Genomic DNA, 114429 nt, shown 5'->3' on the forward strand with positions numbered 1-114429 from the left:
AGGTAAAGATTTAGAGGGGAGATCAGCTGATTTTTTCTTGATGACGCATCAAGTGAAGTTCATCGTTGCGGATTTCTTTTTCTAATTTCCGCGCTTCAAACATGGCATCATCAAACCGATCAAACTTTTCCGAAGCATATACGGGTTTGCTGGCATCATAGATTCCGGAAGAGTCTGATTTATAAATGGCAACACTCCAATGGAAAAAATCTTTTTCTTCTTCCTGATGACCCTGCAATCCGATCATTAAATGTGTATGAAACAGGTCAGGCTGGATGCCAAGGAAGGATTTCTGGTCACTAAGCCCCGCGGGGACAAGTGATTTACCATAAAAATCGCGATATAAAGAGTTCTGCAATCTACATTCACTCCTTTTACATTAGCTATAACTTCATTATATGTAAGGTATCTAGATATTTGAAGGTTAATTGTTAAAATTTTTAGAAATTTTAACGAAGTGTCATATTTCCTTCACATTTACACTCGTATAATGCTAATTGTGATTCCTATCACAACTTGTGAGATCACTGGTTTTTATAATGAAGGTATAAAATGTATAGGAGGCAGGTTAACATGACTGGCTGTATAAGCGGTTTAAACCAGGATTCTAGTTTTACATTAAGTGAAGGTCTTCAACAGTTAAAAAGTGAACACCCGCCATTATTGGAAAAGCTTGCGGACCTTTTGGATCTTTCACGAAAAGTTGAGGAAGGTATGGAAATAGAGGAGAACTTTTTAAAGCTGAAGGAGCTGGTCGTCGAATTCCTCGCTGAACTGGAGCCTCATTCAGAGCGGGAAGAGGGCGTTTTGTTTGAGATGATGGCTGCTTATATCGGCAGGGAAATGGGACCAATAGCGGTGATGGAATATGAACATGATCAGGCAAAACGGTTTATCGGAACTTTCCTTCATAACACAAAGGATGGAACGGGACTAACAGCAGAGCAGATGATCGACAATGCGCAACTGATCAAAAATGCGAACTACACTTTGGTGAGCCATTTCTCAAAGGAAGAGAGCATCCTGTTCCCTATGGCAGAAAATATGTTCAGCAAAGAAGAAAAGCAAGAATTGGCTCAGCGCATTAAGTTAATCAAATAAAAATAAAAAGGGTGAAGCTGCGATTGCTTCACCCTTTACCTTTACAATTAAGCCTTTGTGATTGTCACCAGCTTAATGTCTTTTGTATCGAATTTATAAAAAACATCATCTTCACCGGTGTATTCAATCATGCCTTCCTGGTCTTTGGCATCCTGGATGGCTTCAGAAATGTTTTCCACTTCGATTGGTCGTGAAACGGCAAAATCTTTTTCAAAAAAATAATTAATCTTAAATTTAGACATGATAATCTCCCTTCAATATATCCTTACTACCTTTTTTTCCTTAACAGGGGCATGCCTAAACGTAAAAAATGCAGTTGGAAAATTTTAATTGCCGATCAGACCGGTGTGGCGATTTACTGGTTCCATTCTGCCAATTGTTGATCTGTCGGAAGGAACATCGTCAGGATTCCCAGCAGGGGAAGGAAGCCGACGCAGATAATCATCATTGGAAGCCCGATCATGTCAGCGAGATATCCAAGGCCGACAGACCCAATAGCACCCATACCGAATGCCAATCCTACTGTCAGTCCGGCCATCGTACCAATTTTGCCAGGAACCAGTTCCTGGGCATATACGACCGTAACGGAAAAGCTCGACATCAGGATAAAGCCGCTGATGGTCAAGAGGATGACTGCAACAGAAAGTGGCATATATGGGATGATTGCCGACATAGGAGCAGTCGCGATCATGGAAAGGAAAATGATTTTCTTCTTTCCAAAACGATCAGCGAGCGGGCCGCCAAAGAATGTTCCAAACGCACCTGCAACCAGAAAAGCGAACAGGAATAGTTGTGCCTCCTTAATCGAAAGTCCATATTTGTCAATCGCATAAAAAGCATAGAAATTCGTCATGCCAGAAATATACCAGGACCTTGCAAAGATTAAAAATAAAATCAGGACTAGAGCCATCTTGATATTTCTAGAAATGCCTTTATTGATTTTAGTTGTGGCTTGTCTGGTTTTGGCTGCAATCTTTTCAAAGTTCAATTTACGGTTGTACCATGTCGCAATATAGATAAGCAAACCTACGGCTATGGCAGCGACAAGCGTAAACCAAACAGCTCCAACCTGGCCTAGCGGAACTAGTATCAGCGCAGTTATGAGCGGAGCTAGTGCCTGCCCGGAATTTCCGCCAACCTGATAAATGGACTGTGCCAGCCCCCTGCGCGGTCCTGCTGCCATATAGGCAACCCTCGAGCCTTCAGGATGGAAGACAGCTGAACCAAGTCCGATGAATAAAACAGAGAGAATGACTAACTCGAAACTTGATGCGAAAGCCAGGCCGAGAACACCGAACATTGTAGAGGTAAGGCCGAGCGGAAGGGCAAACGGCATCGGCTTTTTATCGGTTGCCATCCCAATCAAAGGCTGAAGAATGGAAGAAACGATATTCAAGGAAAAGGCGATCATCCCTAGCTGGGTAAAAGAAAGGCCCATCGATTTTTCGAGTATAGGGAACATCGCCGGAATGACGGACTGGATAGAATCGTTCAATAAATGTACTAATCCGATGATAAAAAGTATTTTATAGGCTGTCACATTTTGATCTTGCGTTTTTGCTCTGACAGCAGCTGCTGTTTGGCTCATGTTTTTCTCCTTTAAAATTTATTTCGGTTTCCTACATATCATTTTACAAAAAAAGTCACCAGATAAGAATAGCTTTTCTATTAAAAAATATGGTCTAATATAATTTGAGAAAATACAGATTATTCAAAGGAGAGACCGATTCATGGAACAGACAGTGAATTTACAGATGACAGGGGAAGTGTTGAATGATTTTCTGGAGCGTTTTGGTTTAGAGCCTGAAGTAAAGAAGCTTGGGGATTTCGAGAATTATGTATTTGAAACGTATAGGGCTGGCCATCCATATATCATGCGAATCACTCATAGTACCCATCGCTGTAAGGATGAGATTTTATCCGAGCTCGACTGGATGAAACATTTATACTGTGAAGGCCTGTCTGTTCCAGAAGTTTTTCCTTCGTTAGGCGGAAGTCTGGTTGAAGAAGCAGCAGCGGAGGATGGCAGCATTTTTTACGGATGCTTATTCGCAAAAGCAAGAGGAAAGGCTGTCTCTGTCCGATCAGAGCAATTCAGTGATAAACTATTTGAAAAGTGGGGAGAGGTAACTGGAAGGATGCACAGAGCAACAAAGAACTACCAGCCATCCGAAGGCATCAAAAAACGCAGCAGCTGGGATGAAGATGACCTCCTCCAGGTTGAAAAGTATTATCCTGCTGAAGAGCAGGAGCTGGTCGAGAATGCAAAAGAAGTGATATCGGCTATTTCATCTCTCCCGAAAAAAATCGATAATTTTGGAATCATCCACACGGATATTCATTCTGGCAATTTCTTTTATGATGGGGAAGAGGTCCATGTTTTTGATTTTGATGATGCCAGTTACCACTGGTTTGCATCGGATATCGCAATTCCTTTGTATTATTCCTTGCTTTATCGAATTCCAGCCAGTGAAAAAGAGGAACGCCAGCGCTTTGGGCAATTGTTTCTGGACTCATTCATCAATGGGTACCAGAAAGGGAATCAACTCCCCGAAGGATGGAAAGAACATGTTCCATTGTTCCTGATGCTTAGGGATGTTGTCCTGTATGCGGTCTTGCATAAGAAAATCGCTCCTGTAGACAGAGATGATAAATTGCTGGCAATGATGGATGAGATCGCCGAAAGAATTAAATATAAAGTCCCAATTGTGAATATCGGCTGATGAAGATGAAGAAGACTGCACAAAAAACACCAGAGCAACCACTGCTGGTGTTTTCTGTTGTTGATCGGGTACCTATGCCTGATGTGGGATGGCACTTGAAAGAGAGAAATTGGCGCCACTTACCAGCCGCGGCTTGATCCGCCGCCACCCGAGGAACCGCCTCCTCCTCCCCGGGGCCCTCCACCCCCTCCGCCGCCTCTTGAAATGATCGATAGAAGCATATAGGTGAGGGTACCGCCAAAGAACATGAAATCGAGGATGATCACACCGACTACGATAATGATAAGCAGCCAGGAAGGGATGGGGAAATCCTGCTGCTGCTGAACATCATTCGGGGCGCTCCCATATTCTTTCGTACCTGACACCTCATTAGCTAGTGCCTGGTACGTATTCATTACTGCCAGGTCTGACTGGCCATTTTTCAAGTGGGGAATAGCGTATTCGTCAAGGATTCTCCCTGCCTTGCCATCAGGAATGACGCCCTCAAGTCCATAACCGACCTCAATCCTGATTTTCTTTTCCTGCATGGCAATAACAAGCAATACACCATTATCATTTTCTTTGGTTCCCAGGCCAAATTTACGGTATGCCTCAACGGAATATTCCTCGATGCTTCTCTCCCCGATCGAATCTACGGTCAGAACAGCAATCTGTGAGGTTGTCTGGTCATCAATCGACCGGCCGATGGTTCGTAATTGGATTTCTTCATTTTCACTTAAAACGTCCGCGAAATCCTGGACATAGATATCTCCAACAGGTGCCGGTATCTCACTTGGTGCCGCGATTGCACCGGATGGAAGCAGCAAGAGCAGGATGCCAAGCAGTGCTGCCAATCCGGGGAATCTTTTTGGAGTCATCATCAGCCTCCAAAGTCAACCTCAGGAGCTTCCTGTGCCCGAGGGTCTGCTTTGAAATATTCCTTCTCATCAAATCCTGTTATGTTTGCGATAAGGGCACCTGGAAACTGTTTAACCATTTTGTTGTATATGGACACCTGGTCATTGTAATCCTTCCTGGCCACAGCCAGTCTGTTTTCTGTGCCGGCAAGCTCGTCCATCAATTGTGTGAATTGCTTATCCGCTTTCAGGTTTGGGTAATTCTCGACCACCACTAACAATCTGCTTAATGCACCTGACAATTCAGCATTTGCGGTTGCCTGCTCTTCTGGTGTATTTGCGCCAGCCAGCCTTGCGCGGGCATCTGAAATCGATTGGATCACTTCTTTTTCATGTGAGGCATATCCTTTTACTGAATTCACCAGATTAGGAATCAGGTCCAGCCTTCTTTGCAGCTGGTTCTCTATCTGGGCATAAGCCTGGTCGACATTCTCTTCTTCAGCGACAAATTTATTGTAGCTGCCAACACCCATCATGATGAAAATTCCCAGTATCACCAATAAACCAATAACAATTCCTAAACCTTTTTTCATCCAAGACACTCCCAATTCTCTGTTGAAGGCTTTCGCTAAAATGGTTAAACGAAAGCCTTGATGTTTATGCAGATGACCGTATTTTTCCCTCATTAGACATGTTTTTAAACTTTTTGCATGGGTTAATCTTTCCCGATGTTCACCTGGATAATGAATCGAAATAGTTTTTCATGATAAAATTAAGGGAAATACTGATAAAAACAACAAATTCAGATATACTCTAGTTATGGATTAGTCGTTAAAGGTAAAGGAATGAATACGCATGAACAATGAGACAGAAAAATCTTTAAAATTATTTATTGTATTGTCCCGTGCCTATCGGGCAGTTAATGAAAAAGTGAATAAGGTTATCCAAAAGAATGGACTAAACCCAACGGAGTTTGCCGTGCTTGAGCTTCTCTACCATAAAGGTGAGCAGCCACTCCAGCAAATCGGCGGGAAGATCCTGCTTGCAAGCGGCAGTATCACCTATGTAGTGGACAAGCTTGAAGAAAAGGGCTACTTAAATCGGGTGGCATGTCCAAAAGACCGAAGAGTGACATACGCAAAAATTTCAGAAGACGGAAAAAAATTAATAGAAGAAATTTTTCCAGAACACAGCGCCTTAATTCACGAATTGATGGACAGCCTGTCAGATGATGAAAAAGGTACGGCGATCGAGCTGTTAAAAAAGCTGGGTCTATCTGTAAGCAAATATTAAAAACGGCGATTGCCGTTTTTTTTGTTATCCTGGCAATAAAATTTTTCGAAAAGACAAGGCATTAAACAGGAAAAAAGGGACCATCCGTAGAATAGGATGGAGATGGGGTGAATTTTCACCCTTATATAGATAAAGGGGGCAATACGATGAGGTTTGAGGAATATACATATACACGGCCGAATTTGGACGAAGTGACGGCTAAATTCGATCAGCTTCTTGAACAATTCAAGAATGCCGGAACGGTTGAGGAACAAAGTGTTGCTATGGATGGAATCAATGGCCTGCGAAATGATGTCGGAACCATGTTCAATCTTTGCTATATCCGTCATTCGATTGATACTGAAGATGAATTTTATAAGCAAGAGCAAGATTTTCTTGATGAACTGGCACCAGAGGTAGAAGGTCTAGTGACAAAATATTATGAAGCACTTATGTCATCTCCATTCCGTGCCGAGCTTGAAGCGAAATGGGGAAAGCAGCTGTTCGCACTTGCTGATGCACAATTGAAGCAATTTTCTCCGGAAATTGTTCCTTTGATGCAAAAGGAAAATAAACTTTCTACCCAATATACAAAGCTTGTAGCATCAGCAAAAATTATGTTCGAAGGAGAAGAAAGGACGCTTGCTCAGCTTGATCCATTTACAGAGTCAAAGGACCGTGAAACGAGGAAAAAAGCCAGTGAAGCGAAATTCGCATTTTTCTCAGAGCATGGAGAAGAGTTTGACCGCATTTATGATGAACTGGTAAAAGTAAGGACGGAAATGGCACATAAACTCGGCTACAGCAACTTTGTCGAGCTGGCTTATTACCGTATGTCCCGAACGGATTATGACAGCAGCATGGTAGCGGCATTCCGTGACCAGGTCCATAAATACATCGTACCTGTAGCGACGAAGTTGAAGGAACGCCAGAAAAATCGAATTGGTGTCAATGAGTTGAAATATTATGATGAACCATTCGATTTCAAGACGGGTAATGCTGCACCGAAGGGAAGTCCGGAGTGGATCATTGAAAACGGCCAGAAGATGTATGATGAACTCTCGGCTGAAACAGGTGAGTTCTTCAAATATATGAACGATAACAACCTGATGGATTTGGTTGCCAAGAAAGGGAAAGCCGGTGGGGGTTACTGCACATATATTGAAAACTATAAATCGCCGTTCATATTCTCGAATTTCAACGGAACTTCAGGGGATATAGATGTCCTGACACATGAAGCAGGGCATGCCTTCCAGGTATACTCAAGCCGCCATTTTGAGATTCCAGAGTATAACTGGCCAACATATGAGGCATGTGAAATACACTCTATGAGCATGGAATTTTTCACATGGCCATGGATGGATCTATTTTTCAAAGAAGATACCGATAAGTACAAATTCTCTCACCTGAGCAGCGGCCTGCTGTTCCTGCCATATGGAGTCTCTGTTGATGAATTCCAGCACTGGGTATATGAGAATCCCGAGGCAACACCTGCAGAGAGAAAACAGCAATGGCGTGAAATCGAAAAAAAATATCTGCCGCACAAAGATTATGATGGCAACACCTATCTGGAAGAAGGCGGATTCTGGCAGCGTCAGGGCCATATTTACAACTCGCCATTCTATTATATTGATTACACGCTTGCACAAATTTGTGCATTCCAATTCTGGAAGCGTTCAAGGGAAAACAAGGAAGAAGCCTGGAATGACTATGCTAACCTCTGCAAACTCGGCGGAAGCATGGCATTCACCGAACTTGTGAAGGAAGCAAACCTGATATCACCATTTGAAGAAGGCTGTGTCGAGTCAGTGATAGGCGAAATCGACAGCTGGCTGGAATCAGTCGAAGACAGTAAATTGTAAAAAGAAAAGTGGAGCCTGCGGGCAACACTATAGACTGCAGACAAACTTGATGGAAATCCAGTTTGACTGCAGTTTTTTGTTTCTATTATGCAATTTATGGTTCCCGACATCTAAGCGTTATCTGGGACTGAATAGATTTTCGTTGATAGTCACTGCAGAGTGTATACCTGGAAATGGATAATAGCTGAATTTGTTGGTATTATTAGTGGCATTTAACCGCTTTTGGTGCCCGCTTTTTATGAATCGTAAGAAATCAGTTCACCAATAGCCATTATTGGTGTCCGTTTTTTAGGAATCTGAAGAAAACAGGCCACCAATGCCACTTCTGATGAATGATTGAGTTTAGAGGCTTCAAGGCATTGAGATAACAACTCCTTCTTATTCGGTGATTACACTTTCCCCATTGCTGATTCAATAGGAAAAGCCCGCACCTAAATGCGGGCTTCAGTCTTACATACTGCGTTCTTTTTTCACTTGTTTGAAGAAGAAGACTTCATAGATCACTGGGATCAGGATTAATGTCAACAGGGTGGAGGAGGTAAGTCCGCCGATTACGGTTACTGCCAGCCCTTTTGAGATCAGGGTGCCTGATGAGGTGGTGAGTGCCAATGGAATCAATGCAGCGATTGTTGCAAAAGCGGTCATCAGGATGGGACGGAGCCTTGTAATTCCTGCCTCAATTAAAGCTTCACGTACAGGCATTCCTTTTTCGGTTCGATTCTGGCCAATACGGTCTACCATGACAATGGCATTGGTCGTAACGATTCCAATTAGCATCAGCAAGCCTATCATGACACTGACTGACATGGGTTCATCGGCAATCCACAATCCCAGGAGGGAACCGATTGGGACAAATATCAGGGAGGATAGGATAATGAACGGAATCCTTGCCTGCCCGAAGGTAATCAACATCGTCAAGTAGACCAGCCCGATGGCCACAACCATTGCGATTCCCAGTTGAGTGAAGGTTTCAACCGTTTCATCGCTTCCGCCGCCGCCTTCAAGTGAAACTCCATCTGGAAGGTCGATATCATTTTTGACCCCTTCAATGACAGCAGTCGAAACGGCCCTGATATCATTGGAATCGATCTGCGCAGAAACCCGGGCGAAAATTTTGCCATCCAGTTTCTGTATGGAGGTAAATGCTTCTGTCTCGGTTATTCTCGCGATTTCTGTAATTGGAATAGGTCCTTGCTGGGTGAAAATCATGGTATTTTTTAAATCTTCGATTGTCTCGGACTGCTCATCATAGATAATCGAAACTTTTCGATCTTCGCCATCGAGCGGCAAGGTACCGGCATCGACTGGTTTTGTTTTATCCGTGATGGTGCCGAGAATCTGGAAGCCCGAAAGACCAAGCTGCGCTGTTTTTTCTGGGTCGATATCGACCAGTACCTGTTTTTGTTTTTCAGAAAAGTTGTTAGAAACATATTTTAAGTCATTCTGCTTATTCATGTAATCTTCGACTTTTGCTGCTGCATCCTGTAAGGCGGCTAGGTCAGTAGAATATAAGTCGATATTGACATTGTTATTGGAAGGAGGTCCACCTGTTGACTGCTCCTGGATGCCGATTTTCGCATCCGGCTCGAGGGAAAGGACTGTATCTTCCATTTCTTTCTCGAGCTTCGGAATGAACTCAGAAACACTCGCTCCTTCTCCAAGGCTGATAAAATAGTTCGCCTGGTTCTGGCGTTTTAGACCAGTCTGAAAATCCCGGCTTCCGATTCCGACGGTTACATCATTGATTTCTTTTTGTTCTGCGAACATATTCTCGACTTTCAGCGAAACTTCATTTGTTTTTTCCAGTGAAGTAGAAGATGGCAGCTGGAATGTAGCAACAAGCAGCTTTTGCTCCTCGTTTGGTATAAATGTGAAACCAAGTCCTTTAACCAGGAATCCCGAACCTGCAAGCAGGGCAATTGACAGGAAGATCACTAGCGCTTTATGGTTCAGTGACCATCTGATGGAAGAGGCATATGCTCTTTGCGTGGCACCTTCTTTTTCTTCCTTTGGCACTCTCTTGAAAGAGAACTTTGCCAGGATTGGTACGATCGTGACGGCAACAATCAAGGATGCAAGCAGTGAAAAGACGATTGTCAGTGCGAAAGGCAAAAAGAATTCTCCAGTAATTCCACCGACAAGGCCAAGCGGCAAGAAGACTACAACGGTCGTAATCGTAGATGAGGTGATGGCTTTCAGGATTTCCTTAGTTGAATCCTGAATCAGATCATCCGTCATTCCCTGATTGGTTTTCCGGACCCTCCGGAAGATATTCTCGATGACGACAATGCTGTCATCGACGACACGTCCTACTGCCACTGCCATCCCGCCGAGGGTCATGATATTCAATGAAATATCAAGCTGGTTTAAAAAGATCGACGAAATCAATAGTGACAGCGGAATGGAGACAATCGCGATAATCGTTGCCCTGAAATTCCTCAGGAAAATCAATACCGCAACAGAAGCAAACAGGGCACCGAGCAACCCTTCCTTGACGAGAGTGTTGACCGATTTTTCAATTCCTTCAGCTGAATCGAATCCAATTGCGTATTCCAGGCGGTCGTCATAACTATTGATGACAGCTAAAACCTTTTCAGCAACTTCGACTGTATTCGCGTCCTGCTTTTTCGTGATGGCCATTGATAATGATTCTTTTTCGTTAAATCGCGTGATTTCCGGTTTTTCAGTTACTACTTTGATTGAGGCAAGCTCGCTTAACTTTACCTGGGGAGCATCAGGCACAAATTTAGATTGGATCACCAGGTTTTCAAGCTCTTCAATTTTTTCTATTTTTTCCTGCACCCGTACCGGAACCTGGATTTCGTTTTCGTTCAGGTTGCCTGCCGGGAAGCTTAATTTTCTGGAATCAATTGTTTCTTTAATATCATTCAAACTGAGCCCCAACTGTGCTGCTCTTTCCTGGTCCACGGTGATCTGGAGGATGTCATCGGTCATGCCGCCAACAGAAACACTGTTTATTCCCTGGATTTTATTCAGTTCCGGAAGGATTTCTTCGTTTACAAGAGTCTCTAGATCTTCATCACCTTTTGCAAACAGGGAGATATTGAAAATCGGGAATGTACCAAAAGAGAATCTGTTTATATTCGTCTGCACGTTCTCAGGCAGTCCAGCTTCCTTGATGAAGGTGTTGACCTGTTGCTCAGCATCATCAAGCTTAGTATCAAACGGGAATTCCAGATTGATGATGGCGATGCTCTCAAATGAAGAACTTTGCATTTTCTTGATGCCATCGATCCCTTTGAATTTTGTTTCAAGCTTCTCGGTTACTTGTTCATTGATATCCTGCGGAGAAGCCCCCGGGTATATGACTTCCACAGAGAGCTGGGGAAATTCGATATTTGGCAGCAAATCAACCTTTAGCCTGGTGAATGAGTACAGGCCGCCAAGTATCAGTAAAAATGAAATGATGAATACAGCGAATGCATTTTTAAGACTGAATCTTGTCAAAAATCCCATTAGAATACCTCTTTTCTATAAAAAAGCTATGACTCTATTCTATATGCCTTCTATGTAGTTTTCATTTTTAAACTGTAAAAAATAAAAATAACCCGAAGTTTCAAAACTTCGGGCATCAAATAAATATTATTTCTGCTTGATGATAATCTGGTCAGTTTCAATGACCGCTTCCAACTGGTTTGCTTCCGGAGCTTCAAGAATGAAATCGGCAATGGAATCCTCCAGTTGTTCCTGGATGGAACGACGCAGCGGGCGTGCACCGAATGCTGGATGGTATCCAAGCTCAGCCAGTTTTGCCTTCACTTCCACTGTCACTTCAAGGCTGATATTCTGCTCTGCAAGTGTTTCTTTCAACTCTGCAAGCATCAAATCCACAATCTGAAGAAGGTGTTCCTTCTCAAGAGACTTGAACTCTATGATACTGTCGAAACGGTTCAGGAATTCTGGCTTGAAGAATCCTCCGAGTGAATCGAGAATGCTTGATTCATTGACAGCAGTATTCTGGTCAAATCCTACCTTGATGGTTTTATGTCCAACACCTGCGTTGCTTGTCATAATGATGACTGTGTCCTTAAAGCTTACTGTACGGCCTTGGCTGTCAGTCAGGCGGCCGTCTTCGAGAATCTGCAAGAACATATGCTGTACATCTGGATGAGCTTTTTCAATCTCGTCCAGTAAAATGATGCTGTATGGGTTGCGGCGGACTTTTTCCGTCAACTGGCCAGCTTCATCATGGCCTACATAGCCTGGAGGAGAACCAATCAGCTTGGAAACACTGTGCTTCTCCATATACTCACTCATGTCGAGACGGACCATTGCCTCCTTTGAACCAAAGAGTTCCTCAGCCAAAGTCTTGGTCAGCTCTGTCTTACCGACACCAGTAGGGCCGACGAACAGGAACGAGCCGATTGGACGGTTCTTTGATTTCAGACCCGCACGGCTGCGGCGGATCGCTTTGGCTACTTTCTGCACGGCATCTTCCTGTCCAATGACTTTGCCATTCAGGTTGGCAACAAGATTTTTCATCTTTTCCTGTTCATCTTCCTGAAGCTTGCCGACGGGAATGCCAGTTTTCTTCTCGATGATTTCCTGGATATGCTTGACTGTTACAACAGGTCGTTCAGCATTGCCATTTTCGTTTATTGCTTTCTCAAGCTTCGCTTCTTCATCACGGAGCCTGGCAGCAGTTTCATAGTCTTCCTGCTTCAATGCTTCTTCCTTTTCCTTCGCAATTTCAGCAAGGCGGCTTTCAGCATCATTTTTATTTGTATAGTCAGAAACCAGGTTTAGCTTGGATCCTGCTTCGTCCATTAGATCAATCGCTTTGTCTGGAAGGAAACGATCCTGGATATAGCGTTGAGAAAGCTGGACACATGCCTTGATGGCCTCATCCGCAAAAGTCACCTGATGGAAATCCTCATACTTGGACTGAATTCCTGCCAGGATTTCGATTGCCTCGTCCACAGTTGGTTCCAGTACATGGACGGGCTGGAATCGTCTTTCTAAAGCTGCATCTTTTTCAATTTTGCGGTATTCCTTCAGGGTTGTCGCACCTACTACCTGAAGTTCACCACGGGCAAGTGCTGGCTTCAGGATATTGCCTGCATCCATGGAACCTTCAGCAGAACCTGCACCTACAAGCTGGTGGATTTCGTCAATGAAAAGAATGATGTTTTTGCGTGCCTGTAATTCAGAAATCAATTGCTTCATTCTTTCTTCGAATTGACCACGGATTCCGGTGTTCGATACCATTGAAGCGACGTCTAAAAGGTAGACTTCTTTATTCTTCAGCTTCTCTGGCACATCACCTTCGACAATCTTTAAGGCAAGGCCTTCTGCAATAGCTGTTTTACCTACACCAGGTTCACCGATCAGTACAGGGTTATTTTTATTTCTTCTATTTAATATTTCAATCACACGTTTAACTTCTTCGTCCCGGCCAATAACAGGGTCAATCAAACCTGTCTTGGCAATTTGAGTCAGGTTTCTTCCATATTGGTCAATAAAGCCATTCCCACCGCCGGCTGTTTTAGTTACAGAAGCAGGTTTTGAATTCTGGGGTTCATCATTCATATTCCCAGAGAATTGTTTGAACATATCATTAAACGGCGAACCTCCGAATCCGTTAAACCCGGACATTGGGCTGCCGAGTGAAGCACCTAATTTTTCTCTCTCTTTTTGGTAGCAGTCTTCACAGAGCATTAAATGCTTCTGGTTACCATTTAAGCTTACCTTCAATTGAATATTCGCCTGTTTTTCCTGGCAATTTTGGCAGAGCATTTAAATTCCTCCTTCAAATTTTTCCTATATTTAATCAAAAAAGTCTTTGACTTTGACTATCTTTGATCAATTTAACTTTATTATACTTTGACCAACTTTGACTTTCAAGATATTTGTCTGTAGAAATTATTGGTAATTCAATATAACATTGCGGGCATACTCTCCTCATGATAAAACGCTATTTTCGCCTAAAGTATTGCTTTCCGGGCTAATTCCATTTTCAACTCCCTATATGGCTTCGAGGCTCTTTTCGACTGTGCACCGAGATGGATGGAAAGGAATATTCGAAAACCGAGCAGGCTGTTTTTACTGATGATGTGAAAGCAACGGAGTTCATGAAATGAGCTTAATAAAAAGCTCGTCATGGTTTGTCTTTCCATACATATATTGAGAAGAGGGAGGGGAACGCTTTGAAAACAAATTGGGGTGCTGCCTTTCAAATTGCAGCTGTTTATGTCGGAACTGTGGTGGGGGCTGGTTTTGCGACCGGAAGGGAAATCGTTGAATTCTTTTCCCGTTTTGGCATATTTGGACTGATTGGAGTGTTCATGGCTGGATACATTCTTACATATATGGGTGCTAAATTAATGCGTATTGCTGCGGCCATCGGTGCCCGTTCATACGAGGAAATGAATGTGCATTTATTCGGGCGGTTTTTTGGAAGGATCATTAATATATTGATGCTGTTCATGCTTCTTGGCGTTTGTGCTGTTATGCTTTCCGGAGCCGGGGCAGTATTTGAGGAACAGCTTGGATTATCGAAATCACTTGGAATCATTGTTACGATTGCTTTGTCACTTGCAGTAATGGTAGTCGGCCTAAAGGGCGTTTTTGCAGTTAATACTTTTGTGGTTCCGATGATGATCTTATTCAGCCTGATTCTATTTTCCCTGTCAGTCAAATTGCCTGGTTTTTTTGAACAGGTTGTGTTTATTCCATATGCCGAGGATGGCTGGAAAGCCGTAATCGGCCCGTTTTCCTATACGGCACTGAACCTGTCTCTTGCCCAGGCGGTGCTTGTACCTGTCGCGGCAGAGATAAAGGACGATCAAACAGTTAAGTGGGGGGGGATTCTTGGGGGAATTGCACTGACATTGATTTTGCTCTCAAGTCACTTGACTTTGATTATGCTCCCAGGATTCGATACATTCGAGATTCCGATGGCGGTTATCATGAAACAGCTGGCAGCCAGCCTTTATTGGATATTTGTCTTAATTGTTTATGGTGAAATTTTCACATCTGTAATCGGCAATATCTATGGTCTGGAAAGACAGATACAAAAACATATAAAAGTGCCAAGCATGCTGATTGTCTCTTTTCTCTTCCTGATCTGTTATTTCATCAGCTTGATTGATTATGGAACACTTCTTTCGTTCCTGTATCCGGTATTCGGCTATATCAGTTTAGTATTCATTGTCTTACTGTGGATGAAGCCTGTCAATTTAACAAATCGATCATAAAAAAAGGCTGTTTTCGTAAAGATTGTTGTTAAAATCTTAAAGCCGATTTTAACGTGCTATAAGCAATTTTGCAGTTCGTTTTTAAGTGTGCAAGCTCTTTTCTCATAATAAGCTTGAATTTTATAAAGAAAACTAGGTCATTCAATCCAATTTAGTAGTCAATAGCAACAAAGTTTGAGAAAAGAGCCTAAAAAAAAGAAGGGGGGTGCCCTTCTTTTTTTATTTATTTCTCTTCTTTCATGATTGTCTTCGCCATTTGGATGAAGGCATCACGATGATCAGAACCTTCTTTTGTGAATAGAGTAAGCTTCAAAGGCTGTTCTTCATTTTTAATAAGGTAGGTGGTAACATTGTCTGCTCCGTTTTTTGTTTCCATACCCCAGGCATTGCTGAAAAATGGATCCTCAGGAATTTCAGTTTCATTTACCTCAGGCCCGACTGCGGCCAGCTGCGCCTTTGCGTTTTCTTCAACCATTTCCCATTCTGCATCTGCTGGAAGCAGTTCTATCCTCATGAAGATACTGTCATCCTCGGTCAACATCAGAACATCTTTGTTTGGTTCTTCTGCTGTCAATTCATAATCAGGCAAGACATACATTGAATAATTTTGATTATCGTTATACTTTAGAAAACCGGTTTGCTGCTTCTGTTCTCCATTCAATGTATAATCAAGGTTCTGTTCCATGATTCGGATCAGGCCTTCTTCATTGGTCTTTTCCTGTTCCGCCGCTTGCTGCTCTTCATTCGCAGCTTCCGGTGCAGATGCCTGCTGTGATTCAGGTGTCTTTTTCACTGCTTTTTCAGACTCTTCTGCGGATCCGCAGCCTGCAATGATAAATGCCGACAAGCCAATGAGTGCGATTGGTTTTACTAATTTGTTCATGTCGAATTGCCCCCTGTTATTTCATTTGGTGTTTTCTACAATTTTAGACGAAAAAAAAAGAAAGAATGTTACAATCCCTTATCAAAATAACATGGACATGTCTCTTCCGGCAATAATGAAAATGACCCACGAGCCAGCGTGGGTCATTTTCATTATTCATTATTTTCATTGCTACCTGAGAGGAAGAAAAACAAATAATAATAAATCAAAAACAATATGGGATACAATCACGAGCGGCATGCTCCGTTTCCACGCATATAAAATGCTCCATGCAAGGCCGGCGATCACTGCAGCCAGTATCAGAATGAACTGACCGGAATAGAAATGGACAGAAGAATATAGAAGTACAGATAAACCAATCGTCATTTTCATTCCAAAGTATTGACTAAGTCGTTTTTGAATGAATCCGCGCCAAAAAATTTCCTCTCCAGGAGCAATAATCAAGACAAGTACAATATAATGCCAGAATAATTCAGGAGAAAATCTGCTGTACAGGCGGGTGATTTGACCTGAAAAAGGCAGGTTCAGCAATTCGATCAATAAACTTCCGAACCAAAAGAGACCAAATAAGCCTGCTCCTGAAACAATTCCTAATGTTAAATAAGTGAGTGTGGATGCATTGTCCTCGATTTCTTCATGGATGATAGAAAAGCTTATAAGAACAAGCATTGAAGCTGTGAAAATATACCAGAAAACGTTTTGATCCTCGAAGGTAAAAAACATAAGAAGATGCGCGATTAAAATGCCCAGAATCAGTCTGGGATCCGCCATCCATTTCTTCATTCTCGATAAACCCCTTTCCAGAAACAAAATTTATTGTACCAAATAATTCATTAAAGTTGTAAGGAAAAGATTTCTACAAGATGGGGTATGTTAAGACAGAACGAAAAACGATGGGAGGAAAGAGCATGTCTCAATCGAAACGCGAAAAGGAGCGTAATTGGACTGTCCGCAAACAGGACCAGCATCCTCACGGGAAAGTTAAATCGTACAAGGAATTAGCTGGCAAAGAAACAAAGGAATAGAAAAATTTGAAGAGCCGGAACGCAGCTCCGCAGCCGGAATGTTTACCAAAGAAGAAAAAGCAGCAAAGGCTGCTTTTTTCTTCTTGCATAAAATATATTAATAGGCTGTTTCTTTTACAATTTTATAATTTTTATGATTGATTACTGTACGCTGGTCCAGTTCCAAATCCCTGAAATTGTTCATATATGTTAAATCAACAATGACAGAATTCTCATTTACCTTTTCCACAACTCCCTGTAATCCCTCTTTGAATTCGATTACATTTCCAACTTCAGCTTTCTTCAAATAACCTCGCTCCTTCGTTATATTTCGAATTACTAACATTTTGCCTTAAATATTTCAATGCGTAAAGAAAAATCTGTAATAAAGTTTAAATGTTCACGAAATTTTCAAATTTAAAATTTAGAAAATTCAATTTATATTTTTATTATATAGAAAAATAACATTTCTATCCAGAAAAAATTTTAAAAGTTTTTTAGGATTTTTCCCATTTAATTAAGTTCGAAAACATGTATCTGTAAGATTGCAATTTGCAAATTGAACAATAGGATATAAAATGGTTTTAACCTATTAGTTATAAGGGGTGTGAAATATGGACAAGGAACAAGCTGAAAGAATGCTCGAAAACTTGAAAAATAGAGAGGTTGAAGAGATTTTTGTTGCGAAGCAGGATTTTATGGTTTTCCGTGAAGTGATTGTTAAGAGAGAAGACTTTAAATATTTCAGGGGTATTGCCCAAAGAGGCGGAGATGTCATTTATCAATATATGGATGAACCAAGGAGCTAATCCGATTACCTATGTTAAAGGGGAAAAATGTACTATACCTATTAGTGGAATAGTAGTAAAATATTAACATAGACTGATGAGGTGATCGCAGATGGAAACTATGTGCCGTAATAGAATAAAAAAAGAAATCGAACAAAAACGAGAAGAAATGATTTATTCGGCAAAAGAAACAGGTTTTCTAAGCGTCCAGACCATATCAGTAAGCCAGGAACTTGATCGGCTGTTAAATATTTTTCAGGAAGAAATTCAGCCATTATCAAAATGAATGTTGAGGGACACTTAAGCAGTGTCTTTTTTATATCTCTAATTGGTTGAAAATTCACATATTTATTTGCTGATGATAAACTTTTTTAAGGCCTTATAAGAAATATGAGGGGGATGATGAGGGATGGAGTTAATAGACAAGCTTGAACAGCTGAAGGAGGAAATAAGGAAGGTTGTGGTCGGACGGGACCAGGAAGTAGAAATGATGGTCATATCCCTTTTGAATGATGGCCATATTCTAATGGAAAGTGTGCCGGGAACAGGAAAAACGCTTCTTGCGAAAACATTCGCAAACGTCATAACGGGAAAGTTTTCAAGGGTCCAGTTTACACCAGACGTTTTGCCAAGTGACATAACTGGCATCCAGTTTTTCAATCCGAAGCTTCAGGAGTTTGAATTGAAACCAGGTCCTGTGGTAACCAATATCCTTCTAGCAGATGAAATTAACCGTGCCACCCCAAGAACACAGTCTAGTTTGCTGGAAGCAATGGAAGAACATCAGGTGACAATCGATGGACATACGATTCCGCTGAACACTCCTTTTCTTGTCATTGCAACACAAAACCCGGTTGAATCACAGCAGGGTACCTTCCAGCTGCCTGTTGCCCAGATGGACCGCTTCTTCATTAAACTTTCACTTGGGTATCCAGAAATCAATGAAGAAAAAGAAATGATCAAAAAGCACAGATTTGGAACTGAAGCTGCAGAAATCAATGCTGTCTTTAAAGAGGAGGATATCCTCTTTCTTAAGCAGGAACTAAGGAAGGTTAAACTGGCTGATGTGGTTGAAGAGTATCTATTGAAAATCACTAGGGAAACAAGGAATCATGGATCCATCGAATTAGGCATCAGTCCCCGTGGAACGCTTGCTCTTGTAAAAGCAGCACAAGGCAGGGCGCTTGTTAAGGGACGGAGCTTTGTGGTGCCGAATGATGTAAAGGAAATGGCTCCATTCGTCCTTGCCCACAGAATTTATCTTTCCGCAGAGGCTTCACTGACGATGACGACGGAAAAAGTAGTCGAGGATTTGCTGGAATCTATCCCGCTTCCGGTAGAAGCTGAGGTTTGATGCCATGCAATGGAAAAAAAACGTGATTGAGGATCGCTTTTTGTCCATTCTGGCATTTCTCGGTATTTTATTGGTGATTGTAAGCTTTTACATAAACTCCTGGCTGATTTTCGGAGTCGGTATTCTGATCATTTTTCTGGCATTCGCCAATTCCTATTATTTAAAACATATAGGAGAGGGACTGTTTTTTGAGAACAACCGGAATCGCAATCGCTTTTTCATTGGAGACCGGGGGGATTGGAACCTTCATTTCCTCAATCAGGGGCTGCCAATCATGAAAGGGAATATCTCTATTTATTTTGACAGTGCAGTTGTCCCTGCTTCAGCTGAATATTATATCCATCAATCAAGAGTAGATGTCACCCTGCCGTTTTCGATCGGACGAAAAGAAAAAGCCAACATTCATATTCCTTTTCTTGCTGAAAAGCGGGGACTATCGAAAATCAGGAAGCTGGAGCTTCATATTCCGCATTTTTTTGGCTTCGGGGACACGATTCTTGAATTTACCGATGTGATCAATATGGAGACACTTGTCTATCCAAAACCGCTATCGGTGAACAATATTGATCGCCACAAATCAGTCAAGCCTGGAAACAGCCCATCTATTTTCTCTGTTTTTGAAGATAACATGGGACCGGTTGGAACAAGGGATTATCTGCCAACCGACAGCTTCAACAGAATTAACTGGAAAGCAAGTGCAAGGAGAATGACATTGCAGACAAAGGAATTTGAAAGGATCAATGAGGCTGGAGCCGTTTTGTTGATCAACGTTTCTGATGGGTATTCAGTAACCAGCAAGCTTGAATTTTTAATGAGCAGCATTGCGGAAATGGGTTACTTTTTTCATCGGAACAATATCCCTTTCTCCCTTTGCATGAACATAAGGTCTGCCGGGTTGACGCCTTTTACCTATCTTCCATTAGGTTCTGGAAAGGATCATCTGCAAAAGCTCCTGGATTTATTGGCGATTGCCGATTTTCACTCTCCCACCATTCCGCATGAACAATTGCTTTTCTTCTATAAAAGGCATTTGGCGCTCGCACCCGTCATGATATATGCTGGGGTCCGTACACCAAGGACAGATGGCTATATGCAAGAGTGGTCAAGGGAAGGGGTACAGCTTTTTCAACTGCAACAACATAACGAAGGTGGATACCTTGAACCGCTAAAAACCGTGTTAAAGGATGTGGCCGGCAAATGAATATTCGTGTCTTGCATGTCTTTTTTCGCTTTTATATCGAATGGACCTTTGCCAGTCTGATTTTTGTGATTATGCATTTGTTATCCTCACAGCAAATGCCATTGACTGCAATGATGGCTATAGCTGCGGCAGCCTCATTGGTTTTCGCGATCCTGTTGGAGAAAAAGCCGAATTTTGCCAAGCCAGTGTATGTACTTGTCATCCTGCCGTTGATTGTCCTGCTTGGAAATATAAGCGGACTGGATCTTTTTTATACAGGGACCACCGCAGTAATGGTCTTTTGGAGGACCCTGAAATTTCATGAGGATTCTACAAGTCATTCGGAAAGCGTTTGGCTTGTCGTCACCTTTCTCGCAGGAGTGTTCGTTTCCCCGCTTGGGTATTTTTATGGCGGGAGCTATTTAATGCAGATCGCGATCCTTTTGATTTTTCAGTTGATGTTTATCTTATCGGGGCAATTTTTGCTAAAATGGCTGGATATTGAAACGGCTGCGAAAAATAGGTTCGCATTTACCTATTCCAGCCTGCTGGGTGGAATGCTGCTTCTGGTCGCTGCACTGACCTTCGGAAGAAATCTTTTAAAGGAATCATTCTTTTTTGTCCTGCAAGCAATTGGATGGATTCTTTCCCTGCTGCTATATCCACTTTTCTCATGGATTGCCTCTCCTGCCCTACAGGAAAGGGCAAGTAAAGTCCTCCCAAACAGAAAGCCGAATGTGGAAGATGCCCATTCTTTTGAGACGGCCAAGCTGGGTTTTGATCCGAATTTCTGGGGACCAATCCTTTTTGTGTTTTTAGTGGTAATCGCTTTTTATTTTATTTATAAAAAAACAAGTTTGTTTAAAAAAGAACAAGGAACGAGTGAAATCCAGGCTGGGTTTGTCACAAATACTCCCTTCAATGATTCTTCACTGAATAACCTGCTTTCAAGGAAGCGGATGGCAATGCCCGCCAATCAAGTACGGAAAGAGATTTTTCAACTGGAAAAATTCGCACATAAAAGAGATCTTGGGAGACTTAATTTTGAATCAATCAATGAATGGTTTGAAAGACTCGGTATTCTATACGATCACAGAACCATCCGGACATATGAAAAAGTAAGATATGGTAATGATCAGGAAGAACCTGTAGAAGGCTGGTTCAAAGAGGATATCAAGGCCATCAAGAAACAACTAATTTCACTTGAAAAACATTCCAAAGAAGAAAATAAAACAGGACTGAAAGACACCTTAAGAAACATTTTAAAACGAAATTAAAATCTTTTGTCACAATTTCGTTAAAATGAAAACGTTTTACTAAAAAAAATGCGCAAAACCTTTAAAAAACAAGGTTTTTTCATTGTCTATAGTGGGGTGAAATGCTATTCTTTTGTGTGGGATGCCAATCCATATTTCTGAGGAAATGATTGGAAACAATATATGGTGTGAAAGAACAACACAAATGGGTAAAATACAAATATCATTTTGGCCAGGCCAGATTTTGACCTTTCGCTGAATTGAACCATTTAGTTCGGAAGGCATCATGTATGGTCATCTTAAACATTTATTTAAAGGAGATTGATCTAGTATGGTACAAAAACAATTCAAGGTTGTTGCTGAAACAGGAATCCATGCTCGCCCTGCTACAATGCTTGTTCAGGCTGCAAGTAAGTTCGATTCAGAAATCCACTTAGAATATAAAGAAAAAAAGGTTAACCTTAAGTCAATCATGGGTGTAATGTCATTAGGAATCGGCCAGGGTGCAGACATCGCGATCATCGCTGAAGGAAGCGACGAGCAAGATGCTCTTAATACGCTGGAAGAAACTCTTAAAAGAGAAGGCTTAGCTGAATAATGGGCTTTCTCCAGGGTATTGCTGCTTCAAATGGCATTGCCATCGCAAAAGCCTATAAGCTTGTCGAGCCGGATTTTTCTTTTGAAAAAAAATCGGTAGATGCCCCTGCTGAAGAGGTTGCACGGTTCCAGACAGCGCTTCAGACATCAAAAGCTGAGCTTGAAAAGATCCGTGATCATGCAGGAACAGCTTTGGGTGCAGATAAAGCAGCGATTTTTGATGCACATCTTCTAGTATTAAGTGATCCAGAACTGATTTCACCCATCGAAGATAAAATCACAACTGAAAATGTCAATGCAGAACACGCATTGAAAGAAACTGCTGATATGTTCATTGGCATGTTCGAATCTATGGACAATGAATATATGAAAGAACGTGCAGCAGATATCCGCGATGTAACAAAGCGAGTGCTTGCACATCTTTTGGGAATCCAAATTCCTAATCCAAGCATGATTGCCGAAGAAGTGGTTATTGTCGCTGAGGATTTGACTCCTTCAGATACAGCCCAGTTAAATCGCCAGTTTGTAAAAGGTTTTACAACCAATATTGGCGGCCGTACATCACATTCTGCAATCATGGCTCGTTCCATGGAAATTCCTGCGGTTGTCGGCACCAAGGCAGCTACAGAAGAAATCAATAACGGCGATCTCGTTGTTGTGGATGGGTTGAAAGGTGAAGTTCATTTCAATCCGACTCCAGAGGTTCTTGATGCATATAAACAGATTCAGGAAGACTTTGAGAAGCAAAAAGCAGAATGGGCAAAGCTTGTTAATGAAAAATCAGTAACAGCTGATGGCCATCATGTAGAGCTTGCCGCGAACATCGGGACACCGAAGGATTTAAAGGGTGTTGTCGAAAATGGCGGTGAGGCTGTAGGACTATACCGTACGGAATTCCTCTATATGGACAGGGACCAGCTTCCTACTGAAGAGGAACAGTTTACAGCATACAAGGCTGTTCTTGAAGGCATGGAAGGCAAGCCAGTCGTAGTCCGCACATTGGATATCGGCGGTGACAAAGAACTTCCATATCTTGACTTGCCAAAAGAAATGAATCCTTTCCTTGGTTTCAGGGCAATCCGTCTTTGCCTGGAGGAAGTAGATATTTTCCGTACACAGTTACGCGCTCTATTGCGTGCCAGCGTTCATGGCAACCTGAAGATCATGTTCCCGATGATCGCTACTCTTAATGAATTCAGGCAAGCAAAAGCGATGCTGGAAGAAGAGAAAGCTAAGCTTGTAGAGGAAGGCATCAAGGTTGCCGACCACATCGAACTTGGAATCATGGTCGAAATCCCTTCAACTGCGGTCCTTGCAGACCAGTTCGCAAAGGAAGTTGACTTCTTCAGTATCGGAACAAATGACCTTATTCAATATACGATGGCTGCAGACAGGATGAACCAGCAGGTATCCTACTTGTACCAGCCGTATAATCCGTCCATCCTTCGTCTTGTGAAAATGGTTATTGATGCAGCGCATAAAGAAGGCAAATGGGCTGGCATGTGCGGGGAAATGGCCGGTGACGAAACTGCTATTCCGATTTTGCTTGGTTTAGGTCTTGATGAGTTCTCAATGAGTGCTTCTTCAATCCTGAAAGCACGCTCTTTGATCAGAAACCTGAACAAAGCCGATATGGAAAAGCTGGCTTCTGACGTCTTAAACATGAGCACCACAGAAGAAGTAGTCGAAGCAGTAAACAAAGCAGTCGCTTTGTAATATATTTGTAATACAAAAAATGTTTTACCCTATAGATGGCGGGTATATATGAATAAGCACTTTGGTTAGACTGAAAGTAAGCTAATCATTCTCATTTTCCCCCAGATTTGGCCGGCTGTTAAACAGCCGGCATTTTTTTGTGCCTAAAAGCCAATTCGCATGAAATATAAGGGCGGGATGCCCGGCAGTAACAACTTCGGACATGTTTGAAGAAAAATGGAGAGAAGTTGTCCGAAGCAGGATCGGCTTTGGACAGGTTTGAAGGAAAATGGAGAAAAGCTGTCCGAAGCAGGAGCAACTTCGGACAGGTTTGAAGGAAAATGCCAAAATGTTGTCCGAAGCAGGATTGACTTCGGACAGGTTTAAAGAAAAATGCAGAAAAGCTGTCCAAAGCTGGGGCGATTTCGGACAGGTTTGAAGTGAAAAGCAGAAAAGCTGTCCGAAGCAGGATCGACTTCGGACAGGTTTGACGGAAAAAGCAGAAAAGCTGTCCGAAGCAGGGGCGACTTCGGACAGGTTTGCAGGAAAAAGCAAAAAAGCTGTCCGAAGCAGGGGCAAGTTCGGACAGGTTTGCAGGAAAAAGTAGAAAAGCTGTCCGAAGCAGGGGCGACTTCGGACAGGTTTGACGGAAAAAGCAGAAAAGCTGTCCGAAGCAGAGGTGACTTCGGACAGGTTTGTCGGAAAAAGCTGAAAAGCTGTCCGAAGCAGTGGCGACTTCGGACAGGTTTGAAGGGAAAAGCAGAAAAGCTGTCCGAAGCAAGAGCACCTTCAGACAGGTTTGCAGGAAAAAGCAAAAAAGCTGTCCGAAGCAGTGGCAAGTTCGGACAGGTATGACGGAAAAAGCAGAAAAGCTGTCTGAAGCAAGATCAACTTCGGACAGCTCTAGAGAATATAGCAGGAAACCTGTCAAAAGTCAGTCCAACTTCCAGACAAGTTCATAAGGAAGAGCATCAAAGCTATCTAAAACAGTACTTATCTGACAGGTGAATAAAGTGCTGATAACGGCTGCCCCTAATGACTGTACAAATAAAAAAGGTGCCTGTCACGCAACAGCAGGTCAGCTTCTTAAACTTTAAATGGGTTTTTCCACTCCATCAGCATTCCATAATTCAGTGATTCTTCATCTTCCAGATAATTGGCTACCGGTTTTACCGGAGTACGGCCGCAGCGGAGCAAAAAGGAAACGACCGGATCCCTCAATTCACCACCCAGAACTTTTTCTACATACTGGTCAATCGACAGTTGTGCAGAGAATGCGTGATAACCTGGCATCCTGCCGCCTCCCAAAAGTCTATCCAATCCTAAATGAACAACTGTCTCATACATGCATTGCATCATCCATTTTCCAAGTCCTAATTTACGATAGGCAGGGCTGATGCAAATATCTACAATATAAAGGGTGTTGCCGTCCGGATCATGGTTCCGGATATAGCCATTATCGGTAATATCAGCCCAGGAATGTTCTTCATCACCTTTTTTCATTTCAACGATCAGGCCGGTGATCGACCCTGCAATGCGGCCGCCAACTTCGACACATATAGCACCTTCGGTGAACAAGCTAATATGATTTGTCAGCTGCTCTTCATTCCACCAGAGTTCTTCCGGAAATGGCGGGGGAAAGGCTTCCTGCTGGACACGGATTAACTGCTCAAAATCGTCTCTCGTATAATTTCTAAACGTTGCCTTGACAGGTTTATTATTTTCGTAAACATAAATCTCTTTATAAAACATGTTCGCACCTCGAAAAGTCGTCATAACCACAGTATAAAAAGTTCGGGCACACAAGGTCAACTTGTGATCCATTAAATAAAGTCGATTGTTTAAAAAGACCAAAGAAAGGGTAACATAATGATGCGCATAAAAATGGTAGATCGCTCTGGAGGCCGGGATTAATTTCTCGGCCTTTTTTGATTCTAATGTTAGAATATATTTAAAATTAAAGAGGGAAGAAGGAGTACATATGCTATCCAAAGAAGATACTGTAATTGGATTCATCGGAACTGGTGTGATGGGGAAAAGCATGGCAGTTCATCTGCTTGAAGCAGGCTATCAGCTGACGGTTTTTACCAGGACAAAGGAAAAGGCTGCTGAATTGCTGGAAAAAGGTGCGGTCTGGTCAGAGTCACCACGTGAGGTTGCCCAAAAAGCGGATGTTGTTTTTACAATCGTTGGTTACCCATCAGATGTAGAAGAGGTTTATTTGGGCGAGGAGGGACTAATCGCCAATGGGAAGCCTGGGAGTTATCTGATTGATATGACAACATCCACTCCATCCCTGGCAAAGAAGATTTATGAGGCAGCAAAAGAAAAAGGAATCCATGCGATTGATGCTCCTGTTTCCGGTGGTGATGTAGGTGCCCGGGAAGCAAGGCTCGCGATTATGGTCGGCAGTGATGACGAGGCCTTCCTTGAAGTGGAACCGCTGCTTAATATACTGGGCACGAATATCGTCCATCAAGGAGAGCCTGGTGCAGGCCAGCACACAAAGATGGCCAACCAGATTGCCATAGCATCGAACATGATCGGTGTATGTGAGGCAATCATCTACGCCGAAAAGGCCGGCCTTGATCCTGAGGCCGTATTGAAAAGCATTTCTACCGGTGCTGCAGGCAGCTGGTCACTGTCAAACCTGGCACCAAGGATGATAGCAGGCAATTTCGAGCCTGGTTTCTTTATCAAGCATTTCATCAAGGATATGAAAATAGCCCTCGATGAAGCGAAACGGATGGACATGGAAGTGCCTGGACTCTCGATGGCTCTTTCATTGTATGAGCAGCTTGCTGAAAAAGGCGAAGAAAACAGCGGTACACAGGCGTTATATAAGTACTGGAAACAATCATAATATTTGCTAGTCATAGACCCCTCCCCAGGTAAAGATACTAAAACCTAAAGGAGGGGATTTCTATGGCTAAAAGGACAAAAAAGAACGATCCGCAGCAAAAGAACAAAAAGGGTTTCGACTCTGCTGTCATTGATTCTGAGTTCTCACATGAGATTGGCAGTGCGGCGACAAATAAGATCCATAAAGATAAGGCGAAAAAAGAGAAAGCTCCTAAGAATAACGGAAAATTCAAGGGATAATACAAAGCCGTTCCTCAATAGCAGGAACGGCTTTCAAATTATTGTCGTAAATATCTTTCCAAACGGTCAAGCCCTTCTTTTAGAGTATCCATAGAATATGCATAGGAAAGGCGGAAATACCCCTCTCCAAATTCAGAGAAAGCACTCCCCGGAACAACTGCCAGCTTTGCTTCTTTGACTAAATCCATGCAAAAATCAAATGAGGAAATATTGCTTGCCGGAATTTTAATGAAAAAGTAGAACGCTCCTTCAGGCTTGATGACATCAAGGCCCATGGAGGTGAGTCTTTTGAATACATAATCGCGCCTAATGGCATACTCCTCTTTCATTGGCAATGCGTCATCAACCCCTGCCGTCAAAGCCTCCAGCGCAGCCATTTGGGAAATCGAAGTTGCACAGGTCACATTGTATTGATGTACCTTCAGAATATGTTTCGCCAGATATTCAGGGGCAAAAAGCATTCCTATCCGCCAGCCTGTCATTGAGTGTGATTTGGAAAGCCCGTTAATGACAATTGTCTGTTCCTTCAGGAATTGCGCAATTGATATATGTTCCTGCTCGTAAACCAGTTCACTGTATATTTCATCAGCCAGCACAAAAATATCCTTGTCCATCAGGAGTTTTGCAATTTCTTTGAGTTCGGTCTCATTCAGGCTGACCCCGGTAGGATTCGATGGATATGGAAGGACAATACACCTTGTTTTTTCGGTAATCAGGCTCTCAATCAGCGCGGCTGTCATCCGAAATCCGGTTTTCCTGATGTCCGCATAGATTGGGGTGGCACCGCAAAGCTTGATGATTGGCTCGTATCCTGGATAAACAGGACCGGGCAGGATCACCTCACAGCCTTCATCAAGGATGGTCCGGAAGGTGATATCAATCGCTTCACTTGCTCCCACTGTGATGATTGTTTCTTGTTCAGCTGAATAAGAAACATGGTACTTATCTCTGTAGAAATCCGCTGCGGCCTCTCTAAGCTGAATCAGACCGGCATTATGTGTATATGTAGTGATATTAGACTCTATAGCCTGCTTGCCAGCTTCTTTAACATGTTCAGGGGTTTTGAAGTCAGGCTGTCCGATCGTCAAAGAAACCATATCCTCCACATGGGCAACCATGTTGAAAAATTTCCTGATGCCGGAGATCTCTATGTTTTTAACCCGATTATTAATTAAATGCTCCACGTATGACATCCCTCCCATTATCATTCCTATTTTACCATGTTAAAGTGGAAAGTTGTAAATTCATCTAAAAGGAAAAAGGGTTAATGAAAGAAGCAGAGAATATTAATTTAGGTAGAAATGGAAAGGGGTGTTCCGCTTGGACTTGGAACAAATCAAAAAACATTATACAGAGTTTGATATCTGGATCCAATCATTGAGAAATCTTGACGCCAGTGAATGGCTTATGCCGCTGGGAGAGGGGAAATGGACGGTAGCCGCGGTAGTATCCCATCTGCTCTTCTGGGATAAATTTTCATTGGAGGAGCGATTTCCGTATTTTAAAGAAGACGCAGTTTTGCCATCATTTCCTGATTTTCAGGAAATCAATGACAAGGCGCGTGAATATGCTGAAAATAATGCGACAAAGGACCAAATCCTTGATGAACTCCTTGAGGTCCGTCAAGAGTTCCATGGAATGCTTGAACACATGAATCAAGACGCTCTTGCAGTCTCATTCAAAATTTCCGACCATCAAATGACGACTGGTGCATATTTTGCGGACTTTATCTGGCACGATCTCCATCATCAAAAACAAGTAGATGCTGTGTTAGGAAGGGCAGTCGCAAATTGATTTCATATGCAGACCTTTTTTGGTGTGCTTTAAATTTTTTCGACAAAAACAAACAATCAAAAAAGGATGAGTAGTTATGTCAAATACCGTAAAACATAGAAGGATAATTTTAGATTTAGCAATTACTTTAGATGGATTTATTGAAGGGAAAAATGGAGAAGTTGATTGGTGTATCATGGACCCTGATATGGAGTTTACTGATTTCTTGAATCAAATTGATACTATTTTATATGGCAGGAAAAGCTACGATTCATGGGGACAATATTTTCCAAAAAATGATGACCCTGATACCGAAAAGGAAATATGGAAACTGGTTCATAGTAAAAAGAAATATGTTTTTTCCAGAACACTGAATGCGATTGATCATCAAGCAATAGTCATAAATGATAATATCCTTGGAGAAGTAAATAAATTGAAGCAAGAGCCTGGTAAAGACATTTGGCTATATGGCGGAGCAAGTCTTATTAAAACTTTTATAAATCTCGGGCTTGTTGATGAATTTAGATTATCTATTCACCCTGTTGCATTGGGGGAAGGAAAACCGTTGTTTATTGATTTAAAACAGAGGATTAATTTAAAAATGGTTAATACAAGAACATTTTCCTCAGGCGTTGTGCAAATAATTTATCATTGGCACGGTAACTAAAACCTATTGTAATAAATAATCTAATATTGAATGTTAAAGGGGAATCCATAAATAATGGGTTCCCTTTTTTAATGCAATTATCAACACAAAATTTTTACAAGGCCTTTTGCCTAAAGGTATTAGCCGACCTGCCGATAATAGGTATATAGTACTTATATTTTTTTTAGAGAAGGAAGAGCATGATGAATGATAGCAGTATTTTATTAGAATCGGGCACGAATGAACTGGAAATTGTCGAGTTCGGCATCGGCCAGAATAAATTTGCCATAAATGTCATGAAAGTAAAAGAAATTCTCAATCCTGTGCCTGTCGTGGAGATTCCACAGTCACATCCATTTGTAGAGGGAATCATGGAACTGAGGGGAGAGGTGCTTCCTGTCATTAATGTTGCGTCAGCTTTAGGACTGCCTCAATCTGGCAATCCTCAAATGGATAAGTTCATAGTAGCGGAATTCAATCAGCAAAAGACAGTATTCCATGTCCATACAGTTTCGCAAATTCATCGTATCTCATGGACTCAGATTGAGAAACCATCTGATTTGTATCAGGGACAGGAGAGCCAGGTGATCGGTGTGATCAAGCTGGGAGGAGAGATGGTTCTTTTCCTGGACTTTGAAAAGATTCTACTTGAGATCAATCCTGATTCTGGGGTGAAAATCAGTGATGTCAAAAAGCTGGGGCTGAGAGAGCGTTCTTTGAAAAAAATTGTGATTGCAGAGGATTCTGCGATGCTGAGAAAAATGCTTCATGACACATTGAGTGAAGCAGGATTTGAGAACCTGGAGTTCTTCGAGAATGGGCAGGATGCAATCACTTATCTTGAACATCTGGCAGGAAACCCACAGGAGCTGCCAGGGGCAGTCCAGCTTGTGATCACGGATATTGAAATGCCGCAGATGGATGGCCATCATCTGACAAAGAGGATAAAGGAGCATCCGGTTCTGTCAAAGCTCCCGGTAATCATCTTCTCTTCGTTGATCACGAACGAGCTCCGCCATAAGGGAAGTGTTGTTGGTGCGGATGCCCAGATCAGCAAGCCGGAGATCGCACAGCTGGTCCTGAAGATTGATGAATTAATTTTATAAGGCAGATTGGCTATCAAAAAAAGAAAGCTGGGCTTCCAGCTTTCTTTTAAGGATATCTTTCGCCAAGCTTTTTGAATACTGGCTTTACATATTTTCTTGTCCTGGCAGTACTGGAAGCTTCCTGTGCCTCCTTTAAACCTGTGTAGGATGACAATAATTTCTTTGCATTAGTCAACGATATCGATGCTTTCGGATTCCGGACTGTCTGGTCAAGTTTTCCCAGATGGGGCAGCAATTCAAAGTCCTGTTTAGTCGGCGGGATATGGAAAGTATAATCTCCGCAAACCACGAGTACGTCTGACTGCTGCTGACTGTTCCTTGGATTGTTTGAAAAATGAAGACCAGCCTTTTTGGCTTTTCCTTCCCTGAGCATTTTTTTAATCGCATCATGTTTTAACTGATAAAGAAATTTCGGATTTGGAGCAGTCTTGGCATGACGGTTCACGGTGAAGATAGCTTGCGAGAGGTTCTCAATCGTTGGACGGAGTTGGGGAATATTGTTCCTTTCATTCTTCAATGGGATAGGCTCCTTTCTTCGTTAGGACTTATGCAAGTCCTTTATAACCATATTTCTATTATACCCTTTATTTGGCTTTTTGAGAAATAGAAGCCTATCATCAAGCATTATTATGGTCTGATGGTTACTCTTGTACCATTAGGTACTAGCCGGGCCAATTCGAGGACATCCTTATTATGCATGCGTATACATCCTTTTGAAACTAACTTGCCGATGGAGGCAGGATTATTTGTTCCATGGATTCCATACCCAAGTTTGGAAAGCGATAACCACATAACCCCATATGGCCCGCCTGGGTTGGGTTCTCTGTTGACAATGACAAATTCTCCTACCGGAGTTTGAGTCAGCATTTTCCCGATGCCGACTGGGTAGGTTTTTACTTCATGGCCTGCTCTGGATAAACTTAGCCTTTTGCTGGTTAATGATACTGAAATGGAATAAGGAATGGAAGCAGGCTCCGGAAGTCCGGGGATTGAAATTCGCTGGCCTGGATAGATGATCGCCGGGTTGATGATTCCAGGATTCGCAGACAGGATTTGGCCGATGGGCCGGCGGTAATTAGCTGCGATAATGGCCAAAGACTCGCCTTTTTTAACAATATGATACATAAAATCTCCTCCTCTGAATCAGCTTATGCCTGTTGGAGGGGAAGGTCACCCTGCGGTTTCCGGATGTCGATTTTTAGCGAAAATTAGTAAATATTTAAAAAATAGTATCGTTTTTCCTTATTCAAAAAGGTAAAATAGGGATATAAAACTATTTCGGATCATGGACCAGGTACAAATGTACTTCTGGAATGAGGATGGTTAGATGGATCAGATGAAGCAATCACGAATCACAAAAAGGAGGAGCACAGCTCCCAATAAAATAGAACAGATGATTTCAGATATCATCTTTAAACATGTGACGGATCTTGTTTTTATCATGAAGGTAGAACCGGGATTTCAATTCCGTTACTTATTTGCGAATGAAAACGGGCTGCTTCACGCGGGAATGGACCTGCGTGATATTGGAAGGACGATGGAGGAAGTATTGCCTGTTGACCGGTTGGCCCATTTGCAGCAGCAGTATGTAAAATCCGTGAAAACTGGTGAGGAAGTCGTTTTCCATCATGAAGTTGATCTGGAAAATGACAAACAGGTTCTTGGTGAGACGCTGCTGACCCCGGTCAAGAATGTTTCAGGGGACGTTCAATATGTTGTAGCGGTAACCCGGGATATTACCGAAACGATGAAGGAAAAGAATAGATTGATTGACAGCGAGCAGCGCTATCGTTCACTTATCGACCATAATCTTGATGCGGTTTTTTCGATCGATCTAAAAGGAAAAATCCTTGATGTCAACCCTGCTGCACAAATATTGACCGGTTATACGGTCAAACAGCTTAAATCGAGGAAGATCACCAGCTTGATTTGCGAGAGTGACCTGCCGCCATTCTACGAACTTTTGACTGATACGAAACATGGAAATGCAAAGGAATCGCTTGATTGCCGCTTCATGCACCGAAAGGGCAATTTTCTGACCGTCCATTTGAAGACGATACCAATTGTGATACATTCTGAAATAAAAGGCATGTATATCATTATACGGGACCTTTCCGAACAGGCTAAAAATACCGAGTTGATAAGATACATGGCATTCCACGATCAGCTTACAGGGCTGCAAAACCGAAGGGCACTTCTAGATCATCTTGATAGTCTTGTGAAAAGCCGAATGAAGCAAAAAACTCCATTCGCCCTTCTCTTTCTTGATATCGATCGGTTCAAGTACCTGAACGATACACTGGGTCATCTTGTTGGCGACCAGATTCTGAAACAGGTTGCCGATCGACTGGTCGAAATCCAAAAAGAAAACTGTACTGTGTATAGACAAGGCGGTGACGAATTCATTATTGTCCTTGAAGAAACAGGGAGGCTGGCTGCAGGTGAATTTGCGCAAAAAATATTATCCGGATTCAATGAATCCTTTTATTTCAATTCCCAGGAGTATTATATAACACCAAGCATTGGAATCAGTCTTTATCCCAATGATGGCAGGGATGCTGAATCCTTGATTAAATATGCTGATGAAGCATTATATAGTGTTAAGGAAAAAGGGAAAGCACACTACCAATTTTATCGGTCGGACATGCAATCAACGGGCATTAATGTCATTACCCTAGAGGCCCATTTGCGAAAAGCTATCGAACGGGAAGAACTGGAACTTTATTTTCAGCCGCAAGTGAACTTAATTACCAATGAAGTCTCCAGCTTTGAAGCTTTGCTTAGATGGAACAGCATTGAATTAGGCTTTATTTCTCCGGCTGAATTCATTCCGCTTGCAGAAGATACCGGGTTGATCATCCCAATCGGCAACTGGGTAATTGACAGGGCATGCCGTCAGATCAGGGAATGGTCTGAGAAGGCAGGGAGACCAATCAGGATTGCGGTCAATATATCCCCGAAGCAATTCTTGCAGCTCGATTTAGTCAGGGTAATTAAAAATGCGGTTGAACAGCATGAAATAGATCCTGGTCTTCTGGAAATTGAGATCACAGAAGGAGCAATGCAGGATACGAAAGAAACGATCCCAACCCTAAAACGTTTGAAAAATCTAGGAATCAAAATTTCCGTTGATGATTTTGGGACAGGCTACTCATCACTCAGTTATTTAAAGCAGTTTCCTATTGATGTATTGAAAATTGACCAGAGTTTCATAGGGGATATAAAGTATAACGGCAAGGATGCCGCCATCATAACAACCATCATTCACCTTGGCAAAAGCCTGGGCATGGAAGTGATTGCCGAAGGTGTCGAAGAGCCAAGCCAGGTGGAATTCCTGTCAAATGCCGATTGCGAAAAAGCCCAGGGGTTCTTTTTTGCCAGACCATTAAAAGTAATGGAAGCAGAAGAGAGATTCATCCTGAAATCGAAAACAAGCAGCTGATCAGCTGCTTGTTTTTTTGTGGCGGAGTGTAAATAATGTAAGTTCAGGCTGTGACAAAAACCTGAACGGAAGCCTGGTTGTTCCCAGCCCGCGATTCACATATAGTCTAAATTCCTTGTTGTTTCCTCCGTCATAGAAGCCTTCTACGTATTTTTCGGCAAATGGCGGGGTAACCAGTGGACCGTAAAATGGTATCTGGATTTGTCCGCCGTGGCTGTGGCCGCTCAGCTGCAATTGAATAGAATATTGTGCTGCTTCATCTGCTTTATCTGGAGCATGGGATAAGAGGATGGTATAGGATTCATTAGGTATTTTGGACATAGCTTCTGCCAGATTTGGCTTGCCAAGCATGGCATCGTCAATGCCGGATATCCAAATTGAACTGCCATCAAGAAGCCTGACATCAGCAGAATCGTTCAGCAGCAAAGTGAAACCTGATTGCTCCATCATTTGTTTATATAAATCAGAACCATATCCCCCATGATCGTGATTTCCATATACAGCAAATTTTCCAAGAGGGGCCTCTAACTGTTGTAACAGTGTGATGATTGTCCTTTTCTTTTCTGTAAAGTGCCGGGGGTCATCAAGTAAATCTCCTGTAAAAATAATCAAATCCGGATTCAGTTCATTGATCTTGGCAACTAGCTTCGCAAGCTGCTCAATAGTATATTGAAAACCAATATGAGTATCGCTGAATTGGATGATCTTCACTCCATCAAATCCTGCCGGAAGCATGGCGCTCCCGATAGTATGGCGCTTGATATCAAGCATCCGAGGCTCGACTTCCCGGGCATAGAAATAGCCGCCAGCGGTGAGTCCGCCTGCAGTCAATAACGTGCCGACTGCCTTTTTTATAAATTTCCTCCGGGTGATTTGCTCAGACATGAAAAATACCAACCTATCTCCAAATTTTCTCTACTATACTAGCAAACATACATGGAAAAAAGAAGTGCCATTTTAGGGAAGGAATTCATTTTTGTGTTTCTTGTTCATGACTCTGGGGAAGAGAAAGGAAAAGTATGACTTGTCCTTTCGGTAAAAGAGGTGTTGTTGATGAAATATTATGATATGAGAATGGAAATAATGTTCATACCCATGAAAAATGGCTATTTAAAAGTTTTTGTTTCCGGTTTTGACCGTTTAGGAACTTGGGGGAACTCAATCGCTGTCTTTAATGGGGTGTCGGCAACAGCAAAAGGTTTTAATAAGAAGAGGACAATCGTCCATTCTATTGCCAAACTTCATAAATCGCTTGAGAGGAAGAGCGGAGGGAAATAAAAGAGAAAGGCCGGAAGGAATCCAGCCTTTATCGATTTTTTAACGGTAACTGACTGCTCTTGATTGCATCGCTTTCCATGTTTCAATAAAACGCTGCTTGTTAACAGGCACTTGTTTTCGGCCTGAAAGAGGGTCGTTCAGATAGACAGTCGTGTCATTGAAACCAACAAGGACGACTGCGTGTAAGTCGAGTGGCGTTTTTATGACTTCGTTGCCATGTGTCCATGATTCCCAGCGATCCGGAAGACGATAGTCACCTGTCGTCCACACGACGGCTGGATAACCGGAAGCTACATGATTCAGAACAGTCTCAAAGTTTTTGCCGGTCAAATTCACGGCCCGGCCTGGGAGATAATTGTTGATCAACTCTTCCATAGGCCTATCAAAAACTGCATACCCTGCGCGTTTCCCTGTCATATCTCCAACAAAGCCATCAGCTGGATCGCCCCAGCTTATGATATCCCCATTTGCAGAACGCTTCAGTGGATCATTATCTTTTTTAATCTCATTGAAAAGCTTCATTTTATTCGTTTCAGCCCCGGCATACTTCAGCATCATGGCCAGGCTGGTTACTTCACACCCATATTTTAATTCTGGATTTTGTATAATCAAGGGTACATTCATCATTATCTGTTTGTCACGCTGATGCTGTACTTTTGGTTTTTGTTCTGGTTTCGGGACCGCCAGTTCCTGAATCTGTTCAGGAACTTCCTTGATAACGATTGGTTCATGGTCTGTCTTGAGGGTCTTGATTTGGTTTTCGGCGGGCGAGCCGTGACTGCATCCAAGCAATGGAAGAATAATGCCGATGAAATGCCACGGTTTCATGTCATCATCCTTCCATAAGCTCTGCTTTTATCTTTGGCCATCTGGAGGCTTTTATGACTTGTGGAAAATGGAAACAGTGTAACTGAGGGATTTATCATATTGTGGTAAAATCGTTCATATCAAAGTAATGGAATAGAAAATGCGCAAATTTTGAAGGGAGGTTTGAGTTTTTTGGATGCTCTTGATATATTAACCGACCTTGAGCACGTTGTACCATACTTTCAGCCGATTTTTAATGCGGAAGAACATAAAATCATGGGGTACGAAATTTTAGGCCGTTATGTAGGCAAAAACGAAGAAATAAGTCTTGGGTCTTTTTTTGATGATGACACGATACCGGAAGAATATCGGATTGAAGTAGAGAATGCTGTACTTAGCAAAGCTCTTGAAATAGCTTCTAGTGCATGCGAGGAGGATCTGTTGTGGTTTGTTAACAGGGATGCGGCATTATTGATGATGGACGATGGGGAAGGTTTTTTGCAATTGATTCTGTCTTACCAGGATAAAGGTGTTCGTCCAGATCATATTGTCCTTGAAATATCTGATCGCCATGTCCAAAGCCATATCGAGCATCTTATCAATTATTATAAATCTTACGGAATAAAAATCGCGATGGATAAAGTAGGCAGCGAAAGCAGTTATTTAAACCGTATAGCAGGCATAGAACCCGAAATACTAAAAATTGATATGTCCTCACTCCGATCCAATAACGGCGGACCAGCTTACCTGGATGTTCTACATTCCTTATCCATCCTCGCCCGTAAAATTGGCGCCGCGATATTGTTTGAAAACATTGAAACACCATACCAGCTGCAATTTGCCTGGAAGAACGGCGGCAGGTTCTATCAAGGATTTTACTTAAAAAGACCTGATCATGGATTAGTGGACAAAGAGATCCTCAAGGATAAGCTGAAGGGCGAAATCCACGGGTTTATTTTATCCGAGAAGAAACGGCTTCAGTCATTCTATGATTTGCGGTTAGAATTGAACAGCAGGTTTCAGGAATTGATCAGCAAGTATAAAAAAGAACAGAATCCAAGTGAGTTACTGATGGCTCTCGGTGATCGTATGGATGGAATTGCGTTCCGCATGTATGTATGTGATGAAGACGGATTCCAGCTATCACCTAATCTTTATAAAGCAGGGAATGAGTGGCTTTTGCAGCCGGAATACGAAAATAAGAACTGGAGCTGGCGCCCATATTTTCTTGAGAATATCATCCGGATGAGAGGCGGAAAAAAAGGGATCCTGTCAGATCGTTACAGTGACATAGAAACCGGAGAAGTCATAAGGACTTTTTCGCTTCCATTGAACGAAAAGGAGTTTCTGTTCGTTGACTTAAGTGCATCTTTTTTACATGTAAGGGAAGGATTATTTTGACAGGGGATCGGCGAATAGGAAAGCGGATTAAGCACAATTTATATATACAGCCTTCTATAAAGGGGGGAATTATATGAGTATCTATACAACAATGCTTTTACTAGCAGGTGCGGGAGTGCTGGCTGGCGGTCTGTTCTATACCTGGGCATTAGGCAAGGGACAGAAAAGAGCGCAGGGAAATCTCGATTCCCAGGTTCCAGGCGCGGTCCAGGAGCACGCATATATCCGCAATCCAATCTTTTTAACCTATATCATTGTCCTTTCAATTGCCCTGTTGTTCATCGTTTATTTTGCGGTGACCACAGCCAGGTATTAACCTCCAAGTTTGGGGGTTATTTTTTTGCCCTGATAAACCAACAATTTTTTCAATATTTGCGTTAGTTCGAGCCAGTATAGGGTAATTTGAGAATAAGAAGCCGCTTTTTATGTCAGATGCTGAAGTTATTTTACGAAAAAATTTCATAATCATATAGGGTAAATCTTGGTAATATTGTATGTATTAGTCATCAAGAAAGAGGTGGAGAAAATGGACAAGCGTTCTAAGCTATTATCTCTATTATTTGGATTTTTTGTTTTGTTCGTCCCGGCCAATGCATATGCACAATCAGATCTGCATGGCAGGGAAGAAGTTTTCGAATTCCTCGGGAAAGCTTTTGATTCACAGGTCTCGTTAAGTGAAAAAGGGAGGACGATGGAGGAAATTGACAGCATCCTTGACCCTTATTTTACAGATGCGTACAAGTCAGGATTCATTGATGAGAACGTTGTCGGCCAGGAAAATGATTTCCAGACATATGGGACCGACTTAGCACCATATTATATCCCATTTTATGCATTTTCCGATAAAACAAAAGTGGTGGAATCTGAAGATGAAATTTACGTTGTCGAATTTTTTCCGTCTGCTGAGGAAGGACCTGTAAACTATGAGGATCATTATGAAGGATTGAAGCTCATTAAAGAAAAGGATGGATGGAAGGTTGCTGAATATTTGTATGATCAGGTGCCCGAGGAAGTAATCAAACAGGCATATCCTGAAAAAATGAAAGATCAGCAGGCTGCTAAACCAGAAAGTGAAGATAAGCCGTTCATTGGTGAAATCGTTTTTGGACCAAATTTCTCGACATTGAAAACATTCATGGAATTAGGAGTGGTATTCCGGAGCGAAAACAGGACCATTTTAGTTGGGCTATTATAAAGGTGGAAGAGGTGCACTCGAGGGCACCTCTTCTTTTATGGTTTTTTTCGCAAGCATTATGAATCAAAGGTAACCGACTTTAATCTTTTATATCCAGGACTTTTTTTAACCGCTCCAGATCGAACCCTGTGATGACTTCTTCACCTATGACGATCGTAGGGGTTGAGTAGGAGTTGTAAGTCTGTGTCAGCTCCTGTCTGCTGCTGTCATCTTCATTGATGTTCTTCTCGGTAAAAGAAAAACCGAATTCAGTCAGGAACATTTTAATGATCTTGCAGGGAGGGCAATCATTTTGTGTATACACGATGATGTCATTCATATTAATGGCTTCCTCCGTTCAGTTTTGTTAAATAATGTGCCAGTCCCATCGCACTTACATTGATGTCAAGGTAGAGCAGCTCGTAGATCGGATGGCTGTCAGCCAGACCTTGCTGTTTTAAATGGGTACGTATTTTATCATAAATGTTTTTTGTTATATTTTCGACTAGCTTTTCACGTTGATTTTTATCTGAAAAAGCCAATTCTGCTTCCTGAATGAATATTTCAAGCCAATGCTCAACCTGCCTGAAAGCTTCAGCGGGTCTTTCCGACATGCCATAATGACCAAAATAGATTCTTTCGATACCCAATTCCTTATATTTTTTCATGGATTCAAGCATTTTTCCCGGATCGAATTGATTTGGCGATGTGGTGGGAAGGTAGAATTCAATTCCTTCACGGTAAAGCTGCGGATAAAAGATCCCGGCAGTATCACCTGAAAAAATCCCTTTTGTTAAAGGATGATAAACGCTCAGGTGGTGATTGGCATGGCCGGGAGTATCCAGAAACTCAAGCGTCAGCTTCTCGCTGATTTTCAGTGTATCGCCCTCTCCTTTGACGAGCAAACGATCCTCCGGTACCTCAACAATCGGATCGAACAGGTCGGAAAACTTTTTGCCATAAACCGCTTTTGCTCCCTGAATCAGTCTGGAAGGATCGGCGAGATGTCTGGCACCCTTAGGATGAACGATGACTTTTGCATTTGGACAGTGTTTGAGCATCAAACCTGCACCGCCAGCATGGTCGAGGTGAATATGCGTAACGATTATGTATGATATATCTGCCGGGGATATTCCGAGTGTGTTCAAGCCTTCAAGGATATAGGGAATGGATGGACTCGCGGAAGTTTCGATAATGGTAACCTTGGCCTCTGTCAATACATAGGTTCCTGTACGTTCTTCCATCTTGAGATCATAATCATCAATAAGATAGACATTTTGTGATATTTGTACGGGCTTTTTCAAAAAATCCCTCCTTTTCTTAGAGCTTTTACTTGTACATCGTCTGACAATATTTTATTCTGTTAATATTGACATGTAAAGAATTATGTATAGAAAATTCTGAAATCATTTTTACATGGATATAAATAGGCCAATTGCAAAATCTATTGATAAGTTATTGGTTTTTGTCTTGAAAGGAGAGGGAGCAATGTCACAGCTTCAAGGAATCATCACCCGTTTAAAGAATCTGCAAGAGCAGTCTAATGGAGGGGAGCCATCCCAGCGCTTTTTTGAAGTGAATGGGGAGCGTAAATGCCAGGTTACATACCATCCAAAAACGGAAACATATGAACTGGAAGTTTACAACGACAAGGAAAAGCCGAAGAAATACCAGTTCGATAACATCGACATGATTACGATTGAGATCTTTGACCTTATTCAGTAATCAAAGATCCATAACAAAAGGGCCTCATTTTGTGGTCCTTTTTTGTTCTTTAGGAAATAATAAAAACAATTAGGTGTGGATAACAGCAAGCTCCAACGCTTTGAAAGAGGCGCTTGCGCTTTTTGTTATTCTTTGGAGCAAACTAAATAAAAGCACCACCATATAATTTATGATAAAATGAAATGGAAAGAAATCCATTTTAGGGAGTTTTCGCCATGATTAGTCTTTACAGCGGTGAATTTCTGGGATTATCGGTTAAGGATCTGATGATTCCTTCTGAACGTGTAGCCCACGTCCAAGTCGGCAATAGTCTTGAGCACGCCCTCCTTGTCTTGACAAAGAGCGGATATACAGCAATTCCTGTACTGGATCCACATTATCGTTTAATGGGTTTGATTAGTACACCTATCATTATGGATTCCATCCTCGGACTCGAGAGAATTGAATTTGAGCAGCTTGATACTAAAAAAGTTGAAACCGCGATGAACACAGAAATCCCCAGGATCAATATCCATTCCGATTTACAATCTTCCCTTGATCTGCTGGTAGATTATCCGTTTCTATGTATAGAAGATGAATCAGGGATTTTTGAAGGAATTCTGACAAGACGGACCGTTTTGCAGAAATTGACGAACGAAGTAAAAAGAATGAATAAAAAATAGTGCATGAGGCAGCTCCCGGATACGGGAGCTGAATTTTTTACTTTTCGAGGTGTAAGTATGGGACAAGCTGAACAAAAGCCTGTGAAAAAAGAAACGAAACGGCCATATGTCCTGGCAACAGTCATGCTCGCCATGTTCATGGGAGCCGTGGAAGGGACTATAGTGTCAACCGCGATGCCGGCCATTGTCGGGGATCTTGGCGGGTTTGCATTATACAGCTGGGTTTTCTCAGCATATTTGCTGATGAATGCTGTTACGGTCCTTATCTATGGGAAACTTTCTGATTTATTTGGAAGGAAGCCAATACTGACTTTTGGTATCATTGTGTTCCTGATTGGATCCATCCTGTCCGGTACGGCAGAAACGATGGAGATGTTGATCTTATACCGTTTCATCCAGGGTTTTGGCGCAGGCGCTGTCATGCCGATTGCCACAACAATTGTCGGGGACATTTATTCCAGGGAGGAACGGGCAAAGGTACAGGGCTATCTCTCGAGTGTCTGGGGAATCTCAGCTGTATCAGGCCCGGCACTCGGAGGCCTCCTTGTGGAATATGCAAGCTGGAGATATGTTTTTTGGATCAATGTTCCGCTTGGTATACTCGCAATCGCGGGTCTATGGTTATACCTTCATGAAAATATCGAGAAAAAGAAGCATAAAGTTGATTATCCGGGTGCTATCCTGCTGACAATCTCTATTAGTTCCTTGATGATTGTCCTTGTAGAAGCTGGAGCGAACTGGGCCTGGACTTCACCGAAAACAATCGGTCTCATCAGCCTGAGCGTCCTTGGATTCATTTTCTTCATTCTTCAAGAGAAAAGGGCAGAAGAGCCTATGATGCCGTTTAATATTTGGCGGGAACAATCCATTTTCATTGCCAATATGACCTCATTGACTACAGGCGTCATGCTGATTGGCATATCAAGCTTTTTACCGGCATTCGTACAGGGTGTCATGGAGAGGTCCCCGATCGTAGCAGGCTTCACCCTGACGGCAATGTCGATTGGCTGGCCAATTGCTTCAGCAGCCAGCGGGAGGCTGTTACTGAGTATCGGATACCGCAAAACTTCCCTTTTTGGCGGAGCATCCCTGATCCTGGGCAGCATTCTGTTTGTCACTTTGACACCTGAGGCAGGTCCGTTATGGGCTGCAGCAGGGTCGTTTTTCGTCGGAGTAGGGATGGGACTGACAAGCACGGCATTCATTGTTTCTATTCAAAGTACGGTCGCCTGGCAGCAGAGAGGAATCGCTACCGCCGCAAATATGTTCATGAGGAACCTTGGCAATACCGTTGGTGCAGCACTGCTCGGCGGAGTTCTCAACAGCAGCATCCTCAGCTATATGAAAAAGCATGGAGCAGAAGACCAGGATCTTTCGATAGATGCAGCAAATGTGCTGCTCAATGAGGCGCAACGCCAAAAGCTTTCTGCTGGCATGAAAACGATCCTTCAGGACGCACTGACAAATGCACTGCATTCTGTCTATATTGTCGTGTTCATATTCGCAGTCGTCAGCTTGCTGTTCATCTTATTTCTGCCAAAAGAAGAAAAAACTGCAGATTGAAGCTTCTGCAGTTTTTGTTTATAAAGTCTGTTTTCGTAAAGATTGTTGTTAAAATCTTAAAGCCGATTTTAACGTGCTATAAAGCCATTTTGCAGTTCGTTTTTAAGTATGCAAGCTCTTTTCTGATTATAAGCATGTATTTAAATGAAAACTAGGTCATTCAATCCCATATTGTGGTCAATAGCAACAAAGTATTAGAAAAGAGCCTTATAAAATAATCGATGAGAATGGTACTATATAGTTGAAAAACATTTAAAGAGGGTAAGCGATGTCATCAATTTCGGAATTTCATTTATTGTCAGTGCTTGCACAGGAGATGAATATGAGGAAGGCAGCGGAGAGACTGTTTGTCTCACAGCCAGCCTTGTCCCAGCGTCTTCAATCAATTGAGAAGGATTGGGGCACCAAGCTTTTCCTTCGCTCCCAGAAGGGGCTTACTTTAACTCCTGCAGGAGAGGTCGTCCTTCAATTTGTCAATGAGACCATCGCCAGGGAAGAAAAAGCGAGAGAAACGATCCATGCATTAAACTCAGAAGTGTATGGAACCCTTAAAATAGCTGTCGCTTCAATTGTCGGGCAAAATTGGCTGCCACAGGTGTTGAAGAAATATGTAAGCCGTTATCCACAGGCGAAAATCTCGCTCGTGACGGGCTGGAGCAGTGAAATATCCAAGGCGCTTTATGAGGACCAGGTCCACATCGGCATTATCAGGGGAACACCAGACTGGAAGGGTGTCAAAATCCACCTTTTCAAAGACAGCCTTTACCTGGTTGACACAGAAATCACAAGTCCGGAGCAAGTCCTGGATACAGACCGGCCGTTCATCCAGTTTAAAAGTGATTCGAATTACTATCAGGAAATCCAGGATTGGTGGCTGCGGCAATTCCAGACAGCGCCTAAAAGAACAATCATTGTCGACCAGATTGAAACTTGTAAACAAATGACCTTCAATGGGATTGGCTACGCCATCCTCCCGGCAATTACACTCAATGGGGCTGAAAAGGATATCTTCAAAGTACCGCTTCATGACGAAAACAATGAACCATTAGGAAGGGACACCTGGCTCCTTGGCTACGAATCAGCCTTCCAGTTAAAGCAGGTTCAGGCCTTTATTGAAATCGTCAAGGAACACATAGTCGATTCAAAGAAAAACGATAATTAGTTTTTCTTGTTTTAAAAACTTTTGTTTGTTAAAGTAATTTTTAGAAAAGGCTGTTTTCATTCGATTGCTTTAGTACATTAGCAAGGCGTCGACAAGAAGAGCCTGTGACAACACATACATAATTGGAGGTAAAGTCTATGAAAATGATGGATGCGAACGAAATTATTTCGTTCATTCAAAATAGCAAAAAAGCGACACCGGTAAAGGTTTATATCAAAGGTGATCTTGAGGGTATTAATTTCGGAGAGAACTCAAAGACATTCTTTTCCGGAAACACGGGTGTCATTTTTGGCGAATGGGCTGAAATCAATCAGGCACTTGAAGCGAACCAGGCAAAAATCGAAGAGTATGTCGTGGAAAACGACCGCAGGAATTCTGCCATTCCATTGCTGGATATGAAGAATATCAAAGCTCGCATTGAACCAGGCGCGATCATCAGGGACCAGGTGGAAATCGGTGACAACGCTGTAATCATGATGGGAGCGTCCATCAATATCGGTGCTGTTATTGGTGAAGGCACGATGATTGATATGAACGTCGTTCTGGGCGGGCGTGCAACAGTCGGAAAGAACTGCCATATCGGTGCAGGCTCCGTACTTGCGGGTGTCATTGAGCCACCTTCAGCAAAGCCAGTCGTGGTTGAGGACGACGTCGTCATCGGTGCTAACGCAGTAGTCCTTGAAGGGGTAACAGTAGGAAAAGGAGCTGTTGTAGCTGCAGGCGCTATTGTCATTGACGATGTGCCTCCATACACAGTTGTTGCTGGAACACCAGCACGCGTCATTAAGGAAATTGACGAAAAAACGAAATCAAAAACTGAAATCAAGCAGGAACTTCGCCAGCTTTAATAGCAAGCATGATAGAAAGCGTGGATAATTGGTCCGCGCTTTCTTTTATAAGGAGAGAACGATATGAATTGGGACACATTCATTAAAATTAGAAGAGATTTGCATCAGATTCCTGAACTTGGTTTCAAGGAGTTCAAGACGCAGGCTTATCTACTTGATTATCTGAAGAATCTTCCCCTTGACCGGATTGTAGTAAAGACTTGGAAAACGGGTATATTTGTCAAAATCCAAGGGACGAATCCCAAAAAAACAATCGGATACAGGGCAGATATCGATGGACTGCCGATCTCAGAAGCAACAGGACTGGAATTCCAATCCCTTCATCAAGGCCAAATGCACGCTTGCGGCCATGACTTCCATATGACAATCGCCCTTGGGCTGATAACTTACTTTGTCGAGAACCCAATTGATGATCATTTACTGTTTATTTTCCAGCCGGCGGAAGAAGGTCCGGGTGGCGCTGAACCAATGCTGAAGACAAATATCATGCAGGAATGGAAACCAGATTTGATCATTGCCTTGCACATTGCCCCTGAATATCCAGTGGGAACAATTGCAACAAGGGAAGGGCTGTTGTTTGCCAATACATCTGAGTTGTTCATTGACCTTGAGGGGAAAGGGGGACATGCTGCATATCCTCATCAAACCAATGATATGGTTGTCGCTGCATGTGCACTTGTGAACCAGCTTCAGTCGGTTGTCTCAAGAAATGTCGATCCACTTGATAGTGCGGTGGTAACAATAGGAAAAATCACCGGTGGCACCGTTCAAAACATCATTGCTGAAACAGCAAGGCTGGAGGGTACAATCCGAACGCTGTCTGTGGAATCAATGGCAAGAGTCAAGGAAAGAATCGAGGCACTTGTAAAAGGCATTGAAATTGGTTACCAATGCAAAACCTCAATTGACTATGGTGCCATGTATCACCAGGTTTATAATAATGAAGAAATAGCGCGTGACTTCATTGCCTTTGCTGAAAAAAAGGAAAACATTGAAGTGGTCGTTTGTAAGGAAGCAATGACTGGGGAAGATTTTGGCTATATGCTTAAAGAAATTCCCGGAATCATGTTCTGGCTGGGTGTAAACTCGGGCTACGGACTGCATCATTCCAGGCTGAATCCTGATGAAGAAGCGATCAAAACCGCCGTTGATTTATTAAGGGAGTATATCGAATATAAAAGTAAATAGATTGAGAATCTATCATTCCCAAAAAGAGGTGTTCGATATGAGACTGCGTCAGACTATGCCTGAAATATCAGGAGCCACTGAATGGCTGAATGGTGAGATAACGAGAGAACAGCTGGTCGGCGAAAAGCCTGCGCTGATTCACTTTTGGTCGATCAGCTGCCATCTATGCAAGGTAGCAATGCCAATGGTAAATGAACTCCGAGATACTTATAATGACAAACTGAATGTGATGTCTGTCCATATGCCGCGGTCAGAACAGGACATGAATATGGATGAAATCAAACAGACAGCAGCAGAGCATCAGATTACCCAGCCCATCTTCATTGACGACAATCTTAAATTGACGGATGCATTTGAAAACAAGTACGTGCCAGCTTACTACCTTTTTGACAAAAATGGCCTCTTAAGGCATTTCCAGGCTGGCGGAAGCGGTATGAAGATGCTGGAAAAGCGCCTGGTCAGAATAATTGAAGAAACATAAAATAACGAATGATGGTTGATCAACATCTTTCTTTTACGTTCGAGAACTCGGACTTTTTTCAAGGAAATCGTCATGAGAATGTTCGCTAGAACGAGTCTAACTTCCAAAGTAAATCGCCAAGGAAATGTCCGACAGAGGAATCTGTCGGACATTTTGGATTCAAGTCTTAAGGATCGCTCTGCGTCATCCTGCTCTTCTCTCTCTGATAAGGGTATCTTTCTCGGCTAATGGTACCCTTATGTTGCTTTTTTCCCTCTCATAAGGGTATCTTTCTGGGCTAAAGGCACCCTTACGTTGCTCTTCTCTCTCTCATAAGGGTATCTTTCTGGGCTAAAGGCACCCTTATGTTGCTCGTTTCTCTCTTACAAGGGTATCTTTCTGGGCTAAAGGCACCCTTATGTTGCTCGTTTCTCTCTTACAAGGGTATCTTTCTGGGCTAAAGGCACCCTTATGTTGCTCTTCTCTCTCTCATAAGGGTATCTTTCTCGGCTAAAGGCACCCTTATGTTGCTCTTTTCTCTCTGATAAGGGTATCTTTCTGGGCTAAAGGCACCCTTATGTTGCTCTTTTCTCTCTGATAAGGGTATCTTTCTCGGCTAATGGTACCCTTATGTTTCTCTTTTCCCTCTCATAAGGGTATCTTTCTCGGCTAAAGGCACCCTTATGTTGCTCTTTTCCCTCTCATAAGGGTATCTTTCTTGTCTAATGGTACCCTTATGTTGCTATGTTTTTCTCACTTACTCAACCACAAAAGAAGTAAATCCACCAATTTTTCTACCTATAAAGTCAGATAATTCCCATATACAAAAAAATAAAAAAATTCTTAAAAAAAGCTGGAAAAATATTTCGAAACTCGATATATTAATGTATACGTGCCTTTTCTTTTTGTTAAGCTTTTCCAAAGGAGGGAAATGAATGGAGACATTCAAAAAACTGAAGGAGTATTATTGGCCTTACAAAAATTACTTTATATGGTCGATTTTATTTATGTTGATCGTAACAGCAATTACTGTAGTGTATCCTATGATTCTTCAGCTTACGATTGACGAAGCCGTCATTGGCGGAAGGTATGAGATGATTCCGGTTCTGGCAGCTGGTTTCGTGGGATTCATGATCGTTAAAGGGGTTTGTACTTATATTTATCAATATACAGGGGACCTTTTCGGAATCCACTCTGTATATAAACTTAGGAATTCGCTTTATGAAAAGCTTCAATTTCTTTCCTTCCGATATTATGACAATGCGAAGACAGGGGATCTGATGTCGAGGCTGACGGCTGATGTAGAAGGATTCCGCTTTTTTCTGAGCTTCGGGTTCTCCGAATTGATTCGTTTTGTTCTTTTAATCGGCATAAGTTTCTCCGTGATGTTCTATTATTCCATCCCGCTGACTCTGGTGACACTTGCGACCCTTCCTTTTCTTGCAGTGGTCGTATATAAGTTTGACAAGGCGGTACATCCAGCTTTCAGGGGAATTCGTAAATCATTTGGTAAATTGAATACGAAGGTCCAGGAAAATATCAGCGGAATCAACACGGTAAAATCACTGTCGCGTGAAGATTATGAGATTGGAAGATTCAATGATTCGAACGGCAATTATAAGGATCAATATTTATTTACATCTGAAATCTGGGCGAAGTATTTTCCGCTCATGGAGTTTCTCGGCAATTTAAGCGTCGTCCTGTTATTGGGTTACGGTGGTTTTCTTGTCATGGACGGATCGCTCCTTCCAGGAGAACTAGTCGCATTTTACAGTCTTGTCTGGTATATTATGTGGCCGATCATGAACCTTGGATTCGTGGTGAATTTATTTTCGCAATCAAAGGCATCTGGTGAAAGATTATTGGAAATTCTTGAGGCTGACGCCGAGATTGAAGAAAAGAAGGGAGCTTTGCAGATTGAAAAGCTATCCGGAGAAGTAGAATTCGATCATGTCACACTCCGCTACGGGGATGATGAAAATGCAGCTTTATATGATATTTCCTTCAAGGCAAAGCCTGGACAGACAATTGGACTGATTGGATCGACAGGATCAGGGAAAACAAGCATAACCCAGCTGATGACAAGATTCTATGAGCCGGTTTCAGGTCAGGTTCTTATTGATGGCCAGGATATCAAGGAATATTCAGTTCGCTCACTTCGAAGCAATATTGGCATTGTCCTTCAGGAATCTTTCTTGTTTTCATCATCGATTAAAGCCAATATTTCCTATGGTAACCCGGATGCGACAATGGATGAAATCATTGCAGCTGGCAAAAGGGCCCAGGCGCATAGTTTCATCATGGAACTTCCGGATCAATATGATACGATTCTTGGTGAAAGAGGCATGGGACTATCCGGAGGCCAGAAACAGAGAATCGCCATCGCGAGGGCAATTTGCGTCAATCCAAGTATTTTAATCCTGGATGATGCGACAAGTGCGGTTGATATGGAAACCGAGTTCAAGATCCAGCAAGCATTACTGGAAGTCATGAAGGGACGGACGACATTCATCATCGCACACCGCATATCCTCTCTCAAACATGCAGATGAAATTCTTGTACTCGAAAATGGATCTATTGCCGAGCGCGGGACACATGAGCAATTGATCCAGAATGGCGGAACATATCAAAAGATTTATGATATCCAGTTCAAAGACCGTCAAAAGGTGATACAAACTGGCTGATATCCTGAGTCACAATCCGTCAATCGCTAATAACCAAGAATGCAGGGGGGAAGGTTTTTGAGCAGGAAAAATAATTCTCAAGTGCTAAAAAGATTTCACTATTCTACAGACCAGATTATCGATAAGCCTTTTAACTGGAAACAGATGCTAAGGCTTTTCAGCTATATGATGCCGTATAAAAGGACACTTGTGCCGCTGTCGATTGCGATGGTATTGATCACGACAGCGGTAAGGCTTGTGATTCCGATCTTGATTGGGATCTACACACTTGACAGGGCAGTGAAAAACAAGGATGAAACGATGCTGTTTTGGCTTGTCGCTATCATCGGAGGCCTATATACCGCCTCTTATATCGCAAATATTTTCAGGATTCGCTGGATGAATCAACTGGGCCAAAATGTCATTTATGATTTGCGCAAACACTTGTTCACCCATGTGCAGAATCTTTCCCACCGATTTTTTGACCAGCGTTCGGCTGGTTCAATACTGGTAAGGATCATGAATGACATCACTTCCCTTCAGGAATTGTTCACTAATGGTGTCATCAACCTGTTGATGGATATGGTCCTCCTGATCGGGATCTTCTTTATCCTGTTCTCGCTGAGTCCACAGTTAACATTGGCAATCATGATCATCTTGCCAATTATGTTCCTGATCTCCACGAAGCTGAGAAAGAATATCAGGCGCTCATGGCAGGATGTACGAATGAAGCAATCAAAGCTGAATTCCCACTTGAATGAAAGCATTCAGGGGATAAGGGTTACACAATCATTTACGCAGGAAAATGAAAATATGGCCTTCTTTGATGGTGTAAATGATGAGACCTTCCAAAGCTGGAAGTCTGCTTCACAGAAAAATGCCATGTTCCGTCCAATGGTGGAATTGACAAATGCCCTTGGGACCGCAGTGCTGATCTGGTATGGAGCAAGCCTGATCCAAAATGATACTATCTCCATCGGTGTATTTGTTTCGTTTGCCTTTTATCTAGGGATGTTTTGGGAGCCGATATCAAGATTGGGGCAGGTGTATAACCAGCTGCTGATGGGGATGGCATCCTCGGAACGAATTTTTGAATTTCTTGATGAAAAGCCTATTGTCTCTGAAACAGATAATCCAATTGAACTGGATGACATACGTGGTGACATTAAATTTGATAAAGTAGTATTTTCTTATGACGAAAAACGGACTGCGCTAAAGGGTATCAGCCTTGAAATGCAGGCGGGCCAGACAGTGGCATTAGTGGGGCATACGGGATCAGGGAAGACGACAATAGCCAATCTGATCAGCCGGTTTTATGATCCGACATCAGGGAAGGTTTTGGTTGATGGATATGATCTGAAAGAAATTTCCATTGGCAGCCTTAGAGAACATATCAGCATCGTCTTGCAGGATACCTTCATTTTTTCGGGTACGATCTATGATAATATCCTTTTTGGCAGGCCGGATGCCACCGAAGAAGAAGTCATGGCAGCTGCTGAAGCGGTAGGGGCAGCGGATTTCATCGCCAAACTGCCGAATGGCTATAAAACAGAGGTTGAAGAACGTGGAAATATCCTTTCAGTGGGAGAACGCCAGCTCCTATCCTTCGCAAGAGCATTGCTTGCAAATCCCCGTATCCTGATCATGGATGAAGCGACTGCAAGCATCGATACGGAAACAGAAGTGAAAATCCAGAAAGCCCTCAAGACACTGTTAAAAGGCAGGACAGCAATCATCATTGCTCACCGATTGTCAACCATCAGGGAAGCGGATAATATTTTCGTGCTGGAAAATGGTTTGATCATTGAGCGGGGAAATCATGACCAGCTGATGGAGCTTCAGGGAGAATATCATGATCTTGTAAAAGCACAATTCAATATGCTGGATGCGGGATAGAAAGTCTTCTTTGTGAAGGCTTTCTTTTTTTATTTTGTAACATATTTACAAAAAGGCCGTCTATTACATAAAGATAAAAATTTAGGGGGCTATCCATTGTTGAAAAGAAACTTGCTTATGTTTATTTCGTTATTATTTTTGCTAGCTGGCTGCAGTGGGGGAGAATCTTCCAGTGAAAAAAGTGAAATGAACAATGCGGAAGACGCTAAGTCTGCCGAAACGGAAAATGTCAGCGAGGACAGGGTCAGCTTTTCAGCAAAAGGAGAACAGGACCGTGCTGCCGGGAATAAATCCGAAACAGAGAATCAAGACGGTGTATCAGAAAAGAACACTGTTGCCCAGCGGATGGTCATATTCAATGCTGAAATGGATATTACTGTGAAAAACTTTGAAAATGCGCGTAATTCACTCGAAGAGAAGGCACAAAGCTACAATGGATATATTGTTCAATCTGATTCTAACCGTTATGATGATGAACAGCAAAGCGGCATGATGACGTTCAGGATTCCACAGGAGCATTTCCACGCCTTTTTGAATGATGCACAGGGACTTTCTGTTCAGGTCAATAATCGGCGCGTGAGCGGTCAGGATGTTACAGAGGAATATGTTGACCTGGAATCACGCTTGAAATCGAAAAAAGCAGTAGAAGCCAGGCTGCTTGAATTCATGAAAGATTCCCAGAAAACTGAGGACCTGTTGAAGATTTCATCAGATTTGGCCGATGTCCAGGAAGAAATCGAACAGATCGCAGGAAGGAAGAAATTCCTCGAAAATCAGACTGCATACTCGACGGTAACAATCTCTTTACAGGAAACTCTTGTAGCTGTCCCGAAAATCGATAATGAAAATCTTAACACCTGGCAGAAAATACAGAAGCAGTTTGCAGATAACATTAATATTCTGCTTGCTGCCGGGTCAGGAATCATCGTATTTTTGGTGGGCAATCTTCCCATTATCCTGATTGTTGGAACGATTGTTGCAGCAATCATTTATTTTGTACGGAAGAAGAATAAACCTGGCCAAAATAATAATATGGATTCTAATGGGTAACAGAAGCTGACTATGCTGTGATTCCTTACAAACGAACATATACTTTTCTCCGGGCTTTTTTCGTGGATGCAGCTGAATTATATATAAAAAAACCGTTGCGGTGGTCGCAACGGTTTTTTACTATACCTCCATTATGATCGGCAGGATCATTGGGCGGCGTTTTGTCTTTTCGTATAAGAAAGGTGCAAGTGTATCAGTGATTTCATTTTTAATTTCAGACCACTGAGTAGTTTTTCTTTCCATCACTTTATTCAAGTGCTTATTAATCAAGCTTTGTGCATCATTAATCAGATCCCCGGATTCTCTCATATAGACAAATCCGCGTGAAATCAGGTCAGGGCCAGCGGCAATCTTGAATTCCTTCATATTGATGCTTACCACCACAACGACAAGACCTTCTTCTGATAGAATACGTCGGTCGCGAAGAACGATATTGCCGATGTCGCCAACTCCGCTTCCGTCAATATAAACATTGCCAGAAGGAATCTTTCCTGCTACACCGACCTCATTGTCGCCAATAGCAAGAACTTCACCATTGTCCATAATGAAACAATTTTCTTCAGGCACTCCGCAGTCGGCAGCAAGCTTGCTATGCATCTTTTGCATGCGGAATTCACCATGAATCGGCATAAAGTATTTCGGCTTAATCAGTCGCAGCATCAATTTTTGTTCTTCCTGGCCGCCATGGCCAGAAGTATGGATATCATTCAATGGTCCATGGATGACATCAGCACCAGCGCGGGACAGCATATTGATGGTCCTGTTGACGCTGATGGTATTCCCGGGGATTGGAGATGACGAGAATACGACTGTATCGCCAGGCTGAATCTGGATTTGACGGTGGGTACCGTTTGCAATACGTGATAAAGCGGCCATTGGCTCGCCCTGGCTTCCGGTACAAAGAATCGTGACCTGGTTGGCAGGCAGCCTGTTGATTTGCTGAGCATCAATGAATGTATCCTTTGGAGCTGTGATATAGCCAAGTTCTTGTCCAATCGTGATTGCTGATTCCATGCTTCGGCCGAACACGGCAACTTTTCTGCCATTTGCGACTGCAGCCTCAGTAACTTGCTGCAATCTATGTATGTTCGACGCAAAAGTAGCGAATATGACCCGTCCGTCCACCTTCCGGAAAATATCCTGAATGCTCTCACCTACACGGCGTTCAGACATTGTGAAATTTGGCACCTCAGCATTTGTACTATCAGATAGCAAGCATAGGACGCCTTCCTTGCCGATTTCAGCCATTTTTGTAATGTTGGCCGGCTCACCAACCGGGGTAAAGTCAAATTTAAAATCACCGGTGTGTACAATTTGTCCTGGAGGTGTTTTTACAACGATCCCATATGAATCGGGAATACTGTGTGTCGTCCTGAAGAACGTGACAGATGTCTTGCGGAATTTGATGATATCATCTTCCTTGATTTCAATCAGCTTGGCCTTTCGCAGCAGACCATGTTCTTCAAGCTTGTTTTTAATCAGGCCGAGTGCCAGTTTGCCTCCATAAATCGGGACATTGATTTCACGAAGCAAATAAGGGATGCCGCCGATGTGGTCTTCGTGTCCGTGAGTAATGAACAGGCCTTTGATTTTGTCCTCGTTTTTTACAAGAAAGGAATAGTCAGGAATCACATAATCAATTCCTAGCAATTCATCTTCTGGGAATTTAATGCCTGCATCAATCAAAATGATTTCATCCTGAAACTGCACGCCATACGTGTTCTTGCCGATTTCGCCTAATCCTCCGAGCGCGAAAACAGCTGTTTGGTCATTTTTTACGAATTTCATAAATTATTCGATCTCCAATACTTCAAAGTCTTCTTTTTGCTTTTCATACTCCAAATAATTACCCTCAACTGCCTCTACATATTCGATGTTATACTGGCGGTCAACAATTTTTGTCCGTACTTCTCTTTCAGAGTCAGCTTCAACATAAATAGTCTGTGTCTTTTCACGAACTGGTACTTGCTTGTTGGATTCCTGGAAGTAAACTTTAAAAATCATTATAAATCTCTCTCCTTAAATGAACTTTTCTATTTTACAGATGCCCTTCATGGAACTGATTTCACTCGCTGACAATTCCAGCTCAAGTTGCAGCATATGCAATGCCGGAATGTTTGATGGCTTTGAAATCAATTCAATCTCAGCCCTATATAGAATGACAATGTTACCATTGTTATTATCAACCGTGCGTGTTTTCCGCTATTAACCAATTTACAATAAGGAAGGAGCCCTTCGCAAGTTTGAAGGGCTCAAAAAGTTAAGCGATTGTTTTTTTACGAAGCAAATCTTTCCACTGTTTCAAAAGCTTCTTTCTGAGCTTCTTTAACATAGTGGATCATCTCCTTAATTCTTATTTTAAACTATCCTTGTCCAATGTAAAGTAAACAAGGAAAAGTTTAGCAAAGATTATTTTTCAAATTCCTATCTTTTTGTTTATATTATATGATGAAATAGCAAATTTTTTCATGGATATTGATGGAATGGCATAAATTGTCATTCGTTTGACACATTTTTAAACTGTGTTTTTCTGTACAGGTACTGTGCTATTTGGTAGACTGTCGGAATTACTTAATAAAACTAAATGGTTGGGAAAATACTTTCAATAAGAAAGAGCATCGAAGGAGAATATCATGAGCAAAATCGTATTTTTTGATATTGATGGTACACTATTGGACCATGATAAAAATCTGCCTGCCTCCGCCAAGGAAGCAATTGAAAAGCTGAAGGGAAATGGAGTATTCGTAGCAATCGCTACTGGAAGGGCTCCGTTCATGTTTGAAAATCTTAGAAAAGAGCTCGATATCGATTCTTTTGTAAGTTTCAATGGACAATACGTGGTGTTTGAAGGGGAACCAATTTATAAAAACCCTTTGAACAACCAAAAAATAGAGGAGCTTTATAGAGAGGCTGCAGACCAGGGACACCCGGTCGTATTTATGAATCATCAGACGATGAAGTCATCCGTTAAGCACCACCAATTTATCGAAACGAGCCTGGGAGGCTTGAAATTTGCCCATCCGGAGCATGATGACCGATTTTATGTTGACAGGGATTTGTTCCAAACACTTCTTTTTTGTGAAGAAGGTAAGGAGGAGTATTACCGGGAGAATTACCCGGAATTTACTTTAATCAGATGGCATCCTTATTCAGTTGATGTCCTTCCTGCAGGTGGTTCCAAGGCAGAAGGCATTAAGAAGATGATCGAACGGTTAGGTTTCAATCCGGAGGACGTCTATGCATTCGGCGATGGACTAAATGACCTTGAAATGCTGGAGGCTGTGGGAACGGGTGTCGCGATGGGCAATGCTGTGCCACAACTAAAAGAACTGGCGAATATGGTGACCCGTGATGTTGATGATGATGGCATATGGCATGGTTTGAAAAAGTTGAATTTGATCTAGAATAATAATCAGCAATCAATTCGAAAAATGCTCCACAAAAAAAAGCCGAATCTAATCAGATTCGGCTTTTACCGTTCTACCCGGACAGCATCCGGGACATCGGCAAATGGATCGTGCTTATTGATATGGTCGTAAAACATGATTCCGTTCAGGTGGTCGATTTCATGCTGGAATACAATAGCAGGAAGGCCCTTGAGACGAATCTTCACTTCGTTTCCTTCAAGGTCGATTCCTTTTACGGTAATCCTTGCATATCTTGGCACATATCCGGGGATTGCCTCATCTACTGAGAGACAGCCCTCACCAGCTGCCAGATAGGATCGTTCAACTGAATGGCTGATGACTTTTGGATTGAAAAGGGCATAGCTGACCAAGTTATCTTTCTCATCCGTCAAATGAACAGCAATCATTCTTTTTGTCACATTTATCTGCGGAGCCGCAAGACCAATTCCCGGTCGCAGTCCATGTTTTTGTGCGATCTCAGGGTCCTGGCTGTTTATCACGTATTCAATCAGGTTTTGGAGTATTTCTTTATCTTCCTGTGAAGGAGGCATGGGAACTTCTTCCGCAACTTTTCGGAGCGCAGGATGTCCATCACGGACGATATCATCCATCGTCAACATATATTTCACCTCTAGTATGTAATAATGTTAAGTCTAACAAATGTATTACGAAAAGTTAACTAGAAAACATGAAAAGAGAGAGGGACATAAATCCCTTCTCCCTTTACTCTTCACAATTAAAATCTCCAGCAGGCGCATCCAACGATGATCAAAAGGATAAACAACACGACAATCAAAGCGAAGCCGCCGCGATAACCTACTCCCGCAACAGGATATCCACCACATCCATATCCGTATCCGTACATATGGAAACCTCCTCTTTTGTATGATTCGCCCGCAATTCGGGTCGATTGCTATAGCCTATGCAAAAGAAATTAGATGGTATAGGCTCAAGCCCAAAGCATAAAGAGCATTATGGTTGAATATATTTAGGGAAAGGACAAGCTTTTCCACTTCGATTATGGATAAAAAACTGCAGAATTTCATTTCTATTGTCAAATCTCGCCGCAATCGCTATAGTAAAATTGGTATCTATGAGGAGGTTATTATGTTGTCCATATTCAAAAAAATAAGTTTAGCTATTATCATGATGGCTGGAGTTTTTAGTCTGGCTGGGTGTTTGGACAAGCAATCACCTGAGGAAAAGATGTTCGAGGAGCTTGAAAAAGTTGTTTCAATTGAAAAAACATTTGAGGATCAGCAGGATCCACTTGTAGAGCTGGAAAAGAAGGAAAAGGAAATATATGAAAAGATCATTTCGCTTGGCATGAAGGAATATGACCAAATTGTAAAGCTGGCTGATGAGGCTTTGGCTAACGCCGACAAACGAGCTGAACATATAGATAAAGAAAAAGAAAGTATTGACGAATCACGAAAAGAATTCAAAAACATCGACCAAATTATTGAAGAGATCGAGGATTCCGGCCTAAAGAAGCAGGCAAATGAATTGAAGGCCACGATGAATGAACGATATGAAATACATGATGACCTGTACAAAAATTATAAACAAGGTCTCCAATATGACAAAAAACTTTATGAAATGCTGAAGGATAAGGAGTTAAGCTTTGATAACCTGGAAGAGCAAATCAATAAACTAAATGAGATATATGAGACAGTACTGAAGGATAACCAGGAATTCAATGATAAAACGGACCAGTATAATAAAGAAAAACTGGCTTTTTATAAAAAAGCCGGAATAGAAGTAAGCCCGGAAAAGGAAGAATAGGAATAGATCTAAAGCCGCTTTAACTCAAAAGCGGTTTTTTTGTGGCTTTTAAAAACAATTATCCATAAAAGCCCATCCCAACCCCAACTGGCCACGCCAAACCGCGGCCGACACCTAATGTGCTCATTTTTGTTAAAAGTCTAGTGTTTAACATTAATACAGTTTGAATTAAAAGTAATTTATTATAGTACAGTATTAATCGAATAGTAATACAGTTGCTTTTTTAGGATAATAACATAACGATGATGATTAAAATTAAAAAAGATAAAACATAGTATTTGACGGAGTTATTTTCGTGATGTAAACTAAAAAACGAATGAGCGAATTGTATTACTCTGTTTATGAATTTTACTAATACAGGATTCAGGATGCTGGAATGGGGAAATATAAGTTTTTTTATTGTGCATCTGTGGAAAACTATAGAATGGTGTGTCCACATGCGGCTTCAGCCAAAGATGCTTGAGTTTCCTGTGTTCTGCCATAAATAAGACGATCAATCAGCTCAAGATGTATTTTGAGAACCCGGGGAAATTAATCCTGATATTGGGTAACCTATTTTTGTATATTTAATAAAATTTATGAGTTAGAAAGGAAGAGGTGGCTCTGATGGCATCTAAAACGAAAAACAACACTCTTGATGCAAAGAAGCAGCTCGAAAAGATCGAAAGCCAATTTGAAATGTTCCAGATTTTAAATGAAGAGGGTGAAGTCGTTAATGAAGCGGCAATGCCTGAACTTTCGGACGAGCAATTACAAGAATTGATGAAGCGTATGGTTTACACAAGGATTTTGGACCAGCGTTCAATTTCATTGAACCGCCAGGGACGTCTTGGTTTCTACGCTCCTACAGCAGGGCAGGAAGCTTCCCAGCTTGCATCCCAATTCGCACTTGAAAAAGAAGACTTTATTCTTCCAGGATACCGTGATGTACCACAAATGATTTGGCATGGTCTTCCGCTTACACAGGCATTCTTGTTCTCTCGCGGACACTTCAAGGGCAATCAGATCCCTGAAGGTGTAAATGTCATTTCACCACAAATCATCATTGGTGCTCAATATATCCAGGCTGCAGGTGTGGCGCTGGGAATGAAAAAACGCGGAGCTCAAGCAGTCGCTGTGACTTACACAGGCGATGGCGGTTCTTCCCAAGGTGACTTCTACGAAGGAATCAACTTTGCGGGGGCATATAAAGCGCCGGCAATTTTCTTCGTACAAAATAACCGATTCGCGATTTCTACTCCTGTAGAAAAGCAGACTGCTGCACAGACAATTGCTCAAAAAGCTGTAGCTGCAGGTATTCCTGGTATCCAGGTAGATGGAATGGACCCGCTTGCGGTTTATGCTGTAACTCTTGAAGCACGTCAGCGCGCAGTAAACGGAGAAGGACCAACATTGATTGAAACAATGACTTACCGTTATGGTCCTCATACAATGGCTGGTGATGACCCAACTCGTTACCGTACATCGGATTTGGATAATGAATGGGAAAAGAAGGATCCATTAGTTCGTTTCCGTAAGTTCCTCGAGAAGAAGAATCTTTGGACTGAAGAGATGGAAAACGAAACAATCGAAAGAGCAAAAGAAGAAATCAAAAACGCTATCAAAGAAGCGGATGATACTCCTAAGCAGAAAGTCACAGACTTGATGGAGATCATGTATGAAGAAATGCCAGACCACTTAAAAGAACAATATGAAATATACAAAGAGAAGGAGTCGAAGTAAGCCATGGCTCAAATGACAATGATTCAAGCAATTACAGACGCTCTTCGCGTAGAACTGAAAAATGATCCCAACGTCCTTGTATTCGGGGAAGACGTTGGCGTAAACGGCGGTGTATTCCGTGCGACAGAAGGCCTGCAAAAAGAGTTTGGGGAAGATCGCGTATTTGATACGCCGCTTGCAGAATCCGGTATTGGCGGACTGGCAATCGGTCTTGCTTTGCAGGGGTACCGTCCTGTCCCGGAAATCCAGTTCTTCGGATTCGTGTTCGAAGTAATGGATTCAATCGCTGGTCAAATGGCTCGTATGCGTTACCGTTCAGGCGGACGCTACAGCTCACCAGTTACCATCCGTTCACCATTCGGCGGAGGCGTACATACACCAGAGATGCACGCTGACAGCCTGGAGGGAATGGTTGCACAACAGCCTGGTTTGAAGGTTGTTATTCCTTCAACTCCATATGATGCAAAAGGTTTGCTGATTTCAGCAATCCGCGATAATGATCCAGTCATTTTCCTTGAGCACATGAAGCTCTATCGCTCATTCCGTCAGGAAGTTCCTGAAGAAGAGTACACAATCCCTCTTGGAAAAGCGGATGTTAAGCGTGAAGGTACAGACCTTTCCATCATCACTTATGGTGCAATGGTCCATGAATCACTGAAAGCTGCAGAAGAACTTGAAAAAGAAGGCCATTCTGTAGAAGTAATCGACTTAAGGACTGTAATGCCTTTCGATATTGAAACAATCATTGCTTCTGTTGAAAAAACAGGAAGAGCGATCGTTGTCCAGGAAGCACAAAAACAGGCTGGAATGGCTGGACAAATTGTTGCGGAAATCAATGACCGCGCTATCCTTAGCCTTGAAGCTCCAGTCTTAAGAGTGGCTGCACCTGATACAGTATTCCCATTCTCTCAGGCAGAAACAGTATGGCTGCCTAACTATAAGGATGTAATCGAAACAGCTAAGAAAGTACTTGAATTCTAAAAAAGCAAACACGATCGATAAAACATAGGAGGGTGAATTCCATTGGCATTCAAATTTAAGCTGCCAGATATCGGCGAAGGTATTCACGAAGGTGAAATCGTCAAATGGTTCGTAAAACCTGGCGATAAAGTTCAGGAAGACGATGTACTTTGCGAAGTACAAAATGATAAAGCAGTAGTAGAAATTCCTTCCCCTGTCGCTGGTACAGTCGAAGAAGTTTTAGTTGAAGAAGGAACTGTTGCAACAGTTGGACAGGTTCTCGTAACATTTGATGCTCCAGGGTATGAAGACCTTAAGTTCAAAGGTGAAGAAGAAGAAGATGCTCCGGCTGAGAAAACAGAAGCACAGGTTCAATCTACTATGGAGGCTGGGCAAAAAATTGAAAAAGAAGCAACAGAAGCCCCTGCTCCTGCAGGCGAAACCGGTGCGGGCGCAGCAGCTGCACCACAGGCAGAAGTTGATCCTAACCGCCGCATCGTAGCAATGCCATCTGTTCGTAAATATGCACGTGAAAAAGGCGTTGATATTCGCCAGGTTGCTGGATCAGGCAAAAATGGCCGCATCCAGAAAAACGATGTTGACAGCTTCTTAAGCGGCGGAGCACCAGCAGCAGCTGCACCAAAGGCTGACCAAGCACAGGCGCCAGAAGCTGAAGCAGCAGCTCCTAAGGCAGCAGCTCAGGCTATCCCAGAGGGACAATATCCTGAGACTCGTGAGAAGATGAGCGGCATCAGAAAAGCGATTGCAAAGGCAATGGTTAATTCTAAGCATACAGCTCCACACGTTACACTAATGGACGAAGTAGATGTAACAAAGCTTGTTGCACACCGCAAGAAGTTCAAAGAAGTGGCTGCTGAAAAAGGAATTAAGCTTACGTTCCTTCCTTATGTGGTAAAAGCTTTAACAAGTGCACTTCGTGAATACCCAGCATTGAACACATCATTAGATGATGCAACAAGCGAAATCATTCACAAGCACTATTACAATATCGGTATTGCTGCTGATACTGACAAAGGCTTGCTAGTTCCGGTCGTTAAAGATGCTGACCGTAAGTCTGTATTCTCAATCTCTAATGAGATCAACGAACTTGCAGGAAAAGCACGTGACGGAAAATTGGCTCCAGATGAAATGAAAGGTGCATCTTGCACAATCACAAACATCGGTTCTGCTGGCGGACAATGGTTCACTCCGGTTATCAACCATCCGGAAGTTGCAATCCTTGGAATTGGCCGCATCGCAGAAAAGCCTGTAGTAAAAGATGGTGAGATCGTTGCTGCTCCAGTACTTGCACTATCTCTAAGCTTCGATCACCGTATGATTGACGGAGCTACTGCACAGCACGCATTGAACCATATCAAGCGCCTGTTGAACGATCCAGAACTATTGTTAATGGAGGGGTAATAAATGGTAGTAGGAGATTTTCCAATCGAAACTGATACTCTTGTCATCGGTGCCGGCCCTGGCGGATATGTGGCAGCCATTCGCGCTGCCCAGCTGGGCCAAAAAGTAACAATCGTAGAAAAGGCGGTTCTTGGCGGTGTCTGCCTGAACGTCGGATGTATTCCATCTAAAGCTTTGATTTCGGCTGGTCACAGATACGAAAATGCAAAACACTCAGAAGACATGGGCGTTAAAGCAGAAAACGTTACGCTTGACTTTTCAAAAGTACAAGAGTTCAAAACAGGAGTAGTCAAGAAATTGACTGGCGGCGTTGAAGGATTGTTAAAAGGCAATAAAATCGATATTGTTAAAGGCGAAGCGTACTTCGTGGATGCCAATACAATTCGTGTGATGGATGAAAATTCAGCCCAGACATATACTTTCAAGAACGCTATCCTTGCTACTGGATCCCGCCCAATTGAGATCCCGGCTTTCAAATTCTCTAAGCGTGTGCTTGATTCTACTGGTGCATTGAATCTTCAGGAGCTTCCTGAGAGCATTGTTGTCATCGGCGGAGGCTATATCGGCACAGAGCTTGGCGGTGCATATGCAAGCTTCGGCACGAAGGTGACAATCCTAGAAGGTGCTGACGAAATCTTGAATGGTTTCGAAAAGCAAATGTCTTCACTTGTGAAAAAGAACCTTAAGAAAAAGGGCGCAGAAGTGATTACGAAGGCCCTTGCCAAGGGTGTTGAAGAAAGTGAAACTGGCGTAACTGTAACCTATGAAGTAAAAGGTGAAGAGCAAAAAGTAGAAGCAGACTACGTATTTGTCATGGTAGGCAGAAAGCCAAACACTGACGAACTTGGCCTTGAGCAAGTAGGAATTGAAATGACTGATCGTGGTGTGATCAAAATCGACAAGCAATGCCGCACAAATGTCAGCAACATTTACGCAATTGGCGACATTGTTGAAGGACCGCCACTGGCTCATAAGGCATCTTACGAAGGTAAGATTGCTGCTGAGGCAATCGCTGGACACCCTTCAGAAATCGATTACCTGGCAATCCCTGCTGTCGTATTCTCTGACCCAGAATTAGCTTCTGTAGGTTATTCTGAAAAAGAAGCAAAGGATGCGGGCATCGATATTAAAGCAGCGAAATTCCCATTTGCTGCAAACGGCCGTGCACTTTCACTTAATCAGACTGACGGCTTCCTGAAGCTGATCACTCGTAAGGAAGATGATATCGTCATCGGTGCGCAAATTGCAGGCCCTAATGCTTCTGATATGATTGCAGAACTTGGTCTGGCAATAGAAGCAGGAATGACTGCTGAAGATCTGGCAATGACCATCCACGCTCACCCAACATTAGGTGAAATTACGATGGAAGCAGCAGAAGTTGCGCTTGGAAATCCAATTCATATCATAAAATAAAATCAAATAAAAAAATCCTTTCCATTCTGGGAAGGATTTTTTTTATTCATGATTCAAAACAGCAGAGATCGGCTCAATAATCTGTTCTTTAGTGGCACTTCCATTTACATTCGCGAGCACCTGGTCACGGTGGACAATCAGGATGGCCGGGAACTTTTTCTCTTTAAGAAGATCATGGTATTGATTAGCCTTTGCAGCTGGAATGACAACAATGTTATCAAATTCTGCGGGATATTCCTTCTTTAACTCTATGATTGCATCATAGTAGGATGATTCTTGCTTGTAATTCTCTTCATCAGAAAAAAAGACAACCTGTTTTATGTCTTCATTCAGCACCAGTTTGTCTGAATTGTTGACCGGATTGCATGAAGCCGTCAGAAAAAGGAACGTAGTGACAAAAACAAAAGATAAGCTTTTCATTTATCTTTGCCTCACTTTTTTAGATTATGTTTCCTCTGGATAACTAGTTGTCCATATTCTATCACAGCAATTTCCAAAAGAATGGAATGTTATTGAAATGTTACATAATTGAAAAATATCCTTCCATCCAGTACATATACTAGTAAAAAAGATCAGATGTTTAGCAGTTTGCTGGTCGGGAAAGATAAACTAGACATGGTGGTGGAGGGTTTGAAGGTGTATACTGTTTTACTGCTTCAATCACTCATATGGAGTGGATATACCTTAACGGAATGGCTATCCAAACACGATCATCCGATTTATAATGGTATTATGTTCATTGTGTTTTTTTATCTGGCAATAATAATCGGAAATTATATAATGAAATCGGCAAGGAAAACATTTTTGATTACCATTCTAAGTCTTGCCCTTTATGTGTCTTTTCATTTAACAATGTCTCTCATTATATAATATGGGAAACCATCCCAGGGAATCGCCATTAATTCATCAGCATTGTCAGCAAGATACACAGCAGGAGGGGAAAGGGTTGAATAGAACAATATCATATATGCTCACTGCTTCGTTATTGCTAGCCGGCTGCAGTGCGGCAGGGGATGCTCAAAAACCAAAAGAGACAGATGAAGTGAAGAATGAAAAAGTCGATACGGAAGAAAAAGCAGCTGAGAAAACAACGGAAAATAAAAATGAAGAGCAGGTAGAAGAAACGTCAGAAGAAGATGTTCAAGAGAGTGTGGAAGTGGAACAAAGCACACCACAGTATCGAATGAAAACTGATTTTTCGATTGAAAATATTGAAAATCCCGATGAAAAAATTGTTTTGCTGACGATCGATGATGCGCCGGATAAAAATGCTCTTGAGATGGCGAAAACCTTGAAGTCGTTAAATGTTAATGCGATCTTTTTTGTGAATGGGCATTTTCTTGATACTCCAGAAGAAGGGGAAGTGTTGAAGGAGATTCACAAGATGGGTTTTGTGATTGGCAATCATACATATAACCACAAATCATTGAAGGATTTATCGATGGAACAACAAAGAAAAGAAATTGTAGGTCTTAACGATCGAGTGGAAGAACTGATAGGCGAAAGGCCGCATTTTTTCAGGGCGCCATTTGGGATGAATACAGATTTCAGCAAACAGCTAGCTGCTGACGAAAAGATGCTGGTCATGAACTGGACTTATGGTTACGATTGGGAGCAAGACTATCAATCCAAGGACGCCCTGGCTGATATTATGATCAATACTCCATTTTTGAGGAATGGTGCCAATTTGCTCATGCATGACAGGAAATGGACAAGCGAGGCATTGAGGGATATCGTGAGGGGACTGCAAGATAAAGGTTATAATATTGTAGATCCCTCACAAATAGAAACGCCAGCAAATAGCGAAACGGCTGCTAATTAGCAGCCGTTTCGTTTTTAGAGGGAGGGTATTATTTGCGAGGGTAGAAGTACATGATTCTCCCATTGAATAAGTGCAGTTCGCCCTGCAATTTTTTCCCGATGAATTTGCTGAATTCGTTTGCTTTTCCCTTATCGCCAGCAGTTGCAGTGGGAGGAAGGGTGATTTGTATGTATGATTGTTCGCGCTCAGAGCCGTCCTCATTGACAACGCTTTCTTTGTCGATACCAATTAAAATTGCATTGTAACGGTCCTGGGATGATTGCAGGTAAAACCATGTACCTTTACCATCTTCTTTTTCCTTCAATTCATATGGAAACGCCGAGTTTTCATAATTCCAGGCTACCTGGTCGCCTGTCTTTGAGGTGATTTCTTTGTAATAATTAAATAAATCTTTAAGTTCTTCGGTGGAAATGGCTTGCTGAGATGATGATGGAACAAGTTTTATATAAGCATTACTAGACATCGTCCAATCCCCTTTTCCTATCTATTCCTTCCCATTTTATCACTCCTGAAAAAGTGTGCCAATAGAATAAAAGCTTTTTAACTTTACTTGCACTTGCCTTTTTGTCAAAATAGAATTATAATAATATTCTAAATATTTAATTTTAAGGAGGAGGCTTATGGAACTATTCGAAAAGCTTTATGACGAGCACGAAAAGGTTCATGTCAGGTTTGTGGGGTTCACCACGTATGACACCCGTTATGACTTTGGGATCGTGTATACCAATATGTTTTTCGGAAAACCGCTTGTAGTCTGCATGCAGACAGGACGTTCAGCACTCCTCGACCCAAAGGACATAGAAGACATAGATTTTTTACAGAAAGCATTCCATATTACAGAAGTCCGGCAGGCTGAGGACCTAGCGCTTTTTTTTAATGAAGAATTGCCAACAGCCCCATTCCAGACTCAATATGAATAAGATTATGAAGAGAACAGGCCTGCTGCAGGTCTGTTTTAATTTTTGGGAAACTTTTTTAGATTGACCTTTTCATATTTACTTCATGCTAACGTCCTGTCTCGGTAATTATAAGCCTTTGTAATCGCTTGTAGTCAAAAGTGTCATACTAATAGAAGTTAATACATATAATTTGTTTGAGTATTACATAAATTGCCTTTGAAAAAATAAAAGTGTTATACAATTTAGGCTTGAAATCTTAATAGTGTTATATTATTATATAAGCAGAAGATGTTAAAGCGCTTTCACAATTCAAAATGAAAAGGGGTTTGAAAAGATGGGCACAATCGTTTGTCAAACTTGCAATTCTACAATTGACCATTTCGAAGATGAGAAAGTAACGGTGTTATATTCAAAAAAATGCAATTGCTGCGACCATGAAGGTGCAGAGGAAAGATAAGAATAGACAAAAGGGCATGCGCACTGCATGCCCTTCTTTTTTATCTGATCGCTTTGTGTTCCTTGATCACTCGGAATGATTTAAGTTCATCATCCTCAGGTCCTTGTACAGGAAGGCCAGCTTCCATATTGGTCTTGATATAAACAAGGTTTTCTTTGGTGATGATTTCGCCTGGGATGAAAATCGGTATTCCTGGAGGATATACCATCACGAATTCGGCAATGATTCGTCCTTCTGATTCCTCGACAGGAACAACCTCTGTATCAGCGTAAAAAGCATCTCTAGGTGTCAAAGCCAATAGTGGAATATCAGGCAGCATAACCTCGGCATGGACTTTTTCAGCTAGATGATGGAATTCCTTAGAGAGCTCACCCAATGCCTTTACAAGAATATCAGCTTCTTTCTGGGTGTCACCAGGCGTGATAATGCACAGGATATTATACAAGTCTGAGAGTTCAACTTCGATATTGTATTTTTCGCGAAGCCATTTTTCGACCTCGTATCCTGTGATATTCAGATCTTTGATGCTGATGAGAACTTTCGTTGGATCAAAATCATATGTCGCGTTTGTACCAAGCAGGTCTTCACCAGGACAGTAAAGATGTTCGATTTCGTTTACCTGCCTGCGAATCCATTGAGCCAATTTGATTGTCCTGTCAATAATGTCCATTCCTTCGGTAGCAAGCCTTCTCCGCGCCGTATCTAATGATGCAAGCAGCAAATAGGAAGTAGAGGTGGTCGTCAGCATGCTGATGATTGATTGGACACGCTTTGCTGAAACCAGGCCTTCCTTAACATTCAGGATAGAGCTTTGGGTCATCGAACCGCCAAGCTTGTGCACGCTGGTTGCAGCCATATCGGCACCTGCCTGCATGGCGGATAGCGGGAGATCCTCATGGAAATGAATGTGGACACCATGCGCTTCATCCACAAGTACGGGAACATCATATGAATGAGCAATCTCCACAATCTTCTTTAAATCGGCAGCAAAGCCGAAGTATGTTGGATTAATTACCAGCAAGCCTTTTGCATCTGGATGCTGCTCTAGAGCCTTTTCAACAGAGTCAGTTGAAATACCGTGAGAAATACCCAATTTTTTATCGATCTCTGGATGGATGAAAATTGGAATGGCACCGGAAAAAACGATGGCGGACATGATTGATTTGTGCACGTTCCGCGGAACGATGATTTTATCTCCAGGTCCGCATACAGTCATGATCATGGTCATGATTGCGCCGCTTGTCCCCTGTACTGAAAAGAAAGTATGGTCCGCGCCGAAAGCTTCAGCTGCCAGCTCCTGTGCCTGCTTGATGATCCCTTTTGGTGAATGAAGATCGTCAAGGGGGCCGATATTGATCAAGTCAATCGACAAGGCATTATCGCCGATGAATTCGCGGAACTCAGGGTCAATCCCGCTGCCTTTTTTATGTCCAGGTATATGAAACTGGATCGGATTCTTTTCTGCGTGCTTCAACAGGCTAGTAAATAGTGGTGTTTCGTATTGTGACAATGGATGATCACACCTCTTTATTGTATTGGATTTCCTTTTTATAGGTTATGATTATTGATCAGCTTTTAAAAAAATAAAACACATGCATTATAGCACTAATCAAGGTGTTTGCAAAGAATTTCAAAATACAAGGAATACGGTAATCTTGCTTAAAGAAAACAGGAAATCTGCCTCCTATAATAGAAGTAGTAATGAAACAAGCATATGAAGGAGAGGGAATATGAACTGGAATACTGAAGTAACGAACCTATTAGGAATACAATACCCGATTATCCAGGGAGGACTCGCTTATCTTGCTTATTCTGAGCTTGCTGCGGCGGTATCGAATGCAGGAGGATTGGGGCAGATCACTGCCATGTCACTTCCTGACCCTGATGCACTGAGAAATGAGATACATAAAGTCAGGGAACTCACTGACAGGCCATTTGGGGTCAATTTTGCCATCGGACAGCATGGAAGGCCATTCTCACATTTCCTGGATGTAGCCATCGATGAACGTGTACCAGTTATCTCAATGACAGGGGGCAACCCGGCACCAATTTTTGAACAATTAAAAGGGACCGACAGTAAAAAGCTCGTCCTGGTTGCAGCCAAAAGGCAAGCACAGAAAGCAGAGGAACTCGGTGCTGATGCAGTCATGGTAGTCGGTCAGGAAGGCGGCGGGCATCTTGGGAAGAGCGACATTGGGACGATGGTGCTGATTCCATCTGTAGTCGATGCCGTCAGCATCCCGGTTATTGCCTCAGGGGGAATTGGTGATGGAAGAGGTTTGATGGCTGCATTAAGCCTGGGCGCGCAGGGGATTGAAATGGGAACCCGCTTCATTGCAACAAAAGAATGTGTCCATGCGAACGAGCTGTACAAACAAAAACTGATTGAAGGAACAGAGAATGACACGGCTGTGATAAAAAGAACACTGGGCATGCCAGCAAGGGCGATTGCCAATCCATTGACAGAAAAGATTCTGGAAATAGAGAAGCAAGGCGGAGGATATGAGGCCCTGAAGGAGCTGATCAGCGGAACAGCAAACCGGAAATATATTTATGAAGGAGACCAGGAAAACGGTTTTGGCTGGGCAGGCCAGGTAATGGGATTGATCAAAGATTCCCCAACAGTCGCTGAGCTTTTTGAAAGGATCATTAAAGAAGCTGAAGCAATCAGAACATCTTGGGGAAGATGAAGTTCCGCGATGCTTGCGCTCACTGATAAATAAAGGTACAATCGATTAACATAATAAGGGTGCAAAGGGAAGTTTTCCTGCGCACAGCAAAAAAAGCAGGTGAGCACAGATGGAATACCAATATCCAATTGACTACAGATGGTCGACCGATGAAATTGTCGATGTCATCCATTTTTACGAGTGCATTGAAAAAGCTCATGAAAAAGGGATTGATCGCGACACTCTGCTTCAGGCTTATAGACGCTTTAAAGAGATTGTTCCGGGAAAAGCTGAGGAAAAGACACTCTTCAATGAATTTGAAGAAGTAAGCGGGTATGTTTCTTACCAGGCAGTAAAAGAAATCAAACAAACAGGGACCGGCGAAAAGATTAAAGTCGCTCCGAAAAAGACTAAAAGATAAACTGTTGAAATCCAAGAAAGAGCCCAAGTAAAAATGGGCTCTTTCTTATTGTCCAGCTCCGGCTCCTAATTCCTCGAGACGCTTGTCTAGTGGCACCTCCTAGAAACTCCGAAACTTCAACTCCGCCGGCAGAAGAAAAAAGCGCTTCTTTGTCGGAGTCTCCAGTTTCTGCGTTTCTGGACAGTCGGCTATACTTTTCGGTTTCGGTGCTGCCAATGAAGTCAAAGAACGACTTCACTGTCAGGCCCTCCAGCGCTTGTCGGAATAGGGCAGTCGCCTACGCATTTCATGGTTTAAGCCATTTTATATAGGGGTAATGTTTCTTTAAATACAAACTCTATTTTCGAAAGCATTTCTTCACCGCTAATCTTGACGGCTTCCTCGCGAGGAATGTTCAATCCGCAAAGGATTTCAGCTTTTTTAACAGTTTGGAGACGCTTGAACATCGACAGAAGATCTTCTTTGGAAAGCTCACCATGCATAGTGGCTTCTGGCTTCATATGATCGCCTGACCAAAAGAAGTTTTTGGGAGTACGGGCAAAAATTGAATCAAGATCCTTTTCAAGTTTATTCCCGATTGATTCCTTTTCAGGTGCTTCGTAAATTACGGCGAACCAGATGAAGACGTGAGTTTCCCAGAGGCCAATCTGGAAATGTGGCAGCATTTTATATCCTCTTGGATTGCTGGCAAAAGCGACCCAAGTATCCTTAGGTGGGTTCTTCATTCTCCTTGCATGTTTGGCGACATGATAATGCATTTCCTCACCGGCAATATTTGAAAGCGTTGGGGCGAAGTGATGGCCCAGTTGTTCCAGCTTGGGGCGGATCTGGGATTTTAAGGCCTCCATTCGTTCATCGAGACCGTCAATTTTAAAAACATCGAAATCTGCTTTTTCGAATCCTTGAAATGACAATATAAAAACCTCCTAGTACTTTGTCAAATATTGTAGCAAAAGCTTATGGAAAATAGAAGCGGCAGGCCTTTTCGGAGACCTGGGTAAACGCACATATTTGTACCACAGGCAGTTGGAACTTCATACAATGGATAAAAAATAGAATTTAATAGAGGAGTGTAAATAAATGAAACAACTTATAAATTCAACGAGAAAGAAAAATGGCGAACTGCAGAGAACGGCTGTACTGCGATTGGAAATGGATTATGAATTAGCCACCCTTTTCGATGCAATGACTGACTCAGATAAACCGAAAATGAAAGAATGCAAACAGAAGCTTGAAAGAATCCGACAGGAACTATTACGTTTAAAGGCTTTGTAAGCAGGAAACGTAAATTGAAAGAAGAAGTCGGCCAATGCTTAAACAAACGGAATACTGCGGCAATCAAGACCCATGACGAACTCCTGTAATGCAGATGGAGTTCGTTTCTTATGTTTCCGAACATCGTTCCGAGTCTTGCATGTTATCCACTTGACAAGGGAAATCCTAATACTTGATGGGAATGAAGGAAATCCGATAAGCTAAGGTAGATTCCTCAAATAGTAAAAAATATTGGAACGGGGGAAAACTGAATGAACTATAACCTGAAAGAAATGGATACATATGCGAAAAAATGGGTGAAAGAGGCCGGAGAGAATATCAGGGCTTCGTTCCCAAACACATTGAATGTGACCTCGAAATCCAATCCGAATGATCTTGTTACGGATATAGACCAAGCGACAGAGCAATATTTCATAAAAAAAATCAAAGGGACGTACCCTGACCATAAAATCATGGGTGAAGAAGGCTATGGGGATGAAGTAACCGGACTATCAGGAGTAGTATGGATTATAGACCCAATTGATGGAACGATGAATTTTGTCCATCAGCAGCGGAACTTCGCGATCTCCATAGGGATTTATATTGATGGTGAAGGAATGATCGGTCTCATTTATGATGTCGTACATGATGAACTGTACCATTGCATAAAGGGCAATGGAGTATATTTAAACGAAAAGTCGATTCCTAAACTTACGGAAGCGAAGGTCAGTGAATCAATCATCGCCCTTAATGCTACCTGGGTCGCTCCAAATAAGCGGATCGACCATCAATTGCTGATTCCTCTCGTTAAAGATGTAAGAGGAACACGGTCTTATGGTTCAGCGGCAATGGAAATGGTCTATGTCGCTACCGGCAGGATCGACGCTTATATGACACCAAGGCTGGCACCATGGGATATTGCAGCGGGAATCATCATGATCAAGGAGCTTGGCGGAGAGGCGACGGATCTCAGGGGAAAAGAATTTGATATGCTGAAGCAGAACTCCTTGTTTGTTTCGAAACCTGGCCTGCATGGTGATATTTTACGAAACTATCTTAAGGATGGAAAATGGTGAACCTCGCCTGGCGTCCATTTTTAAGTTCAGATTCAGGCTTTTTACAGGAACTTGCGGAATCGAGCCGGAAATGGATGGAAAATGAATTGAAAGATCTGGATCTGCCTGGCTACCTGAAGCAATATGAGAGGCTGTCTGGTGAATGGAGAGTCTGGGAAAAAGGGGGCATACCTGTTTCTGTTACCTACCATCTGGAATATGCTCCTTCCAATCAAAAGCCATGGCTGGGTACGATCCTGGTAAAAGCAGATGAACGGCGGAGAGGAATTGCTTCGTCCATCATGGACAGGCTTTCAGCTAAATTTAAGGCAAGCGGGCACAAGGCTCTGTTTGCCGCTGTTCCAATTGATGAATATGAATGGTCCAACTTTTTGACGGATTGCGGTTTTGAACAATTCAAAACAGAAGAAAATGAGGGCGAGACCTTTTTGATCATGGTCCGCCCTCTTGGATGACCGGCTGGAAATTCCAGCCGGTTTTATTTTTCAAATTAAAGCTCTCCTGCTTCTCTCATCTTCTTTTTTTTCTTAAAACCGAATCCCATAACAAACACAAGGGCGATGATACATGCGATAGCGCCGGCAGCACTTCGTTCACCGATGGCGATACCGATGCCGATCATGCATGAAGCGGCTGCAAATGCGAAAAATAATAATGGCCATTTTATCTGCTTCAAGTTGATTCCTCCCATTCGACATTTGGTGAAAATAATAATATATTTAATTGTACATTAAAATGCTTTTAGGTTTCTACTCTAATTGTGTTATAATATGTAAGTTGTGTAAAAAGCCAAAAGATAAATTACGATATTAAAGGCAGGGTGACTTTTTTGAAATTAAGAGAAGATATTAGAAATATAGCGATCATTGCCCACGTTGACCACGGTAAAACGACTTTGGTTGACCAGCTTCTGAAGCAATCAGGCACATTCCGTATCAATGAACATGTGGAAGAGCGCGCAATGGATTCAAACGATTTGGAAAGAGAACGAGGAATTACAATCCTCGCGAAAAATACAGCTATTTCTTATAAAGATACACGAATTAATATTCTTGATACTCCAGGCCATGCTGACTTTGGCGGCGAGGTTGAGCGTATCATGAAAATGGTTGACGGCGTATTGCTGGTTGTAGATGCTTATGAAGGCTGCATGCCGCAAACACGCTTTGTTTTAAAGAAGGCTCTTGAACAGCATTTAACACCAATCGTTGTGGTTAATAAGATTGACCGCGACTTTGCTCGCCCTTCTGAGGTTGTTGATGAAGTCCTTGACTTATTCATCGAACTTGGTGCAGATGAAGATCAGCTTGAGTTCCCTGTTGTATACGCATCTGGTATCAACGGAACTGCAAGCTTGGATCCAGAAAAACAGGATGAAAACATGCAGGTATTGTACGAGTCAATCATTGACCATATTCCTGCACCAATTGATAACCGTGAAGAGCCTCTTCAATTCCAGGTTGCTCTTCTTGACTATAATGATTATGTTGGCAGAATCGGAATCGGCCGTGTATTCCGTGGAACAATGAAGGTTGGCCAGCAGGTAGCATTAATGAAGCTTGACGGTTCAGTAAAACAATTCAGGGTAACAAAGATCTTTGGATTCTTCGGACTGAAGCGCCAGGAAATCCAGGAAGCATATGCGGGTGACCTAATTGCTTTATCTGGTATGGAAGACATCAATGTCGGTGAAACTGTATGTCCATTCGATAACCAGGATCCGCTGCCGGTTTTACGTATTGATGAGCCGACACTTCAAATGACATTCCTGGTCAACAACAGCCCATTCGCAGGCCGTGAGGGTAAATACCTGACTGCGAGGAAAATCGAAGAAAGACTTCGTGCACAGCTTCAAACTGACGTAAGTCTAAGAGTAGACAATACTGATTCACCAGATGCCTGGATCGTTTCAGGCCGTGGGGAACTCCACTTGTCTATTTTGATCGAAAACATGCGCCGCGAAGGCTATGAGCTTCAAGTTTCTAAACCTGAAGTTATTGTAAGTGAAATTGATGGAGTAAGATGTGAACCGGTTGAACGCGTTCAAATCGATGTTCCTGAAGAACATACTGGTTCAATCATGGAATCTATCGGTGCTCGTAAAGGCGAAATGCTCGATATGATTAACAATGGAAGCGGCCAGGTTCGATTGATCTTCAACGTACCAGCACGCGGACTTATCGGATATACAACAGAATTTTTAACATTGACTCGCGGGTATGGTATCATTAACCATACATTCGACAGCTATCAGCCAATGCTTCAAGGCCAGGTAGGCGGACGCCGCCAGGGCGTTCTGGTTTCAATGGAATCCGGAAAGTCATCAACTTATGGTATCATGCAGGTAGAAGACCGAGGAACGATCTTCGTTGAGCCAGGTACTGAAATTTATGAAGGCATGATTGTCGGCGAGCACACTCGTGAAAATGATATCACTGTAAATATCACGAAGGTAAAGGCAGCAACGAATATTCGTTCTGCAAATAAGGACCAGACTTCTGTCATCAAGAAACCAAGAATCATGACTCTTGAAGAATCATTAGAATACTTGAACGATGATGAGTATTGCGAAGTAACACCAGAATCGATCAGACTCCGCAAGAAGATTCTTGATAAGAACGAGCGTGAAAGACAGGCTAAAAAGAAGAAATTTGCTGAGGCTTAATTAAGTAGGGGGAAGAAGTATGGATGTAAGCCAGAGATTATCATTTTTTGCAGCATTATTCAGGGTAGATGAGAATCCGACGGTTGGTATGTGGATGCTGTATCTCACAATTGCCGCTTTGAGCATCCTGGTCTACAAACTAGGGTTTGCACAGAAGCTGCCAGTGCTGAAGAGTATCATCATCTATGTATTTCTATTACTGGGCTCTACAGTCCTGACCTTCCTTGCTATTTTCCTTCCCATCGCGGAAGGGCTTGTGGTCGCTGCACTCATCCTGATCATTTACAAGCTCAGGCTGCGCCAGCATAAAAAAGCAGAAGCAAATGTCAAATAGGAGTTGGGGAAATGAAGTCACTCCAGGATGCAATTTATAATTGGCTGACCATTAAAATCGTCAGCGACGCACGGCCAGAAGATACAGCAGCAGCAGATACAACTCAATTGTTCGAGCAAATTCTTGCAGATGAACATAAAGTTGAATCAAAAGAACTAAAACGGGACGCATTGATGTATTATGTCACGGTCGTGCAGGAAGGTAACTCAAAAGAATACCGATTCCCGCGAGACCTGATCGAAATCATGCTAGACCAAATCAGGCAGGAACCAGACAAATACGTGAACTATCCAGAAGAAGACTAAAAAATCCGCCCAGCGATGGGCGGATTTTTTATATTAGGAATTGGCATTTCTAAGTGGGAATTGGATTCAGACAGGTTCGACGTGAAAGCAACCGAAGGCTGTCAAAAAAAAGCCCTGGATTCAGACAGGTTTATGGTATGAGGCGGAAAAGTTGTCAAAAAACCCTCTTGATTTTGACAGGTTTGAGGGGTGAGGCGGGAAAGCTGTCAAAAAACCCTCTTGATTTTGACAGGTTCGAGGGGTGAGGCGGAAAAGCTGTCAAAAAACCCTCGTGATTTTGACAGGTTCAAGGGACGAGGCGGGAAAGGTGTCAAAAAACCCTCTTGATTTTGACAGGTTCGAGGGGGGGAGGCGGAAAAGTTGTCAAGAAACCCTCTTGATTTTGACAGGTTTGAGGGGTGAGGCGGAAAAGTTGTCAAGAAACCCTCGTGATTTTGACAGGTTCGAGGGCCGAGGCGGAAAAGCTGTCAAAAAACCCTCTTGATTTTGACAGGTTTGAGGGGTGAGGCGGAAAAGTTGTCAAGAAACCCTCTTGATTTTGACAGGTTTGAGGGGTGAGGCGGAAAAGTTGTCAAGAAACCCTCGTGATTTTGACAGGTTTGAGGGGTGAGACGGAAAAGTTGTCAAGAAACCCTCGTGATTTTGACAGGTTTGAGGGGTGAGGCGGAAAAGTTGTCAAGAAACCCTCTTGATTTTGACAGGTTTGAGCCATGAAGCATAAAAGCTGTCAAAAAACCCTCTTGATTTTGACAGGTACGAGCCAGGAAGCCTGAAAGTTGTCAAAAAAAGCTTTTAATTTTGACAGGTTCGAGCAATGAGGCCTAAAACCTGTCAAAATACCGTCTGAATTAAGACAGGTTAAGTCACAAGCTAAAAAAGCTGTCAGTACCAGACCAAAACTTAATCTTTGAAGGCACCATTTAAATATCAATAACTAATCACCAGTCATCTTTCTCAACACGGCTGCGATATAATTTGAAATTCCCGGTCGCAATCCGGTTGTTCGTTTTTTCGGCAATCCGCTCATTGCATGCTTCACACATATATGTATGGATCGGGCGGTTTCGGAGCCTTTTCGCCTGAAGGGTATCACTGTTTATATTTTCGATTTTGTCGCATAATACACATTTGACTCTCATTCTTGCACCTCTTATCAATAATTAGCTTACATAGACAATTTGAGTTTGGATTATATTATAGTATATCATTGTTTAAAGCCGGAAAAAGGGGAATCGTTTGATTTGCCCCAAAATAACGGTTCGTAGTACTATTATGATAGTTTAAGGAGGGTGAATATGGCAAATCAAGTGGAACCAAAGCTAATTAAACCATTGGTTGATGAACTTCAAAAAGAGCGTTTTGTCACCTTGGCGACAGTGGATCATGAGACCGGCGGACCAAATGTCAGCGCAATATCATGGGTGCTTGCTAAAGACGAAGAGATCATTTATTTCGCGGTAGATAACCGCTCTCGAATCATCGAGAACATTAAAAGCAATGACAAGGCAGTCATCAATCTGATTGCTAATGAATCTACATATTCAATCAGCGGAACGGCAAGTGTCAAGCAGGAAAAGCTTGAAGGGGTACCGTTAAAGCTGGCGTTAGTTGAAATCAGAATCAGCGAAGTCCGGGACGTCATGTTTTATGGTTCGAAAATTGTTGCAGAACCTCAATATGACAAGACATATGATAAGGACGCCGCAGCGCGTCTCGATAAGCAAGTAATGGATGCCATGAGAAAAGCTTAGTCAATTGACTAAGCTTTTTTTGCGCCCTATTTATGATAGTTCGACTGTTGCTCCTGATCTTTCTCCAGCTGTCTTTTCTCACCCTGATTTAGATTCTTTTTTGGATCCTCCGTCGGACTCTCCGTTTGCGGTTCGATCATGTCTGCCGGAACCTCGGGCATGACCCTTCCTGTTATATCCGCCAGCTCATTCAGGATTCCTACGATAGGCTGTCCATTTTGGATATCCTTTCCGATTTCCTTTAACCTTGCAGTAATATCCGGATCTGCCACGACTACGGCATTGGCACCATGCGGATCTTTTTTTAGAGCCTCGGCGACTGTATATTTAACTGTATCTACTTCGGATCGCTCCATGTTATCGTTTACGTCGATTCCGACAATAGCATAACGGCCAATCACTACCGCTGCAGCATCATCAACATTCGGAATATGTGTTGTCAAATTCACCAGATGACGGGAAATTTTCTGTCCGGATTGGCGGTCGACCCCTTGAATCGTACTATTCTGCACCTTGACCTTATGGTTTTTGTCATTATCATTTGCGCTGTTTTGTCCAGTACATGCAGTCAATAGAAAAATAAACGAGATAGCAGCAACCAATCTTATCATCATTAAATCCCTCCGGATATTTATTCTATAAAAACCATCAATCGTTATATAAAAAAAGAAATGCTCAAAGGTTATTGTGCAAAATATCTTCTATCTTTATTCAGAAAGTCATATATTTTACCAAAGTCCCGGCCAAGGCTGCCAAGTTGGCCAGAGCCGAGATCAAGAAGGCGGGAGGCATCAATTTGAGTAAAATATATGTACTGGATACAAACGTCTTATTACAGGATCCGCACGCAATCTTTTCCTTTCAAGACAATGAAGTTGTCATACCTGCTGTAGTTCTGGAGGAAGTGGATTCAAAGAAAAGGTATATGGATGAAATTGGGCGTAATGCACGCCAGGTTTCAAGGCTTATAGACGGAATGAGGGAAACAGGGAAACTGCATGAGAAAATCAATCTGGAAGGCGGGGGGACACTCAGGATTGAGTTAAACCATCGTTCATTCCATCAGCTTCAGGAAATCTTCGTTGAAAAAACTAATGACAACCGCATCCTGGCAGTGGCAAAAAACCTCAGTCTTGAAGAAGAAACAAAGGAAGACGGGCGCCCGGTAATCCTGGTCAGTAAAGACGCATTGGTCCGCGTAAAAGCAGATGCGATAGGACTGATCGCTGAGGACTTCCTAAGCGATAGGGTTGTGGAAATGAATCATCTTTATTCCGGCTATGCTGAAATATATCTTGAAATTGAGGTGCTTAACCGTTTTTATGAAAAAGGGGAACTGGATTTCTCTGAATTAAAGGGACAAAACTTTTTTTATCCCAATCAATTTGTAATCATGAAGGACATTCTTGGCAGTTCGGCATCGGCCATCGCAATGGTCGATACAAAGAAGAAAAAAGTAAAAAAACTTGTATTCGAGCATGAGGGGAAACATACCTGGGGAATCCGGCCGAGAAATGTTCAGCAAATCATGGCCATGGAATTGCTTTTACGGCAAGACATGCCTTTAATCACACTGATCGGCCGTGCGGGAACGGGTAAAACATTGCTTGCTTTAGCAACCGGTTTACTCCAGACGGAAGATTTGAATATATTTAAGAAGCTGCTTGTCGCACGGCCAATTGTACCTGTCGGAAAGGATCTCGGCTTTTTGCCGGGCGAAAAACAGGAAAAGCTCAGGCCGTGGATGCAGCCAATCTATGATAACCTCGAGTTTCTGTTCAATACGAAAAAACCGGGAGAGCTTGATGCCATCCTGGCGGGAATGGGCTCAATCGAGGTCGAAGCATTGACGTATATTAGGGGAAGAAGTATCCCGGATCAATTCATCATCATTGATGAAGCCCAGAACTTGACCAAACATGAGGTGAAAACAATCCTCACAAGGGTAGGGGAAAGGAGCAAAATCGTCCTGATGGGCGACCCTGATCAAATCGACCATCCGTATCTGGATGCTTATAATAACGGATTGACTTATGTTGTAGAGAAATTCAAGGATCAGCAGATTTCCGGGCATGTACAGCTCGTGAAAGGAGAAAGATCACCACTCGCCCAGCTGGCTGCAGACATCTTAAAGTAAAGGCATTTGTAAAATCCTGCAGCGAAAGTCAGCATTACAGCAAAAATATAACGGGCACCCTGCTGGATGCCCGTTCGTGTATCTTACATATCATTCGACAGTAAATCCGGTTACATTTTTGATTGGCTGTTCCTTATTGGAGCCATCCTTGTAGTATACATGCAATGGTCCGTCTTCCCTTAATGGCTTTCCGTCCTTTGAAAAACCGAGTATGATTTCTGCTGCCTGTTCAAGAGGAATTACTGCTTGGTTGTTTTCACCGTATTCAATGACAATTTTTTTTGCATCTTGCTCGGGTTCAGCATTATCAAGAAATGGTTTAAAAGGAATTCCGAATGTACCTGTAAGGACTTTTTCTTTCTCGAATTTCACTTCAGTCTTGAGTGTCGGCGGATAAACAGCACCTTCCATGATTTCGCGGTCCCAATGCTTGGATACCGACTTTGTATATTCTTCAAGATGATCTTCGCTTTCCTTCTCATCATTGAAATATGTATTCAAATCCACTTTTCTGTCATCAAAAATCCATACGCCAGAGTCCAAGGTGATTTTATATTTAACTTTTCCTTTAATTGGGATGATAGTTTCCATAATTTCTCCCGCCTTTGTTTTATATGTTATTTAATAAGTATAGCGATATTTGGAAGTAATGTCATTCAAGCTATCCCAATTGCAATAACCAATTAATTCTGCATCCTTAATATTCTTGCATTTTTGTCCGCATAAGGGTAAAATTTATAGAAGGATTGGGTAATCGCTCGGAAACGGGGGGATCAAGTTGGCGTCTGATATGATTATTAACCATCAGGAAAAAGCCCATGCCTTGTTAAAGGCTGACGCTGATAAAATTTTAAGGCTGATCAAAGTGCAAATGGATAACCTGACAATGCCTCAATGCCCTCTTTATGAAGAGGTTTTAGATACGCAAATGTTTGGATTATCAAGAGAGATAGACTTTGCAGTGAGGCTCGGCTTAATCGAAGAATCAGATGGGAAAGTAATTCTTGACCAATTGGAAAGGGAACTTTCCATTTTGCATGAAGCTTCGTTAAAAAAATAACCCTAAAAACTCAAACAATCCTAGGATGGATGTTTGGGTTTTTTTGTGTAACCCACATCAAGTTATTTCATTTGAACATAACAGCGATATGACTTTATTACATTTCTTTATAACTTTTCCTAAACAAAGGCAGGATATTGCAACTTATAGTAGAATAGATTAAACAACTTAGAAGATGGGGAAGAGACAATGTTTAAAAAAATACTGAAATCCTATGACTATTCATTGATCATTGCTGTAGTGCTCTTATGTTTGTTCGGACTTGTCATGGTTTACAGTGCCAGCATGGTCACTGCCATTCAAAGGTATGACTATCCAAGTGATTTTTTCTTTCAAAAGCAAAAGTTTAATTTGTTAGTAGCTTCTGTCTTGTTCATCATTGCAGCATTATTCCCCTATAAAGCGATGAAAAGCACTAAATTACTGCTTCCCATGGTCACGTTTATCCTCGGGGGGCTTGGTGCATTGTTTTTATTCGGGAAAGTGACGAACAATGCGTTAAGTTGGTTTGAACTTGGTGCAAGGAGCCTTCAGCCATCAGAATTCGCCAAATTGAGCGTTATTATTTATCTTTCTGCGGTATATGCCAAAAAACAGGCCTACATAAACCAATTCAATAAGGGAGTAGTACCGCCGCTTGTTTATTTAATCCTGGTTTGTATGCTGGTTGCCATCCAGCCAGACTTCGGTACTGCAGCGATTATTTTCGCGATCGCAGCGACAATCATCATTTCCTCAGGTATGAACCTGAGAAATATCACCAAGCTGATTTTGTTCGGACTGGCATTTTTGACCCCATTTGTTATCTTCCTTCAAGGTGAGATTTTTTCTGAAACGAGGATGGGCAGGTTTACTGCCTACAGCAATCCGTTCACTGATGAACAAAATACGGGGTATCATTTGGCCAATTCATATTATGCAATTGGCTCAGGAGGGCTGAAAGGGCTTGGGCTAGGTGAAAGTGTACAAAAGCTTGGATATCTTCCAGAGCCGCATACCGACTTCATCATTGCTGTAATCTCCGAAGAATTAGGAATCTTTGGTGTGGGATTTGTACTGCTGAGTTTAGGATTCATTGTCTTAAAAGGAATCCATATAGCGCTGAAGTGTAAAGATCCATTTGGAAGTTTGCTGGCTATTGGAATTTCGAGCATGATTGGGATCCAGTCGTTTGTCAATCTGGGCGGCGCCTCAGGAGTCATTCCATTGACAGGAGTACCGCTTCCATTTGTAAGCTATGGTGGCTCTTCATTGCTTCAGCTGGCTATAGCTACGGGGATTCTCGTCAATGTTTCAATGTTTGTTAATTACGAAGAAAAGTATAAAAAGGACAAGACATCCCAGCCAAAGCCTTCTCCGGCCATGGTCAACCAGAATGCATTCAAGTTCCGGCAGTAATATAAAACAAAAGAAGCTGCAGCGATTGCTGCAGCTTCTTATTTTACAGTGGCCGGAGAAAGGTCTGCGGCTGTAGGTTTCTCTACTCTTGCGGCATTTTTCTTGCTTCTTGAAACTAGAAGGATGAAGTAGCTGAACACACCAAACAGTACTGAAATGAAGAATGCGTGCGCCAGAGCGATATACAAATTCAGTCTGGTATAAATAATCAGCGCACCCGCGGTCACCTGAAGTGAAACCAGTATCATGGAGATGATCCAGCCCCAGTATAATACTCTCTCATGTTTGTAATGTTTTACGGTGATATATGTTACGTAGGCAATCCAGATAAAAATGAATCCCGCTGCTGCCCTGTGGCCCATCTGAACCCATTCATACAGGTTTGTAGGCAGGAAAGAACCGTCATTCGTGCATAATGGCCAGTCCTTACAGACCAGGCTTGCGTTCATATGTCTTACCAGAGCTCCCGTATAGACGACAATATAGCTATATACCGCCAGTCCGATGATATGGAACCTCATTCTTTTATCGATCACTAATTTATCAGCCTCGAACTTCTTATCTACCTCAAAAATAAGCATGGTCAATAATAGAACAGCTGCAAAAGAAATGAGTGAAATGCCAAAGTGAAGCGCGAGAACAAAATCAGATTGGCCCCAAACGACAGCGGCAGCGCCAATCAAAGCCTGAAGAACCAAAAAGAAAAATGATAAAACTGCCAGGAACTTCGTTTCACGGATGTGTCCGATTGTTTTCCAAGTCCAAATGGATAAAACCAGAACCATGATGCCGACACTACCTGAAACCAATCGGTGGGCCAGTTCTATTACCAATTCCGGTGTTATGCTGGTGGGAACAAACTCTCCATTGCATAGTGGCCAGGATTTCCCACAGCCCATTCCGGAATCAGTTTTAGTAACCAGTGCTCCCCCTAATAAAACAAAAAGCATCCCAATCGTGGTCAAAACAGCAAGCCACTTTAGGGAACGATTCATAATCATCACCTGCTCATTCAAAGTTCGATAAGTTGTCAAATAATAAACTTGACATGTATAATGTAAGAAACTTGTAGAAAATAAAAAATTCTATTCCTATAATAACGAAGTTTGGCGAAAAAGGATAGAAAACAATACTTAAGATACTACACAAAATAAGGTTTTTTTTCAATACTAACCTCCGGGATGGACATTGAAGCCTTTTATCGGTAAAATTCTCTTGGCAGTACCATCCCTGGGAAAATGACATACTACATACCAGCTTTTTTACTTTCATGAAAATATTATCCAAGAATATGTAATAATAGCTCTCCGACGACCCTTTTAATAAACATTCGATTCTAGTCAAAATTCCTTGCAATAAAAATGAACTTTATGGATAATGGCGGTAAGACACAAATTAGTCAAATTTTGTTCAAAAAAAATTCACAAAAAAGTTGTGAAGTGTGATTTAATATACAACGAAGGCTTTATTTTTCTACACAAACATTTAACAGCCTTAACACGTTGAGAATAGTGAAAACTATCTGGAATATAAAGTTGAAAATACTCTTCTTTTTTTTGTAAAAATTCGTATCTAGAATTTGGAAGAAAAGGGGATGGAGGAGGATATGGATGTCTAATTCAAAAGCTTTATCAGAAGCTGTATTGGAGAACGGACAGCCTGCAGTTGCGGAGAAGACTATGATGAAAGACTTTCTGGCACTGATTAAAGTAGGAATTGTTAATTCCAATGCAATGACGACTTTTACTGGTTTATGGCTTGCGCTTCATTTTAGCGGTGCGCGATTCCTGGACAGTATTGATTTGATTCTTGCGACATTGATCGGTTCATCGCTGATCGTTGCCGGCTCATGCAGCCTGAATAATTACATTGACCGGGATATCGACCACTTGATGGAACGAACAAAAGACCGTCCAACTGTAACAGGAAGAGTCCAACCGGGCAAAGTGGCATTGATGAGCTTCCTGTTGATTGGGATCGGCACCGGATTTTTGCTTACTACTACCATTACAGCTGCTGTAATCGGGCTGTTTGGAGTTTTTAGTTATGTTGTTCTATATACTTTGTGGTCAAAAAGAAAATATGTTTCCAACACGATTGTCGGAAGTATTTCAGGAGCAGTACCGCCATTAATTGGCTGGGCTGCAGTTGACGCAAATCTTGATATCATGGCCTGGATGCTTTTTGCCATCGTTTTTGTATGGCAGCCGCCGCATTTCTATGCTCTTGCCATGAGAAGGGCAGAAGAATACCGCGCAGCTGGAGTCCCGATGCTTCCTGTCGTAAAAGGATTCAAGGCGACAAAGAAATCAATTTACCTTTGGATCACGGCTTTATTGCCGCTGCCATTCTTTCTTCAGGAGCTTGGAATCTCTTTCATGGTTCTGGCAACCATCCTGAATATTGGGTGGATTGTATTGGGAATCTATCTAGAAAAGCTTAAAGATGATATAAAGTGGGCAAAACTGATGTTTGTATATTCCTTACAATACTTAACGGTCATGTTTGTCGCTATGGTAATTGTCACACTTATCTAACCTTCGTTAGGAGATTCACTCTTTGATGAGAGAGGATTTTTCCATATATTTTAAAACCAAATTAATAAGATTTTTTACGAAAGAGGGGTTTAATTAAGCTATGAAGATGCTTGCTAAATGGCGTCTGCTATCATTGTTCGCATTGATGGCATTAGTCTTGTCAGGCTGTGGAGAGCCATACTTGTCTGCGTTAAGACCAGCAGGTGAAGTCGCTCAATCCCAGTATGAACTCATGTTGTTGAGCACGGCGATTATGGTTGGAGTAATTGCAATCGTCACAATCATTTTTATTTATGTTGTCATGAAGTTCCGCAGGAAAAACGACAACGAAATTCCAAAGCAGGTTGAAGGAAGCCACAAACTGGAAATCCTTTGGACTGTTATTCCGATCTTATTGCTTCTAATTCTAGCTGTTCCAACAGTGGCTGCAACGTTCAAGTTAGCTGATGTGTCACCAATGGAAAAGAAAAATGCCGATGGAAAGACGGATGCTCTAGTAGTTAATGTCCGTGCAAACCTTTATTGGTGGGAATTCGAATATCCAAATGAAGAAATCATCACTAGCCAGGAATTGGTAGTGCCGACAGATGAAAAGGTTTACTTTAATCTGAAAGCTTCTGATGTTAAGCACTCATTCTGGATTCCTTCTGCGGGAGGAAAGATGGATACGAATACCGACAACGTCAATAAGTTCTGGCTTGAGTTCGACAGTAAAGGTGCTGATGAAGCTGGCGGCCTTTTCTATGGAAAATGTGCTGAGCTATGCGGCCCTTCACACGCATTGATGGACTTCAAAGTAAAGGCAATGCCTCGCGCTGAATTCGATCAATGGGTATCAAGTATGAAAACAGTTAAAGAACCTGTTAAAGCTGAAACAGCAACTGCACAGCAAGGACAGGAAATCTTCAATAACAGCTGTATTGGATGCCATGCGGTAACTCCTGCAAATACGGCTCCAGAAGCAGCACGCGTTGGTCCTAACCTGACTAACTTCGGTGAACGTTCCCGTGTTGCTGGTGTTCTTGATCATTCTTCTGAAAATGTGAAGAAGTGGCTTGAGGACCCAGAGGCTTATAAGCCAGGTAATAAGATGACTGGAAAGTATCCTGAACTCTCTCCAGAAGAGCTAGACGCATTGGCAGAGTATCTGATGGGCTTGAAAGTCCAGAAATAAAAGGGGATATGTTTGAAAGGGAGGTAAAACTGTGAGTACCTATGCTCAGAAAAAAGGATTCGGCGCAACATTGTGGGACTACCTGACAACAGTTGACCATAAGAAAATTGCCATCCTTTATCTAATCGCTGGCGGATTCTTCTTCCTTCTTGGAGGGCTTGAAGCGCTATTTATCCGTATCCAGCTCGCTGTGCCAAATAATGATTTTGTTAGCGCAGGGTTCTATAACGAAATCCTGACGATGCACGGAACGACGATGATCTTCCTTGCAGCGATGCCGCTTGTATTTGCATTCATGAATGCTGTAATGCCACTCCAGATTGGTGCGCGTGACGTTGCGTTCCCATTCTTGAACTCTTTAGGATTCTGGCTATTCTTCTTTGGTGGAGTATTCCTGAACCTTTCATGGTTCCTGGGTGGAGCTCCTGATGCTGGTTGGACTTCTTACGCTTCTTTATCAATGGCGTCTGAAACACATGGTATCGATTTCTACGCACTTGGTTTGCAGATTTCAGGTGCGGGTACACTAATCGGGGGGATCAACTTCCTCGTAACGATCGTAAATATGCGTGCACCGGGAATGACATATATGAGGATGCCGATGTTCACTTGGGCTACATTCGTGACATCTGCACTGATTTTGTTCGCATTCCCTCCATTGACTGTAGGCTTGTTCTTACTGATTTTTGACCGCATGTTTGGTTCTAACTTCTTTGATGTAGCCAACGGTGGTAACACTATCATCTGGGAACACCTTTTCTGGATCTTTGGTCACCCTGAAGTTTATATCTTGATTTTACCGGCTTTCGGTATTTTCTCAGAGATATTCGCAATCTTCTCTAGAAAACGTCTTTTCGGTTACTCATCCATGGTATTCGCGACTGTTTTGATCGGTTTCCTAGGATTCATGGTTTGGGCTCACCATATGTTCACAACAGGTCTTGGACCAATTGCCAACGCAATCTTCGCAGTAGCGACTATGGCCATTGCCGTGCCTACTGGAATCAAGATTTTTAACTGGCTGTTCACGATGTGGGGCGGAAGCATCAAGTTCACTACGCCAATGCTTTGGGCTGTAGCATTCATCCCTTCATTCGTAGCCGGTGGTGTAACTGGTGTCATGCTTGCATCAGCTGCAGCTGACTATCAGTACCACGACAGCTATTTTGTAGTAGCTCACTTCCACTACGTAATCGTAGGTGGGGTAGTATTCGCGTTATTTGCAGGTGCGCACCTGTACTGGCCGAAAATGTTCGGTACAATGCTAAACGAAACTCTTGGAAAGATCACTTTCTGGTTATTCCTGATTGGTTTCCATTTAACATTCTTCATCCAGCACTTCCTGGGATTGATGGGTATGCCGCGTCGTATCTTCACATTCCTTCCTGGACAGGGACTTGAAACAGGAAACTTGATCAGTTCAATTGGAGCTGCATTCATGGCAGTTGCTGTTATCGTTCTATTGATCAATGTAGTAATCACAACTGTTAAAAACGAAAAGGTTGGAAATGACCCTTGGGGAGATGGCCGTACACTAGAGTGGGCTATCGCTTCACCGCCGCCATTCTACAACTTCAAACAGCTACCGCTTGTTCGTGGTTTGGATGCTTACTGGCTTGAAAAAATGGAAGGCAAGAAGGGTATGACGCCTGCAGAACCACTGGGCGATATCCACATGCCGAACAACTCATTCATTCCTTTCGTTATCGCGCTTGGTCTCTTCATCGCAGCATTTGGTGCAATGTACCGTGCTGAGACGAGCTGGGGCTTGCTGGTACTGATATTGGGAATGGCAGTAACATTAGGAGCAATGTTCGTCCGCTCTATTAAAGATGATCATGGCTTCCATATTCATAAAGAAGACCTAATGGATGATGAGAATGATAAGGGGGTAAAGGCATAATGCAAGCTGAAGAAAAATTCACATATGAAACATGGCCTGCCGAGCCTGAAAAAGCAACCCTCGAAGCAAAGAACAAATTTTTGGGCTTCTGGTTCTTCCTTGGCGGAGAAACAGTTTTGTTCGCAACTTTATTTGCGACTTACCTTGCATTGAAAGATAAGGTTCCCAGCGCTGACCATGCACTGGCAAAAGATATTTTTGAAATACCGCTTGCTTTTGCAGCGACAATGCTGCTTTTAACAAGTTCTTTGACAAGTGTATACGCAATGTATCACATGAAGAATTTCAACTTTAAGAAGATGCAGCTATGGCTTGGATTGACTGTAGCTTTAGGTGCAGCCTTCCTTGCGCTTGAAATTTATGAGTTTAATCACTATGTACATGAGTTCCACCATACGTTTACAAGCAGTGCGTTTGGCTCAGCCTTCTACACGCTTGTTGGCTTCCACGGTGGACACGTGGCATTTGGTTTACTTTGGATCACTACACTGATGATCCGTAACTCCAAACGTGGGTTGAATCTGTACAACGCTCCTAAGTTCTACGTAGCCAGCCTTTACTGGCACTTCATTGACGTTGTATGGGTATTCATCTTCACGGTTGTATATCTAATGGGAATGGTGGGATAAACTGATGGCTAATCAACAACCAAGTTCAGGGAACCCAAGAGTAGACGTCGAATATCGTCGCAAGAAGAGCGCCGAAGAGATGAGATACCAAATCGTTTCCTTTGCATTGATGATTTTCTTGACAATTGTTGCCTTTGTTGCAGTTGGATATGAAGGATTTTCTGGCTGGTTCACAGTTCCGTTCATCCTTTTGCTTGCGGTAGTGCAAGTGATTTTCCAGCTCTACTATTTCATGCACATGAGTCACAAAGGACATGAAGCACCTTCATTATTCCTATACTCCGGAGTGCTTGTAGGCGCAGTTACCATCCTTGCGTTCAGTACAATCATCTGGTGGTAAGCATAAATATGACTTAAAGGGAAAATCGGCTGTCACAGCCGATTTTTTCTATGATATTCGCTGGATTAGCATTTAATGGAAGTGTCGTTTCGTTGATGTTGCATACCAATGGAAGTATAATGAGAGTAAAGTTCTATAACTGGACGGGGTGAAAAAAGATGCTTACTCTAGATATATTTGGGTTCAGAGCCCTATGGAGCCCGGTATTTTTTCTAGTGATGGCAGCTCTATTAGTTGCTTATTATCTAATTGTGTACAAATACTATGGTCGTTTTAAAGAAGGGACTCGGGCTACACGACAACAGGCTGTTTATTTCACATCAGCCATAATCGTACTGTATATCGTTAAAGGTTCACCTGTCGATTTGATGGCCCATATTACTTTTTATATGCACATGATCCAAATGGCTGTTCTTTATCTTGTCGTTCCGCCTCTATTGATTTTCGGACTGCCTAATTGGCTATGGCGATCCTTCCTTTCCCTGCCGGCAGTCGATCCGTTGTTTCGCTTTTTCACCAAGCCGCTAATTGCCTTGATCATGTTCAATGGAATATTCTCCATTTACCATATTCCGCTGATTTTTGATTTTGTCAAAACGGATATGTGGCTGCATGCAGGCTATACATCAGTGCTTTTTGTACTGGCCATGTTCATGTGGTGGCCGTTAGTCAATAAATTGGAAGAATATCAAACATTATCAGGCGTAAAAAAGATGGGATATATCTTTGCTGACGGAGTATTGATTACCCCTGCCTGCGCGCTGATCATATTTGCGGATACACCAATGTATGCAACCTTTGCAGACCCAAATGCATGGGGAGAAGCGTTGAAATTATGTGTTCCGCCTTCGACCCTTTCCAGCTTGAATCTTAGCGGTCCTGAAACCTTCAGTTCTATTTCGCTTTTGCATGACCAGCAGCTTGGCGGAGTAATTATGAAGGTCATTCAGGAAATCGTGTATGGAATTTTCCTGGGATATGCATTCTTCCAGTGGTTCCGGAATGAAGAAGAACGCCAGGCTGAACAGGATGCCATCAATCTTGCCAGTGCTCCACAGCCATTAAAATGAAATGAAATGTAAAAGCTTCCTTTTTAAAGGGAGCTTTTTATTTTTTTGTGTTTTTTAATATGAATCTGCTACTCAAAGATTGAAAAATAAGGACATGTCACCTACAATTAACCTTATGGAGAAATAATGATTGAGAGGGAAATGAAATGTCGAATTTACCGATTCTGCCTACGATCAGCACGACCTTTATTGTACTCAGTGCCATTACAGTGGCAATTGGCTGGGCCCAAATAAAACAAAGGAAGATTGATCAACATCGGAAGACGATGACTCTAGCCAGCATATTTGCGATCATCTTTTTTGTGATTTACGCTACAAGGACTATCTTTATTGGCAACACATCTTTTGGCGGACCGGATGATATCAAAATCTATTACACATTGTTTTTGATTTTCCATATCACACTTGCAACAATAGGTGCAGTGCTTGGAATCATCTCACTTTACACAGGATACAAGAACAAGCTTGAGCGTCATCGGAAACTTGGACCAGTAACAAGTGTTACCTGGTTTTTTACCGGAATCACAGGTGTCGCTGTTTACCTTCTTCTTTATGTATTTTATAAGGGCGGGGAAACTACTTCAGTCATCAAAGCGATTCTTGGAACATAAGGCAATAAAACATTGCGTATAGCAATGTTTCAGACTGTAGACAAACTCGGTGAAAATCGAGCTTGTCTACAGTTTATTTATTTGTGCTGGAATGGGGCTGTTGATTTCCGTTCCAGGCGCTTCGCTTTCCGCTGGAAGAATATGAAAAAGACCAACTGCCGTCTTTTTCATAAGCAATTCTTCCTTGGGGCCGGCGCTGAGACTCCTCGCCGCGTTGGCGTCTGAGGGGGATTCACCTGTCCGTCTGATCCAGCAGGAGTATACGCGCCTTCCACTCCAATCAACAGGATTCCTCAACTTAGTGTCTCTCTTTTAAAATAGATACATATAACGCTTGAGGTGATGAATATGCTTTCGGAAAATAATCCAATCCAATGATACCAATTAGAAATGGTTGCTTTGGACTAACTGGTTCCTCAGGACCCTTCCGTAAGATGAAACATTGCATTGTGTATAGCAATGTTTTTTTCTTTTGCAGGTATTTCCCCTCCTGAAGACGAACTAATACAGTGGTACAAAGGGGGTCTAGTTAAATGGAAATAAAAGTTTTAACATCAGAACATTACCTGCAATCACTGAAATTGTCAGAGTACGCCTTTCAATATAAAGTACCGGAAAGTGATATTCCTAAAAGGCTGGAGAGGTTGAAAAAACATCGTTTATTAGGGATTTTGGAAGGAAATGAGCTGGCATCCAAGCTGCATATTCTTTCCCTGAAAGTATTGCTGGGAGAAACAGAGTGGAAAATGGGCGGAATCGCTGGTGTGGCAACATATCCTGAGTACCGGCGCAAAGGGCATGTGAATGCCTTGATGAAAAAAGCGCTGGAAGATATGAATCAAGATGGAAGTATAGTTTCTTTCCTTCATCCGTTCCAAATAGATTTTTACAGACGGTTTGGCTGGGAAATCATTTCTGATAACAGGAAAGTGACAGTGGAAAAAATCAATTTAAAACCAGTAGATATTCAGCCTGGAAAAATCAAGCGGCATACAGAGAAGGCTCACAATAATGATATCGAAACGGTGTACAGGCAATATGCAGGCATGCACAGCGGAATGTTAGCAAGGGATTCTGATTGGTGGAACTCAAGTGTATACGGTTCCCAATTCGCCGCTGTCTATTACGATTCAGAAAATGTGGCAGCAGGATACCTCTTATACGAGGTTAAGGATAATGTCATGAAAGTAGAGGAATACGTTTCCTTAACTAATGAAGCAAGAAAAGGTCTTTGGAACTTCATATGCCAGCATGATTCGATGGTGGACCAAGTGGAAGTGTTGTTATCCGTCCATGACCTGTTCCCGTATTTTTTAAAAGAGCCTAAGCTTAAAACAGAAATTTCTCCCTATTTTATGGGAAGGGTCGTCAATGCTGAAAAAGCTCTGTCCAGCTATCCGTTCTTGTCGAGCGACACGGACAGAAAAGTTTTCATTCATCTTGAAGATAGTGCCGCTCCATGGAATACTGGTACCTATTTGATAAGCCGGGAAGGGATCAAATTTTACCCGGTGAAAGAAGGCGGTTCATGTGTTACTGCCCCCAAAAAGGGTCTTCATTTGAACATCAATTCTTTAACAGCGGTATTGTTTGGCTACAAGCGCCCTAAAGAACTATATGACCTGGAACTTATAAAAGGGGACTTGGAAGAAGTTAAACATCTTGAGAAAATCATTCCGTTATTCAAGCCATTCTTTTATGATTTCTTTTAAATACAATAAAACCCGGGAAATCGACTTCCCGGGTTTTATTATTTATATTTTAAATTTCAATTTAATGATCCCTGCTTCTTTCGCTGAATTGAAAGCGATCAGCAGAAGCGGTCCGATGATAAAGCCCATGAATCCAAAAAGCTTCAGGCCAAGATACATGGCAATAAGTGTAGATAGCGGAGAAAGTCCGATTTGGCTGCCCATTACCTTTGGCTCGACTGTACGCCTGATGATCAATAAGATGACTGCCAGAACAGCAAGCTGGGTACCCAACGCCATATTTCCGGTCGCAAGATGGAAAATAGACCATGGCGCAAGTATGACGATTGAACCAATCAACGGGATAAAATCTATAACCCAGATGATCGCTGACATTACAATCGCGTACTTTGGAGTGATGAAAAGTAAGCCAATCAGGGAAACAATGAAAATAATTACACTGACTAAAAATTGAGCTTTTAAGAATCCGAACACAACATATGAAAGACGGGATGTCATAAAATGGACTTTATCAGCTGTTCTTTCAGTTAAGTGACTATATACGCTTCTCCTTAGAGATGGAAGTTCAAGCAAGAAAAGGAATAAGGCAATCAAATACACAAGAAAACTGATCAGGAAATTCGGAATATAGGTCAACAATGCCTTTAAATTATCTATATTGATGAAAGCGATCATGTCATTCTTGAGTTTATTTAAGAAATCCTCGGCTCGGTTGCTGATTTCAGTGACTACCTCACTCGGAAGGTCATTTGCAGCTTCTACAAATCTGTTTTCAGCCTTATACCAGGCATTGGTGATTTCATTTATATAGACAGGAGTATTATCAATAAGGTCAATTGCCTCTGTCACTGCGGTTGTCGTGAGAAAATACCCCGCAACCACGATAAGCAGTACAAACATTAGGAAAATGACGAGAACAGCCAGGCGCCTTCCGCTCTTCAGCCTTTTCTGGAAGTATACAACTGCCGGCTCGAGAAATAGGGCAGTGATCAATGCAGCGATCAACGGGATCGATACCGGAAGGATAATATAAAGAATCGCTGCCACCAAGATGGTGATGAGTGCAATAATAATCGTTCTTTTCGTGAAAATACCGGACAATTGGAACTCCTTTCTATACTCGTGCTGAGTATATACCTCTACAAATATTCAGTTTTGTTCAAATCATTAAAAACCACTAAAAATCCTTAACAATTAAATTATAGTACGCATCTAATATAAGAAACAACAAAAATCAGCTATTGCCGTTGGGATTTTATATAACATTAAATTCCCTTAGGCAGCTATTGCTGAAAAATGATGGTTTGTCATCATTCCCTGTCCATGTGCCTGAACATCATGTTCGATAACCTAACCATATAGGGGTGAGGCAATGAAGAGTTCCGGGAGCATCTTTCCTGCGCAATATAGAGAGTTATGCCGTGCCATTTGTGCAATCATCCATGCAAACGTCAATGAAGACGTTTTTTTTCATCAATCTGAGCTTCAAACGAGAATCCCCGTTTTTCGAAGAACTGCATTTAGTGATAATGGGGTAAAGTGTGAACTGGATCAGGGAAATGTGAATATAAAGGTATTTGTCATCGCTATGCTAGGGGAGCACTCAATCTATCATAGTGCATTGGAGCTTCAGAGACGCATAGCAGAGGAAATTATCCTGTATACTTCTATTTTGCCAAAAAAAATTGATGTGATTGTCACTGGCGTAAAAGCAAAAAAGACGCAATGAAAGCGTCTTTTTCCCTTTAGAACTAAATAGCGAATTTCTCGACTTCAGCTTTCACTTCATTCAGAAGCTTTTCACACTGGCTGACCAATGATTTCGGGAAGTGTTCGCCTTCACCGTATTCGACACCATGCGGATAATAATGTTTGCCCAGCAAAGGAGTCATTAATTGAATGATTGCTTTGTGTGCTCCAACATCACCCTCGTGGACATGGCCCTGGACACGCAGATAATATGTACCTTCCTTGACGACGAGCTTTTTGTCATAAGTTACTCGCTCATAATCCCATTGTCCTTCACGTACAAGACCGTGATCAAGCATAACTTCATCAAGACGGTTCAAGTCCGCCTTCAGATTTTCGATACCTGTATTTTCGAATTTCATCCTTTTCCCTCCTAAAAACACACTGCATAATTCAAGCTTTATAATAGAGTATATCTCAAATTTAATAATAGTAAAAATATGATTAAGTTGCAATGAATATAAAAGCGTTTTTGAGTGTTTCTTGTTTTATTCTTTATAGCATCCGGCAAGAATAACAATTTCGTGTTTTTGGCATAATTAGCAAAATCCCGGCAACCATAATATCGAGCAGGTTAAGCTTGATCAATAAGGAGGAAAAAAACGTGCGTGAAATCCGGGAAATTATGACGAGTAATGTAGAGACATGTACCTTGCTGGATAATGTGTTCGAAGTAGCAGTAAAGATGAAGGAGCTGAATGTTGGAGCCATTCCTATTGTTGACAATGATAAACTGGTAGGAATGATTACCGATCGTGATATTGTCATTAGGGGGATTGCTGAAAAACATCCACCTTCCTCAAAGGTTGAAAGTGTCATGAGTGACCATCTAGTAACAGCAACCCCTGATATGTCCACGAAAGAAGCTACAAGCCTGATGGCGGAACACCAGATCAGAAGGCTGCCTGTAGTCGAAGGAGACAAATTGGTAGGAATTGTGGCACTTGGTGACTTTGCTGTCGATGAAATGACAGACGAGCAGGCCCATTATGCTTTAACCGAAATCTCAGAATCACAAAATCACATGCAATAATGAGAAAAGGCACTCTCTCAGGGTGCCTTTTTGTCTTTCTCTGCCTATAGCAAAACGTTATGGCATGGATAATGGATTTCATTCCAGCCAATCTGATAGTGTATATTTGACAGTGTAAAGAGGAAAGTGTCCAATTTGTTGATAGGTCCATAATTTTTTATAGAGCTGATGGAACAGTTCTATTAAAAAGGTCAAGATAAATGGTATAATAAAATCTAAAACCGCTCATATAGTAATAGAGAGATAAAGGCTTGCTTCAGGGAGACAGCAGGCTAGAATAAGGGGGGATCCATCTGCGAACAATTGTAAGGATATTGATTTTTGCTGCAATATTTCTATTTATAGGGTTATACATGGGATACAACAATGATGAAAATGATGATCTGGTAATCGAACAAAAATCGACTCCTAAAGTGGATGAATCTCTTAAAAAGGATATCACAGAACAAAATATCAGCGAAGGCATTGAACAGCCCCAGCAGGGTGTAGCCTCTCTATTAGGAAAAGACATTGATGGACTTAAAAAAATTCTAGGCAATCCTTCCAGGGTTGACCTATCAGCTTATGGTTTTCATTGGTGGATCTTCAACAACGCCCCTGATCAATATATACAGGCTGGTGTCCTGAATGACAAGGTTGTGACAGCCTTTGGGATTGGTCCAAAGGTGGATGTACTGCCATTTAAAATTGGGCAGCCGATCGAAGAGATTTTTTCTATGAATGTAATAGAACCAGAAGTAACATTCGAATACAATGGCAGCTCTTACAAGTTTGAGCTATCCGAACAAGATATGAACACAAGGCCAGTCATTAAGATGGGTGACTACTTCGTACAGCTTTATATCGATAAATTCACAAGTTCCGTATCCAGCATCCGATATATGGACAAGGAAACCATTATTAAACAACGGCCATATGAAATGGTCTACAGAGGGACGCTGATCGAACCTCCAGTGTTATCCGAAGGTGACTGGGTCAGGATTGAAGCAGGACTGGAGAAACAGATTCTCGACATAACCAATGCCATCAGATCGAGACATGAGCTCCAATTACTTGAGTGGGACGAAAAAACGGCTGAGGTCGCTTATGCCCACAGCAAAGATATGGCAATCGAAGACTATTTTTCTCATGAGTCGGAAAAGTACGGTGATCTTTCAGAAAGACTAAAAGCAGCTGAAATATTATATGAAGTGGCCGGGGAAAACATCGCAGCGAACTATACAGATGCTCCAGCGGTTGTAGAAGGCTGGCTGAATAGTGAATCCCACCGTGAGGCACTATTGAATGAAGACTTCTCACATCTTGGGGTAGGGGTATATCAAAAGCATTATACCCAGAACTTTTTGAAAATGTGGAATCAACAGTAATAGCAATTTTAATTAATTCCTACGATATTCATAATATGGAGCATACTTGAGTGCTTGCTCCCTTCAAAAGGGATTCGGAATGGGTGCATTTCGAACCCCTTTTGTCATTCTCAGAGTGGTCTTTCTGATAAAACTGTCCGAACGAGAGGCACCTTTGGACAGCTTTTGTGGTTATCGTTGAAAAGCAGTCTGAACTGGAGGCGAGTTCGGACAACTTTTGTGGTTATCGTTGAAAAGCTGTCCGAACTAGAGTCACCTTCAGACAACTTTTGTGCTTCCAGGTGAAAAGCTGTCCGAACTAGAGTCACCTTCGGACAACTTTTGTGCTTACAGGTGAGAAGCTGTCCGAACTGGAGGTTACTTCGGACAACTTTTGTGCTTACAGGCGAAAAGCTGTCCGAACCAGAGGCACCTTTGGACAGCTTTTGTGGTTATCGTTCAAAAGCAGTCTGAACTGGAGTCACCTTCGGACAACTTTTGTGCTTATAGGCGAAAAGCTGTCCGAACCAGAGGCACCTTTGGACAGCTTTTGTGGTTATCGTTGAAAAGCAGTCTGAACTAGAGTCACCTTCGGACAACTTTTGTGCTTCCAGGTGAAAAGCTGTCCGAACCAGAGGTTACATTGGACAGCTTTCGTGTTTACCGTAGAAAAGCTGTCTAAACTAGAGACTACTTGTGTCCACTATTGTGCAAACAGACACAATAGTAGACAGACCCGAAGCTACTTCCGCCAGCATGGCGGAAAGCGAAACTACTGGAACGGAAATCAGCAGCTGGACTTTACAACTCCAAACAAAATAAAAAAACTGCAGAAAACTCGGTTGTCTACAGTTTAAAAGCCACACTGATATGTTCTTTAGTCTTTCCTGACCACTCTGTTGATGGAAAAGTAGCCATGCTTCCAGTTTCCATACAGATGCACCAGTTCCCCTTCACTGAAGGTGGGAGGGACTGCTCCTTTTCTTAGAGGCGTTACCTTTTTTACCGTCAATTCTTTTAATCCGGTGTTGATTTTCAAAACAGTCACATGGTTGAAGCGATGATAGTAAAAACGTTCTTTGTGTTCATGGATTTCAATGATTTTTCCGCTGACGATTGCTTCTTCTGGAATTTCCTCCAGACCAATCCATTCCTGTTCATTTCGCTGCATCTCTTTTTTTGTCAGCCAATAAAAATAGGCAAGGATTATTGGAATCGCAATTGCTGTAACCATGTAAGATCCCCTTATTGATGCTGTTTTTCGATAACGAAAAAGCTTCCGGAAGAGTGGGCGATTCTTTTTCCGTCAGAACGGAATACATCGGCTTCAAGAACGATGGTGCTCCTGCCTTTATGGATAAGGGAGGCATTGCAATGGAGCTTGTCGCCGATTCCAGGAGCAAGGAAATGGATGTTAAGTTGTGATGTCACTGCTGCGTAGCCTTCTGGCAGCAATCTGTTTGCCAATGTGCCCATCGCTGTATCCAGTACAGTTGCAGTAAATCCGCCATGAACGATTCCAAGTGTATTGTCGAGCACCCTTGTAATCGGAATATCAATTTCACAAGTTTGGTCATCAAGCCTTCTGTCCATGTGCAGGAGGCCATCGATATATGTGCTGTTTTTGCCGCTTAATTTATTTTTGACTCCGGCCAGCACTGTTTTAAGTGCTTCTAATTCCTGTTCGCCTGATAGCGAGATGCATTCGTCCAAAAGTTGGTGCAAATCTTTTTCCACTATATTTAAACCTCTTTCTAAATGGCTCTGTTTCTTTCATTCTTATTCTGAAACATTATTTTAGCAAAGCCTTATTTTATGTTCTCTATTTTAACAAGTTTGACTTCAATTTGGAACTATTCGGTGATTTCCTTCACCATTCATGATGGATTTCATATGCTATTATAGGCATTTGTTACACTGTGAGGTGAAAGGCATGGCCAAAAAGAAACTCCATCCTTCTGTTGAAAAGTTCAAGGCATTTGTTAAGGAACGCCCGGAACTGGCACAGCAAGTTCGGAAGGGAGAAACGACCTGGCAGGAAATGTTCGAGGATTGGTACTTGCTTGGTGAAGACGATCCGAGATGGAATACTAAATCGGACAATAAACAGGACAATAAAAACGAAGAGAAGGAAAAGAAAACGGATTGGCTCGGTACCATCATGGGGGCAGTGAAAAATATGGACCCCACACAGGTTCAAGGACAGATTAACAATATCAGCCAGGCACTCGGGGCAATTCAGGGTGTGCTTTCCCAGTTCCAGGGAAAATCAGGCGGGTCCCAGGAATCAGGCAATCCAGGGCCGTCAAATCCCTTTTCATTCAGGAAGGATTAGAATGGAGGCGTAAGCATGCGAAAAGATGTTATGGATCAATTAAGATCGAATAAGGAATTGATTGAGTTCGTCCGAACCCAGCCCCACTGGTACAGGAAGCTGAGCAGGGATCCGAGGGATTTGCATTCAGCCCAAATTGCTGCGCTGCATCATTTTGAAAAAACCATTCCTCATAAGGTCCAGAAGTTCTCCAACAATGTACAGATGGCGTCAATGATGATGCATATGTTCTCGAGCATGAATTCACAGTCATGATAAAGCTTCCTTCTCGATGAGGGAAGCTTAGTTTTTTCAGAATGTAAAAGCCTTCGGACCAGAATCCTTAGCTTTTCTGGCAGTTTCATGGTAAAATGAGGTTCGGAGGTGAGCCAGCATTGCTTGCTGTTACATCAGAAAGAGTCTTATTGTTGGAAGAAGCTGAACAATTAGTCAGCATGATTTTGCAATCTGATATTGCCGAATATTATCGGGAATGTTTATATAAGGTAAAAAACAATGCAGATACACAAAGAAAGGTCCGTGAATTTGTGGACATGAAGGAACGCTATGAAGAGGTTCAGCGTTTCGGAAAATACCATCCTGACTACAAAGAAATCATGGGCAAGATTCGCCTTGTCAAAAGAGAGCTTGATATGGACGAGACCATTTTCGAATTCAAGAAAGCGGAAAATGATTTGCAGAGCCTTCTTGATGAGGTGAGCGTAATCATCGGCAGATCCGTTTCCGAGAGTGTAAAAGTACCAACTGGAAACCCGTTCTTCGAAAGCTCCTGCGGTGGCGGATGCGGCAGCGGCGGAAGCTGTGGATGCTCTGCATAACATGAAAAGCATGGGGCCCCCCATGCTTTTTATTTGCTTTGATTCAACCACGATAATGGCAAAACATGATTGATGATTGAAAAAATTGGTTTTTGTATGCTAGACTAGTACAAAGCAAACGTTTACCGAAGGGGAAAAGAATATGATAGGACAGAGACAGGGAATCATCGTATGGCTGTATTCACTGAAACAGGCCAAGATGCTCAGAAGATTTGGCAATGTTCATTTTGTCTCAAAAAAGTTGAAATATGCCGTTATTTATTGCAATCTCGACGAGGCAGAGGGCCTTATGGAAAAGATTAAATCATATTCATTCGTTAAAAAGGTGGAACCTTCTTACAAACCATTCTTAAAAATGGAGTTTGAAAATTCCTCCCCTGACAAGGCAAAGGAATATGACTATAAGATGGGAATATAGCAATACAAAAAAAGGCGAGGAGAATCCTCGTCTTTTTTGAGCTATTGAAGTGGCGGAATATAATGGTTCAGCCTCAAGATGCCTATCAAATACTGAAAATACAATTCCTTTTCGGCAAACATTGTGGACGGTTTGGCATCAAACTCTATGATCGTCTTATCCAGTTCATCAGCCAGCTCCTTGAACATGTCAAAGCGCTTGTTCTTTAAAATATGAGGGTTCGATATTCCCTCCCTGCAGATATATAAAGCCTGGAAGTTCCCGGGGTTGGTTGGCTTAAGGACCACCAGGAGGGAACTTACTTCTTTTTCATTCACTTTTGTATGGATTGCCATTAAGTGCATCAACCGATGGCGGTTTGCCCTGGCCGTTTCAATCAATTCGTATAGATCTGAATATCCTTCTCCAAGCTCGATAAAACGCTGAATCACTTTTATTTCCCCTTCCGGCTTATCACTCCATCATACTTTACCATTTGCAATCTTAAATTTGAAGCAGTTATGTCACTTTATAATGGATTACTCTCATCATTTGTTTTTGCTATTTTAATTGTAGTGAAAGGTGTTTTTTTAAAACAAGGCTCTGTTAAAGCAAAATGTTGTTTTTACACCTGTTGATTGTAGCGGAGCGCCTGGAACGAAAATCAACAGTCTTGTTTAACAGAGCCTAGAACAAAAACAAAGCCTTGAACCATTCAGGCTCAAGGCTTCCTTCCATGCACCGCAATAGTGCTGAAGGCAAAGGGAGAGGAGAAACCGGAGGAAAACTTATGGGGAAACGTAAGTCTTCTCCGCGGTTGGCAACAACATCCTCAAATTGATGTTGTTAATCTTTATTATTTCCATATTAGGAATGGATATACACTGGTTTGGTTAATTTTTTGAATGTGTGGTAGGATAAGGGAGTAATTTATACGAACATAATGTAATAAGCTTACATATTTAAGGAGTAAAAAAATGAGAGTTGTATCAGGTGATTTAAAGGGCCGGGTTTTAAAAGCGGTGCCCGGGACGTCTACCAGGCCTACTACTGATAAAGTTAAGGAAGCTTTGTTCAATATGATTGGCCCTTATTTTACAGGAGGCCTTGGACTTGATTTATTTGCCGGAAGTGGAGGCCTGGGGATTGAGGCACTTAGCAGAGGACTGGACAAAGTCATTTTTGTTGATCGTGAAGGAAAGGCGATTCATGTTATAAATGAGAACCTGAAATCCTGCGACCTGGAAGAGAAAGCAGAAGTTTACAGGAATGAGGCTGTCAGGGCCTTGAAGGCCATTCAAAAAAGAGAGCTGGTCTTCGATTTTATTTTCCTGGACCCTCCTTACAAAAAACAGCAGCTGGTCAAGCTATTGGAAATGATGGATAAAGAGGGGCTTATCCATCAGGAAGGTTTGATTGTCTGTGAACATGCCTCTGATATCAGGCTGCCAGAAAAAATAGGAAAACTGGTGCAAACTAGAAATGAAAAATATGGTATTATCGGAATAACTCTTTATAATGTTGAGGCAGTAGATGAGGGGGAAAAATAGGTGGCAAGAGTTGCTGTTTGTCCAGGCAGTTTCGACCCAATTACATACGGGCACTTGGATATCATCACAAGGGCTGCGAAGGTATTCGATGAACTTTATGTAGTCGTATTGAATAATTCTTCAAAGAAACCGCTGTTTTCAGTAGAAGAAAGAATCGACTTGATAGACCAGGTCACAAAGAGCATCCCGAATGTAAAAGTGGATTCATTTCAGGGCCTGCTGGTTGATTATGCAGAGAGCGTAAATGCCAATGCCATTATCAGGGGGTTGCGCGCCGTTTCGGATTTTGAGTATGAGATGCAAATCACTTCAATGAACAGGGTCTTGGATGACAAAATTGAGACTTTTTTCATCATGACAAATAACCAGTACTCATTCTTAAGTTCAAGCATCGTTAAAGAAGTTGCCAAGTATGGCGGGAAAATTTCCGAATTGGTTCCGAGTGAAGTCGAGGAAGCCTTACTGAAAAAATTCAATGAAGACAAAAAATAACGGGCAGAAATGCCCGTTATTTTTCTTGCAGTATCCGCCTGCCGAAGATCCAGATGTAAATGAGCAAACTGCCAATCGTGATCAGCGGCCCTGCTGTGGCAAGGAGGCTGTATGCTTCTGCCAGGCGGCTTCCCTCCGAAGTCAGATATTCCATTACTGGCAAAGCGTTTGATGGCTGGCCATCCTGGAAAAAGCGTTCATATACTGGTTTCCAAAGGATGAAAGCATAAAAAGCTGCAAAGAACCCATGAATGATCCTCGCGAAAAAGAATGGCTGGAAGCGGATATCTGTCTGGGCGAGAATGCTTGCCACCTGGGCCTGAACGCTAAAACCGCTGAATGCGAGTATGAAGCTTGTAATGACAGCCTGATGCATCAAGGTTGCATCCTGTACCTGGCTAGTCATCTGGCTCCCGAGTGTAATCTCAAATATGCCAGAAATAAATGGAAGGCTAAGCATATCTGTCATTCCCAGCATTCCGAGCATGATTTCAAGGAATTTGGCAAGGAATCCAGTAATGTGAAGATGAAATAACAGTTTGTTTATGACTGAAAACAAGATGATGAAGCCACCGATCATCAACAGGGTCTGGATGGAAGACATTACGGCATCACCGAGCAGTTTTCCAATCGGGCGGTTGTCCTTGATCCTCGTTCTGTGCAGTGCAGCAAAAGCATCTCTTATGGATAAATTCCGTTCTTTATCCTTTGTAGTGCTTTCTTCGCTTCTCCCGTAGAACCTCATGATCAAACCTACGCTGATATTGCCAAGATAATGAGCCAGCGCGAGTATGACCCCAAGCTGGACATTGTAAAAGAATCCCACTGATACAGCTCCGAAAATGAAAAGAGGATTCGAGGAGTTTGTAAAAGAAACCAGCCTTTCTGCTTCAATTTTTGTCAGCTGACCTTCCTGGCGCATCCTTGCCGTCAGCTTAGCTCCTGCTGGAAAGCCAGAAGCCATTCCCATCGCCCAGACAAATCCGCCAACACCCGGTACCTTGAACAGAGGCCTCATTAGGGGTTCGAGAAGTACGCCGATAAAACGGACGACTCCGAATCCGATCAGCATTTCAGATACGATGAAAAAAGGAAGGAGCGAGGGGAAGACAATCTCCCACCACATATTCAATCCCCGGATCGAAGCATCAAAGGATTCCTGGGGAAAGGTAATGAGTGAAACAGCCAGAAAGGTGACGGAGGCTGCAAGGAACAGTGTTTTCAATCTGGATTTTAGCACTTAAGATTCTCCTTCCTGCGGTCTTGCTGTGAAACTTTTTTAAACAATGGTAAAATAAAGTGAAACTCACCGGTGGGGTAATTTTCCATCCCATTCTATATACCTTGCATGCTGTCACATTTATTAAAAGCCTTTGTGACGGGCCGGTTTTAATCAATAAATTTTTACGTGAAAACATGATAAGTTGTCAGCCTTGTCCTCATATAAATCAATATACTCGCTGAACTTCAAATTAGACCAAGTTTAGGATGTATCGACAAAAACATGGGTTTGAGGGAGGAAAAAGCTTTGGCAAGACCAAAGATCGGTTTAGCCTTGGGTTCTGGTGGAGCAAGAGGATTTGCCCATCTGGGTGTCATAAAAGTCCTTAGGGACGAAGACATCCCCATTGATTTAATAGCCGGAAGCAGCATGGGGGCGCTTGTTGCATCTTTCTACGGTGCAGGACTGGATGTTGAACGGCTCTATAAACTATCACGTGTATTCAAACGGAAATATTATCTTGATTTTACGGTTCCAAAAATGGGGTTTATCGCCGGGAAAAGAGTGAAAGAGCTCATCAGGATCTTCACTCATGGAAAAATGATTGAGGAACTGGATATCCCAATTGGAATTGTTGCAACAGATCTCATGTCGGGCGAGAAGGTAGTCTTCAAAGAAGGTCCTGTGGCTGAAGCTGTAAGGGCAAGCATCGCGATTCCGGGGATTTTTGTGCCGGAAAAACTCGGGGGCCGATTATTCGTCGATGGCGGGGTCGTTGATCGGATCCCCGTTTCTGTCGCCAAGGAAATGGGTGCCGATATCGTTATCGCCGTTGATGTATCAAGTGTGAAAATCAACGAGGATGTCACCTCTATATTTGATGTCATCATGCAAAGTATCGATATCATGCAGATGGAGCTGGTTGCGAATCGGGAGGTTGCTTCAGATGTGATGCTCCGGCCGCCAGTTGAAATGTTCAATTCAAAAGCATTTACTAATATAGAAGAAATCATTGAGATTGGCGAAGAAGAAGCGAGAAAGCATATCGATAAAATCAAACAATGCATTGGACAATGGAAGGAGCCGCAAACAGAATGAGCAGAAAGACATCCATAGGCATTTCTATATTGGCAGCTGTTTTAATAATGGCTAGTGCACTTTTTTACCTGCCATACTATGTAACGAAGCCTGGAATGGCAAAGGAGCTTGAACCGATTGTCGAGGTGGAAGGCGGTTATGACGAGGAAGGCAATTTCATGCTTACAACCGTCAGGATGGGCAGAGCCAATATATATGCATACATCATCGCAAAGTTCAGCAAGTACCAGGAAATTTATCCAGTCGAAGATATCAGGGCAGAAGATGAAACGGATGAAGAATACAATATCCGCCAGCTTCACATGATGGATAATTCTAAAACGTCAGCAATCGAGGTGGCCTATAAAAAAGCCGGGAAACCAGTGGACTATACGTATAAAGGTGTTTACGTACTAAGGACTATGGAAGGAATGCCGGCTGACGGGAAATTAAAGCCAGGCGACCTCGTTTACAAGGTAGATGGCAATCCTTTTTCATCATCACAAGAATTCATTGAATATATTAGTTCAAAGAAGCCAGGGGATACAGTAAAGCTAGAGTATAAGCGAAATGGCAAGTCAAAACAGGCCAATATTCCATTGAAGGCACTTGATGATGGAAGCAATCGCCCTGTAGTAGGAATCCAGCTTGTTGATGACAAAGAAATTGACGTGGAACCGGATGTCACGGTGGAATCAGATGAGATCGGCGGACCATCGGCAGGTTTTATGTTCTCATTGGAAATTTACAATCAGTTGATAGAGGAAGATTTGACTAAAGGGTACGAAATAGCTGGAACCGGGACAATGAGCCCTGACGGGACGGTTGGAAGAATCGGCGGAATCCAGCAAAAAGTAGTAGCGGCGGATAAGGCTGGCGCTGAAATCTTTTTCGCACCATTTGAAAAAGGTGCAAAAGGCTCGAATTACGAAGAAGCGCTTATAGCTGCAAAAGATATCAAAACAAAAATGAAGATTGTTCCTGTTGATACTTTTGATGAAGCCGTGTCCTATCTGGAAAATCTAAAAGAAAAATCACGCTGATCCAGCGTGATTTTTTTCTTACCCTTTTAACATGATAGGCGGCTGTGCGAATTCTTCTGCCAGCAATTTTTCTTGACCGCTGCCGTTTTGGCCAAGCGCATAAATCCTTGCTGCTCTGGTATCCAGCTTAAGATCAGGATCAGTGAATGCCGAAAGCTTCGAAACAAGAGGCAGGCCAAAATCTTTCTTCCTTAAGTTCAAGTAAGAACGTCCTTTTTCGGTTGCACCTAGTAACCTTAGATAATTCACCGTATTTTTGGCGGATTTCATTTGATCTTTTCTTGTATTGGTTAAAATATGGAGGCAGACTCTTTGCAGCCTTGTCCATGTATAACGTTTGGTTTTAATGGATTCCATGAATTGCTTAAAGCTGTTTGAGGCAGCTGCAGCGGCAAGCAATCTATTTTCCAGGCCTTCTTCTACTTCATAAAACTCGCTCAATTCCTCAGGGCTGCTTTGCAGGAGCCTGTACTTTAAGAATGGCCAGTAATCTTCCCAGGAATGGAATCCTCCATACTCTTCCCTGTAGCTGATCAAGTGGTTGTAAGTTGAATCTGGGACGTATTGCCTGATCGTTTCGATTTCGCCTGAAGCGCCGAACAGCGCTTTGCGGATGCTGGTCGCACTGGCAATAGTCGCTGAAGCAAAATGCTCATCATGGTAGCCGGCGTTTTTTCTGGTGATTGTTTGTGCCTTCATTGGGCTTTCCTGTCTGAGGATCGCCTGGATGTAATGCATCCCCAAAATGTTATTTGGCTTGGAAATATCAATGAAGCTTTCTGAAGGAGCGAGGGATTGGAATGCAAGCGCTATTGACTTAGGATAGCTGTTTCCTTCTCCTGCAAAAAACCTTATTTTTTCCTGAAAAAAATCATTATTGGCCTCGAGAAAGCTGATTGTCCGCATGAACGCATTGAGATCACCTGATTCACTGCCGAAACATAGAATCTCACAGCCGGCTGCAGACAGGATTGAGACAGAACCTTCTGCAAAGACTTCGGCATGCTGCGTCGCGAATCGGTAGGGAAGTTCAAATACAATGTCTATACCGGCATCCAGTGCCATCTTTGTTCTTGCCCATTTCGAAACAAGCGCAGGTTCCCCCCGCTGCAGAAAATTTCCGCTCATAGCGGCGATGGCAACATCAGCCCCAGACTCTTCCTTTGCCTGCTGCAAATGAAATAGATGGCCATTATGGAAAGGATTATATTCAACGACGACACCAACAGCTTTCATTCTTGTACTCCTTCGTGTTAAGATGGATATTGCATTGTTTTGAAGTTTAATTTAAAGTATTTATGTAAATTATAGTGTAAAGAAAAAATATTGACAAATGATTATACGAAGGGCTATAATTACCTTTGTTGCCTTGGGGTGATTCTATGAAATGGACAATAAGTCAGATACAAAAACATCGAAACAAGGACTTTCTTATTGACGAGTTTGTTCGAATGGACTCAATTAAGGAAACAGATCCGACAATCCGCGAGGTATCTCCCATCCATCTAACAGGAAGGGCGGATATCAGTGCCACGAGAGTGACATTCCATGTCCGGATTGATGGCCATCTGATCCTGCCATGTTCACGGACACTGGTTGATGTAAAATATCCAATTGATGTGGAAACTACTGAAACTTTCATGTTAAACAGCCACGACTATGAGGCTGATGAGGAAGTTCATCAAGTAACAGGCGATGTCATTGATCTTGAACCCATCATCAGGGAGATCTTGCTGGTGGAAGTGCCGATGCAAGTATTCTGTGATGAGAGCGCTGGTCAAGAAGGCGCACCCCAGTCAGGTAAGGATTGGGAAGTAATCGAGGAACAGGAGAAATCCGAAAAACTTGATCCCCGGCTTGCCGGACTTGCAAAATTCTTTGAGGACTCTAAGGATTCCTCTGACTAATGAATGAAAAAAGAGCGTGGAGGTCCAGAAAAGGACTGGCCTTCATAAACTTTCTTATTCCTTTTAAGGAGGTGGGAAGAATGGCTGTACCATTTAGAAGAACATCTAAAACTGCGAAAAGAAAACGCCGTACTCATTTTAAATTACAAGTTCCGGGTATGGTAGCATGCCCTAACTGCGGTGAAATGAAACTTGCTCACCGTGTGTGCAAAGCTTGCGGAACATACAAAGGGAAAGAAGTTGTTAACGACTAATTTTCTTTCAGAAAAAGCACAGGATGCATATGCATCGCTGTGCTTTTTTTGTATATTTGCTCCTTAATACAGAAAATTGATACAATTTGAAGGACTAGTATTTTAGGAGGAGCAGGATGGATTCATACATAATTTCAAAAGAAAAAGACGGAGTGCTGCTTTTTACAATCAACAGGCCCGAAAGAAGAAATGCGATTGATTTTGAGGTAATGGCAGGACTGGAATCTGCAATTGAAATGGCTGCAGACCAGGATGTTAAAGCATTTGCCATTACGGGGGCTGGTGAGCAGGCTTTCTGTTCGGGTGGAGATTTATCTGCCTTCCATCAATTGAAGACAGAAGAACAGGCATATGGGATGCTTTCGCGCATGGCTGGGATTTTGTATAAGCTGCTGACCCTGCCGAAACCAAGCATTGCGATTCTCAATGGTTCTGCAGTTGGAGGCGGTTGTGAAATAGCATCTTCCTGTGATTTCAGGATTGGAAAGCAGGGGATCAAAGCAGGTTTCGTCCAGGCGAACCTGGCGATCACAACCGGCTGGGGAGGGGGAACGATCCTCCTCGAAAGGCTTCCCCATGCTGCATTGAAAATGCTGCTTGATGCCAGGATCCACAATGCTGAGGAGTTGATGAGCTTTGGTTTCCTGAATCATATTTATACAGGAGATCCTATTGATGCCTGTCTCTCATTCATGGAAGGAAGCTTGAAAAAAGAGACAACGGTTTTAGAAGCCTATAAATCTTTAATCAATAAAAAATGGGAGCAATTATCAATGAGAGAAAGGATGGGGGCAGAAGCCGCAAAATGTGCTGTACTATGGGGAGAAGAAGTACATCATAAAAAAGTGGACGAATTCATTAACAAAAAAAATAAAAATAATTGATCGGTATTGGATGATATCAGTCTATCTTTCCTATTAGATGCATAAGAATGAATAAAAAACAATAGGAGGGATTTTCTGATGCCACTAACCCGTCAGGATGCCTGGTCACAGGACGAAGACTTATTGCTTGCTGAAGTTGTATTGCGCAATATCCGCGAGGGCGGCACGCAATTAAAAGCTTTTGAGGAAGTCGGGAAACAGCTGTCAAGAACAGCTGCGGCCTGCGGTTTCCGCTGGAATTCCTACGTAAGGAAACAGTATAAATCAGGAATCGAACTAGCAAAAAAACAGCGAAAAGAAGCAAAAAAACAGGTGAAAGCACAAGAAGTTACTGAAGAAGCTCAGGCTGCGGCAAGTGAAACGCTAAGCCCGGTCCACGAAAAACAGGAAAAGCAATCGAATTTAAGCATTGAAGCAGTAAAACAGTATCTTGATGACCTCTATGAAAAAGCGGGAGTTCTTAACAGTCAGGGTGATCAGAAAGAAAAAATCCGCGGCCTTGAAAAGCAAATCTATTACTTGTCTGCTGAAAATGAAAAATTAGAGACTAAGCTGCGGTCAATGGAAGAAGATTATCGTGCCCTGATTGATATCATGGAGCGGGCAAAAAAAAGAGTAGGCCCTAAAGACGAAGAAAAACAGCAGAAAATGAACTTTCAGGTGGAGGGAAAGGGAAACCTGGAAAAGGTTGAAAAATAACAATAAGAAGCGCCTGCCAGATCTGGCAGGCGCTATTAATATGATACTACTGAACTTGTTCTGTTACACCGGCAGGATACCAGACAAGCGGGTTTTCACCACGGTCTCTTTCCACATCATAATGAACAGGAGTAAAGCCCATCTTTTCCCAGAAGTCCTGTGATTTGACCCGAGGATTCGTCTTGATTGGCAGGCCAAAGCTCTTCGCGAATTCAACGAGTGCTTTTCCATAGCCCTTACCCTGGTAATCCGGAAGTACTTCAAGCTTCCAAAGCTCCAGATAATCCTGGGAAGGTTCGAAGTAGCGGTCAAACTGTTTCTTTACCTGATAAAGGCTCATGCGTGCGACAAGCTTGTCACCGAAATAAATACCGTAGAACGGCGAATCGCTATCATTTTCCACGATATTCGCTTCCAAATCCTCCAACATTGAAAGCTCCTGATGGCCATACTCCTTGAATTTCTTGAATTCTTCCAATGTCTTATAATTGATTTTAAGTTTTTCCACTTTTTTCACCATAATACACTCCCTCTATCAAGCCGCCAATCAATGACTGATCATGCGCTTTTCCTATTCTGAAAAAGGCAGCTGAAATTATTTATTTTTTTACATCTGTTTTTATTATATTATAAAAACATGAAAAATTCTGCATTTGAATTTTAGAAAGCGGTTCCAATTTTTGCAGGAAAGATACAGAATATTGTAGAATTTTAAATAGTGAGCGTATTTTTTACGGGAAAGGGGAAAGAGCGTGCAAAAAATATTGATTGCAAACAGAGGAGAAATAGCGCTTCGCATTATCCGCACTTGCCGTGAGCTTGGGATTGAATCTGTGGCTGTTTATTCTGATGCGGATCAGGAATTGCCTTTTGTAAAAAAAGCTGACAGCGCTTTAAGGATTGGTGAGCCGCCTGTTCAGAAATCCTATCTCAATTCAGATGAAATTTTGAGAATCGCAAAAGAAGAAAAAGTGGATGGCATCCATCCTGGTTATGGCTTTTTATCGGAAAACGCGGATTTTGCCCGAAAAGTGAAGGAAGCCGGGTTGACCTTCATCGGTCCTGCTCCGGATACGATTGAAAAGATGGGCGATAAAATCGTCGCAAGATCGACGATGGAGGCTGCGGGTGTTCCTGTAGTGCCGGGCAGTGAACAGGGTTTGAAAACACTGGATGACGCTGTCAGGCTTGCAGAAGAAATCGGCTACCCGGTCATGCTGAAGGCTAGCGGCGGCGGTGGCGGAATTGGCATGGTGCTCTGTGAAAATGAGCAAGCGCTCGCTAAGAATTTTGAATCCACGAAGGGCAGAGCAAAGGCATATTTCGGATCAGACGAAGTATTCATTGAAAAATACATCAAAAATGCCCGGCATGTCGAGGTCCAGATTTTCGGCGACAGCCATGGCAATCATGTACATATGTTTGAACGTGATTGCTCGATCCAGCGCCGCCACCAAAAAGTGATTGAAGAGGCGCCGTCACCCTTCTTAAGGGAAGAAGCGCGGCAAAAAATGTATGAAACGGCAGTGACAGCTGCCAGGGCCGTGGATTATGTGAATGCCGGGACCGTAGAATTCATTGTGGATGAAAATGAGAATTTTTACTTTCTAGAGATGAATACAAGATTGCAGGTTGAACATCCGGTCACGGAAGCCATTACCGGTCTCGACCTTGTGAAGTGGCAAATCCTTGCAGCGCGGGGTGAAAGACTTCCTTTGCTCCAGAATGAAATCGAGAAGGAGGGATCGGCGATTGAATTCCGTCTCTATGCGGAAGACCCAGTCAGGTTCTTGCCTTCACCAGGTAAAATCACCGAGTTTTCATGGGAGGATCGAGAAGGAGTTCGAGTCGATGCAGGTTATGAAGCAGGTTCGACAGTAACACCTTTTTATGACCCAATGGTTGCGAAGTGCATCGCTGCGGGAGGTACCCGGGAAGAAGCAATCAAGATTGCTGAGGAATTTTTTGCAAACATGAAGCTGGATGGAATCAAATCGAATGCTCCATTGTTTGTGGAAATCTTAAGTGAAGAAGGCTTTAAATCCGGAAACTATACAACTGCATATTTAACAGAAAGAAAATTGGCATCAAAATAGAGGAGGATATGGATATGAAAGAAATTACAGCAAGTATGGCAGGAACGGTATTGAATGTGATGGTGGCAGCTGGGGATTCAATTACGGAAGGCCAGGAAGTGTTGATGCTCGAATCGATGAAGATGGAAATCCCTGTAGAAAGCCAGGGTGCTGGCACGGTAGCTGAAGTGAAAGTGAATATCGGCGACTTTGTTAACGAAGGCGATGTCCTGCTCGTACTAGAATAATAGCGCAGTTAAGATGCCGAAAGACTCTTATATAGAGTGAAAAGGCTGCATAAGGGTGCAATTTACGCCAAACTTGATCCTTAGGAAGAGGAAAGTGCCTTTATAATGGCCTGATCAAGGCTGAAATGTACCCTTTGACAGTTTCAAATAGGTTTTAGGAGGGGAACTATGACAACTGCAAAGACATTAACGGATACTTTACAGGAGAATGTCCAGCAAATTGAAGCTGGCGGCCACCCGAAATATCATGACAAGCTGGCTGAGCAAAATAAAATGTTCGTAAGAGATCGCTTGAATCTTTTATTTGACGAGGGAGTCTACGAGGAAGATGGCAAGTTCGCCAATTTCCAGGCTGGGGACCTGCCTGCGGATGGCGTCGTGACAGCTATTGGCAAAATTGGCGGACAAACTGTTTGTGTCATGGCGAATGATTCGACAGTAAAAGCAGGTTCATGGGGTGCCAGGACGGTTGAGAAGATCATCAGAATCCAAGAAACAGCTGAAAAGCTGAAGGTTCCTTTATTGTATCTTGTCGACTCGGCAGGAGCCCGTATCACTGACCAGCTTGATATGTTCCCGAACAGAAGGGGAGCAGGAAAGATTTTTTATAATCAGGTAAAATTGTCCGGTGTGATCCCGCAAATCTGCCTTCTATTCGGACCTTCCGCAGCAGGAGGGGCTTATATACCAGCGTTCTGCGATATCGTGATCATGGTGGACCAGAATGCATCGATGTATCTTGGATCCCCAAGGATGGCGGAAAAAGTCATTGGCGAAAAGGTCACATTGGAGGAAATGGGCGGCGCCCGGATGCACTGCTCTGTGAGCGGTGTAGGCGATATGCTTGTCTACAGTGAGCAAGAAGCCATTGAAGCAGCGAAGCGGTATGTGAGTTATTTCCCTGCAAATTTCCAGTCCAAAACACCATTGATTGAAGGAGTTGCTCCAAAGGCAGGAAGAAGCCTGGAAGAGATTGTTCCATTGAATCAAAATGCACCTTTTGACATGTATGAAGGAATCGATGCTTTGATTGATGAGGGGAGTTTCTTTGAAATCAAAAAGCTGTTCGCCCCTGAAATCATAACAGGCCTTGCCCGCATCGACGGACGTGCTGTAGGAATCATCGCGAACCAGCCGAAGGTAAAAGGCGGAGTTTTATTCGTTGATTCTGCCGATAAGGCGGCAAAATTCATCACACTCTGCGATGCGTTCCATATTCCATTGCTGTTCCTTGCAGATGTTCCAGGCTTCATGATTGGCACTAAGGTCGAAAGAGCAGGAATCATCCGCCATGGTGCAAAGCTGATTGCGGCGATGAGTTCAGCCACCGTACCAAAAATCTCTGTTATTGTACGAAAGGCATACGGTGCAGGCTTATATGCGATGGCAGGACCAGCATTCGAACCGGATTGCTGCATAGCGCTTCCTACTGCGCAAATTGCGGTCATGGGTCCTGAAGCAGCTGTAAATGCGGTGTATTCAAATAAAATCAATCAAATCGAAGACCCGAAAGAAAAAATCGCTTTTGTCCATGAAAAGCATCAGGAATACAAAGAGAGCATTGACATTTATAAACTCGCTTCCGAACTGATCGTAGATGATATCGTCGCAGCGAACGATTTGAGGAATGCCCTGATCGATCGCTTCAAATTATATGAAACAAAGGACATGGAGTTCAGTGTCAGGAAACACCCTGTCTATCCTGTATAAAAAATGAAACGGAGATCCTTGAGGGTCTCCGTTTCATTTTTGGCCGTCTAGCAAATTAAATGAAAAATCCTTAATCCTTTCTTCCTAAGTGGCATTTGTTTCTGCTAAAATATGACTAAAGATCTTACTATTGATTACACATGTGATAGATTTTCAGGAGATGCACAAGTTGATTGTGTGCTGACTCCTTCAATGAGGGGCTTTTATGAAGATAGCGATAATTGGCGGCGGTTCATTAGGTTTATTATTCTCCTATTACCTCGGAATCAAAAACGAAGTTTCCATCTATACGAGGACAAAAGAGCAAGCAGAACAGATCAACAAAAATGGAGTGCATCTGATAAAAGGCGGCATAGCGCAGCCTCCGCTCAAGGTTTCGGCTGCGGCCATCCAGGAGTGGCAAGGAAAAGAAGAGTTTACTGTTGTGGCAGTGAAGCAATATCAGCTCCCTGGACTAATGGATGAGCTCAAGATGAATGCCCGAAACAGCATCCTCTTTCTGCAAAACGGATACGGCCATATAAAGCTGCTCTCGGAGATTACTGCGCCTGATATTTATGTGGGATCGGTCGAACATGGAGCAGTAAGGGCTAATGAATATACAGTTCAGCATAATGGCATCGGAGTCACCAGAACTGCAGTATACCGCGGAGAAGCCCATCTTCTCAGAGAATTGCCGATGAATGTTCCTGATGACTTTCCAGTACACTTAGAATCTGATTATAAAGAGATGCTCATCAAGAAGCTGGTGGTCAATGCTGTCATCAATCCATTGACTGCAATCCTGAAAGTCAGGAATGGCGAGCTGATCGATAATCCCTTTTACTTTGAGATCTTCAAGCAACTGTTTGAGGAGTGTGCCCTTGTCCTTGGTCTGGAACATAAGGAAGACTACCTCCAGAACCTGATGACGGTATGCGCAAAAACAGCAAATAACCATTCATCCATGTATAAGGATATTGAAAATGGCAGACAGACTGAGATTGACGCCATCCTTGGTTACTTGCTCGAATTATCAATAAGCAAAAATATCAAAGCTCCGTTAATACATAACTATTATCATTGCATCAAGGGGAAGGAGCAAGAAAGGGAGGGAGCATGATGCCTGGATTCTTCTCCGCACTTGTTGCCGCATTGATCACAGTGCCAATAATTGGCTATCTCGCTGTGTTCATCATCACCAAACAAATCACGGGAAACCATCGTCGTTCTGTCAATCTGGCCATTGACTTCAGTACTTTTTTGCTAGTACTGTCTGTCCATTTTTTGATCCTGACCATTTGGGGAAAATCCTTTTTTTGGCTCATACTGATCATTTTATTTGGCTTGGCGGCCATATTCGTCTGGATCCATTGGCAATATAAAGAGGAAATCGTCATGCCAAAGGTATTTAAGGGTTTTTGGCGGTTTAATTTTCTGCTTTTCAGTTCGGCTTATATCATCCTTGTGCTATTTGGATTGTATAAGCGCCTGATGTTCCTGTTTGCTTGACCCGATGTTGGACCGTCTCTTCGAAGGTCCAGCATTTTTTGATTCCTGCAAACCGAACGGAGCAAAAGCCTGCTGCACCGAAATTAACCAAGAGTAGGACAGCTTCTATTCAAAAAAAACCTTGATTTTAGAAATTTCGAAAGGCAAAGTTTTTTTCTTTTCATTTCAAACAATGCTATACTCATTACAGTGAAAATTGTTAACGAGAAAGGAAGTACGAGTTAATGGAGATGTTGAATCTCTCACTTCCGGCTGCGAACCGGTTTGCGACAGATTACCTTACAGGGAGCCCTGAACTTCAGAGGTTCTTTCATTATAATTTTACAGACGAAAATTCATATATTCATCGCCTTGATGAATTGAAAAATAGAAGTTTCATGAGACAGGAACTTGCCGACCATATTCAGACATTCATGTCCAGATATGCGGAGTCTGATCGAATTGCTGAGAATATCGGGAAACTCAGGAAGGAAAACAGCGTTGCGGTTATCGGCGGCCAGCAGGCGGGTATCCTGACGGGGCCGCTCTATACGATCCATAAGGTGATTTCAATTATCAAGCTGGCTGAACAGAAAGAGCAGGAGCTTGGCGTCCCGGTGGTACCGGTATTTTGGATTGCAGGTGAAGACCATGACTACCAGGAAGTCAATCATGTTTACGTCATGAAGGACAACAGGCAGGAGAAATGGGTCTACCCGGAAAAGAATCTCGAGAAAAAGATGATTTCCGAAGTGTGTATCAACCGGGATCTTTGTTATTCCTGGGTTGAGGAAATCATTGAAACCTACGGCGAAACAAAACACACGAAAGAAGTATTATCCTTTGCCCTGGAATCCTTGAAGAAAGCGGAATCCCTCGTGGACTTTTTTGCGACGATCATCATGGAGCTTTTCAAGGATTCTGGCCTGCTGATTGTTGATTCAGGGAATAAAGACCTGCGCAAGCTTGAAAAAGAATATTTTATCAATCAAATTAAAAATCATCGTGAAATCACTTCCGCGGTCCTTGGCCAGCAAGAAAAGACCAAAGCGGCAGGCTTTTCTAATATGATTGATATCAATGAAAATACGGCGAACCTGTTCTTTTATGATGAACATGTAAATGAACGTATTTTGCTTCAATTTGACCCACAAAATGGAGGGTTTGCAGGTAAAAATCGCGAAGTCAGCTTCACATATGATGAACTGATGGAGATTGCGAATGAGTTTCCGGAAAAACTCAGCAATAATGTCGTGACCCGTCCGTTAATGCAGGAATGGCTTTTCCCGACGCTTGCCTTCATAGGAGGTCCTGGAGAAATTGCCTACTGGGCAGAGCTGAAACTTGTCTTCGAGCATTTCGGTGTCCAGATGCCTCCGCTTGTCCCAAGACTGAATATCACCTTATTGGAAAGATCGATTGAATCTGACCTGAACGAATTGAAATTGGATCTAAAAGAAGTGTTGATTTCAG

123 protein-coding genes (1 of these 123 running past the window's edge) are annotated in these 114429 nt (G+C 42.4%); 84 read left to right on the forward strand and 39 right to left on the reverse strand.

Annotation, left to right across the window (positions count from 1 at the left end; all coding sequences use genetic code 11):
• Positions 1 to 22: 22 nt before the first annotated feature.
• Positions 23 to 358: a hypothetical protein gene (locus FS736_RS01990; protein ID WP_144474677.1), complete on the reverse strand. Its 336-nt coding sequence runs from the start codon at positions 356 to 358 to the stop codon at positions 23 to 25.
• 215 nt (positions 359 to 573) lie between these two features.
• On the opposite strand from FS736_RS01990, the gene FS736_RS01995 reads away from it, so the two are divergent.
• Positions 574 to 1101 (forward strand): hemerythrin domain-containing protein, encoded by a 528-nt coding sequence (locus tag FS736_RS01995; protein WP_144474678.1) that lies wholly within the window; start codon positions 574 to 576, stop codon positions 1099 to 1101.
• Positions 1102 to 1148: 47 nt separating this feature from the next.
• Here FS736_RS01995 and FS736_RS02000 read toward each other — a convergent pair whose 3' ends face one another.
• Positions 1149 to 1343 (reverse strand): hypothetical protein, encoded by a 195-nt coding sequence (locus FS736_RS02000; RefSeq protein ID WP_144474679.1) that lies wholly within the window; start codon positions 1341 to 1343, stop codon positions 1149 to 1151.
• A gap of 113 nt (positions 1344 to 1456) precedes the next feature.
• A complete protein-coding gene (locus FS736_RS02005; RefSeq protein WP_144474680.1) occupies positions 1457 to 2689 on the reverse strand; it encodes an MFS transporter in 1233 nt (410 codons plus the stop codon).
• Between the two features lie 142 nt (positions 2690 to 2831).
• On the opposite strand from FS736_RS02005, the gene FS736_RS02010 reads away from it, so the two are divergent.
• On the forward strand, positions 2832 to 3824 hold the full coding sequence (locus FS736_RS02010) for a phosphotransferase enzyme family protein (RefSeq protein WP_144474681.1): 993 nt from the start codon (positions 2832 to 2834) through the stop codon (positions 3822 to 3824).
• 119 nt (positions 3825 to 3943) lie between these two features.
• On the opposite strand, the gene FS736_RS02015 is transcribed toward FS736_RS02010, so the two are convergent.
• Positions 3944 to 4684 carry a TPM domain-containing protein gene (locus tag FS736_RS02015; protein WP_144474682.1) on the reverse strand — a complete coding sequence of 247 codons (741 nt, stop codon included), beginning with the start codon at positions 4682 to 4684 and terminating at the stop codon, positions 3944 to 3946.
• Positions 4684 to 5253, reverse strand: coding sequence for a LemA family protein (locus FS736_RS02020; RefSeq protein ID WP_144474683.1), 570 nt, complete (start codon positions 5251 to 5253; stop codon positions 4684 to 4686). The genes FS736_RS02015 and FS736_RS02020 overlap by 1 nt, the downstream gene beginning before the upstream one ends.
• A gap of 262 nt (positions 5254 to 5515) precedes the next feature.
• Between FS736_RS02020 and FS736_RS02025 the strand changes: the two genes are divergently transcribed.
• The gene (locus tag FS736_RS02025; protein WP_079508228.1) at positions 5516 to 5953 is read left to right on the forward strand and encodes a MarR family winged helix-turn-helix transcriptional regulator; all 438 of its coding nucleotides are present in this window, start codon (positions 5516 to 5518) and stop codon (positions 5951 to 5953) included.
• 146 nt (positions 5954 to 6099) lie between these two features.
• Positions 6100 to 7794, forward strand: coding sequence for a M3 family oligoendopeptidase (locus FS736_RS02030; protein WP_144474684.1), 1695 nt, complete (start codon positions 6100 to 6102; stop codon positions 7792 to 7794).
• A gap of 450 nt (positions 7795 to 8244) precedes the next feature.
• Here FS736_RS02030 and FS736_RS02035 read toward each other — a convergent pair whose 3' ends face one another.
• Entirely contained in the window at positions 8245 to 11271 is a 3027-nt protein-coding gene (locus FS736_RS02035; protein WP_144474685.1) for an efflux RND transporter permease subunit, read from the reverse strand.
• A gap of 126 nt (positions 11272 to 11397) precedes the next feature.
• Positions 11398 to 13551 carry an ATP-dependent Clp protease ATP-binding subunit gene (locus FS736_RS02040; protein ID WP_144474686.1) on the reverse strand — a complete coding sequence of 718 codons (2154 nt, stop codon included), beginning with the start codon at positions 13549 to 13551 and terminating at the stop codon, positions 11398 to 11400.
• 410 nt (positions 13552 to 13961) lie between these two features.
• On the opposite strand from FS736_RS02040, the gene FS736_RS02045 reads away from it, so the two are divergent.
• Complete coding sequence (locus FS736_RS02045; RefSeq protein WP_144474687.1) at positions 13962 to 15011, forward strand: YkvI family membrane protein; 1050 nt, start codon at positions 13962 to 13964, stop codon at positions 15009 to 15011.
• A 223-nt stretch (positions 15012 to 15234) separates the two neighbouring features.
• On the opposite strand, the gene FS736_RS02050 is transcribed toward FS736_RS02045, so the two are convergent.
• Complete coding sequence (locus tag FS736_RS02050; protein WP_144474688.1) at positions 15235 to 15894, reverse strand: hypothetical protein; 660 nt, start codon at positions 15892 to 15894, stop codon at positions 15235 to 15237.
• A gap of 171 nt (positions 15895 to 16065) precedes the next feature.
• The gene (locus FS736_RS02055; RefSeq protein WP_144474689.1) at positions 16066 to 16677 is read right to left on the reverse strand and encodes a CPBP family intramembrane glutamic endopeptidase; all 612 of its coding nucleotides are present in this window, start codon (positions 16675 to 16677) and stop codon (positions 16066 to 16068) included.
• Positions 16678 to 16802: 125 nt separating this feature from the next.
• On the opposite strand from FS736_RS02055, the gene FS736_RS24795 reads away from it, so the two are divergent.
• A complete protein-coding gene (locus tag FS736_RS24795; RefSeq protein ID WP_222125050.1) occupies positions 16803 to 16919 on the forward strand; it encodes a DUF6254 family protein in 117 nt (38 codons plus the stop codon).
• A 97-nt stretch (positions 16920 to 17016) separates the two neighbouring features.
• Here the strand turns inward: FS736_RS24795 and FS736_RS02060 are convergent, their stop codons facing one another.
• The gene (locus FS736_RS02060; protein ID WP_023615106.1) at positions 17017 to 17205 is read right to left on the reverse strand and encodes a YkvS family protein; all 189 of its coding nucleotides are present in this window, start codon (positions 17203 to 17205) and stop codon (positions 17017 to 17019) included.
• 307 nt (positions 17206 to 17512) lie between these two features.
• Here FS736_RS02060 and FS736_RS02065 point away from each other — a divergent pair, with 307 nt between their 5' ends.
• From FS736_RS02065 to FS736_RS02100, 8 genes are all read left to right on the forward strand, one after another.
• Positions 17513 to 17707, forward strand: coding sequence for a hypothetical protein (locus FS736_RS02065; protein WP_144474690.1), 195 nt, complete (start codon positions 17513 to 17515; stop codon positions 17705 to 17707).
• Positions 17708 to 17807: 100 nt separating this feature from the next.
• Complete coding sequence (locus FS736_RS02070) at positions 17808 to 17972, forward strand: Spo0E family sporulation regulatory protein-aspartic acid phosphatase (RefSeq protein ID WP_395883495.1); 165 nt, start codon at positions 17808 to 17810, stop codon at positions 17970 to 17972.
• A gap of 123 nt (positions 17973 to 18095) precedes the next feature.
• Positions 18096 to 19040: an AAA family ATPase gene (locus FS736_RS02075; protein ID WP_144474692.1), complete on the forward strand. Its 945-nt coding sequence runs from the start codon at positions 18096 to 18098 to the stop codon at positions 19038 to 19040.
• Between the two features lie 4 nt (positions 19041 to 19044).
• Positions 19045 to 20241 carry a DUF58 domain-containing protein gene (locus FS736_RS02080; protein ID WP_144474693.1) on the forward strand — a complete coding sequence of 399 codons (1197 nt, stop codon included), beginning with the start codon at positions 19045 to 19047 and terminating at the stop codon, positions 20239 to 20241.
• Positions 20238 to 21497, forward strand: a complete 1260-nt coding sequence (locus FS736_RS02085) for a hypothetical protein (protein WP_144474694.1) — start codon at positions 20238 to 20240, stop codon at positions 21495 to 21497. The genes FS736_RS02080 and FS736_RS02085 overlap by 4 nt, the downstream gene beginning before the upstream one ends.
• 310 nt (positions 21498 to 21807) lie before the next feature.
• Positions 21808 to 22074 carry a phosphocarrier protein HPr gene (locus tag FS736_RS02090; RefSeq protein ID WP_144474695.1) on the forward strand — a complete coding sequence of 89 codons (267 nt, stop codon included), beginning with the start codon at positions 21808 to 21810 and terminating at the stop codon, positions 22072 to 22074.
• Positions 22074 to 23789: a phosphoenolpyruvate--protein phosphotransferase gene (ptsP, locus tag FS736_RS02095; protein ID WP_144474696.1), complete on the forward strand. Its 1716-nt coding sequence runs from the start codon at positions 22074 to 22076 to the stop codon at positions 23787 to 23789. The genes FS736_RS02090 and ptsP overlap by 1 nt, the downstream gene beginning before the upstream one ends.
• 570 nt (positions 23790 to 24359) lie before the next feature.
• Positions 24360 to 24623 (forward strand): hypothetical protein, encoded by a 264-nt coding sequence (locus FS736_RS02100; RefSeq protein WP_144474697.1) that lies wholly within the window; start codon positions 24360 to 24362, stop codon positions 24621 to 24623.
• A 231-nt stretch (positions 24624 to 24854) separates the two neighbouring features.
• On the opposite strand, the gene FS736_RS02105 is transcribed toward FS736_RS02100, so the two are convergent.
• Positions 24855 to 25520, reverse strand: coding sequence for a GNAT family N-acetyltransferase (locus tag FS736_RS02105; RefSeq protein ID WP_144474698.1), 666 nt, complete (start codon positions 25518 to 25520; stop codon positions 24855 to 24857).
• 229 nt (positions 25521 to 25749) lie between these two features.
• Between FS736_RS02105 and FS736_RS02110 the strand changes: the two genes are divergently transcribed.
• Positions 25750 to 26631, forward strand: coding sequence for an NAD(P)-dependent oxidoreductase (locus FS736_RS02110; RefSeq protein ID WP_144474699.1), 882 nt, complete (start codon positions 25750 to 25752; stop codon positions 26629 to 26631).
• Positions 26632 to 26693: 62 nt separating this feature from the next.
• The gene (locus FS736_RS24115; RefSeq protein ID WP_186326637.1) at positions 26694 to 26870 is read left to right on the forward strand and encodes a hypothetical protein; all 177 of its coding nucleotides are present in this window, start codon (positions 26694 to 26696) and stop codon (positions 26868 to 26870) included.
• Positions 26871 to 26908: 38 nt separating this feature from the next.
• Here FS736_RS24115 and FS736_RS02115 read toward each other — a convergent pair whose 3' ends face one another.
• Positions 26909 to 28054, reverse strand: a complete 1146-nt coding sequence (locus FS736_RS02115; protein WP_144474700.1) for an aminotransferase A — start codon at positions 28052 to 28054, stop codon at positions 26909 to 26911.
• 136 nt (positions 28055 to 28190) lie between these two features.
• Between FS736_RS02115 and FS736_RS02120 the strand changes: the two genes are divergently transcribed.
• The 3 genes from FS736_RS02120 to FS736_RS02130 all read left to right on the forward strand — a co-directional run bounded on the left by FS736_RS02120 (position 28191) and on the right by FS736_RS02130 (position 30395).
• On the forward strand, positions 28191 to 28664 hold the full coding sequence (locus FS736_RS02120) for a DinB family protein (RefSeq protein ID WP_251542228.1): 474 nt from the start codon (positions 28191 to 28193) through the stop codon (positions 28662 to 28664).
• Between the two features lie 76 nt (positions 28665 to 28740).
• Complete coding sequence (locus FS736_RS02125) at positions 28741 to 29310, forward strand: dihydrofolate reductase family protein (RefSeq protein WP_144474701.1); 570 nt, start codon at positions 28741 to 28743, stop codon at positions 29308 to 29310.
• 179 nt (positions 29311 to 29489) lie between these two features.
• Positions 29490 to 30395 (forward strand): chemotaxis protein, encoded by a 906-nt coding sequence (locus FS736_RS02130; RefSeq protein WP_144474702.1) that lies wholly within the window; start codon positions 29490 to 29492, stop codon positions 30393 to 30395.
• Positions 30396 to 30441: 46 nt separating this feature from the next.
• On the opposite strand, the gene FS736_RS02135 is transcribed toward FS736_RS02130, so the two are convergent.
• Together FS736_RS02135 and FS736_RS02140 are read right to left on the reverse strand one after the other, a co-directional pair.
• Positions 30442 to 30912, reverse strand: a complete 471-nt coding sequence (locus FS736_RS02135) for a YkyB family protein (protein WP_144474703.1) — start codon at positions 30910 to 30912, stop codon at positions 30442 to 30444.
• Between the two features lie 110 nt (positions 30913 to 31022).
• Positions 31023 to 31520, reverse strand: a complete 498-nt coding sequence (locus FS736_RS02140) for a L,D-transpeptidase family protein (protein ID WP_144474704.1) — start codon at positions 31518 to 31520, stop codon at positions 31023 to 31025.
• Between the two features lie 202 nt (positions 31521 to 31722).
• Here FS736_RS02140 and FS736_RS02145 point away from each other — a divergent pair, with 202 nt between their 5' ends.
• Positions 31723 to 33837, forward strand: a complete 2115-nt coding sequence (locus FS736_RS02145; RefSeq protein ID WP_260983505.1) for a sensor domain-containing protein — start codon at positions 31723 to 31725, stop codon at positions 33835 to 33837.
• Here FS736_RS02145 and FS736_RS02150 read toward each other — a convergent pair whose 3' ends face one another.
• Positions 33838 to 34722: a metallophosphoesterase gene (locus tag FS736_RS02150; protein WP_144474705.1), complete on the reverse strand. Its 885-nt coding sequence runs from the start codon at positions 34720 to 34722 to the stop codon at positions 33838 to 33840.
• A 168-nt stretch (positions 34723 to 34890) separates the two neighbouring features.
• Here FS736_RS02150 and FS736_RS02155 point away from each other — a divergent pair, with 168 nt between their 5' ends.
• Entirely contained in the window at positions 34891 to 35115 is a 225-nt protein-coding gene (locus FS736_RS02155; RefSeq protein ID WP_144474706.1) for a hypothetical protein, read from the forward strand.
• A gap of 39 nt (positions 35116 to 35154) precedes the next feature.
• Here the strand turns inward: FS736_RS02155 and FS736_RS02160 are convergent, their stop codons facing one another.
• Positions 35155 to 35943: a C39 family peptidase gene (locus FS736_RS02160; RefSeq protein WP_144474707.1), complete on the reverse strand. Its 789-nt coding sequence runs from the start codon at positions 35941 to 35943 to the stop codon at positions 35155 to 35157.
• Between the two features lie 171 nt (positions 35944 to 36114).
• On the opposite strand from FS736_RS02160, the gene FS736_RS02165 reads away from it, so the two are divergent.
• The 3 genes from FS736_RS02165 to FS736_RS02175 all read left to right on the forward strand — a co-directional run bounded on the left by FS736_RS02165 (position 36115) and on the right by FS736_RS02175 (position 38518).
• Positions 36115 to 37323 (forward strand): EAL domain-containing protein, encoded by a 1209-nt coding sequence (locus FS736_RS02165; protein WP_144474708.1) that lies wholly within the window; start codon positions 36115 to 36117, stop codon positions 37321 to 37323.
• A gap of 73 nt (positions 37324 to 37396) precedes the next feature.
• Positions 37397 to 37639: a hypothetical protein gene (locus tag FS736_RS02170; RefSeq protein WP_144474709.1), complete on the forward strand. Its 243-nt coding sequence runs from the start codon at positions 37397 to 37399 to the stop codon at positions 37637 to 37639.
• A gap of 210 nt (positions 37640 to 37849) precedes the next feature.
• Positions 37850 to 38518 carry a DUF3993 domain-containing protein gene (locus tag FS736_RS02175; RefSeq protein WP_144474710.1) on the forward strand — a complete coding sequence of 223 codons (669 nt, stop codon included), beginning with the start codon at positions 37850 to 37852 and terminating at the stop codon, positions 38516 to 38518.
• Positions 38519 to 38597: 79 nt separating this feature from the next.
• On the opposite strand, the gene FS736_RS02180 is transcribed toward FS736_RS02175, so the two are convergent.
• Both FS736_RS02180 and FS736_RS02185 read right to left on the reverse strand, forming a co-directional pair.
• Positions 38598 to 38837, reverse strand: a complete 240-nt coding sequence (locus FS736_RS02180; protein ID WP_144474711.1) for a glutaredoxin family protein — start codon at positions 38835 to 38837, stop codon at positions 38598 to 38600.
• Between the two features lies 1 nt (position 38838).
• A complete protein-coding gene (locus tag FS736_RS02185) occupies positions 38839 to 39801 on the reverse strand; it encodes an MBL fold metallo-hydrolase (protein WP_144474712.1) in 963 nt (320 codons plus the stop codon).
• A gap of 184 nt (positions 39802 to 39985) precedes the next feature.
• Here FS736_RS02185 and FS736_RS02190 point away from each other — a divergent pair, with 184 nt between their 5' ends.
• From FS736_RS02190 to FS736_RS02235, 10 genes are all read left to right on the forward strand, one after another.
• Positions 39986 to 40222 (forward strand): YkuJ family protein, encoded by a 237-nt coding sequence (locus FS736_RS02190; RefSeq protein WP_079508258.1) that lies wholly within the window; start codon positions 39986 to 39988, stop codon positions 40220 to 40222.
• A 215-nt stretch (positions 40223 to 40437) separates the two neighbouring features.
• On the forward strand, positions 40438 to 40884 hold the full coding sequence (gene cbpB, locus FS736_RS02195) for a cyclic-di-AMP-binding protein CbpB (protein ID WP_144474713.1): 447 nt from the start codon (positions 40438 to 40440) through the stop codon (positions 40882 to 40884).
• A 57-nt stretch (positions 40885 to 40941) separates the two neighbouring features.
• Positions 40942 to 42447 (forward strand): MDR family MFS transporter, encoded by a 1506-nt coding sequence (locus tag FS736_RS02200; RefSeq protein ID WP_144474714.1) that lies wholly within the window; start codon positions 40942 to 40944, stop codon positions 42445 to 42447.
• 268 nt (positions 42448 to 42715) lie between these two features.
• The gene (locus FS736_RS02205; RefSeq protein ID WP_144474715.1) at positions 42716 to 43609 is read left to right on the forward strand and encodes a LysR family transcriptional regulator; all 894 of its coding nucleotides are present in this window, start codon (positions 42716 to 42718) and stop codon (positions 43607 to 43609) included.
• A 137-nt stretch (positions 43610 to 43746) separates the two neighbouring features.
• Complete coding sequence (gene dapD / locus FS736_RS02210; protein WP_144474716.1) at positions 43747 to 44457, forward strand: 2,3,4,5-tetrahydropyridine-2,6-dicarboxylate N-acetyltransferase; 711 nt, start codon at positions 43747 to 43749, stop codon at positions 44455 to 44457.
• A 63-nt stretch (positions 44458 to 44520) separates the two neighbouring features.
• Entirely contained in the window at positions 44521 to 45645 is a 1125-nt protein-coding gene (locus tag FS736_RS02215) for an N-acetyldiaminopimelate deacetylase (RefSeq protein ID WP_144474717.1), read from the forward strand.
• 37 nt (positions 45646 to 45682) lie between these two features.
• Positions 45683 to 46126 carry a TlpA family protein disulfide reductase gene (locus tag FS736_RS02220; protein ID WP_144474718.1) on the forward strand — a complete coding sequence of 148 codons (444 nt, stop codon included), beginning with the start codon at positions 45683 to 45685 and terminating at the stop codon, positions 46124 to 46126.
• A gap of 914 nt (positions 46127 to 47040) precedes the next feature.
• Entirely contained in the window at positions 47041 to 48789 is a 1749-nt protein-coding gene (locus FS736_RS02225; RefSeq protein ID WP_144474719.1) for an ABC transporter ATP-binding protein, read from the forward strand.
• A 57-nt stretch (positions 48790 to 48846) separates the two neighbouring features.
• A complete protein-coding gene (locus FS736_RS02230) occupies positions 48847 to 50664 on the forward strand; it encodes an ABC transporter ATP-binding protein (RefSeq protein ID WP_395883492.1) in 1818 nt (605 codons plus the stop codon).
• Positions 50665 to 50760: 96 nt separating this feature from the next.
• Positions 50761 to 51714 (forward strand): DUF4349 domain-containing protein, encoded by a 954-nt coding sequence (locus FS736_RS02235; protein ID WP_260983506.1) that lies wholly within the window; start codon positions 50761 to 50763, stop codon positions 51712 to 51714.
• 120 nt (positions 51715 to 51834) lie between these two features.
• Here FS736_RS02235 and rnjA read toward each other — a convergent pair whose 3' ends face one another.
• Positions 51835 to 53502, reverse strand: coding sequence for a ribonuclease J1 (gene rnjA / locus FS736_RS02240; RefSeq protein ID WP_144474721.1), 1668 nt, complete (start codon positions 53500 to 53502; stop codon positions 51835 to 51837).
• Between the two features lie 3 nt (positions 53503 to 53505).
• Entirely contained in the window at positions 53506 to 53718 is a 213-nt protein-coding gene (locus tag FS736_RS02245; RefSeq protein ID WP_144474722.1) for a DNA-dependent RNA polymerase subunit epsilon, read from the reverse strand.
• Positions 53719 to 54347: 629 nt separating this feature from the next.
• Here FS736_RS02245 and FS736_RS02250 point away from each other — a divergent pair.
• The gene (locus FS736_RS02250; protein ID WP_144474723.1) at positions 54348 to 55118 is read left to right on the forward strand and encodes a Cof-type HAD-IIB family hydrolase; all 771 of its coding nucleotides are present in this window, start codon (positions 54348 to 54350) and stop codon (positions 55116 to 55118) included.
• Between the two features lie 68 nt (positions 55119 to 55186).
• On the opposite strand, the gene def is transcribed toward FS736_RS02250, so the two are convergent.
• Both def and FS736_RS02260 read right to left on the reverse strand, forming a co-directional pair.
• The gene (gene def, locus FS736_RS02255; protein ID WP_144474724.1) at positions 55187 to 55741 is read right to left on the reverse strand and encodes a peptide deformylase; all 555 of its coding nucleotides are present in this window, start codon (positions 55739 to 55741) and stop codon (positions 55187 to 55189) included.
• A gap of 116 nt (positions 55742 to 55857) precedes the next feature.
• Positions 55858 to 55986, reverse strand: coding sequence for a YjcZ family sporulation protein (locus FS736_RS02260; RefSeq protein ID WP_144474725.1), 129 nt, complete (start codon positions 55984 to 55986; stop codon positions 55858 to 55860).
• 242 nt (positions 55987 to 56228) lie between these two features.
• On the opposite strand from FS736_RS02260, the gene FS736_RS02265 reads away from it, so the two are divergent.
• From FS736_RS02265 to lpdA, 5 genes are all read left to right on the forward strand, one after another.
• Entirely contained in the window at positions 56229 to 56906 is a 678-nt protein-coding gene (locus FS736_RS02265) for a YkyA family protein (protein ID WP_144474726.1), read from the forward strand.
• A gap of 606 nt (positions 56907 to 57512) precedes the next feature.
• Entirely contained in the window at positions 57513 to 58628 is a 1116-nt protein-coding gene (gene pdhA / locus FS736_RS02270; RefSeq protein ID WP_144474727.1) for a pyruvate dehydrogenase (acetyl-transferring) E1 component subunit alpha, read from the forward strand.
• A 3-nt stretch (positions 58629 to 58631) separates the two neighbouring features.
• Positions 58632 to 59609 (forward strand): alpha-ketoacid dehydrogenase subunit beta, encoded by a 978-nt coding sequence (locus tag FS736_RS02275; protein ID WP_144474728.1) that lies wholly within the window; start codon positions 58632 to 58634, stop codon positions 59607 to 59609.
• Between the two features lie 42 nt (positions 59610 to 59651).
• Entirely contained in the window at positions 59652 to 61010 is a 1359-nt protein-coding gene (locus tag FS736_RS02280) for a dihydrolipoamide acetyltransferase family protein (protein ID WP_144474729.1), read from the forward strand.
• A 3-nt stretch (positions 61011 to 61013) separates the two neighbouring features.
• Positions 61014 to 62423, forward strand: a complete 1410-nt coding sequence (gene lpdA / locus FS736_RS02285; protein ID WP_144474730.1) for a dihydrolipoyl dehydrogenase — start codon at positions 61014 to 61016, stop codon at positions 62421 to 62423.
• A 42-nt stretch (positions 62424 to 62465) separates the two neighbouring features.
• Here lpdA and FS736_RS02290 read toward each other — a convergent pair whose 3' ends face one another.
• Positions 62466 to 62843 (reverse strand): small peptidoglycan-associated lipoprotein, encoded by a 378-nt coding sequence (locus FS736_RS02290; RefSeq protein ID WP_251542186.1) that lies wholly within the window; start codon positions 62841 to 62843, stop codon positions 62466 to 62468.
• A gap of 526 nt (positions 62844 to 63369) precedes the next feature.
• On the opposite strand from FS736_RS02290, the gene FS736_RS02300 reads away from it, so the two are divergent.
• The gene (locus FS736_RS02300; protein ID WP_260983507.1) at positions 63370 to 64245 is read left to right on the forward strand and encodes a polysaccharide deacetylase family protein; all 876 of its coding nucleotides are present in this window, start codon (positions 63370 to 63372) and stop codon (positions 64243 to 64245) included.
• A gap of 28 nt (positions 64246 to 64273) precedes the next feature.
• Here the strand turns inward: FS736_RS02300 and FS736_RS02305 are convergent, their stop codons facing one another.
• A complete protein-coding gene (locus tag FS736_RS02305) occupies positions 64274 to 64708 on the reverse strand; it encodes a DUF1885 family protein (protein WP_144474731.1) in 435 nt (144 codons plus the stop codon).
• A gap of 157 nt (positions 64709 to 64865) precedes the next feature.
• Here FS736_RS02305 and FS736_RS02310 point away from each other — a divergent pair, with 157 nt between their 5' ends.
• Together FS736_RS02310 and FS736_RS02315 are read left to right on the forward strand one after the other, a co-directional pair.
• Positions 64866 to 65165 carry a DUF3055 domain-containing protein gene (locus FS736_RS02310; RefSeq protein WP_144474732.1) on the forward strand — a complete coding sequence of 100 codons (300 nt, stop codon included), beginning with the start codon at positions 64866 to 64868 and terminating at the stop codon, positions 65163 to 65165.
• Positions 65166 to 65478: 313 nt separating this feature from the next.
• Complete coding sequence (locus FS736_RS02315; protein ID WP_079508283.1) at positions 65479 to 65601, forward strand: GapA-binding peptide SR1P; 123 nt, start codon at positions 65479 to 65481, stop codon at positions 65599 to 65601.
• Positions 65602 to 65641: 40 nt separating this feature from the next.
• Here FS736_RS02315 and FS736_RS02320 read toward each other — a convergent pair whose 3' ends face one another.
• Entirely contained in the window at positions 65642 to 67111 is a 1470-nt protein-coding gene (locus FS736_RS02320) for an aminotransferase class I/II-fold pyridoxal phosphate-dependent enzyme (protein ID WP_144474733.1), read from the reverse strand.
• A gap of 220 nt (positions 67112 to 67331) precedes the next feature.
• On the opposite strand from FS736_RS02320, the gene FS736_RS02325 reads away from it, so the two are divergent.
• Together FS736_RS02325 and FS736_RS02330 are read left to right on the forward strand one after the other, a co-directional pair.
• Positions 67332 to 68291 (forward strand): NAD(P)H-dependent flavin oxidoreductase, encoded by a 960-nt coding sequence (locus tag FS736_RS02325; protein ID WP_144474734.1) that lies wholly within the window; start codon positions 67332 to 67334, stop codon positions 68289 to 68291.
• A 109-nt stretch (positions 68292 to 68400) separates the two neighbouring features.
• Positions 68401 to 68691, forward strand: a complete 291-nt coding sequence (locus FS736_RS02330; protein ID WP_144474735.1) for a UPF0223 family protein — start codon at positions 68401 to 68403, stop codon at positions 68689 to 68691.
• A 293-nt stretch (positions 68692 to 68984) separates the two neighbouring features.
• Here FS736_RS02330 and FS736_RS02335 read toward each other — a convergent pair whose 3' ends face one another.
• On the reverse strand, positions 68985 to 69605 hold the full coding sequence (locus tag FS736_RS02335; protein ID WP_144474736.1) for a YktB family protein: 621 nt from the start codon (positions 69603 to 69605) through the stop codon (positions 68985 to 68987).
• Between the two features lie 166 nt (positions 69606 to 69771).
• On the opposite strand from FS736_RS02335, the gene FS736_RS02340 reads away from it, so the two are divergent.
• The 3 genes from FS736_RS02340 (at position 69772) to FS736_RS02350 (ending at position 71476) form a co-directional block, all read left to right on the forward strand.
• Positions 69772 to 69966 carry a hypothetical protein gene (locus FS736_RS02340; RefSeq protein WP_144474737.1) on the forward strand — a complete coding sequence of 65 codons (195 nt, stop codon included), beginning with the start codon at positions 69772 to 69774 and terminating at the stop codon, positions 69964 to 69966.
• Between the two features lie 251 nt (positions 69967 to 70217).
• Positions 70218 to 71021 carry an inositol monophosphatase family protein gene (locus FS736_RS02345; protein ID WP_144474738.1) on the forward strand — a complete coding sequence of 268 codons (804 nt, stop codon included), beginning with the start codon at positions 70218 to 70220 and terminating at the stop codon, positions 71019 to 71021.
• Positions 71015 to 71476, forward strand: a complete 462-nt coding sequence (locus tag FS736_RS02350; RefSeq protein WP_144474739.1) for a GNAT family N-acetyltransferase — start codon at positions 71015 to 71017, stop codon at positions 71474 to 71476. The genes FS736_RS02345 and FS736_RS02350 overlap by 7 nt, the downstream gene beginning before the upstream one ends.
• A 35-nt stretch (positions 71477 to 71511) precedes the next feature.
• Here the strand turns inward: FS736_RS02350 and FS736_RS02355 are convergent, their stop codons facing one another.
• Entirely contained in the window at positions 71512 to 71697 is a 186-nt protein-coding gene (locus FS736_RS02355) for a DUF5325 family protein (protein ID WP_144474740.1), read from the reverse strand.
• Positions 71698 to 71850: 153 nt separating this feature from the next.
• On the opposite strand from FS736_RS02355, the gene typA reads away from it, so the two are divergent.
• The 3 genes from typA to FS736_RS02370 are packed head-to-tail and all read left to right on the forward strand — an operon-like array spanning position 71851 to position 74325.
• A complete protein-coding gene (gene typA / locus FS736_RS02360; RefSeq protein WP_144474741.1) occupies positions 71851 to 73686 on the forward strand; it encodes a translational GTPase TypA in 1836 nt (611 codons plus the stop codon).
• Between the two features lie 19 nt (positions 73687 to 73705).
• On the forward strand, positions 73706 to 74020 hold the full coding sequence (locus tag FS736_RS02365) for a YlaH-like family protein (protein WP_144474742.1): 315 nt from the start codon (positions 73706 to 73708) through the stop codon (positions 74018 to 74020).
• A gap of 11 nt (positions 74021 to 74031) precedes the next feature.
• Positions 74032 to 74325 (forward strand): hypothetical protein, encoded by a 294-nt coding sequence (locus FS736_RS02370; RefSeq protein ID WP_144474743.1) that lies wholly within the window; start codon positions 74032 to 74034, stop codon positions 74323 to 74325.
• A gap of 938 nt (positions 74326 to 75263) precedes the next feature.
• Here FS736_RS02370 and FS736_RS02375 read toward each other — a convergent pair.
• Positions 75264 to 75464, reverse strand: a complete 201-nt coding sequence (locus tag FS736_RS02375) for a YlaI family protein (RefSeq protein WP_144474744.1) — start codon at positions 75462 to 75464, stop codon at positions 75264 to 75266.
• 156 nt (positions 75465 to 75620) lie between these two features.
• On the opposite strand from FS736_RS02375, the gene FS736_RS02380 reads away from it, so the two are divergent.
• On the forward strand, positions 75621 to 76076 hold the full coding sequence (locus FS736_RS02380) for a pyridoxamine 5'-phosphate oxidase family protein (protein WP_144474745.1): 456 nt from the start codon (positions 75621 to 75623) through the stop codon (positions 76074 to 76076).
• 26 nt (positions 76077 to 76102) lie between these two features.
• Here the strand turns inward: FS736_RS02380 and FS736_RS02385 are convergent, their stop codons facing one another.
• The gene (locus tag FS736_RS02385) at positions 76103 to 76690 is read right to left on the reverse strand and encodes a YhcN/YlaJ family sporulation lipoprotein (protein WP_144474746.1); all 588 of its coding nucleotides are present in this window, start codon (positions 76688 to 76690) and stop codon (positions 76103 to 76105) included.
• A gap of 182 nt (positions 76691 to 76872) precedes the next feature.
• On the opposite strand from FS736_RS02385, the gene FS736_RS02390 reads away from it, so the two are divergent.
• Positions 76873 to 78213 (forward strand): PhoH family protein, encoded by a 1341-nt coding sequence (locus FS736_RS02390; protein WP_144474747.1) that lies wholly within the window; start codon positions 76873 to 76875, stop codon positions 78211 to 78213.
• Positions 78214 to 78303: 90 nt separating this feature from the next.
• On the opposite strand, the gene FS736_RS02395 is transcribed toward FS736_RS02390, so the two are convergent.
• Positions 78304 to 78804, reverse strand: coding sequence for a molybdopterin-binding protein (locus FS736_RS02395; RefSeq protein ID WP_144474748.1), 501 nt, complete (start codon positions 78802 to 78804; stop codon positions 78304 to 78306).
• A gap of 187 nt (positions 78805 to 78991) precedes the next feature.
• On the opposite strand from FS736_RS02395, the gene FS736_RS02400 reads away from it, so the two are divergent.
• Both FS736_RS02400 and FS736_RS02405 read left to right on the forward strand, forming a co-directional pair.
• A complete protein-coding gene (locus FS736_RS02400; protein WP_144474749.1) occupies positions 78992 to 79273 on the forward strand; it encodes an Fpa/YlaN family protein in 282 nt (93 codons plus the stop codon).
• A gap of 189 nt (positions 79274 to 79462) precedes the next feature.
• A complete protein-coding gene (locus tag FS736_RS02405; protein WP_144474750.1) occupies positions 79463 to 80671 on the forward strand; it encodes an FtsW/RodA/SpoVE family cell cycle protein in 1209 nt (402 codons plus the stop codon).
• A 38-nt stretch (positions 80672 to 80709) separates the two neighbouring features.
• On the opposite strand, the gene FS736_RS02410 is transcribed toward FS736_RS02405, so the two are convergent.
• Positions 80710 to 81666 (reverse strand): COX15/CtaA family protein, encoded by a 957-nt coding sequence (locus FS736_RS02410; RefSeq protein ID WP_144474751.1) that lies wholly within the window; start codon positions 81664 to 81666, stop codon positions 80710 to 80712.
• 615 nt (positions 81667 to 82281) lie between these two features.
• Here FS736_RS02410 and cyoE point away from each other — a divergent pair.
• The 8 genes from cyoE (at position 82282) to FS736_RS02450 (ending at position 90647) form a co-directional block, all read left to right on the forward strand.
• The gene (cyoE, locus tag FS736_RS02415; protein WP_144474752.1) at positions 82282 to 83208 is read left to right on the forward strand and encodes a heme o synthase; all 927 of its coding nucleotides are present in this window, start codon (positions 82282 to 82284) and stop codon (positions 83206 to 83208) included.
• 100 nt (positions 83209 to 83308) lie between these two features.
• A complete protein-coding gene (coxB, locus tag FS736_RS02420) occupies positions 83309 to 84382 on the forward strand; it encodes a cytochrome c oxidase subunit II (protein WP_144474753.1) in 1074 nt (357 codons plus the stop codon).
• Between the two features lie 31 nt (positions 84383 to 84413).
• Positions 84414 to 86285: a cytochrome c oxidase subunit I gene (ctaD, locus tag FS736_RS02425; RefSeq protein ID WP_144474754.1), complete on the forward strand. Its 1872-nt coding sequence runs from the start codon at positions 84414 to 84416 to the stop codon at positions 86283 to 86285.
• On the forward strand, positions 86285 to 86914 hold the full coding sequence (locus tag FS736_RS02430; RefSeq protein WP_144474755.1) for a cytochrome (ubi)quinol oxidase subunit III: 630 nt from the start codon (positions 86285 to 86287) through the stop codon (positions 86912 to 86914). The genes ctaD and FS736_RS02430 overlap by 1 nt, the downstream gene beginning before the upstream one ends.
• 4 nt (positions 86915 to 86918) lie before the next feature.
• A complete protein-coding gene (gene ctaF / locus FS736_RS02435; RefSeq protein ID WP_144474756.1) occupies positions 86919 to 87254 on the forward strand; it encodes a cytochrome c oxidase subunit IVB in 336 nt (111 codons plus the stop codon).
• Positions 87255 to 87412: 158 nt separating this feature from the next.
• Entirely contained in the window at positions 87413 to 88324 is a 912-nt protein-coding gene (ctaG, locus tag FS736_RS02440; RefSeq protein ID WP_144474757.1) for a cytochrome c oxidase assembly factor CtaG, read from the forward strand.
• Between the two features lie 146 nt (positions 88325 to 88470).
• Positions 88471 to 88935 (forward strand): DUF420 domain-containing protein, encoded by a 465-nt coding sequence (locus FS736_RS02445; protein ID WP_144474758.1) that lies wholly within the window; start codon positions 88471 to 88473, stop codon positions 88933 to 88935.
• A 533-nt stretch (positions 88936 to 89468) separates the two neighbouring features.
• Positions 89469 to 90647, forward strand: coding sequence for a GNAT family N-acetyltransferase (locus FS736_RS02450; RefSeq protein WP_144474759.1), 1179 nt, complete (start codon positions 89469 to 89471; stop codon positions 90645 to 90647).
• Positions 90648 to 90689: 42 nt separating this feature from the next.
• Here FS736_RS02450 and ytvI read toward each other — a convergent pair whose 3' ends face one another.
• On the reverse strand, positions 90690 to 91748 hold the full coding sequence (gene ytvI, locus FS736_RS02455; protein ID WP_144474760.1) for a sporulation integral membrane protein YtvI: 1059 nt from the start codon (positions 91746 to 91748) through the stop codon (positions 90690 to 90692).
• 271 nt (positions 91749 to 92019) lie between these two features.
• Between ytvI and FS736_RS02460 the strand changes: the two genes are divergently transcribed.
• Positions 92020 to 92376, forward strand: coding sequence for an Asp23/Gls24 family envelope stress response protein (locus FS736_RS02460; protein WP_144474761.1), 357 nt, complete (start codon positions 92020 to 92022; stop codon positions 92374 to 92376).
• Between the two features lie 22 nt (positions 92377 to 92398).
• On the opposite strand, the gene FS736_RS02465 is transcribed toward FS736_RS02460, so the two are convergent.
• On the reverse strand, positions 92399 to 92758 hold the full coding sequence (locus tag FS736_RS02465; RefSeq protein ID WP_144474762.1) for a YugN family protein: 360 nt from the start codon (positions 92756 to 92758) through the stop codon (positions 92399 to 92401).
• Between the two features lie 242 nt (positions 92759 to 93000).
• Between FS736_RS02465 and FS736_RS02470 the strand changes: the two genes are divergently transcribed.
• Complete coding sequence (locus FS736_RS02470; RefSeq protein ID WP_144474763.1) at positions 93001 to 93429, forward strand: CBS domain-containing protein; 429 nt, start codon at positions 93001 to 93003, stop codon at positions 93427 to 93429.
• A gap of 293 nt (positions 93430 to 93722) precedes the next feature.
• Positions 93723 to 94796, forward strand: coding sequence for a CAP domain-containing protein (locus tag FS736_RS02475; protein ID WP_472595138.1), 1074 nt, complete (start codon positions 93723 to 93725; stop codon positions 94794 to 94796).
• 856 nt (positions 94797 to 95652) lie between these two features.
• Here FS736_RS02475 and FS736_RS02480 read toward each other — a convergent pair.
• On the reverse strand, positions 95653 to 96009 hold the full coding sequence (locus tag FS736_RS02480; protein WP_144474765.1) for a hypothetical protein: 357 nt from the start codon (positions 96007 to 96009) through the stop codon (positions 95653 to 95655).
• 11 nt (positions 96010 to 96020) lie between these two features.
• Positions 96021 to 96512 carry a PaaI family thioesterase gene (locus FS736_RS02485; protein WP_144474766.1) on the reverse strand — a complete coding sequence of 164 codons (492 nt, stop codon included), beginning with the start codon at positions 96510 to 96512 and terminating at the stop codon, positions 96021 to 96023.
• Between the two features lie 196 nt (positions 96513 to 96708).
• On the opposite strand from FS736_RS02485, the gene FS736_RS02490 reads away from it, so the two are divergent.
• The 4 genes from FS736_RS02490 (at position 96709) to FS736_RS02505 (ending at position 98346) form a co-directional block, all read left to right on the forward strand.
• Positions 96709 to 97110 carry a YlbD family protein gene (locus FS736_RS02490; protein WP_144474767.1) on the forward strand — a complete coding sequence of 134 codons (402 nt, stop codon included), beginning with the start codon at positions 96709 to 96711 and terminating at the stop codon, positions 97108 to 97110.
• A gap of 15 nt (positions 97111 to 97125) precedes the next feature.
• Complete coding sequence (locus FS736_RS02495; protein WP_144474768.1) at positions 97126 to 97365, forward strand: YlbE-like family protein; 240 nt, start codon at positions 97126 to 97128, stop codon at positions 97363 to 97365.
• A gap of 95 nt (positions 97366 to 97460) precedes the next feature.
• A complete protein-coding gene (locus tag FS736_RS02500) occupies positions 97461 to 97928 on the forward strand; it encodes a YlbF/YmcA family competence regulator (RefSeq protein WP_144474769.1) in 468 nt (155 codons plus the stop codon).
• A gap of 142 nt (positions 97929 to 98070) precedes the next feature.
• Entirely contained in the window at positions 98071 to 98346 is a 276-nt protein-coding gene (locus FS736_RS02505) for a YlbG family protein (protein ID WP_144474770.1), read from the forward strand.
• Positions 98347 to 98387: 41 nt separating this feature from the next.
• Here FS736_RS02505 and FS736_RS02510 read toward each other — a convergent pair whose 3' ends face one another.
• On the reverse strand, positions 98388 to 98777 hold the full coding sequence (locus FS736_RS02510) for a DUF7147 family protein (protein WP_144474771.1): 390 nt from the start codon (positions 98775 to 98777) through the stop codon (positions 98388 to 98390).
• A gap of 525 nt (positions 98778 to 99302) precedes the next feature.
• Between FS736_RS02510 and rsmD the strand changes: the two genes are divergently transcribed.
• Together rsmD and coaD are read left to right on the forward strand one after the other, a co-directional pair.
• Positions 99303 to 99875 (forward strand): 16S rRNA (guanine(966)-N(2))-methyltransferase RsmD, encoded by a 573-nt coding sequence (gene rsmD, locus FS736_RS02515; protein ID WP_144474772.1) that lies wholly within the window; start codon positions 99303 to 99305, stop codon positions 99873 to 99875.
• A complete protein-coding gene (gene coaD, locus FS736_RS02520; RefSeq protein WP_144474773.1) occupies positions 99876 to 100367 on the forward strand; it encodes a pantetheine-phosphate adenylyltransferase in 492 nt (163 codons plus the stop codon). It abuts the gene before it with no gap.
• Positions 100368 to 100383: 16 nt separating this feature from the next.
• Here the strand turns inward: coaD and ylbJ are convergent, their stop codons facing one another.
• Complete coding sequence (gene ylbJ, locus FS736_RS02525) at positions 100384 to 101607, reverse strand: sporulation integral membrane protein YlbJ (RefSeq protein WP_144474774.1); 1224 nt, start codon at positions 101605 to 101607, stop codon at positions 100384 to 100386.
• 264 nt (positions 101608 to 101871) lie between these two features.
• On the opposite strand from ylbJ, the gene FS736_RS02530 reads away from it, so the two are divergent.
• Together FS736_RS02530 and FS736_RS02535 are read left to right on the forward strand one after the other, a co-directional pair.
• On the forward strand, positions 101872 to 102687 hold the full coding sequence (locus tag FS736_RS02530) for a patatin-like phospholipase family protein (protein WP_186326639.1): 816 nt from the start codon (positions 101872 to 101874) through the stop codon (positions 102685 to 102687).
• Positions 102684 to 103709 (forward strand): SepM family pheromone-processing serine protease, encoded by a 1026-nt coding sequence (locus FS736_RS02535; protein WP_144474776.1) that lies wholly within the window; start codon positions 102684 to 102686, stop codon positions 103707 to 103709. Before FS736_RS02530 ends, FS736_RS02535 begins: the two co-directional genes overlap by 4 nt.
• A gap of 18 nt (positions 103710 to 103727) precedes the next feature.
• Here the strand turns inward: FS736_RS02535 and FS736_RS02540 are convergent, their stop codons facing one another.
• On the reverse strand, positions 103728 to 104945 hold the full coding sequence (locus FS736_RS02540) for a nucleotidyltransferase (protein ID WP_144474777.1): 1218 nt from the start codon (positions 104943 to 104945) through the stop codon (positions 103728 to 103730).
• 146 nt (positions 104946 to 105091) lie between these two features.
• Here FS736_RS02540 and FS736_RS02545 point away from each other — a divergent pair, with 146 nt between their 5' ends.
• From FS736_RS02545 to FS736_RS02560, 4 genes are all read left to right on the forward strand, one after another.
• The gene (locus tag FS736_RS02545) at positions 105092 to 105616 is read left to right on the forward strand and encodes a YceD family protein (RefSeq protein WP_144474778.1); all 525 of its coding nucleotides are present in this window, start codon (positions 105092 to 105094) and stop codon (positions 105614 to 105616) included.
• 80 nt (positions 105617 to 105696) lie between these two features.
• Positions 105697 to 105870: a 50S ribosomal protein L32 gene (rpmF, locus tag FS736_RS02550; protein ID WP_023615018.1), complete on the forward strand. Its 174-nt coding sequence runs from the start codon at positions 105697 to 105699 to the stop codon at positions 105868 to 105870.
• Positions 105871 to 105986: 116 nt separating this feature from the next.
• Positions 105987 to 106754 (forward strand): enoyl-CoA hydratase/isomerase family protein, encoded by a 768-nt coding sequence (locus FS736_RS02555; protein ID WP_144474779.1) that lies wholly within the window; start codon positions 105987 to 105989, stop codon positions 106752 to 106754.
• Between the two features lie 78 nt (positions 106755 to 106832).
• Positions 106833 to 107453, forward strand: coding sequence for an RsfA family transcriptional regulator (locus FS736_RS02560; protein ID WP_144474780.1), 621 nt, complete (start codon positions 106833 to 106835; stop codon positions 107451 to 107453).
• Between the two features lie 46 nt (positions 107454 to 107499).
• Here FS736_RS02560 and FS736_RS02565 read toward each other — a convergent pair whose 3' ends face one another.
• The gene (locus FS736_RS02565) at positions 107500 to 107973 is read right to left on the reverse strand and encodes an N-acetyltransferase (RefSeq protein WP_144474781.1); all 474 of its coding nucleotides are present in this window, start codon (positions 107971 to 107973) and stop codon (positions 107500 to 107502) included.
• Between the two features lie 232 nt (positions 107974 to 108205).
• Here FS736_RS02565 and FS736_RS02570 point away from each other — a divergent pair, with 232 nt between their 5' ends.
• The 6 genes from FS736_RS02570 to bshC all read left to right on the forward strand — a co-directional run.
• Entirely contained in the window at positions 108206 to 109549 is a 1344-nt protein-coding gene (locus FS736_RS02570) for an acetyl-CoA carboxylase biotin carboxylase subunit (protein ID WP_144474782.1), read from the forward strand.
• Between the two features lie 14 nt (positions 109550 to 109563).
• Positions 109564 to 109776 carry an acetyl-CoA carboxylase biotin carboxyl carrier protein subunit gene (locus tag FS736_RS02575; protein WP_144474783.1) on the forward strand — a complete coding sequence of 71 codons (213 nt, stop codon included), beginning with the start codon at positions 109564 to 109566 and terminating at the stop codon, positions 109774 to 109776.
• Between the two features lie 168 nt (positions 109777 to 109944).
• Entirely contained in the window at positions 109945 to 111486 is a 1542-nt protein-coding gene (locus FS736_RS02580; protein WP_144474784.1) for an acyl-CoA carboxylase subunit beta, read from the forward strand.
• A gap of 205 nt (positions 111487 to 111691) precedes the next feature.
• Entirely contained in the window at positions 111692 to 112588 is an 897-nt protein-coding gene (locus FS736_RS02585) for a 2-dehydropantoate 2-reductase (RefSeq protein ID WP_144474785.1), read from the forward strand.
• The gene (locus FS736_RS02590) at positions 112585 to 112977 is read left to right on the forward strand and encodes a DUF3397 domain-containing protein (protein WP_313959697.1); all 393 of its coding nucleotides are present in this window, start codon (positions 112585 to 112587) and stop codon (positions 112975 to 112977) included. The genes FS736_RS02585 and FS736_RS02590 overlap by 4 nt, the downstream gene beginning before the upstream one ends.
• A 224-nt stretch (positions 112978 to 113201) precedes the next feature.
• Positions 113202 to 114429 carry the 5' portion of a bacillithiol biosynthesis cysteine-adding enzyme BshC gene (bshC, locus tag FS736_RS02595; protein ID WP_144474786.1) on the forward strand. The gene runs 407 nt beyond the window's last position, so 1228 of the gene's 1635 nt are visible here — the first part of the coding sequence; its start codon is at positions 113202 to 113204; its stop codon lies off the right edge, out of view.

Source organism: Cytobacillus oceanisediminis 2691 (assembly GCF_007678455.1).
GTDB lineage: Bacteria > Bacillota > Bacilli > Bacillales > Cytobacillaceae > Mesobacillus > Mesobacillus oceanisediminis_A.

Excerpts from the sequence above, each read along its gene's own strand:
- FS736_RS02340 (WP_144474737.1), top strand. The coding sequence starts at position 69,772 with ATGAAACAACTTATAAATTCAACGAGAAAGAAAAATGGCGAACTGCAG.
- FS736_RS02220 (WP_144474718.1), top strand. The coding sequence starts at position 45,683 with ATGAGACTGCGTCAGACTATGCCTGAAATATCAGGAGCCACTGAATGG.
- FS736_RS02580 (WP_144474784.1), top strand. The coding sequence starts at position 109,945 with ATGACAACTGCAAAGACATTAACGGATACTTTACAGGAGAATGTCCAG.
- FS736_RS02430 (WP_144474755.1), top strand. The coding sequence starts at position 86,285 with ATGCAAGCTGAAGAAAAATTCACATATGAAACATGGCCTGCCGAGCCT.
- FS736_RS02490 (WP_144474767.1), top strand. The coding sequence starts at position 96,709 with ATGGCCAAAAAGAAACTCCATCCTTCTGTTGAAAAGTTCAAGGCATTT.
- lpdA (WP_144474730.1), top strand. The coding sequence starts at position 61,014 with ATGGTAGTAGGAGATTTTCCAATCGAAACTGATACTCTTGTCATCGGT.
- FS736_RS02370 (WP_144474743.1), top strand. The coding sequence starts at position 74,032 with ATGAAGTCACTCCAGGATGCAATTTATAATTGGCTGACCATTAAAATC.
- cyoE (WP_144474752.1), top strand. The coding sequence starts at position 82,282 with ATGTCTAATTCAAAAGCTTTATCAGAAGCTGTATTGGAGAACGGACAG.
- FS736_RS02560 (WP_144474780.1), top strand. The coding sequence starts at position 106,833 with ATGCCACTAACCCGTCAGGATGCCTGGTCACAGGACGAAGACTTATTG.
- FS736_RS02325 (WP_144474734.1), top strand. The coding sequence starts at position 67,332 with ATGAACTGGAATACTGAAGTAACGAACCTATTAGGAATACAATACCCG.
- FS736_RS02080 (WP_144474693.1), top strand. The coding sequence starts at position 19,045 with ATGCAATGGAAAAAAAACGTGATTGAGGATCGCTTTTTGTCCATTCTG.
- FS736_RS02585 (WP_144474785.1), top strand. The coding sequence starts at position 111,692 with ATGAAGATAGCGATAATTGGCGGCGGTTCATTAGGTTTATTATTCTCC.
- FS736_RS02330 (WP_144474735.1), top strand. The coding sequence starts at position 68,401 with ATGGAATACCAATATCCAATTGACTACAGATGGTCGACCGATGAAATT.
- FS736_RS02405 (WP_144474750.1), top strand. The coding sequence starts at position 79,463 with ATGTTTAAAAAAATACTGAAATCCTATGACTATTCATTGATCATTGCT.
- FS736_RS02170 (WP_144474709.1), top strand. The coding sequence starts at position 37,397 with ATGAGTATCTATACAACAATGCTTTTACTAGCAGGTGCGGGAGTGCTG.
- FS736_RS01995 (WP_144474678.1), top strand. The coding sequence starts at position 574 with ATGACTGGCTGTATAAGCGGTTTAAACCAGGATTCTAGTTTTACATTA.
- FS736_RS02535 (WP_144474776.1), top strand. The coding sequence starts at position 102,684 with ATGAGCAGAAAGACATCCATAGGCATTTCTATATTGGCAGCTGTTTTA.
- FS736_RS02055 (WP_144474689.1), bottom strand. The coding sequence starts at position 16,677 with ATGAAGAAATGGATGGCGGATCCCAGACTGATTCTGGGCATTTTAATC.
- ctaG (WP_144474757.1), top strand. The coding sequence starts at position 87,413 with ATGCTTACTCTAGATATATTTGGGTTCAGAGCCCTATGGAGCCCGGTA.
- FS736_RS02180 (WP_144474711.1), bottom strand. The coding sequence starts at position 38,837 with ATGAATGACATCATCGTGTATACACAAAATGATTGCCCTCCCTGCAAG.
- FS736_RS02265 (WP_144474726.1), top strand. The coding sequence starts at position 56,229 with ATGTTGTCCATATTCAAAAAAATAAGTTTAGCTATTATCATGATGGCT.
- FS736_RS02480 (WP_144474765.1), bottom strand. The coding sequence starts at position 96,009 with ATGGTTACAGCAATTGCGATTCCAATAATCCTTGCCTATTTTTATTGG.
- FS736_RS02225 (WP_144474719.1), top strand. The coding sequence starts at position 47,041 with ATGGAGACATTCAAAAAACTGAAGGAGTATTATTGGCCTTACAAAAAT.
- FS736_RS02445 (WP_144474758.1), top strand. The coding sequence starts at position 88,471 with ATGTCGAATTTACCGATTCTGCCTACGATCAGCACGACCTTTATTGTA.
- FS736_RS02305 (WP_144474731.1), bottom strand. The coding sequence starts at position 64,708 with ATGTCTAGTAATGCTTATATAAAACTTGTTCCATCATCATCTCAGCAA.
- rsmD (WP_144474772.1), top strand. The coding sequence starts at position 99,303 with ATGAGAGTTGTATCAGGTGATTTAAAGGGCCGGGTTTTAAAAGCGGTG.
- FS736_RS02105 (WP_144474698.1), bottom strand. The coding sequence starts at position 25,520 with ATGTTTTATAAAGAGATTTATGTTTACGAAAATAATAAACCTGTCAAG.
- FS736_RS02140 (WP_144474704.1), bottom strand. The coding sequence starts at position 31,520 with ATGTATCATATTGTTAAAAAAGGCGAGTCTTTGGCCATTATCGCAGCT.
- FS736_RS02345 (WP_144474738.1), top strand. The coding sequence starts at position 70,218 with ATGAACTATAACCTGAAAGAAATGGATACATATGCGAAAAAATGGGTG.
- FS736_RS02290 (WP_251542186.1), bottom strand. The coding sequence starts at position 62,843 with ATGAAAAGCTTATCTTTTGTTTTTGTCACTACGTTCCTTTTTCTGACG.
- FS736_RS02540 (WP_144474777.1), bottom strand. The coding sequence starts at position 104,945 with ATGAAAGCTGTTGGTGTCGTCGTTGAATATAATCCTTTCCATAATGGC.
- FS736_RS02090 (WP_144474695.1), top strand. The coding sequence starts at position 21,808 with ATGGTACAAAAACAATTCAAGGTTGTTGCTGAAACAGGAATCCATGCT.
- FS736_RS02200 (WP_144474714.1), top strand. The coding sequence starts at position 40,942 with ATGGGACAAGCTGAACAAAAGCCTGTGAAAAAAGAAACGAAACGGCCA.
- FS736_RS02555 (WP_144474779.1), top strand. The coding sequence starts at position 105,987 with ATGGATTCATACATAATTTCAAAAGAAAAAGACGGAGTGCTGCTTTTT.
- FS736_RS02160 (WP_144474707.1), bottom strand. The coding sequence starts at position 35,943 with ATGAAACCGTGGCATTTCATCGGCATTATTCTTCCATTGCTTGGATGC.
- FS736_RS02565 (WP_144474781.1), bottom strand. The coding sequence starts at position 107,973 with ATGGTGAAAAAAGTGGAAAAACTTAAAATCAATTATAAGACATTGGAA.
- FS736_RS02030 (WP_144474684.1), top strand. The coding sequence starts at position 6,100 with ATGAGGTTTGAGGAATATACATATACACGGCCGAATTTGGACGAAGTG.
- FS736_RS02070 (WP_395883495.1), top strand. The coding sequence starts at position 17,808 with ATGTGCCGTAATAGAATAAAAAAAGAAATCGAACAAAAACGAGAAGAA.
- FS736_RS02150 (WP_144474705.1), bottom strand. The coding sequence starts at position 34,722 with ATGTCTGAGCAAATCACCCGGAGGAAATTTATAAAAAAGGCAGTCGGC.
- FS736_RS02385 (WP_144474746.1), bottom strand. The coding sequence starts at position 76,690 with ATGATGATAAGATTGGTTGCTGCTATCTCGTTTATTTTTCTATTGACT.
- FS736_RS02410 (WP_144474751.1), bottom strand. The coding sequence starts at position 81,666 with ATGAATCGTTCCCTAAAGTGGCTTGCTGTTTTGACCACGATTGGGATG.
- FS736_RS02155 (WP_144474706.1), top strand. The coding sequence starts at position 34,891 with ATGAAATATTATGATATGAGAATGGAAATAATGTTCATACCCATGAAA.
- rnjA (WP_144474721.1), bottom strand. The coding sequence starts at position 53,502 with ATGAAATTCGTAAAAAATGACCAAACAGCTGTTTTCGCGCTCGGAGGA.
- FS736_RS02015 (WP_144474682.1), bottom strand. The coding sequence starts at position 4,684 with ATGATGACTCCAAAAAGATTCCCCGGATTGGCAGCACTGCTTGGCATC.
- FS736_RS02465 (WP_144474762.1), bottom strand. The coding sequence starts at position 92,758 with ATGAAATTCGAAAATACAGGTATCGAAAATCTGAAGGCGGACTTGAAC.
- FS736_RS02310 (WP_144474732.1), top strand. The coding sequence starts at position 64,866 with ATGGAACTATTCGAAAAGCTTTATGACGAGCACGAAAAGGTTCATGTC.
- FS736_RS02350 (WP_144474739.1), top strand. The coding sequence starts at position 71,015 with ATGGTGAACCTCGCCTGGCGTCCATTTTTAAGTTCAGATTCAGGCTTT.
- FS736_RS02040 (WP_144474686.1), bottom strand. The coding sequence starts at position 13,551 with ATGCTCTGCCAAAATTGCCAGGAAAAACAGGCGAATATTCAATTGAAG.
- FS736_RS02395 (WP_144474748.1), bottom strand. The coding sequence starts at position 78,804 with ATGGAAACTATCATCCCAATTAAAGGAAAAGTTAAATATAAAATCACC.
- rpmF (WP_023615018.1), top strand. The coding sequence starts at position 105,697 with ATGGCTGTACCATTTAGAAGAACATCTAAAACTGCGAAAAGAAAACGC.
- FS736_RS02380 (WP_144474745.1), top strand. The coding sequence starts at position 75,621 with ATGGCAAATCAAGTGGAACCAAAGCTAATTAAACCATTGGTTGATGAA.
- cbpB (WP_144474713.1), top strand. The coding sequence starts at position 40,438 with ATGATTAGTCTTTACAGCGGTGAATTTCTGGGATTATCGGTTAAGGAT.
- FS736_RS02000 (WP_144474679.1), bottom strand. The coding sequence starts at position 1,343 with ATGTCTAAATTTAAGATTAATTATTTTTTTGAAAAAGATTTTGCCGTT.
- FS736_RS02130 (WP_144474702.1), top strand. The coding sequence starts at position 29,490 with ATGATGAATGATAGCAGTATTTTATTAGAATCGGGCACGAATGAACTG.
- FS736_RS02175 (WP_144474710.1), top strand. The coding sequence starts at position 37,850 with ATGGACAAGCGTTCTAAGCTATTATCTCTATTATTTGGATTTTTTGTT.
- FS736_RS02250 (WP_144474723.1), top strand. The coding sequence starts at position 54,348 with ATGAGCAAAATCGTATTTTTTGATATTGATGGTACACTATTGGACCAT.
- FS736_RS02245 (WP_144474722.1), bottom strand. The coding sequence starts at position 53,718 with ATGATTTTTAAAGTTTACTTCCAGGAATCCAACAAGCAAGTACCAGTT.
- coxB (WP_144474753.1), top strand. The coding sequence starts at position 83,309 with ATGAAGATGCTTGCTAAATGGCGTCTGCTATCATTGTTCGCATTGATG.
- ctaF (WP_144474756.1), top strand. The coding sequence starts at position 86,919 with ATGGCTAATCAACAACCAAGTTCAGGGAACCCAAGAGTAGACGTCGAA.
- def (WP_144474724.1), bottom strand. The coding sequence starts at position 55,741 with ATGTTGACGATGGATGATATCGTCCGTGATGGACATCCTGCGCTCCGA.
- FS736_RS02020 (WP_144474683.1), bottom strand. The coding sequence starts at position 5,253 with ATGAAAAAAGGTTTAGGAATTGTTATTGGTTTATTGGTGATACTGGGA.
- FS736_RS02590 (WP_313959697.1), top strand. The coding sequence starts at position 112,585 with ATGATGCCTGGATTCTTCTCCGCACTTGTTGCCGCATTGATCACAGTG.
- FS736_RS02065 (WP_144474690.1), top strand. The coding sequence starts at position 17,513 with ATGGACAAGGAACAAGCTGAAAGAATGCTCGAAAACTTGAAAAATAGA.
- FS736_RS02460 (WP_144474761.1), top strand. The coding sequence starts at position 92,020 with ATGAAGAGTTCCGGGAGCATCTTTCCTGCGCAATATAGAGAGTTATGC.
- FS736_RS02375 (WP_144474744.1), bottom strand. The coding sequence starts at position 75,464 with ATGAGAGTCAAATGTGTATTATGCGACAAAATCGAAAATATAAACAGT.
- FS736_RS02005 (WP_144474680.1), bottom strand. The coding sequence starts at position 2,689 with ATGAGCCAAACAGCAGCTGCTGTCAGAGCAAAAACGCAAGATCAAAAT.
- FS736_RS24795 (WP_222125050.1), top strand. The coding sequence starts at position 16,803 with ATGTCTCAATCGAAACGCGAAAAGGAGCGTAATTGGACTGTCCGCAAA.
- FS736_RS02365 (WP_144474742.1), top strand. The coding sequence starts at position 73,706 with ATGGATGTAAGCCAGAGATTATCATTTTTTGCAGCATTATTCAGGGTA.
- FS736_RS02215 (WP_144474717.1), top strand. The coding sequence starts at position 44,521 with ATGAATTGGGACACATTCATTAAAATTAGAAGAGATTTGCATCAGATT.
- FS736_RS02010 (WP_144474681.1), top strand. The coding sequence starts at position 2,832 with ATGGAACAGACAGTGAATTTACAGATGACAGGGGAAGTGTTGAATGAT.
- FS736_RS02450 (WP_144474759.1), top strand. The coding sequence starts at position 89,469 with ATGGAAATAAAAGTTTTAACATCAGAACATTACCTGCAATCACTGAAA.
- FS736_RS02505 (WP_144474770.1), top strand. The coding sequence starts at position 98,071 with ATGATAGGACAGAGACAGGGAATCATCGTATGGCTGTATTCACTGAAA.
- ptsP (WP_144474696.1), top strand. The coding sequence starts at position 22,074 with ATGGGCTTTCTCCAGGGTATTGCTGCTTCAAATGGCATTGCCATCGCA.
- FS736_RS02050 (WP_144474688.1), bottom strand. The coding sequence starts at position 15,894 with ATGAACAAATTAGTAAAACCAATCGCACTCATTGGCTTGTCGGCATTT.
- FS736_RS02500 (WP_144474769.1), top strand. The coding sequence starts at position 97,461 with ATGAGGTTCGGAGGTGAGCCAGCATTGCTTGCTGTTACATCAGAAAGA.
- FS736_RS02575 (WP_144474783.1), top strand. The coding sequence starts at position 109,564 with ATGAAAGAAATTACAGCAAGTATGGCAGGAACGGTATTGAATGTGATG.
- pdhA (WP_144474727.1), top strand. The coding sequence starts at position 57,513 with ATGGCATCTAAAACGAAAAACAACACTCTTGATGCAAAGAAGCAGCTC.
- FS736_RS02260 (WP_144474725.1), bottom strand. The coding sequence starts at position 55,986 with ATGTACGGATACGGATATGGATGTGGTGGATATCCTGTTGCGGGAGTA.
- FS736_RS02315 (WP_079508283.1), top strand. The coding sequence starts at position 65,479 with ATGGGCACAATCGTTTGTCAAACTTGCAATTCTACAATTGACCATTTC.
- FS736_RS02545 (WP_144474778.1), top strand. The coding sequence starts at position 105,092 with ATGAAATGGACAATAAGTCAGATACAAAAACATCGAAACAAGGACTTT.
- FS736_RS02035 (WP_144474685.1), bottom strand. The coding sequence starts at position 11,271 with ATGGGATTTTTGACAAGATTCAGTCTTAAAAATGCATTCGCTGTATTC.
- FS736_RS02025 (WP_079508228.1), top strand. The coding sequence starts at position 5,516 with ATGAACAATGAGACAGAAAAATCTTTAAAATTATTTATTGTATTGTCC.
- FS736_RS02075 (WP_144474692.1), top strand. The coding sequence starts at position 18,096 with ATGGAGTTAATAGACAAGCTTGAACAGCTGAAGGAGGAAATAAGGAAG.
- FS736_RS02190 (WP_079508258.1), top strand. The coding sequence starts at position 39,986 with ATGTCACAGCTTCAAGGAATCATCACCCGTTTAAAGAATCTGCAAGAG.
- FS736_RS02125 (WP_144474701.1), top strand. The coding sequence starts at position 28,741 with ATGTCAAATACCGTAAAACATAGAAGGATAATTTTAGATTTAGCAATT.
- FS736_RS02530 (WP_186326639.1), top strand. The coding sequence starts at position 101,872 with ATGGGTTTGAGGGAGGAAAAAGCTTTGGCAAGACCAAAGATCGGTTTA.
- FS736_RS02085 (WP_144474694.1), top strand. The coding sequence starts at position 20,238 with ATGAATATTCGTGTCTTGCATGTCTTTTTTCGCTTTTATATCGAATGG.
- FS736_RS02110 (WP_144474699.1), top strand. The coding sequence starts at position 25,750 with ATGCTATCCAAAGAAGATACTGTAATTGGATTCATCGGAACTGGTGTG.
- FS736_RS02495 (WP_144474768.1), top strand. The coding sequence starts at position 97,126 with ATGCGAAAAGATGTTATGGATCAATTAAGATCGAATAAGGAATTGATT.
- FS736_RS02205 (WP_144474715.1), top strand. The coding sequence starts at position 42,716 with ATGTCATCAATTTCGGAATTTCATTTATTGTCAGTGCTTGCACAGGAG.
- FS736_RS02275 (WP_144474728.1), top strand. The coding sequence starts at position 58,632 with ATGGCTCAAATGACAATGATTCAAGCAATTACAGACGCTCTTCGCGTA.
- FS736_RS02145 (WP_260983505.1), top strand. The coding sequence starts at position 31,723 with ATGGATCAGATGAAGCAATCACGAATCACAAAAAGGAGGAGCACAGCT.
- dapD (WP_144474716.1), top strand. The coding sequence starts at position 43,747 with ATGAAAATGATGGATGCGAACGAAATTATTTCGTTCATTCAAAATAGC.
- FS736_RS24115 (WP_186326637.1), top strand. The coding sequence starts at position 26,694 with ATGGCTAAAAGGACAAAAAAGAACGATCCGCAGCAAAAGAACAAAAAG.